Origin of the sequence: Streptomyces sp. YS415 (genome assembly GCF_023544665.1) — a bacterium.
Lineage (GTDB): Bacteria > Actinomycetota > Actinomycetes > Streptomycetales > Streptomycetaceae > Streptomyces.
Genome location: NZ_JAMJFL010000023.1, coordinates 1 through 115,343, shown reverse-complemented (window position 1 = coordinate 115,343; position 115,343 = coordinate 1). Strand labels below are relative to the sequence as shown.

The window sequence follows — 115,343 nt, the reverse complement described above, 5'->3', positions numbered from 1 at the left end:
GAGACTGAGGTGGGAGGGGACCGCGAGGAGGGGGACCTCCTGGGCGCAGCGTTCCTGGGCCTTCCAGCAGCGGGTGCGGAAGCGGCAGCCGGAGGGGATGTTCGTCGGCGACGGGACGTCGCCGGCCAGGATGATCCGCTCGCGGTGTTCCCGGGCCTCGGGGTCGGGGACGGGGACCGCGGACAGCAGCGCCTGGGTGTAGGGGTGCGTCGGGTGGTCGTAGATCTCGGCGTCCTTGCCGATCTCCACGATGCGGCCGAGGTACATCACGCCGACCCGGTCGGAGATGTGCCGGACGATCGACAGGTCGTGGGCGATGAAGATGTAGGAGAGGTCGAACTCTTTCTGCAGGCGGTCCATCAGGTTGATGACCTGGGCCTGGACCGAGACGTCCAGGGCGGAGACCGGTTCGTCGGCGACGATGACCTCGGGGCGCAGCGCGAGACCGCGGGCGATGCCGATGCGCTGGCGCTGGCCGCCGGAGAACTGGTGCGGATAGCGGTTGATGTACTCCGGGTTGAGGCCGACGACGTCCAGCAGGTCCTGCACCTTGCGGCGCCGGTCGCCCTTCGGGGCCACCTCGGGGTGGATGTCGTAGGGCTCCCCGATGATGTCGCCGACCGTCATGCGGGGGTTGAGGGAGGTGTAGGGGTCCTGGAAGACCATCTGGATGTTGCGGCGGACGGCTCTCAGGGCCTTGCCGGAGAGCTTGCCGATGTCCTCGCCCTTGTACCGGATCGAACCCGCCGTCGGCCGCTCCAGGTGGACCAGCAGCTTGGCGACCGTCGACTTGCCGCAGCCGGACTCCCCGACGATGCCGAGGGTTTCGCCCTGGTCCAGTTCGAAGTCCACGCCGTCCACGGCCTTCACCGCGCCGACCTGCTTCTTGAAGAGGATGCCCGTGGTCAGCGGGTAGTGCTTGACCAGGCCCCGGACCTGGAGGATCGGCTCAGCCATGGAGGCACTCCCGCCAGAAGTGGCAGGCGCTGCCCCGCTCCTCGTCCGAGGAGGTCACCTCGTACAGCGGAGGTTCGTCGGTGCGGCACACGTCCTGGGCCATGGGGCAGCGCGGGTGGAAGGCGCAGCCGGGCGGGATGTGCATGAGGTTCGGCGGCAGTCCCTTGATGGCGTAGAGCTCCTGGCCCTTCTGGTCGAGGCGGGGGATGGAGTCGAGCAGGCCCCGGGTGTAGGGGTGGGCCGGTGCCTTGTAGATGTTGTGGACGGGAGCCGACTCCACGATCCGGCCCGCGTACATCACGGCGATCCGGTCGGCGACGTCCGCGACCACGCCGAGGTCGTGGGTGATGAGGATCAGGCCCATGTTGTACTCGCGCTGCAACTCCGCGAGCAGCTCCATGACCTGGGCCTGGACCGTGACGTCCAGGGCGGTGGTCGGCTCGTCGGCGATGATCAGGGCGGGCTCCAGGGCCAGCGCCATGGCGATCATGATGCGCTGGCGCATGCCGCCGGAGAACTGGTGGGGGTACTGCTTGACCCGTTCCCGGGCGGCGGGGATGCGGACCCGGTCCATCAGCTCCACGGCCTTGGCCCGCGCGTCCTTCTTCGACATCCCCCGGTGCACGACGAACATCTCGCCGAGCTGGTCGCCGACGCTGAGCACGGGGTTCAGGGACGACAGCGCGTCCTGGAAGATCATCGCCATCTCGGCGCCGCGGATCTTCCGGCGCTCCTCCTCCTTCAGCTTCAGCAGGTCCTTGCCCTGGAAGAGGATCTCGCCCGCGGTGATCCGTCCCGGGGGCATGTCGAGGATGCCCATGACGGTCTGCGCGGTGACCGACTTGCCGGAGCCGGACTCGCCGAGCACGGCGAGGGTCTCGCCCGCGTCCACGCCGTAGGTGACGCCGTTGACGGCCTTGGCGACACCGTCCCTGGTCCGGAACTCCACGTGCAGATCACGCACTTCGAGCAGCACGTCTCACCTCAGCTTCGGGTCGAGGGCGTCGCGCACCGCGTCGCCGAGCATGATGAAGGCCAGGACGGTGATCGCCAGGGCGCCCGAGGGCCAGAGCAGGGCGTGCGGGGCGTTGCGGATGTAGGGGGAGGCCGCCGAGATGTCGATGCCCCAGGAGACGCTCGGCGGTTTCAGGCCGACGCCGAGGTAGGACAGGGTCGCCTCGAGGGCGATGTACGTGCCGAGCGCGATGGTCGCCACGACGATGACCGGGGCGACCGCGTTGGGCGTGATGTGCCGCAGCAGCATGCGGGAGTTGGAGGCGCCGAGCGCGCGGGCGGCCTGGACGTAGTCGTTCTGCTTGACGGTGATGACCGAGCCCCTGGCGATACGGGAGATCTGCGGCCAGCCCAGCAGCACCATGAACCCGATCACCGGCCAGATGCTGTTGTTGGTGACCACCGACAGCAGCACGAGTCCGCCGAGGACGACGGGGATCGCGAAGAACACGTCCGTGATCCGGGACAGCACCGAGTCCCACGTCCCGCCGAAGAACCCCGCGAGCCCGCCGAGCACGCTGCCGAGGATCGCCACCCCGAGCGTGGCGCAGACGCCGACCGTCACGGACGTACGGGCGCCGTAGACGGTACGGGTGTACACGTCGCAGCCCTGGCCGTTGAAGCCGAAGGGATGGCCGGGCTGGGAGCCCTGCTGGGCCTTGGCCAGGTCGCACTTGAGCGGGCTCATCCAGGTGATGGCACCCGGCCACAGGGAGATGAAGACCAGGAAGAGGATGACCAGCCCGGCGATGATGAAGACCGGGTTGCGCCGCAGGTCGCGCCAGGCGTCGGACCACAGCGAGCGGGGCTTGTCCTGCGGGCCGGTGCCGGCCGGGCCGCCCGGCGTCTTCTCCAGGCTCTCCCCCTCCGACGTCGCCAGATCCATGGCGCCCCCCATGCCGGTCGAGGCGATGACACCCTCGGGTTCGCGGGGTTCAGGCATAGCGGATCCTCGGATCGAGTACGGCGTAGAGCAGGTCGACGAGCAGGTTGGCGACGAGGAAGACCAGGACGAGGACGGTCACGAAGCCGACCACCGTCTGGGTGTTCTGCCGCAGGATGCCCTGGTACAGCTGGTAGCCCACGCCGTGGATGTTGAAGATCCGCTCGGTGACGATCGCGCCGCCCATCAGCGCGCCGATGTCGGTGCCGATGAAGGTGACCACCGGGATCAGCGAGTTGCGCAGCAGATGCCTGGTGATCACCCGGCGCCGGGGCAGGCCCTTGGCGACGGCCGTACGGACGTAGTCGGACCGCTTGTTCTCCGCGATGGAGGTCCGGGTCAGCCGGGTGACGTAGGCGAGGGAGACCGAGGCGAGGACCAGGCCCGGCACGATCAGCTCGCCGAACGTGGCCTCGGTGGAGACGGAGGGCTTGATCCAGCCCCACTCCACGCCGAGCAGCAGCTGGAGCAGCAGGCCCGTGACGAAGGTGGGCACCGAGATCACCACGAGGGTGACCAGCAGGACCCCGGTGTCGACGGGCCGGCCGCGGTGCAGACCGGTGATGACACCGAGCGTGATGCCGATGACGATCTCGAAGAGGATCGCGACGATCGTCAGCCGGATGGTCACCGGGAACGCCGTCGCCATCAGCTCGGTGACCTCCTGCCCGTTGAACGCGGTGCCGAAGTCGCCGGTGAAGACGTTCCCCATGTACGTCAGGTATTGCTGCCAGACCGGCTTGTCGAGACCGAACTCCTTCTCCAGCTGGGCGGCCGTCGCCGGGTCGCACTGCCGGTCGCCGCAGAGTCCCGCGATGGGGTCGCCCATCACGTTCACCATGAGGAAGATCAGCAGGGTCGCCCCGATGAAGACCGGGATCATCTGGAGCAGGCGCCGGACGACGTACCGTCCCATGGGCGCTCAGCCGACCTTGATCTCGTTGTAGACGGGGACGCTGAACGGGTTGAGCTTCACCTCGGACAGCCGCTCCGAGTAGCCCGCGCTGCCGTTCTGGTACCAGAGCGGGATGGCGGCCATGTTGTCCCGCACGACCTCCTCGGCGTCCTGGAAGGTGCCGACCGCCGTGGCGGTGTCGCTCTCGGCGTTGGCCTTGTCGACCAGGTCGTCGAACTCCTTGTTGGACCACTTGCCGTCGTTGGAGGAGGCGTTGGTGTAGTAGAGCGGCTGGAGGAAGTTCTGGATGAGCGGGTAGTCCATCTGCCAGCCCGCACGGAAGGGTCCGGGCATCTTCTGGTCGGTGATCTGACTGCGGAAGTCGGCGAAGGTGCCGACCGGGTTGCCGACGCAGGCGCGTTCGTTGTCGAGCGCGTTGTTGATGGAGTTGCAGACGGCGTCCACCCAGTCCTTGTGCGAGCCGGTGTCCGCGTTGTACGTGATCTTGACCTGTCCGCCGGGGAGCCCGCCGCCCTCCTCGATGAGCTTCTTGGCGGCGTCGGCGTCGTACTCGCACGCGTCTCCGCACAGTCCTTCCTTGAAGCCGCCGTCCTCGCCGAGCACCGGGGAGGTCCAGTCGGTGGCCGGGGTGCGGGTCTTCTGGAAGATGGTCTCGGTGATCTGGTCCCGGTCGATGGCCCGGGACAGGCCCGTGCGGACCTTCTCCATGCCGGGCTTGTTCCAGGCATCGTCGTAGAAGGGGAAGGCGAGCGTCTGGATGATGCCGGCGGGGGTGTTGAGGTAGCGGTCGCCGAGGTCGGCCTTGACGTTCTTGAGCTGGGCGGCGGGGACGTCGTCGACCAGGTCGAGGTTGCCGGCCAGCAGGTCGGTGTAGGCGGTGTTGTTGTCGGTGTACACCTTCAGGTCGACACCGCCGTTCTGCGCCTTGTCGTCCCCGGGGTAGCCGTCCCAGGCGCGCAGCGACATCTGCGAGCCCTTGGCGTAGGAGTCGATGGTGTACGGGCCGTTGCCGACCGGCTTGCTCAGCCAGGCGTCGTGGTCGTCGAAGAAGGCCTGCGGCAGCGGGGCGAACGCCGGATAGCCGAGGGTCTCGGGGAACGTCGAGAACTTCTGGCTGAGCTTGACGGTGAACGTCTTGTCGTCGACGACCTTCAGGCCGGAGAGGGTGTCGGCGCTCTGCTTGCTGCCGTCCTCGGGGTGGGTCTTGTCGTACCCCTCGATGTAGCTGAAGAAGTAGGCGTTCTTCTGGTTGTTCTTCAGGCTGGCGCCGTAGTTCCAGGCGTCCACGAAGGACTTGGCGGTGACCTTCTCGCCGTTGCTGAAGGTCCAGTCCTTGATCTTGACGGTGAAGTTCTGCGAGTCGGTCGTCTCGATGCTGTCGGCGAGCATGTTCTCGGCCTCGCCCGTCTCCGGGTCGTACTTCTTCAGGCTGCGGAAGATCATGTCGAGGACCTTGCCGCCCTGCACCTCGTTGGTGTTGGCGGGCTCCAGCGGGTTCTGCGGGTCGCCCCAGGAGGAGCTCAGCACCGCGCCGGTGTCCCCACCGCTGTCACCGCCCCCGCCTCCGCAGGCCGTCGCCGCGAGCGCTACCGCCGCCGCGCATGCGGCCCATTTGGCGTGCGTGGCTCCACGCATGGAGTCCTCCTCATGACTGCGCTGTGCTTGCGCCGTGTTTCCAGCGCCGGGACGCTGGGCTCCTACCGGCAAATATCGGCCGATATGACACAGAGCGCACACTCTTGCGGCCCTATGGGCTACAAACGCGTCGGGCCTGCCCTCCGGAGCGGGCCGCACCCGGCTGGGGGTGCGACCTGCTCCGGCGGACAGGCCCTGAAGAGGTGAAGCGGAGTCAGTCCTGGTCGGCCTCGAGAGCGATGAGCGCCGGGTCCATGACGACGTCCTCGTCGCGGGCCACGGTGGTCGGCTCCTCGGGGAAGTGGCACGCCGTCAGGTGGCCGCCGCGGTTGCCCGAGATCTGCACGAGCGGGGGCTCCTCCGTGGCGCACTTGTCCTGCGCCTTCCAGCAGCGGGTGCGGAACCGGCAGCCGGACGGCGGGAAGATCGGCGAGGGCACGTCACCGTAGAGCCGGATCCGCTCCCGCTGCTCGACCTCGTCGTCCACCTGCACCTCGGGCACCGCGGAGAGCAGGGCGTGGGTGTAGGGGTGCCGGGGCCGGTTGTAGATGGAGTCCCGGTCGCCGACCTCGACCACCTTGCCGAGGTACATGACGGCCACGCGCTGCGAGAAGTGCCGCACGATCGCCAGGTCGTGGGCGATGAAGACGAAGGCGATGCCCAGCTCGTCCTGGACCTTCTGGAGCAGGTTCACCACCTGCGCCTGGATGGACACGTCCAGCGCCGAGACCGGCTCGTCGGCCACGATCAGCTTAGGGTTCAGCGCGAGCGCGCGGGCCACACCGATGCGCTGGCGCTGACCGCCGGAGAACTCGTGCGGGAAGCGGTTGTAGTGCTCGGGGTTGAGGCCGACCAGCTCCAGCAGCTCCTGGACGCGCTTCTCCCGGCCGCCCTCGGGGTTGATTCCGTTGACCTCCATCGGGGACTTGATGATGGAGCCGACGGTCTGCCGCGGGTTCAGCGAGGAGTACGGGTCCTGGAAGATCATCTGGATCTCGGACCGCACCGGCGCCAGCTGCTTGCGCTTGGCACGGGTGATGTCCTGACCGGCGTACGTGATCTGGCCCGCGGTCGGCTCCAGGAGCCGGGTCATCAGACGTCCGGTCGTGGACTTGCCGCAGCCCGACTCGCCGACCAGGCCGAGGCTCTCGCCGACGCCGACGCTCAGATCGACGCCGTCGACGGCCTGCACGGCGCCGACCTTGCGTTTGATCGGGAAGCCGCCGTAGATCGGGAAGTGCTTGGTCAGGCCCTTGACCTCCAGGAGCGGCTCCGTGGAGGCGGGTGTGGAGCCCTGCTGTGCGGGGAGGGTGAGGTTCTCGCTCATGATCTCGGTTCTCCCTAGCGCAGCCGGGGCTGGATCTCGTCGATGAAAATGGTCTGCTTCTGCTCCGCCGAGAGGTGGCAGGCGGAGGCACGGCCCTCGCCCAGCGGCGGCCGGGTGTCGGTGCACAGCGTGCCGGGCACCTTGTCGCGGAAGGTGCAGCGCGGGTGGAAGGGGCAGCCGGTCGGCGGGTTCAGCAGCGACGGCGGGCTGCCCGGGATCGGCGTCAGCTCCTGGTGGATGTCGCCGTCGAGGCGCGGCATGGAGCTGAGCAGACCCCAGGTGTAGGGGTGCCTCGGGGCGCGCAGCACTTCCTTGACCGAGCCGCGCTCCACGGCCCGGCCCGCGTACATCACCAGCAGGTCGTCGGCCATGTTGGCGATGACGCCGAGGTCGTGGGTGATGAAGACGATCGCGGAGCCGAACTCCTGCTGCAGGTCCTTCAGCAGGTCGAGGATCTGCGCCTGCACGGTCACGTCGAGCGCGGTGGTCGGCTCGTCGGCGATCAGCAGCTCGGGGTCGCACATCAGGGCCATGGCGATCATCGCGCGCTGGCGCATACCGCCGGAGAACTGGTGCGGGTAGTCGTCGAAGCGCGTCTTGGGCTGCGGGATGCCGACCTTCTCCAGCATCTGGACGGCCCGGTTCTTGGCCTCCTTCTTGGAGGCGCCCATGTGCTTCATGTACGGCTCGGAGAGCTGCCGTCCCACCGTGTAGTACGGCGACAGCGCCGTCAGCGGGTCCTGGAAGATCATCGCCATCTTGTTGCCGCGGAGCTTCTCCAGCTCGTGCTCCTTGGCGGTGACGAGCTCCTGGCCGTCCAGGACGATCTCGCCCTCGACGGTGGTGGTCCGGGGGTTGTGCAGGCCCAGGACGGTCAGGTTGGTGACGGACTTGCCGGAGCCCGATTCGCCGACGATGCCCAGGGTCTTGCCGCGTTCGACATCGAAGGAGAGGCCGTCGACCGCCTTGACGATGCCGTCCTCGGTGGAGAACTGCACCCGCAGGTCACGGACCGAGAGGAAGCTCTCGGGCCCGGTCGGGGCCGGCACGTCCTCGGTTTTGGTCAGTGTGGTCACGGTGGTTCGTTCTTCCTTAGGAGAGTCGGACGCGCGGGTCGATCCAGGCGTACGCGATGTCGACGAGGATGTTGAGGAGCAGGATGAAGAAGGCTCCGACCAGCATGACGCCCATCGTCAGCGGGAGGTCCTTCGTGACCGCTCCATCCACGGCGAGGCGGCCGATCCCCTGAAGGTCAAAGGTGAGTTCGGTGACGACACCGCCGCCGAGCAGCGAGCTGAGGTCGATGCCGAGGATGGTCACGATCGGGATGAGCGAACCGCGCCAGGCGTAGCGGAAGAACACGTACTTCTTGCCCATGCCCTTGGCCCGGGCGGTGCGCACGTGCTCCTCCTGGAGCTGCTCGATCATCGAGGAGCGCGCCATACGGGTGTACTGGCCGGTGAAGATCGTCGCCATGACGGCCATGGGGATCCACAGACCGGCGAGCCAGTTGAACGGGTCCTCGGTGAACGGGATGTACTTCGGGTTCTCCACCCAGCCGGTGCTGTACACGAAGATCAGCAGCACGATCGGGCCGAGGAAGTAGATCTGGAACGAGCTGAGCACCATGGACGCGCCGGTGGCGGCCTTGTCGATCATCGTGCCGCGCCGGTAGGCGGCGAGCATGCCCGCGCCGATTCCGACGAAGAGGAAGACGACCAGGGCGCCGACCGTCAGGGACAGGGTCAGCGGGAGGCGGTCCAGGATGATGTCGGTGACGTTGTCGTTGTAGAAGAACGACCGGCCCAGGCACGGGGCGGGGCAGTCACCCTGCGGGAAGTCACGGCCGGCCACGACGCCGGACATGAACTCCCAGAACTGCGTGGCAAGCGGCTGGTTGAGGCCGAGGGCCTGCCGGATGTCCTCCAGTCGCTCGGGCGAGCAGTCCTTGCCACAGGCCAGGGAGGCGTAGTCGGACGGCGCGGCGACGAAGAGGAAGAAGGTTGCGGCGCCGATCAGGAACAAGGTGACGACGGCACCGACCGAGCGCCGGAGGATGAACTGAAGCATGGCGGGGGGCTGCTCTCTGCGGAGACGGTGGACGGGTTCACGGAACCGCGGGGGCGCGCTCCGCCTGGTGCGCGCCCCCGCGAACAGCCGTAGAGAGCTACGACTTCAGGAACACTCGGGTCACGTCCAGGTAGCTGGACTCAGTGCTGTAGCGGGCACCGCCGACGTTCGAGCCGTAGAGCTGGAACTGCTTGGTGTACCACAGCGGGGCGGCCGGGTTGATCTCCTCGAGGATGTACTTGTGGGCGTCTTCCCACGTCTTGGAGGCCTTCTCCGGCTGCTCGGTCAGGGCCTTCTTGATCAGCTCCTGGACCTTCGGGTCGTCGATGTGGGAGTAGTTCGGCGCACCGTCGGCGACCTGGTCACCGTCGTAGATCGGCGTCACGACCGTCGCGGCGGACGGCCAGTCCTGGCCCCAGCCGGTGATGTAGATGTCGAACGGGTTGTCGAGCTTGCCGATCTGCTCGTAGTAGCTCGCGGCGTCGATCTCCTTGGAGACGACGTCGATGCCGACCTTGCCGAGGGCGTCCTCGATGGCGACCTTGCGCTTCTGGCCCGCCTCGGAGTTGGCGTAGGCGAAGACCAGCTTCTTCTCGGACGCCGGAACGTCGGCGAGCAGTTCCTTGGCCTTCTCGATGTTGCCCGCCGGCGTCTTCAGACGGCCGTAGGGGTCGTACTTCGCGTCGTAGCCCGGCAGGGTCGGGGCGAACAGGTTCGGGGCGACGTCGCCACCGAACGCGCCACCCTCACCGGCGATCAGCGACTTGGAGTTCACCGCGTAGGTGGCGGCGTCACGGACGGCCTTGTTCTTGACGCGGTCCATGTTGAAGGTCAGCGTCATCACGTAGGGCTGGTAGCCCTTGATGGTGCGCTTGTTGACCTCCGGGGCGCCGATGACGTCCTGGATCTGGGTGGCGTCGACACCGCCGGTGAACTGGATGGCGTTCTTGGCGTCACCCTGGTCGGAGATCAGACGCTTGGTCTGGGACGACTCGGTGATGCCGAACTCGAAGTTGAAGCCGTCCACGTACTGGTGACGCACCGAGTCCGTCTTCGGGTCCCAGTTCTCGTTCTTGACGAGCTTCAGGGTCTTGCCGGCCTTGAACTCCGCGATCTTGTACGGGCCGAGGGCGACCGGAGCCGTGTCGTACTTCTCCTTCGTGTCGGACTCCTCCGGCACGATGGAGTAGCCCGGCATGGCCAGCGTCATCGGCAGGTCGGGACGCGGGGTGTCGAAGTGGAAGACGATCGTCTTGTCGTCCGGGGTCTCCAGGACCGAGTCCGGCAGGTGCTTCTTGCCGAAGCCGCCGTCCGGCAGCGCCTTGCGGTAGTCCGCGCCGCTCAGCCAGGTCTGCAGGTAGGTCGGACCGTCGAAGATGAACTCGGCGTACAGGCGCTCGACGGAGTGGCGGACGTCGGCGGAGGTTATCTCCTTGCCGTTCTCGTCCTTGATGCCGTCCTTCAGCTTGAACGTCCAGGTCTTGTTGTCGTTGGACGACTTACCGGAGTCGGTCGCGAGGTCACCCACGACGGCGACGCCGCCCTTGCCGTCCTCCTCGAAGTTGGTCAGGCCACGGAAGACCAGGTTGGCGAACTGACCGGCGTCCGAGACGTAGATCTGGCCCGGGTCCATGTGCGAGAGACCGGACTCCTGGTAGACCGTGACGGTGCCGCCCGGCTTGGCCCCGGGGACCTCTTCGGCCGGACCGGTCGAGGCCTTGGCGTCCAGGTAGGCAACACCCTGGGACTGCTCCTTGGCCTTGTCCTGGCTCTCGCCCTTCTCCCCACTGGAGTTTCCGGTGTTCTCCGAGCAGCCCGTGAGCGCGAGGGAGCCGGCCGCGATGGCGACCATGATGGCGCGCGCTCTGCGCGAGGTGAACGACTTCATAGCGGTGAATGCACCTACCTGTCGGTTGTTATCCGTATGTACTGCCTGACGCGGCTGGTAGGCCGACGTGGGGGCGGCAGCCACCCCCCACCAAGGACGGCTCAGCGCCCGGACTTGGGGTCGAAGGCATCCCGTACCGAGTCTCCGAGGAGGTTGAAGCACAGGATGAAGATCACGAGCGCCACACCCGGGAAGAAGATGAACGCAGGGTCCTGCTGGGTGTAGTCGGCGCCGGCGGCGAACAGACGCCCCCAGTCCGGGGTGGGCTCGACGAAGCCGACGCCCGCGAAGGAGAGGAAGGCGATGGTGAGGATGGTGCTGGGCAGCTGGTACGTGAACTGCACGAGCACCGGCGTGACGATGTTCGGCAGGACCTCCTTGCGGATGATCCGGCCCGGCGAGGCCCCGGAGACCTTGGCGGCCTCGATGAACTCCCGCTCACGCAGGGCCAGTACCACGGATCGGACAAGGCGGGACATACCCATCCAGCCCAGCACCCACAGCACGATCAGGATCGCCAGCGCCCGGAAGTACGTGGGCGTCTCGTCCCGCGGGTCCACGAAGAACGAGGTCACCACGGGCATGAAGGCGATGAAGAACAGCTGCGACGGGAAGGACAGGAAGAAGTCCGTGACCCGGCCGAGCCAGTAGTCGGTGCGACCGGCGAAGTAGCCGCCGACCAGACCGATGATCACGCCCGTCACCGTCAGCAGAACCGACACTCCGAGCGCCATGAACAGCGACGTCCGCATGCCGTACACCAGCATGGCGAACAGGTCGCGGCCGTACTGCGGCTCCACACCGAACCAGTGATCGGCCGACATCCCGCCGAAGTAGCCGAGCGGAAGACCGAACTCGTCCAGGACCGGCTTGTCCGCGTACGTCGGGTCCTGACCGTACAGCGTGTACGGGTTGGTGCCGCTGATCGCGGTGAGCAGCGGCGCGGACAGCGCGACGACGAAGAAGAAAATGACTACGCCGGCACAGAAGACCCCTGTACGGTCACGCCTGAAGCGCTGCCACATCAACTGCCCGGGAGAGCGACCCTCAAGCTTCTTCGGCTTGTCGGCAACCTCGGAGGTCGCTTCGAGTTCAGGGTCCAAGGCGACCGCGGACCCGGAGCCCTCGGCCTTCGTCGGACTGGTCATGTGTGTTCTTCCCCCGGGGGGTTGGAGAGTTGAGCGCAGCACAGATACCGGCAGGTTCTGTGGTTTGGGGGAACTGTCGCCAAATGCATCAACGCGCGTCAAGGGCGTAAGACATAGGGATCTCCCTACCGTCAATATTTTGAGCAAAAATTGCAAAGATTGACACCTATACGCGCTTGACAGGTGGGACAGCAGATCGACCAATCGGACATATCGTCAGTTATTTTTGTTTACACGTCCGAAACTTGATCCTCGCGGCACCGATATCCGAACAGGGCTCCGCGGGCCGCTTAAATCGGCCTGAACAACGAAACCCCGGCCCTCCGTCCGGGACGGAGGGCCGGGGTTTTTTCCGCGTGAGGTGCGGGGGTACGTCAGCCGTGCTTGGCGCGGCTCGCCGCACGGGCGCGCTCGCGGGCGTCCAGGTTCACCTTGCGAATGCGAACGGCCTCCGGGGTGACCTCGACGCACTCGTCGTCGCGGCAGAACTCCAGCGACTGCTCCAGGGAGAGCTTGCGCGGCGGGACGATCGCCTCGAACGAATCGGCCGAGGACGACCGCATGTTGGTGAGCTTCTTCTCCTTGGTGATGTTGACGTCCATGTCGTCGGAGCGCGAGTTCTCGCCGACGATCATGCCCTCGTACACCTCGGTGCCCGGGTCCACGAAGAGCACGCCGCGCTCCTGCAGATTCGTCATCGCGAACGCGGTGACGGCACCGGCGCGGTCGGCGACCAGGGACCCGTTGTTACGGGTCTGGAGGGTGCCGAACCAGGGCTCGAAGCCCTCGTGGATGGAGTGTCCGATACCCGTACCCCGGGTCTGGGTCAGGAACTCGGTGCGGAACCCGATGAGGCCGCGGGACGGCACGACGAACTCCATGCGGACCCAGCCGGAGCCGTGGTTGGACATGTTGTCCATCCGGCCCTTGCGGACACCCATGAGCTGCGTGACCGCGCCCATGTGCTCCTCGGGCACGTCGATCGTCATGCGCTCGACCGGCTCGTAGACCTTGCCGTCGACCTCCTTGGTGACGACCTGGGGCTTGCCGATGGTCAGCTCGAAGCCCTCGCGGCGCATCTGCTCGACCAGGATGGCGAGCGCGAGCTCACCACGGCCCTGGACCTCCCAGGCGTCGGGACGCTCGGTGTCCAGGACGCGGAGCGAGACGTTGCCGACCAGCTCGCGGTCGAGGCGGTCCTTGACCTGACGGGCGGTGACCTTGCGGTCCTTGACGGCCGCCTTCGCGTCGGCGCCCTTGCCGGTACCGCCGCGACCGACCAGCGGCGAGGTGTTGGTGCCGATGGTCATGGAGATCGCCGGCTCGTCGACCGTGATCAGCGGGAGCGCGACCGGGTTCTCGGGGTCGGCGAGGGTCTCGCCGATCATGATGTCCGCGATACCGGCGACGGCGCAGATGTCACCGGGGCCGGCCACCTCGGCGGGCTTGCGGGTGAGCGCCTCGGTCATCATCAGCTCGGTGATGCGGACGTTGCTGATCGTCCCGTCACGCTTGATCCACGCGACCGTCTGGCCCTTCCTGAGCTCGCCCTGCTCGACCCGGAGCAGCGCGATGCGGCCGAGGAAGTTGTCGGCGTCCAGGTTGGTGACGTGGGCCTGCAGCGGGGCGGCCTCGTCGTAGACCGGGGCCGGGACGTGCTCCAGGATGGTGGAGAAGAACGGCTCCAGGCTGGTGGAGTCGGCGGGGACGGTGCCGTCCTCCGGCTTGGTCAGCGAGGCGATGCCGTCACGGCCGCAGGCGTAGACGATCGGGAACTCGATCTGGTCCTCGTCGGCGTCCAGGTCGAGGAAGAGGTCGTACGTCTCGTTGACGACCTCGTCGATCCGGGAGTCGGGCCGGTCCGTCTTGTTGATGCAGAGGATGACCGGCAGCCGCTGCTGGAGCGCCTTGCGGAGCACGAAGCGGGTCTGCGGCAGCGGGCCCTCGGAGGCGTCCACCAGCAGCACGACGGCGTCCACCATCGACAGGCCGCGCTCGACCTCACCGCCGAAGTCGGCGTGGCCGGGGGTGTCGATGATGTTGATGGTGATGACGTCGCCGCCATCCTTGGGGTGGTACTTGACGGCCGTGTTCTTGGCCAGGATCGTGATGCCCTTCTCACGCTCCAGGTCGTTCGAGTCCATCATGCGGTCGTCGAGGGACTCGGCGGCGTGCGCGGCGAAGGAGCCGGCCTGCTTGAGCATGGCATCGACGATGGTCGTCTTGCCGTGGTCGACGTGAGCGACGATGGCAACGTTGCGAATGTCGTGGCGCGTGGCCATATTGCGGCGTTCTCCCGGAGTGTGAGGACGGCCTGCGCGTACATACGTGTTACGCGGGCCCTGCCGGGCTTGACATGCCACGGCCTCACCCCATGGTACGGGGCGCGGGGTGTGCAAGCGCGCCGGGATACATCCGCGCAGGTGGGGACGTGTTTACGGGGCCGACGGCGGCCGCCGGCCCCGAAAAGTCGCCCTTACTTCTCAGTCGCCCTTACTTCTCAGTCGCCCTTACTTCTCAGTCGCCCTTACTTCTTCGACGGGCCCGCCGCAGGCCGAGCGCCCTTCTCCAGGAAGCCCATGTCCTCGTAGACCGGCGTCTGGAAGCCGAAGGCACCCGCGTTGGCCAGGTTCTTCCGGGCCGCCGTCAGCTGGGGGCGCTGGTAGAGCGGGATCGACCCGGCCGCGGCCCAGATTCTCGAGTCCGCCTTGCGGATGAGGCTCTTCGTTTCGCCCTCGTTCAGGGTGGAGACAGCTTGGTCGAACAGCTGGTCCACCTGGTCGGTGCCCACCCGGGTGTAGTTCTGCTCGACGTTCAGGGAGCCGTCGGCGGCCGGGACGGGCTTGGCGTAGATCGGGCGGGCGTCGGTGGCCGGGAAGGCGGAGGCCGGCCAGGAGTACAGCGCCAGGTCGTACTCGCCGGAGGCGATGTGGTCCTTGAAGTAGCTCTCGTCCGAGACCTTGGACAGCTCCGTGCTGATGCCGACCCGGTCCAGCATGCGCCGGATGCGCTCCGCGACCGTCTGCAGCGTCCGAGAGCCGGGGCCCGAGGGAAGCACGAAGCGCAGCGTCAGCGCCTTGCCGTCCTTGGCCAGCGCCCCGGCGGCGGCGCCCGCGGGGGCCGCCGTGCCCTTCGGGGCGTACGCGCCCGGCGCCCCGCCCTGCTTCAGCTCGTGCCGCTTCTTCTCCCGGTCGGCCTCGGCGGGCGCCTTGTCGTCGTCACCCACGATGTAGGTGCCGTCGTCACCGCCCTCCGACTCCTTCTCCTGCCCCTTCTCCTTCTTCTTCCCGGCGTCCTTCTCGCCCTCGGCGCCGGCGGCCTTCTCGTTCTTCTTCCGCTTCACCGGTCCACCGGGCACCCACCCGGCGTCCGCGAGCAGCGCCTGGGCCTCCGCGGTGTCCTGGCCGCCCAGCGCGCCGCTGTTGTCGGCGTAGGCGGCCTGCCCGGCGAGCGCCAGATGGCTGCCGACGGGCTCCGCGGGCAGCCCCAGCGGCTTCAGGACGGCCCCGGCGAGCTCCTTGCGGTCCAGCGCGCGGGCCACCGCCCGGCGCACCCGCTCGTCGGCGAGCGGACCGTCGGCGCCGTTGAGGGCGAGCTGGGTGTAGGCGGGCTCCAGCGAGCGGCGCACCTCGACGTCGCGCAGGGCCTGCAGCCGGCGCTCCTTCTTGCGCGCGCCGGTCTCCTTCTCGGCCGCCTTCCCGTCGGAGCCGTGGGCCACCGCCCAGGAGTGCAGGGCGTCGGCGGCGATCTCCTCGCTGCCGGGGGCGGACAGGGGCGCGGCACCCTGGAGCGGGGTGCCGGCGCCCTTGCTTCCGGAGCGGGCGGCGAGCCCGATCCGGTGGACCGTCTCGGGGTCGATCTCGGCCAGGTCGAGCGCGCCGGCGGCCAGCGCCGCGGCCCGCTTGTCGCGGGGCACCGCGCGCAGCACGATCTCGTCCAGCTTGGCCTGGCTGCCCCACCAGCGCGGGTTGCGGGTGAGGGTGATCTCGTCGTCCTTGCGGTCGACCTTCTTCACGGCGAAGGGTCCGGCGGTGACCTTGAGCTTGCGGCGGGCGCCGTCGTTGAAGGCGTCCGGGGTGCCCATGACGTCCTTCGGGTACAGCGGCGAGAACAGCGAGCGCCAGTCGGCGTAGGGCCGGGCGAAGGTGACCTTGACCTCCAGGTCGTTGGCGCCGCGCTCGATCCGCTCGATGCGCTCGTAGCCGGCGTTGCGCGCGGTCCAGTACGCGGACTCCTTGCCGGACAGGGCGCGCCACTGGGCGGCGAAGTCGGCGGCGCCGATCTCCCGGCCGTCGCTCCAGACGGCCTGCTGGTTCAGCTTGTACAGCACGACCTGCCGGGGCTCGGTCCCGACGACCTTCGCGGACTCCAGGTAGTCGGGGTTCAGCTCCGGCCGCCCCCGCTCGTCCAGGCGGAACATCGACGGCAGTACGGCCTGGGCGACCCGGGTGGTGGTGGCGTCGGCGTCGGCCTGGAAGGTGTTCAGGGTCTCCGGCACGGAGTCCACGGCCCAGCGCAGGGTGCCGCCGTCGGCGACCAGGGGGCGGGCGGCGGGGGCGATGTCCGGCCCGGCGAGCGGCTTGCCCGCGGGGTCCTCGGAGGCGCAGCCGGCCAGAGCGGTCACCGCGAGCGCGCCCGCGGTGAGGAAGATGACCGAGCGCAGCGCTCCGCGGGAAAGGCCGTGCGGGGCCATCGGTTGTCTGCGGGCGCGTCGTGGCTGTTCGGACATCTCTGCTTACCTCCGTGAGCCGCGGGGGTTATGATCACTTTTGGCGGTATATGGAGCTGATCACATCTATGCGGCCACTGAAGAGGAAAGGGTTCGGCAACGGGCCGCGACACGGCGAGCCACGCCGGGAACCCCACCCGTGCGGCGCAACGCACCACGCGATGCACCTATGCGCCTCGGCCAATCGGTGCACGTCCCTTCACAGCGACAGGTGTGACGCGCAACACTCGCAGGCGCATGAACGTTGCCACCCACGGCCGTACGGCCGACGGAAGCGAGGTCACGTCATGTCCGTGCACGACGACCTGACAGCACTGCAGCGGTGCCTCGACGACCTGAACAGGTCGGTGAGCCGCCTGGAACAGCAGCTCGGAAACGGCGGTCTGGACATCCGCCGCGTCCGCACCGACTGCGATCACCTGCGCGAGAGCGTGGCCCTGCTGCGCGCGGCGGCCGCCGCCCCCGCGGCACAGCAGCGCCCCGATCTCGTCACCATCCCCGACACCCCGTACGACGACTCTCTGTGGATCGACACGGACGACGAGGGTCTAGGCGCCCGGGACCGACGAGCCCCCTGAACCCGAACCGACCGGAGTCAAACGTTGGCCACTGGTACGGAACCCCATCTGAACAGCGGCGGTGTACGCGGCGGTACGCGCGCCGCGATCGCCGCCCCGCATCTGCGGACCGACCGCTGGTGGCTGGCGCCCGCCGCCACCGCGGCCGGTCTGCTGGCGTTCATCGTCTACTCGACCTGGCGCGCGTTCGCCAACGCCGACTACTACGCGGCGCCCTACGTCTCGCCGTTCTACTCCCCCTGTCTCGCGGAGAACTGCGAGCCGATGCGCAACGGCCCCAACTGGGAGATCTTCGGCAGCTGGTGGGGCCTCTCGCCCGCCGTGCTCATCCTGATCTTCCCGCTCGGCTTCCGGCTGACCTGCTACTACTACCGCAAGGCCTACTACCGGGGCTTCTGGGCCTCCCCACCGGCCTGCGCGGTGGCCGAGCCGCACAAGAAGTACTCCGGTGAGACCCGTTTCCCGCTGATCCTGCAGAACATCCACCGGTACTTCTTCTACGCCGCGATCCCGGTCGCCGGAATCCTGACGTACGACACCGTGCTCACCTTCCGCGACGAGCACTACGAGTGGGGCCACATGGGTCTCGGCACCCTGGTGTTCCTCGTCAACATCGTGCTGATCTGGGCGTACACGATCTCCTGCCATTCCTGCCGGCACATCGTCGGCGGCAAGCTCAAGCACTTCTCCCAGCACCCCGTGCGGTACCGGATGTGGCAGTGGGTCGGGAAGCTCAACGCCCGGCACATGCTGCTCGCCTGGTCGTCGTTGGTGAGCGTGGCGCTCGCCGACTTCTACGTCTATCTCGTCGCATCCGGTGCCTTCGACGATCCGAGGTTGTTCTGATGTCCGTGGTGGACCGGCAGGAGTGGGACGTCGTCGTGGTCGGCGCCGGGGGCGCGGGCCTGCGGGCGGCCATCGAGGCGCGCGAGCGGGGCGCCCGTACCGCGGTGATCTGCAAGTCGCTGTTCGGCAAGGCGCACACGGTGATGGCCGAGGGCGGCATCGCCGCCGCCATGGCCAACGCCAACCAGCACGACAACTGGCAGGTCCACTTCCGCGACACCATGCGCGGCGGCAAGTTCCTCAACCAGTGGCGGATGGCCGAACTGCACGCGCAGGAGGCCCCCGACCGGGTGTGGGAGCTGGAGACCTGGGGCGCACTGTTCGACCGTACGAAGGACGGCCGGATCTCCCAGCGCAACTTCGGCGGCCACGAGTACCCGCGGCTCGCACACGTCGGCGACCGCACCGGCCTGGAGCTCATCCGCACGCTGCAGCAGAAGATCGTGTCCTTGCAGCAGCAGGACTTCAAGGAGACCGGCGACTACGAGTCCCGGCTGAAGGTCTTCCAGGAGTGCACGGTCACCAGGGTGCTCAAGGAAGGCCCTCGTGTGTCGGGCGTCTTCGCCTACGACCGGGAGACCGGCCGCTTCTTCGTCCTGGAAGCGCCCTCCGTGGTGATCGCCACCGGTGGCATCGGCAAGTCCTTCAAGGTGACGTCGAACTCGTGGGAGTACACCGGCGACGGCCACGCGCTGGCGCTGCTCGCGGGGGCGCCGCTGCTGAACATGGAGTTCGTGCAGTTCCACCCGACGGGCATGGTCTGGCCGCCCTCGGTCAAGGGCATCCTCGTCACGGAGTCCGTCCGCGGCGACGGCGGGGTGCTGCGGAACTCCGAGGGCAAGCGGTTCATGTTCGACTACGTCCCGGACGTCTTCAAGGAGAAGTACGCCGAGTCCGAGGAGGAGGGCGACCGCTGGTACGAGGACCCGGACAACAACCGGCGTCCCCCCGAGCTGCTCCCCCGCGACGAGGTGGCCCGCGCGATCAACTCCGAGGTGAAGGCGGGCCGCGGCTCCCCGCACGGCGGGGTCTTCCTGGACGTCTCGACGCGGATGCCCGCCGAGGTGATCAAGCGCCGGCTGCCGTCCATGTACCACCAGTTCAAGGAGCTGGCGGACGTGGACATCACGGCGGAGGCGATGGAGGTCGGGCCGACCTGTCACTACGTGATGGGCGGGATCGCGGTCGAGTCCGACACGGCGGCCGCCCGCGGGGTGCCGGGGCTGTTCGCGGCCGGTGAGGTCGCGGGCGGGATGCACGGCTCCAACCGGCTCGGCGGCAACTCGCTCTCCGACCTGCTGGTCTTCGGGCGCCGGGCGGGCTGGCACGCGGCCGAGTACGCGGCGGGCCTCGCCTTCGAGCGCCCCGAGGTGGACGACGCCCAGGTCGACACCGCGGCGGCCGAGGCGCTGCGCCCCTTCTCCGCGGAGAGCCCGGACGAGGCCGCGCCGGAGAACCCGTACACCCTGCACCAGGAACTCCAGCAGACCATGAACGACCTGGTCGGCATCATCCGCCGCGAGGGCGAGATGGCGCACGCGCTGGAGAAGCTGGCCGAGCTGCGGGTCCGGGCCCGGCGGGCCGGGGTCGAGGGGCACCGGCAGTTCAACCCGGGCTGGCACCTCGCCCTGGACCTCCGGAACATGCTGCTGGTCAGCGAGTGCGTGGCGCGGGCCGCGCTGGAGCGCACCGAGTCGCGCGGCGGCCACACCCGCGAGGACCATCCGGGCATGGAGCGCACCTGGCGCAACGTCAACCTGCTGTGCCGGCTGGCCGACCCCACCGGCGGTCTCGCGGCGACCGACGCCGAACGCGGCCAGATCGACCTCAGCCGCGAGCACACCGACCCCATCCGACCCGACCTGCTCGCCCTCTTCGACAAGGAGGAGCTGGTCAAGTACCTCGCCGAAGAGGAGCTGTACGAGTGAGCAGCTACGAGGCCCGCTTCAAGGTGTGGCGGGGTGACGCCGGCGGCGGCGGACTCGAGGACTTCAGGATCGAGGTGAACGACGGCGAGGTGGTGCTGGACATCATCCACCGCCTGCAGTCCACCCAGACCCCGGATCTCGCCGTCCGCTGGAACTGCAAGGCGGGCAAGTGCGGTTCGTGCTCGGCGGAGATCAACGGCCGGCCGCGGCTGATGTGCATGACGCGGATGTCGGTGTTCGACCGGGAGGAGACGATCACCGTCACTCCCCTGCGCGCCTTCCCGGTGGTCCGCGATCTCGTCACGGACGTCGGCTTCAACTACACCAAGGCGCGCGAGATCCCGGCCTTCGTGCCGCCCGAGGGGCTCGGCCCCGGCGAGTACCGGATGATGCAGGAGGACGTGGACCGCTCGCAGGAGTTCCGCAAGTGCATCGAGTGCTTCCTGTGCCAGGACACCTGCCACGTGGTCCGCGACCACGAGGAGAACAAGCAGGCGTTCGCCGGGCCGCGCTTCCTGATGCGGGTGGCGGAGCTGGACATGCACCCGCTGGACGCCGCCGCCGAGTCCGGCCTGGACCGCAAGAGCACCGCCCAGGACGAACACGGCCTCGGTTACTGCAACATCACCAAATGCTGTACGGAGGTCTGCCCCGAGGGCATCAAGATCACGGACAATGCGCTGATCCCGCTGAAGGAACGCGCCGTGGACCGCAAGTACGACCCGCTGGTCTGGCTGAGGTCGAAGATCCGCAGGCGGTCCGGGTCAGGCTGAGGCCCGCAGGTACCCCGAGTGCGTCACCTGGCCCAGGAACCTGAACCGGGTGTCCGTGATCATGTGCTTCTCGAACGCCTCCTTGATCCCGGGCCACTTGGGGTGCCCGAAATCGTCGAGTACGACGATCCCGCCCGGCGCGACGATGCGCTCCGCCCACTCCAGGTCGGCGGCGACACCGGCGGCGGAGTGGTCGCCGTCGACGATGACCACGCCGTAGGAGCGGTCCGAGACCAGGGCCCTGACCTCCGGGTCCTCGGAGAAGCCCGGCTGGATGCGGGCGGCGGCACCGGCCGCTCCGGCGAGGCTCAGATTGGTGCGCACGGCGGCCAGGTTGACCGGCGTGCCGGAGGCGTCGCTGCCCATGGTGGCGCCGGGCTGGAGCTGGGTCCCGGCGAGCGGGTCGACGATGGTCAGGCTCGGCGCCCGCCCGGCACGCTCGGACATCCGGATGAGCGCGGCGCCGAACATCCCGTACAGGGTGCCGATCTCGAGGATCTCGTCGTTCGGGGGGTCGAGCAGCGGTACCGCGGAGAGCTTGCCGACGATGTTCATCGTGCCGCCCGCGATCCGTCCGACGCCGAGCGCCTCCATCGCGATGAGCAGCCGGAACGCCTGGGCGACCGTGCGCTCGCAGGCCTGCCGGTCGGCGCCGGTGACCTGCTCCAGCTCGGAGATCGTGGTGTTGAGATGGGGCGCCGAGGGGAGCCGGGACGCGCCCCGCCCGGTCCCGTCGAAGAACAGCTCCAGGGGGCGCTGGCGGTTGCGCAGGGTTCTCAGTTCCTTCTGGAGCGCGTCCTTCGAGGCGATCTCGACATGGCGGCGGACCTCTCGCTCGATGCGCTGGTCGATCAGCTGAACGATCGGACGCAGGGCCCGTCGAGCAGCCTTGCTGGTGATTAGCGTTCGCATTGGTGGACGGTATGGGCGCTCACAGCCGCTCCACAACAAACAGAACGGTGCGTCGAGTTAAATCACATATGACGTTCCGGTCACGACATGTTCACCTCACCCAGCCGCGCCGGTACGCCGTCCAGTCCGCCTCCTTCGCCGCGAAGTCCACGTACAGCGCAACGCCGAAGCGCTCCCGGTCCGGGTCGGTGCGGGACAGGCCGAGGCGGGTGCCGCGCACGGCGGCGGAGACGGTCTCGGCGGATTCGTGGTGGCCGACGTCGCTCTCGTGGAAGAAGGGCAGGCCCATCAGCAGGTCGGTGGTGGGCGGGGTGACCTCCAGGGCGAGCGAGGTCTGCTGGGCCACGTAGCCGCCGTACAGGCTCTCCAGCGGCAGGGCGGTGTCGTACGACATGACCGCGATCTGGTCGACCCTGCGCGCGACCTCGCCGAAGAAGTCCTGCGACCACCACTTGGGGTGCCCGGTGAGGAAGCCGGCGACCGAGTGGAGGGCGGGGAGGGGGTCGATCCGGTGGGCGGCGACGGAGAGCGGGACGTCCCGGGCGCGGGTCTCCTCGCGGAGGGCGTCGAGGAGGGTGAGGTAGTCCTGGTCGCCGGAGTGGAGGGGTTCCAGGTCGAAGTGGGCGCCTTCGAAGCCGGCGGCGAGGATCCGGCGGGTGGAGGTGACGACGGCCGCGCGGGTGCCCGGGTCCTCCAGGCGCAGGCCGTCCGGGCTCTCACTGGCGAGCCGGTCCCCGAGCCAGGCCTGGACGCGCACGCTGGGCGCTTCGCGCCGCATGGCGTCCAGGAACCAGCGCGCTCGGGGGTACTTGCTCGCCGGGAGCGTGCCGTCGTGGTTCAGGGGTCCGGCGTGGACGTAGAGATCCCGGATGCCGGTGGTGTCCAGTCGCCGCACGAGGGCGGTGACGTCCGCGTCGCGCTTGCGCCCGTCGACCCAGGCGTGCCCGAGCCAGATGGCGTCACGGTTGCGTGTGTATGTGCCGTCCTCCGGGTCGCCCGAGTAGTTCAGGCGAAGGGCGAGGGCAGCGGTGAGCACGGGCAGAAGCAGGACTACCAGGAGAGCGAGGGCGGTACGCCGGACCGCGCGACGCCACCGCCTCCGGCGCCCGGCCGGGGCGTCAGCTTCGTCGGGGGCAGGATCGGGGGTGGGTGCGGGAGGGGGCGTGGGCTCCGGGTCGGGTGCGGGCTCCGGGGGGTTTTCTGGGGCCTGGTCCTGCTTCGACTCTCGCTCTTCCACTGGCGTCCCCTGTTCGTGTCCTCGCCGTCCACCCCGGCGGCCCCGGTCGCGTGGTCGCATTCCTGCTCATACGCTCCGAAAGGTGACCTCATCCTTGATCCGGGGCCGGCCCCGGCGGGCCACCGGGCGCATATCCGTGCTGGTGATGCATGCCGTGCTGGGTGTACTGATCGCCGTGGCGTGGCCGGCGTCGCCGGGGATGACGTCGGGGCCGGACGCTCCGGTTGCGGTCGGCTCGGAGCGGCCCGTCGCGAGCGCCTCCGCCCAGCAGGCGCCGGACGACTCCTCCGCCGGGGACCTCGTGCTGCCGCTCGTCGCGGCCGTGGCCGCCGTCGCGGTCGCCGGGTACGGCTATGTGCGGCGCACCCGGCGGGCGCGCACCCGGACCACGCCTGGCGGTGAGCCCGTCCGGGCGGCCGGTCCGCCCCTCGGTGACCTCGACGAACGGGCACGGGCACTCCTCGTCGACGCCGACGACTGGGTGCGCACCAGCCGGGAGGAGCTCTCCTTCGCCGAGGCCCTGGCGGGCTCCGAGGCCGTCGCGCCCTGGGCGCGGGCCCTGCGCGACGCCGAGACCGAGCTCGCCTCCGCCTTCCGCATGCGGCAGCGCTACGACGACGGCGTCCCGGAGGACGAGGCCCGGCGGCGGCAGGTGCTCGCGGGGATCGTCGGGCGGTGCGAGGAGGCGGGGCGGCGGCTGGACGCGGAGGCGGCCGGGTTCGATCAGCTGCGGGGCCTGGAGGCGGGTGTGGGCGGCGCGCTGGAGGTCGCCGAGGCCCGGTTCAGGGAACTGACCGCCCGTACGGCAAGTGCGGACACCACGCTCGGCGAGCTCGGCGAGCGGTACGGGCCCGCGGCCGGGGCCGATGTGTCGGGGTACGTCGAGCGGGCCAAGGACCGGCTCGTGTTCGCGACCTCCCGGCTCAACGAGGCTCGGCAGGGCGCGGACCTGGGCGAGACGGAGCGGGCAGTGCGGAATCTCCGGGCCGCCGAGGGAGCCGTCGCCCAGGCCGCCGTGTTCATCGACGGCGTCGAGCGCCGGGCGGCGGAGCTGGCGACCGCGGCGGGGCTCGTCGCGCCCGCGCTGACCGGCGGGGAGGCCGAGATCGCCGGGGCGCGGGAACGGGCGGCGAGCGCCCCCGGGGGCCGGTCCGACGTCCGGATCAGCCATGCCGACGGTGTCCTGGCGGACGTACGGGAAGAGGTGACCGGGGGGCCGTACGACCCGATGGAGGCGCTGCGGCGGATCGTGCGGGGTGTGGTGCCGGTCGCGGACGGGCGGGCCGGGGTTCTGTCGACGGCCGCGGCACTCCTGGCGCACAGCTCCGCCGGCGCCGCGGAGGACCACGTCGCCACGCACCGGGCCGCGGTGGGCTGCATCCCCCGCACCCGGCTGGCGGAGGCCCGGCGCCTCCTCGCCGCCACCCCGGGCCTGACCGACCTCCTCACCGCCGACGCCCTGGCGCGCCGGGCCCGTGACCTGGCGGACCAGGACGCACGCACCCCCACCCGTCCACCCACCCCGACACCCGCAAGCTTCGGCGGCCCCCGCACCCACACCCGCCGCACATAACCGGCTCACGACGACCCGACACCAGGCCCCCGTGCGTGAGTGTCAGAAGAGGCTCAGCAGGGCCTCCGCCGGGTCCGTGAGGCCTGTTTCGCCGTCGGGAAGCGGGAGTTCGAACCAGACCGTCTTGCCGCGGGGGGTCCGGCGGGAGCCCCAGGCCGCGCTCAGCAGGCCCACCAGTTGCAGGCCCCGGCCGCCCTCGTCCGTGTCACGGGCCCTGCGGCGGCGGGGCTGGACCAAGCCCGCGTCCCACACCTCGCAGACCAGGGTGCGGTCGAGGAGGAGGCGGAGACGGATGTCGCCCTCGCCGTAGCGCAGGGCGTTCGTCACCAGCTCGCTGACCAGGAGTTCCGCCGTGTCGACCAGCGGCTCCAGGTCCCAGCTCTGGAGCCGGCGGCGGGCGTGCTCACGGGCCCGGCCCACGCTGCGCGGCTCGCGCGGCAGCGTCCAGTCGCCGACCGAGTCGGCGGGCAGACCCTGGACCCGGGCCATGAGCAGGGCGATGTCGTCCTCGCCGTGGTGGGTGTCGAGGGTGTTGAGGACGTGGTCGCAGACGTCCTCCAGGGGGCTGGAAGGATCCGTCAGGGCGCCGACGAAGGCTTGCAGGCCCTCGTCCAGGGGGTGATCGCGACTTTCGACCAGTCCATCCGTGTAGAGCGCCAGCAGCGCGCCTTCGGGGAGTTCGACCTCCACCTCCTCGAAGGGCTCCCCGCCCACACCGAGCGGCATGCCCGGCGGTACGTCCAGCATCAGCGCGTCCTCGCCCGGCTCGACCAGGACGGGCGGCAGATGGCCCGCGTTGGCGAAGGTGCAGCGGCGGGTCACCGAGTCGTAGACCGCGTACACGCAGGTCGCCAGGTACACCTCGGACAGGTCGGCCTCGCGGGGGCGGCGGGCGGCGCGGGTCGCCTGCTGGACCCCTCCCGGCGCGCCGAGGCCCCGCGCGATCTCGTCCAGCGCGCTGAGCACTTCCGCCGGTTCCAGGTCCAGCAGGGCCAAGGTGCGTACGGCCGAGCGGAGTTCGCCCATGGCCACCGCGGCCCGCAGACCGCGGCCCATCACGTCCCCGACCACCAACGCCGTCCGGTGGCCCGGCAGTTCGATCACGTCGAACCAGTCGCCGCCCACCTCGCTCGGCCGGTCCGCGGAGGAGGCCCCCGGCAGATAGCGGCAGGCGATGTCCAGGCCGGAGGCGACCGGGTCGCCGGGCGGCAGCAGGGACCGTTGCAGCATCAGCGCCCGCTCGTGCTCCCTGCGGTACAGCCGGGCGTTGTCGATGCACACCGCCGCCCGCGCCGCCAGCTCCACCGCCAGATCCCGGTCCCGGTCCCCGAAGGGCTCGCTGCCCTTGGTCCGGGAGAACTGCGCGAGCCCTACGACGGTGTCGTGGGCGACCATCGGCACGGCCAGCGTGGACTGCACGAGGCCGCCCTCCTCGGCGGGCACGGACCGCGGGCGGGCGGTGCGCAGGGCGTCCGCGCACGGGGAGTTGAAGGGGTAGTGGTGGACCGCGCCGACCGCGACCGCCGCGCCGCCGCCGACGAAGGGCGCGTCGGATACCGCGCTGGCGAAGGCCACCCGGCGCAGTTCCGCACTGCCGTCGGCGAGCCCGGGCGGGGTCTCGTCGCCGGCCAGCAGGCCCTGGTAGAGGTCGACCGTGGCCAGGTCGCAGAAGCCGGGAACGACGACGTCGAGCAGTTCGCGGGCCGTGGTCTCCAGGTCGAGGGAGTTCCCGATCCGGGCACCGGCCTCGTTGAGCAGGGCGAGGTTGCGCCGTGCCGCGGCGGCCTCGCGGGCGGCGGCCCGGCGGGCGGTGATGTCGGTGCCGAGCCAGGCGATGCCGATGGGCCGGCCCGAGCCGCTGTGCACCCGGTAGAGGTTGACGGACCAGTGCCGGCGCTCGTCGGAGCCGGGCAGGAAGCCGGTGACGTGCATGTCCGTGATGGACTCGCCGGTCTCCAGGACCCGGCGCAGGGTGGCGGTGACCCGGTCGGCCTCCGGCCTGGGCAGGTAGTCGTGGACGCCCTTGCCGCGATGGTCGTCGGGGGTGCCGCCGAAGAGCGAGGCGAACCGCTGGTTGGCGCGGCGCACCTGAAGGTCGGTGTCGATCAGCAGGAAGCCGAAGGGAGATTGGCCGAATATGGCCTGCGAGGCGGCGAGGTCGGTCTCGATCCTGCGCAGGGTGCGCACGTCGACGACGATGCAGACGGCCGCCTTCTCGCCCTCCTCGGTCCGCGTCGGCATGACGTAGACCTCGGCGAGCGCCTCCTCGCCCCGGCCGCCGGTCGCCTCGTCCGGCTTGCGGAAGGGGACGACCCCGGTCCACTCCCGGCCGTCCAGGATCTCGGCCATCTTGCGATGGCCCTGCTCGCGCCGGTCGGGGTCGATGAACGCCGCGATGGGATCCATCCCGACGGCGCGCTGGGCAGGGATGCCGAAGAGCTGCTCGGCGCGCAGGCTCCACTGCTCGACGAGACCGTCGGGGCCGATGGAGAAGGAGGCGACCCGGATGTAGTCGTACATGGAGCCGGGCGGGCTGCTCTGCCACATGCCGTCGGAGGCCGGTTCGTCGCCGGAGGCGCGCGCGGCATCGGCTGCGGCGCCCCTGTCGGCGGCCGCGGCCACCGCCTTCGCGCCGCCCGACGGGTCCTCGGACTCCGTGGCCTTCGCTGGTATCTCGCTCACGCGAACCGTCCCCTCCAGCTCACCGCGTCCGGCACCGGTCACCGGAGGCGGCTGCCCGCAGTATCCAGCACTACGGCGCCGCACAACACGGTGTTCACGATCACAGCACGTTCCCGATCGTTTTTGGACCGGACCGCGGAAACACTTCCAGTCTTCTAACCAGCCGACACGCAGTCGAATCACCGACTCCGACAACCGCCAGTGGCCTGAACCAGTCGTCTACAGGGCCGGGTCGGCCGTACAGCGTTCGTACGGGTCTCAGGGCACCGCGAGCTCGAACCAGACCGTCTTGCCGGCGCCCCCGGGGCGGGTACCCCAGCGGCGCGAGGAGTGGGCGACCAACTGGAGGCCTCGGCCGCTCTCGTCCTCGGGGGCCGCGATCCGTTCGCGCGGGAAGTCGGGGATCGGGTCGGAGACCTCGACCAGCAGGACGCCGAGCCTGGCGGGGCGGACCAGGCGGACGCCGATCGGGCCGGTGGCGTGCCGCAGGGCGTTGGTGACCAGTTCACTGACCAGGAGGGCCGCGATGTCGGTGAGGCAGTCCAGGCCCCAGTCGTGCAGTCGGCCGCGGACGGCGGAGCGGGCGGCACGCACGGCGCCCGGTTCGGCGGAGAAGGTCCACTCGACGCAGTCGCCTTCGGTGTCGATCACACCGATCACTTCCCGGGCAGCGTGTCCTATTTCACAGGGTTAATGGGCACATACCCGAATTTTGCGAGGCTGTATCGCCGGTGCGGCTTGTCGTGCCCGTGCGGCGGAGCCGCGCCTTCAGGAAGCTCCGCGCTCCTGGGCACGCTTCAGTCGCCGTTCGATTTCCTGCACCGCGGGGGCGTCCTGGGTCAGCCACTCCACGGTCCACAGGTCCGCGGGGGTCAGCCAGCGCAGGCCGTCGTGGTCCTGGAGCGGCTTCGGGGCCGGGGAGCCCGGGAGGAGGCGGGCCGTCCAGACGTGCAGCACGTACGGGTCGCGCAGCGGCCACTCGCCCGGGACCCGCTCCAGCGGTTCCGTTTCCACGCCGAGCTCCTCGCGCAGTTCGCGGACCAGGGCCGCCTGCGGGGTCTCACCCGGTTCCACCTTGCCGCCGGGGAGTTCCCAGCGGCCGGCGAGCTCGGGCGGGGCGCTGCGGCGGGCGGCGAGGAGGCGGCAGTCGTCCAGGAGGGCGGCTCCCACCACCACGATCGGTTCCGTCATGCGCCGGAGCCTACGGGAACCGCGGGCGCGCCTCAGTCGGCGGTCTCGGTGCCTCCCTGGGCGATGCGCTCGACCCAGTAGAGCTGCTTGTGGCCGCGGGAGTCGAGGCTGTCCGCGATCTTCTGCGCCTCGGCCCGGGTCGCGTACCGGCCCACGCGGTACCGATTGCCGTTGTCGTCCTGTCGTATGACGAGCCAGGGAAGAGTGATCGTGCTGTCGTTCATCACGCCCCGCCGCTCCTTCCCGCATCGGGCCCGAGTCCCGCTCGCGGCCTGTGCCGTGCCCCGCCCGCTAAGGAAACCGCAATCCGCATATGCCCGAGCCTACGCCTAACCTTTACGGAGCGAATACGGCTTTTCACAAAGAGGTACGCAACCGGCCAGGACGCAGGGGGCGCACGTCGCCCAATGCGCCCTCCGTGCGCGCCGACGCATCAAGTCAGCGGCATACCGGGCACATCGGGGACGACCTGCGAGAACGACCAGATTCCAACCCCCGTGGAAGGGGCCCCGGTTGGGTCGGTGCCGGGGGCAACTGCCTCGGGGTTGTGCGCTACTTCACGGGCAGGTGGTAGGCGATGCGGTAGCGGTCGGCGGGGACGACCACATCGGCAGTCTCCACGGGGCGGCCGGAGGCGTAGTAGGTGCGCTGGATGACGACGACGACATGGCCGGGGACACCGCCGAGGGCGTGCAGTTCCTCGGCGAGGCCGGGGCGGGCGCCGACCTCCTCGGTGACGTTGTCGACGATGACGTCGATGGCGCGCATCCGCTCGACGACACCCATGCCGCCGAGCGGGCCCTCCTCGGGCAGCATCACCGGGGTGCGGCCGGTGACCGCGAGGGGCTCCCAGGAGGTGGAGAGCATCATCGCCTCGCCTGCCTCCCGGAACAGATAGCGGGTGCACATGACCCGGTCGCCGGGCTTGATGGCGAGCCGCTCGGCGACCGCCACGCTCGCCTCGGCCTGCTCGCTGCTGGACTCCCAGGTGCCGCGCGCCTCGCCGTCGGCCTGCTCCTGCCGGAACGGCGTGGCCCCGCCGGTGGGGCGGAACCCGGAGCGGGCGATCCGGCGGGGCACCGGCCGCTCGCGCACATACGTCCCGGAGCCGGAGCGGCCCTCGACCAGCCCCTCGGCCATCAGCACCTTGCGCGCCTCCAGGGCGACGGTGTCCGATACGCCGTACTCCTCGCGGATCCGCGCCTGGGACGGGAGGCGGGTGTGCGGTGGCAGCGAACCGTCGGCGATCTTCTTGCGGAGATCACCCGCGACACGCAGGTACGCCGGCTGCTCACCGAATGTCACTGGCCGCTCCCATCAGGTTGTACAGACAGCAACAGCGTGGCAACCGTGGGTTGTGCCATGCAAGCAAAGGCCAGAGAATCACTCGATGTGATGACTTCTGCCCACAGCACCCTTTACGCAGGCACTTTCTCCCCGCTATAGCCGCGATCACACATCGAGTTCCCCGCTGCCGGGGCCGTCGCCCCCGGTGTCGTACTCCCCGTCGTGGGACGGCACGGTGGTGGCGAGGCCCAGAGCCTCGCGCGCGGTGACGGTGGTGGGGCCGTCGACATACTCCCAGCCGGCTTCGTAGTGCTCGTAGAAGGTGTCGGCGTCCTCGGTGGTGGCCGCCTTCTCCCAGGCCGTGCGGGCGTCCTTCATCTCCGCGACCAGATCGTCGACCGGCTCCTCGGCCGCGGACGGCCAGCCGTGTCCCTCCAGGGCCTCGACCTGCTCACCGAGCACGGCCTCGACGTCCGCCGCCCAGTCCTGGTTGACCGGCAGGTCGTCCTCGGGGTAGTCCTCCGGCTCCTCGTAGAGCACGTCATCCACGGCCTTCATCGCCTTGAGGAAGGCGAGTTGGTCCGCGTCGAGGGTCGTCTCGTCGTTGCGCAGCGAGCCGGTGAGGGTCCCCCTGTCTTCGGTGCTGCCGAACAGGCAGGTGATCTCGCGGTCGCCGAAGCGCCAGCTCTGGCTGGTCGGGACGAGATAGGAGACGCCCGCGTCGTCCGGGACGGCCCAGGGGTCCATGGCGTACTCGGCTTCCAGCGCGTAGCACTCGTCCTCGGCGGTGCGGGTCACCGAGTCGTCGCCCGGGAACCGTCCGGCGGGCAGGGTGATCACGGCGAACACCTCCCCGTCGTGGCGGCCCGCGCACGGCACCTCCTCCACGTCGTAGGTGGCGCCCTCCAGGGAGCCGGACGGGGAGTCGAAGCAGTCGCCCTTCGCGAGCGCGTAGGCCGTGCCGTTCTCGCTCGCCGCGTCCTTGAAGCCCTCCCAGACGTCGGAGGCGATCCCGGTGGACAGCGTCACCGTCCACAGCGCGAGCCCGACCGACGACAGCACGGAACCGGCGATCGCCATTCCCCTGCCGCGCTCGCCCTTCTTCCTGATCTGCGCGAGCGCCACCAGGCCGAGGACCAGGCCGACGGCCGGCAGGAAGCAGAGGATGCCGAGGACCAGGGCGGCGATCGCGACGCCGTTCACGGGCGCCGGGCGGCCGTAGGGGTGGTAGGGGTGGTAGGGGTACGGCGCGTACGGGCCCGGCGGGTACGGCCCCTGGGGTCCCGCGGGGTCCTGGGGCCCTGGTGGCTGGTAGGGCCCAGGGGGCGGGGGTATCGACACGAGGACCGTGCTCCTGGTTCGGGCGGCGAGGCCGGGCGGCGCAGCACTGACGTACGACGGAATGCACGCGCATGGTAAGCGCGGTGGGGGCGGCGGCGGAACGCGAGTCGCAAAGGGGACGATCCAGTCGGTCAACCGGCTGATCGGGCTGTCTCGGCGGGCGCACTCGGGCGGCGGCAGACGCGACTCGTCCCCGTCGCCGGCCGGGTGACGGATCCCGGGCCTTGCGACGAGGACGAGTGCGGCGATCGGTAGAGCGTCAGAACTGGAGCGCCCAGGCGTCGATCCGCCCGGTGTCGTAATTGGCGTTGTCGCTGACCCTGAGCTTCCACGTGCCGTTGGCGGCCTCGGAGGAGGCGTTCACCGTGTACGTGGTGTTGATGTTGTCCGCGCTGCCGCCGGTGCCGTAGGCCTTGAGCGTGTAGGCCGTGCCGTCGGGGGCGATCAGCTGGACCTGGAGGTCACCGATGTAGGTGTGCACGATGGTGACCGGGACCGCCAGCGCGGAGGGCGCGTTGCCGGAGACGCCGGACACGGTCACCGGGGACTCGACCGTGGCGTTGTCGCTGATCGCGTAGTCACCGGTGTTCTCGAACCGCGGCCCGGGCGGGTCGGTGGTGCCGCCGCCGACGTAGAGCAGCCGGTTGGGTGAGCCGGTGCCGGGGCTGGTGACGACGTTCGGGGTGGCCGCGGTCGTCAGGGCCGAGGCGACCTGCGCGGGGGTGGCCGCGGGGTTGGCCGCCAGGTGGAGCGCCGCCGCGCCCGCTACGTGCGGGGTCGCCATCGACGTACCGGAGATGGTGTTGGTGGCGGTGTCGCTGGTGCTCCACGCCGAGGTGATGGACGAGCCCGGGGCGAACAGGTCGAGGACCGTGCCGTAGTTGGAGTAGCTGGCCCTGGCGTCCGACGACGTCGTGGCGCCGACCGTGATGGCCTCCGTCACGCGGGCGGGGGAGCGGGTCGAGGCGTTCGTGGACTCGTTGCCCGCCGCCACCGCGAAGGTGACGCCGGAGGCGATGGCGTTGCGGACCGCGGTGTCGATCGCGGTGTCCGCCCCGCCCCCGAGGGACATGTTGGCGACGGCCGGCTTGACGGCGTTCCGGGCGACCCAGTCGATGCCGGCGACGACCTGCGCGGTCGTACCGGAACCGGAGTTGTTCAGCACCCGGACGCCGACGACCCGCGCCTTCTTGGCGACGCCGTAGGCGGTGCCGGCGACCGTGCCCGCGACGTGCGTGCCGTGGCCGTGGCCGTCCTGGGCGGTGTTGTCGTTGTCGACGGCGTCGTAGCCGTAGGAGGCACGGCCGCCGAAGTCGCTGTGGGTGATGCGGACGCCGGTGTCGATGACGTACGCGGTCACGCCCTGCCCGGCGGTGTCCGGGTAGGTGTACGAGCTGTTCAGCGGGAGGTTGCGCTGGTCGACCCGGTCCAGGCCCCAGGAGGGCGGGTTCGGCTGGGTCGCGGTGATGCTGAAGGTACGGTTCTGCACGACGGAGGCGACCGCCGGGTCGGCGGCGAACTTCTTCGCCTCGGCCGCGGAGGCGTCGACTGCGTAGCCGTTGAGCGCCTTGGTGTAGGTGCGCTCGATGTCGGCGCCGTACTTCTTGGCGAGCGCCCGGCCCTCGGCGGAAGCGGCGCGGGCCTCCGGCTTCAGGGTCACGATGTAGCTCTCGGCCACGGCGTTGGCCGCGCCCGCGTACTGGACGCGGCCCTCGTCGGCGGTCGGGGCGGCGCCGGCGGGGAGGGCGGAGACGAGGCCCGCGGTCAGGACCGCGGAGGCCGCCACGCTGATCGCGGCCAGTCTTCGCCGGGTAGAACGCATCACTGCCATCTGAGGGATCCTCCTCAATCGGTGGTGCGCTGGTGGGGGGTGGTGCAGGCACGCCGGAGCCCGCCCGAATAGGCGTGATCATGTCAACTAGCGTCCCGTGCGGACTCGGGCACCCGCCGAAAGATTGAGGCTTCCACAGGAATTGCACAAGGGCCCTGCACGGACGTAACACACGTGCCATATGCCAGACATGACACGCCGTCACCCCGGGCGGGGCCCTTGTCCGGGCTGTTCCTACGCGTCGAACCCGGCCGTTCCTACTCGTCGAACGCGGTCGCGCGGGTGTGCTTCTCCCAGGCGACGACGTCCTCGCGCACCTGGTCCAGATGACCGAGCACGGCGTCCACCGCGTCGGCTCCGAGCGGCAGCCGCAGCGGGGTCCGCTCGGCCTGGAGCGCGGCCAGGATGGCGGCCGCGGCCTTCGCCGGGTCACCGGGCTGGGAGCCGTCGCCGCCGGAGACGAAGCCGCGGGTCTGGCTCACCTTCGGGTACCGCCCGCTGTCCGCGCTGGCCCCGGCCCGGCCCGCCGCGAAGAGCGAGGTGCGGAAGGCGCCCGGCTCCACGATCAGCACCTTGATCCCGAACTCGGCGACCTCGTCGGCGAGCCCCTCGGACATGCCCTCCAGCGCGAACTTCGTCCCGCTGTACAGGGAGAAGCCCGCGAAGGACATCTGCCCGCCCATGCTGCTCATCTGCACGATCGCGCCGGACCGCCGCTCCCGCATGTGCGGCAGCACGGCGCGGGTGAGGGCGGCCGGGCCGAAGACGTGCACATTGAACAGTTCCCGCAGCTCCTGCTCGGTGGTCTCCTCGAAGGCGCCCACATGGGTGCGGCCCGCGTTGTTGACCAGGACGTCGATCCGCCCGTGCCGCGCGAGGACGTCCCGGACCGCCGCCTCCGCGGCCGAGGTGTCGCCGACGTCCAGGCGCAGCGCCTCCACCTGGTCCGGATGGGCGGCCACCAGATCGTCCAGCGCCTCCGGACGCCGTACCGCGCCGACCACCACATCGCCCTCCGCCAGCGCCGCCTCGGCGATGGCCCGCCCGAACCCGCTGCTCGCACCCGTGATCAGCCACACCTTGTTCATCACAGCTCCCCGTGGTCCCGGTAGTCACTCTCGGCGTGTGAACAAGCCTGCGACACAGGCGAGTTGCCTGTCCAAGACCTTCGGTGATAACCGATGGGCATGACGACGGACGCTCATGTGCGCGACCTCCGCTACTTCGTGACGGTGGCGGACGAACTGCACTTCACCCGCGCCGCCGAGCGGCTGTACGTCTCCCAGCCCGCCCTCAGCAAGCAGGTGCGCGCACTGGAACGGCAGTTGGGCATGGCGCTGTTCCACCGGGGGCCGGGAGGCGTCACGCTCACCCCGGCCGGTACGGCCCTGCTGCCGCACGCCCGGCGGGTGCTGGACGCCTGGGCGGACGGGGCGGCGGCGCTGGAGGCGGTGCGGGCCGCGGCGCGCGGGACGCTGGTGGTGGGGATGAGCACCAGCCCCGGGCGCGGCGGACTGCTGCCCGCGATCCGGTCCCGGTTCACCGCCGCGCACCCCGACACCGTGCTGCGGCTGCGCCAGGTGAGCTGGGACGATCCGACGGCGGGGCTCGCGGACGGTGCGGCGGACGTGGCCTTCGTGTGGCTGCCGCTGCCCGAGGCGGACCGCTACGACTGGGTCGTGGTCGCCGAGGAGCCCCGGCTGGTCGCCCTCCCGGAGGGCCACCGGCTCGCCGCGCACGCGGAGATCGACCTCGCGGACCTCTTCGAGGAGCCGTTCCTCGCGCTGCCCCCGAGCGCGGGACCCCTGCGGGACCACTGGCTCGCGCTGGACGAACGCGCGGGGCGTCCGCCCCGGATCGGCGCGGAGATCGCGGGGACGGAGGAGACGTACGAGGCGCTGGTGGCGGGGCTAGGGGTCTGCCTGGTCGCCCTCGGGAACGCCCCGCTGATCACGCTGGGCGGGGTGACGACCCGTCCGGTGCGGGGGCTCTCGCCGAGCCGGTACGTGCTGGCGTGGCGGCGGGAGGACGCGGAACGGGCGGGGGTCCGGGCGTATGCGGACGTGTGTGCGCGGGTGGTCGGCAGGGTGTGAGGGCTTCCGGCGGTGCCGGGTGCTGGCCCGTCAGCAGGGTGTGAGGGTTCCCCGGCCGTGCCGGGCCCTGGTCGCGTCAGGCCCGGCTGCCTGTCTCCCGTCTTCCTATCTGGCGGCGGATCGTCTCGTCCGTGATCTCCGTGTCCGCGGCCAGCAGGAACGCCTTGCTGAGGATCAGGGAGAGCCGGTCGTCCTGGAACGGCAGGAAGACGCCGCCGTCGCTCTTTCGGCGGGCCGGGACGATGCACAGGTAGGCGCCGTCCGGGTCCATCAGGATGTTGGCCGAGCCGATGTGGATGCGGTACGTCCGCAGATCGCCGCGGACCACCAGGAAGCGGCCGTCGAAGGAGCACCGGTCGGCGATCTTCAGGCGCGGCACGATCCGCCGCAGGGCATCGCGCCGGGCGTCGGCGCTCTCCGTCAGCTCCGCGAAGGAGGCCCGCTCCCAGTAGGCGCGCTCGGGACCCCGGTCGGTCCAGTCGGGGTCGGCGGCGATCGAGGTGACGCCCACGAACAGGTCGACGTCCCGCATCGCCTCGCTGAACACCAGGTCTGGCACCTCGGCGAGCGCCGCCTCGCGCCAGCCGCCGTCGGCCCGGCGGTCGAAGCGGACCTGGTCGGTCGCCGCGAGGCCCTCCTCGCCCGCCCGGTCGACCCAGGTGTGGAAGAAGCGGACCCGCCACTCCCCCGCCGCCAGGACGCGCTCCGCCTCGGCCTCGAACCCGGCGTCCCAGGGGCCCAGCAAGCTGCTCGACCAGCCCCGGGCCCGGAACAGCGCGAACATCCGCTGGTAGTGGACGAGATGGGCGGCGAAGCGGTTGGAGTACCCGCGGGTCTCCTCCTCGGCCGGCGTGAGCCGGTAGATCTCGCGGAACGCCTGCTTGAACGGCTGCCGGATCCGCGCCTCGGTGAGCAGGTCCCGCCACGCCCGGACGGCGTCGGCGTCGGCGCGCAGCGGGTGCCAGAGCCGTACGCGGGCGTCGTCGGGGGCGTCAGGCAGTCCGTCCGCCGCCTGGGGCAGCACCGCCCGCCGGTCGCCGGGCGCGACCTCGATCTCCCAGATCAGCCGGCCGACGACGGTCCGGGCGAGCGGATGCCCGGCCAGCTCGGTGCGCCACCGGCCGTAGGGGTGGACGGTGTCCACGGTGTAGCCGCCCTCCAACGCCCGCGCGAGCGTGACGAGGTGGGCGTCCACCCGCTTGACCAGCTCGCGCACCTCCTTGACGAGCGCGGGGTGGTCGCGGCGGACCGGCGCCGGGGTGCCGCGCAGCGGGCGGCCGTCCTTCTCCCAGGTCAGCGTCGCGCTGTCGGTGACCGTGAGGACGGCCGTGTACGCGCCCGCCGCCCGGCGCAGGACGCCGTCGTCGCCGAAGTCCAGCCCGGGCAGCCGTAGCGCTACGTCGGTGCGCTCGGCGAGGGCCGCCTCGATCTTCCTGATCATCTTGTCCAGCTGCCGGGGCACGCCGGCGTGCCGGACGGTCCTGCGCACGGTGCGGAGCGCGGTGACCAGCTCGGGCGTGGGGAAGTCCAGGGCGGCACGGGCCACTTCGTACAGCATGGCCTGCGAGGGAAGCGTCCTGGCGGCCGTGGGGGCGAGGGAGACGCCGGGGAGCAGACGGTCGAACAGGGCGGGGAGCCAGGGCTCGTCGCGCAGCAGCGCCACGCGCGCGGCCTGTCCGACGGTGAGGACCTCCCGGTCCGTGAACGCCTTGTCCGAACGGTAGGGCAGCTCGCCCGCGTGGATGGCGTCGGTGCGGGCGGCGGCGGCCTGGAGGGCGCGGCGGGCGAAGGCGGCGTAGGCGGGGACGGCGGCCGCCGCGCGCCAGGCGTCCGCGGTCGGTGGGGTGTCGAGGGGGTGGTCGCGGTCGATCCGGGCGAGCAGGATCTGCTCGCCCGGTGCCAGGCCCGCGACGACGGCCGTCTCGTCCGCCACGATGGGGCCCGCCTCCCCCGCGAGGCGTTCCACAGTGGCGCGCAGTGTCTCCTCGCCCGCGAGCCCGGCGACCGCGAGCAGCGCGTACGGCTGGCGCACCTTGGTCACCGCCAGCCGCAACTCCAGCAGGGCACGCACCGGTTCGGACAGGTCGGGCAGCGGGCCCGTGCAGTGCCGGACCGCCTCCAGGCCCGGGGTGAGGTCCGCGAAGACTCCCCGCACGGCCCGGTCGGCCAGCACCTCGAACATCCGGCGGCACACCTCGGGCGTGTAGCGCGGCTGCCGTTCCCCGGCCGCCCGCTCGACCGCGGCGCGGGCCAGGAGCGAGGGCCGGGTCCACTCGGCCACGCCGTGGACCGCGGTGACCAGGGCGCCGAGTTCCTCGTCGGAGATCCGCGACAGGTCGGCCGCCGGGTCGTCGTAGGAGGAGTCCCGGTCGGTCAGCGCGTTCATCAGCCGGTCGGCGAGGTTCATCGGACGTGCCTCTCGTTGTGCCTGCCCGGATCATGGCAGCGGGCACTGACAACGCGGGCGCCGCGGGCTGCCGACGGTCACTGTCAGTGGGGGCGGCTACGGTGACAGCCACATGGATCGAGCGGTCGGCCGGGGGGCCGGACGGAGGGGTGGGGCTGTGCGGCGCTGGGAGTTTGCGGGTGACGGCTCGGCGAAGTTCTGGGAGGCGGAGGCCGACGGGACGACGGTCACCGTGCGCTACGGACGGGTCGGGACGCAGGGGCGCACCCAGCCCAAGGAGTTGGCCTCGGCGGCGGCGGCCGAGGCGTATCTGGCGAAGGTGATCGCGGAGAAGGAGCGCAAGGGGTACCAGGAGGTGACGGCCGCCGACGCGGTTCCCGACCGGGCGAAGACCGCGGCGGTTCCGCACCGGGCGGAGGCCGCGGACGAGGACACGTTCGTCATGCCGGCCGCCTGGCGCCGACACGTCCACCCCAGGCGTGGCGGCATCCCGCGTACCGTGCCCCCACTGCATGCCGACGCCCTGGAACTGGTCGCCCGCCGCCGCAAGGAGGAGGCCGGCTGGATCGAGCAGATGCTCGCCGCCCCTCGGAGCGAGCCGCAGATCGTCGAGGCGCTGACTGCTCATCTGAACGGCAGTCAGAACCCGCTCGGCGCGGCCGCCCTGGCGTCGCTCACCATGCACTACCAACTCCCCGAAGGCGTGTTCGTGGACGCCTGGGTCATCGAGTACGGCCTGCCCTTCGCCGCGCGGGCCGTGGTGGAGTACTTCGACGTCGAGCCGCACTGGCTGCAGCACGGCTCGCAGCGGCAGGATCCCCGGATCGGCTTCCGCGTCGGCGTGACCACCGCGAACGCCCACTGGGCCCGCCCCTTCGCCGACCGGCTGCGCGCCCTGCTGGCCGTGGCCGACGAGGACACCTACCGGCAGGCCGTGACCGTCCTGGCGCAGTGCCGGGACAGCGTGCGCCGCCGCGTCGTCGTGTCGTACGTCGTGCCCACCGAGCACCACTGGGTCGAGGACGCCTGCGCGGACGCGGACAAGACCGACGAGACCCTGCGCGCCATGCTGCTGTGCTCGCTGAACTCCCCCGGGCAGCTCGACCGCGTGCTGGACACCTCCTTCCGCCTCGGCTGGCACGACTGGGCGATGCCTCTGGTGGCCTCGCTCGCCGAGGGCATCGGCGGGCATGGCGCGCCCGTGCTGGAGCGGGGCCTGGAGCAGGCGTACGGCTCCGACCGGATGCGCACGTTCTCGGCCGCCCTGGTGGAGCTGCCGACGGACGAGGCGTTCCGGGTGCTGCTGGCCCGCGTCGAGGACAAGAACGTGCGGCCGTGTCTCATGGAGGCGATGCGGCGGTGGCCCGTGCGCGCGCTGCGGCTGCTGGGGGCGGCGGCGACCGGTACGGCCAAGGGCGCCTCGATGGCGGGGCAGTTGCTGGCCGCGCACATCCAGGCGCACCCGGAGCTGACGGCGGCGGCGCTGCCCCAGCTCCCGGCGCAGGTGGCCGAGCACATCGAAGCGCGGCTCGCCTTCCGCGACCGGGTGGCCGAGGCACCGGCCGAGGCCCTGCCCGCGCTCCTGGTCAGCCCGCCGTGGGCGAAGGAGCGCAAGGCGGCCAGGGCGCGCGTGGCAGCCGAGGCGCCGGTTGCCCCGCAGCCGCGGGTCGTCTGGCAGCCCGACGAGCAGCAGCACTGGGCCGGAGTCACCTCCTGGTACTCCAGGTGGCGGGGCAAGTACGAGTGGAAGGAGGAGATCAAGGCCCTGCAGAACGGGGGGCAGTTGGCGGACGTCCGCGCGGCCCGGCTGTTCGTCACCGCGCCCGAGGACGTGGTCCGTCCGCTGCTGGCGCACTGCGCCCCCGAGGACTACTGGGACGGTGAGGCCGCGCTGAAGCCGGTGGCCGCGCGGTTCGGGACGGACGCCCTGCCGCTGCTGCTGCGCGCCGCGACCCGGCATCCGGCCACCCTGAGCATGCTGGTCATGCCGTACCTCAGCGTCGAGGTCGCCGCCCTGGTCAGCGACTGGCTGGCCCGGCTGAAGTCCGCCGACGCCCAGGCCCGCGCCTGGCTGAAGCGGCACGGCCTCGCCACCGTCCCCTATCTGCTCCCGCACGCGGTGGGCAGGGCCGGGGTCGCCCGGCGGGGCGCCGAGCGGGCCCTGCGGCTGCTGACGGACGCCCACGGCCGCGAGGCCGTCCTGGCGGCCGCCGCCGAGTACGGGCGGGAGACCGGGGACATCGTCGCCGCGGCGCTGGCCGCCGATCCGCTGGAGAGCGCCCTGCCCGCGCGGATGCCTGCCGTCGGCGCCTGGGCCGAGCCCGCGCTGATGCCGCAGATCCTGCTCAAGGAGGGCGGCGCCCTGCCCTCCGACGCGGTGCGCAACGCGCTCACCGTCCTCGCGCTGTCCAAGCCCGGCGATGTCTACCCCGGCCTCGACGTGCTGACCGAGCACTGCACCGCCGACTCGCTGGCCGCGTTCGCCTGGGGCCTGTTCGAGCAGTGGCGGCTGGCCGGCATGCCCCCGAAGGAGAGCTGGGCACTGCACGCGCTGGGCCTGCTCGGCGACGACGAGACCGTACGGCGGCTCACTCCCGTGGTGCGCGCCTGGCCCGGCGAGTCCGCCCACCACCGCGCGGTGGAGGGGCTGGACGTCCTCGCGACGATCGGCAGCGACGTGGCGCTGCTGCACCTGCACGGCATCGCCCAGCGGGTTCCGTTCAAGGCGCTCAGGACCCGCGCCCAGGAGAAGATCGCCGAGGTCGCCGAGGGACTCGGGCTGACCGCCGAGCAGCTGGGCGACCGGCTCGTGCCGGACTTCGGCCTGGACGCGGACGGCAGCACGGTCATCGACTACGGGCCCAGGCAGTTCACGGTCGGCTTCGACGAGCAGCTGCGGCCCTACGTCCGCGACGCCGACGGCAAGCACCGCAAGGCCCTGCCCGCCCCCGCCGCCAAGGACGACCCGGAGCTGGCCCCGGCCGAGCGCAAGCGGTTCGCCGCGCTGAAGAAGGACGTCCGTACGGTCGCCGCCGACCAGGTACGGCGGCTGGAGGCGGCGATGGTGTCGCAGCGCTCCTGGACGGCCGGGGAGTTCCGGGACCTGTTCGTCGCCCATCCGCTGGTGTGGCATCTGGTACGGCGGCTGGTCTGGATCGGTGCGGCCGACGGCAAGGTGACGGCGTTCCGGGTCGCGGAGGACCGTACGTTCGCCGACGTCGAGGACGACGCGCTGACGCTGCCCGAGGAGGCGAGCGTCCGGCTGGCCCATCCGCTGCACCTGGGCGCGGAGCTGGCCGCCTGGTCGGAGCTGTTCGCCGACTACGAGATCCTCCAGCCCTTCCCGCAGCTGGGCCGTGCCGTGCACGCCCTCACCGAGGAGGAGGGCGCCGACCAGCGGCTGGCCCGCTTCGAGGGCGCCACCGTGCCGGTCGGCAAGCTCCTCGGGCTCACCAAGCGCGGCTGGGAGCGGGGCACCCCGCAGGACGCGGGCGTGGAGCGCTGGTTCCACCGGCAGATCGACGAGAACCGCTACCTGGTCATCGACCTCGACCCGGGGATCGCCGTCGGCGCCGTCGACATGCTCGGCGACCAGACCTTCGACGCCGTATGGCTGAACACGACCCCCGACGACTACTACCGGAACCGGAAGAGCGGGCTCAGCTTCGCGGGTCTCGACCCGGTCATCGCCTCCGAGCTGCTCGCCGACCTGACCGAGGTGACCGCGAAGTGACCGTCACCGAGGGGCAGCTCCAGCGCCCGCCCGCCGAGGTCCGCTACGCCGACGAGCTCGCCGCCCTGCGCGCCGCCGACGACGACCCCCGCCCGCCCGGCTGGCGGCTCAGCCTGCGCGCCGCCCGCCGTTTCGTGGTCGGGGACGAAAGGGCCGGTATCAGCCGGAAGTTCGTCGGCCATGTCTCCCTGGTCGAGCGGGCCCTGGTCACCCTCGCCACCAACCGCGGCCTGATGCTCGTGGGGGAACCGGGCACGGCCAAGTCGCTGCTCTCCGAGCTGATCGCGGCGGCCGTCAGCGGTGACTCGGCGCTCACCGTGCAGGGCGGCGCGGCCACCACCGAGGACCAGATCAAGTACTCCTGGAACTACGCGCTGCTGGTCTCCGAAGGCCCCTCGGCCCGGTCGCTCGTCCCGGCGCCCATGCTGCGCGGGATGGCCGAGGGACGGATCGTGCGGTTCGAGGAGATCACCCGCTGTCCGCTGGAGGTGCAGGACTGTCTGCTGTCGCTGCTGTCCGAGCGGGTCATCGCCGTCCCGGAGCTGGACGGGCCGCAGGGCATGGTCTTCGCCCGGCAGGGCTTCAACGTCATCGCCACCGCCAACACCCGGGACCGGGGCGTCAACGAGATGAGCGCCGCGCTCAAGCGCCGCTTCAACTTCGAGACGGTCTTCCCCATCCCCGACTTCGACACCGAACTCGCCCTGGTCGAGGCCGAGGCCACGGCGCTGCTGCAGCAGTCCGGGGTGACGGCACCACCGCGCCGGGACGTGCTGGAGGTGCTGGTCGGCACCTTCCGCGAACTGCGCGGACCGGCCGAGCGCGGCGAGCGCATGGCGACGGTGATGAGCACCGCCGAAGCCGTGTCCGTCGCGCACGCGGTCGGGGTGCGCGGCTGGTTCCTGCGCGGTGAGGCCGGCACCGCGGCCGATGTGGTGGCGAGCCTGGCGGGCACGGCGGCCAAGGACAGCCCCGAGGACCTGGCCCGGCTGCGCCGCTTCCTGGAGCAGGAGGTGCCGCGCCGCAAGGGCGGACAGTGGCGGGCCCTGCACGACGCACGGCATCTGCTGGCGGACTGATGTCCTCCGCGGTCTTCCTCGGCGTACGCCATCACTCCCCCGCCTGCGCCCGGCTCGTGGCCCGCGCGATCGCGACGCTGCGTCCGGCGTACGTGCTGGTGGAGGGGCCGGCGGACATGAACGGGCGGCTGGACGAGCTGCTGCTCGAACACCGGCTGCCCATCGCCGTGTTCAGTCACTACCGGGACGCGTCCCGGGTCGCGACCTCCTGGGCCCCGCTGTGCGACTACTCCCCGGAGTGGATCGCGCTTCGGGAGGGGCGGGCCGCGGGTGCGGAGGTGCGGTTCATCGATCTGCCGGCCTGGCATCCGGCGTTCACGCAGCGCGCCGAGGGCGCCGCCAACCGCTATGCCGACGCCGAGGCACGCTACGCGGAGGCGACCGGGCGGTTGTGCGCGCACTTCTCCGTGGACTCGGTGGACGCGCTGTGGGACCGCCTGTTCGAGGTCACCGGGCCGGACGACGCCGACGCGCTCCAGGCCCGCCTGGACGCCTACTTCGACCTGGTCCGAGGGGACGCCGAGGCGGACGCGGGCGACCGGGCACGCGAGGAGTACATGGCGTCCTGGGTCAGCGCGGCCGTGGCCCACGCGGCCGGACGCCCCGTCCTGGTGGTGACCGGCGGCTTCCACACCCCGGCCCTGCGCAGCCTGGCGCAACGGGGCGATCCCGTCCGGGCGATGGTGCCGGGGTTGCGGGCGGGGTTGCAGCGGGAAGGCTCGGCCGCGCCGCGGGAGGGCGCGGGGCCGGAAGACCGGGCGGCTTTGCAGGAGGCCGCACAGTCGGAAGACCCGGCAGCGCCGCAGGAAAGCGTGGAACCCGAAGGCACGCCGGCGCCGCGGAAAGGCGCACCGCCGGAAGACGCGCCCGCGGCCTATGGCATGGAAACCCCCTGGCCCCGGATCCCCGAACCCCCCGAGGGCGCGCTCGGTGGCAGTTTCCTCGTGCCGTACTCCTTCCGGCAGTTGGACGCCTTCGCGGGGTACCAGTCGGGCATGCCCTCGCCCGGGTACTACCAGCGGCTGTGGGAGCACGGGCCGCGGGACGCCGCCCAGGGGCTGTTGCGGGCGGTCGCCGAGCGGCTGCGCGGGCGCCGGGTTCCGGTGTCCACGGCCAATCTGGTCGCCGCGCGCGGACTGGCCCAGGGCCTGGCCCTGCTGCGCGGGCACCCGTACGAGACCAGGGTGGACGTCCTCGACGGACTCGCCGGTGCGCTGATCGCCGACGACCTGGACCGCCCGCTGCCCTGGACCACCCGGGGCAGCCTGCACGCGGGCGCCCACCCGGTGGTGGCGGAGATGGTCGCCGCCTGCACCGGCGACGCCGAGGGCCGGCTGCACCCCGACACCCCGTTGCCCCCGCTGGTCCACGACGTGACCGAGCAACTCGCCCGCCTGGGACTGGCGGACGCCGAAGGCGGCGTCACCCTCGACCTCGCCGATCCGTCCGGCCTGGCCCGCAGCCGCGTCCTGCACCGCCTGCGCGTGCTCGGCATCCCCGGCTTCACCCGGGTGTCGGGCCCGGCCGACGGCGCCGACCCGGTGTTCACCGAGCGCTGGGAGCCGGATGCCGGCCGGGGCGGCCGTGAGGCGGTCACCGCGGGTGGCGGCCGGGAGGCGGCGCTGATCGAGGCGGGCGCGTACGGGGCGCGGCTGGACGAGGCTGCCTCGGTCCTGCTCGCCGAGCGCGCCGAGGCCGCGGGCCGGGACGCCGGTCCGCTCGCCGGGCTGCTCTTCGACGCGGTGCTGTGCGGAGTGGGCCCGCTCTGCGCCGAGCTGCTGGACCGGCTCGCGGCACAGGTGGGCCGGATCGGTGCACTGGGCCCGCTCGGCGAGGTGCTGGCGTCGGCGCTCGGACTCTGGCGGCACGACCGCGTGTTCGGCGCGGCCCGCGGTGAGCTGCTGGGCGGTGTCGTCGCGGGCGCCGTCGAGCGGGTGTTCTGGCTGGCGGAAGGCTTGCACGGCGGCGACGGGGTGGACCTCGGGCGGCTGGGCGCGCTGGCGGCCGCCCGGGACGCGCTGCTGCACGCGCCGGACCTCCTGCCGCTCACCCGGGAAGCCGCCGCCGATGCCGCCGCCCGGATCGCCCGGGACCCCCTCGCCCCGGCCGACCTGCGGGGCGCCGCGTTCGGGCTGCGCCGAACGCTCGGCGGCGCCGACGACCCGGCGGCGGTGGTGCGGACGCTGGCCCCCGGCATCCTCGGCGACTGGCTGGCCGGACTGTTCGCGGTGGCCCGGGAGGAGGTCACCGGCGGGGCGGAGTCCCTGGTCGACGTACTGGACGACATCGTCGCGGCGCTGCCCGAGGACGGCTTCCTCACCGGTCTGCCCGCCCTGCGCCAGGCCTTCGCCTTCTTCCCGCCCCGCGAACGCGAACGCATCGCCGAACGCCTGCTCCAGCGGCGCGGCACGCGCGGCTCGGCCCGTGCGCTGCTGCGGACGACCGCGGACCCGCTGCAACTGGCCCGCGCCCGGGCCCTGGAGGAGAACGTGGCCCGACTGCTCACCCGGCACGGCCTGAGGAGCACCCCGTGACCGCTCCCGACCCCGCCCTGGAACGCTGGCGCCTCATCCTCGGCGCCCCCGCCGAGCGCTGCACCGGCGCCCTCTCGGACGCCACCGCGGCCCGCGACCGCGCACTCGACTGGCTCTACGGCCGCGACGACGACCTGCGCCGGCGAGGCGTCCGGACACCGTCCGGTTCCCGGGAGGGCGGCGACGGCCCCTCCCGGCTCACCGCCGTGCACTGGCTCGACGACATCCACCGGCTGTTCCCCAAGGAGACGGTGGAGCGTCTGGAGCGGGACGCCGTCGAGCGGTACGGCATCCAGGAGATCGTCACCGACCCGGACGTCCTCGCCCGCGTCGAGCCCAGCCAGACGCTGCTGCGTGCGGTCCTGCGCACCAAGCACCTGATGAACCCGCACGTCCTGACCGCCGCCCGCCGGATCGTCGAGGCGGTCGTGCGGGACCTGATGGAGCGGCTGCGCCCGGAGGTCCGCCGGGCGTTCACCGGTACCCGCTCCCGCCGCCCCAGCAGGATCCCGCTGGCCCGCGACTTCGACTTCCGCGGCACCATCCGCGCCAACCTCGCCCACTACCGGCCCGAGGAACGCCGCATCCTCATCCAGCGCCCCCGCTTCCACTCGCGCACCCGCCGCCACCTGGACCAGTGGCAACTCGTGCTGCTGGTCGACCAGTCGGGCTCCATGGCCGGTTCCGTGATCCACTCCGCGGTGACCGCGGCCTGCCTGTGGAGCCTGCCGGGGCTGAAGACCCATCTGGTCGCCTTCGACACCGAGGTCGTGGACCTCACCTCCGACGTGTCCGACCCCGTCGAACTGCTGATGGGCGTCCAGCTCGGCGGCGGCACGAACATCGCGCGGGCGGTCGACTACGGCGCCGGACTCGTCGAGAACCCGCGGCGCGCGATCGTCGCCCTCGTCTCCGACTTCTACGAGGGAGGCGACCCGTACCGCCTGGTCCGTACCGTGCGCGCACTGGTCGAGCAGGGCACCACGGTGCTGTGCCTGGCCGCGCTCGACGAGGCCGCCGATCCCGTCTACGACCGCTCGCTGGCCGCCCGGCTCGCGGAGGCCGGCGCCCCGGTGGGCGCGATGACGCCGGGGGCACTCGCGGAGTTCGTCGCCCGGCAGGTGGGCCGATGACCCGCGCCGACCTGCTGGCCCTGACCTCCGAGACGCTGGTGTCCCTCGCCAACCGGGGTCTGGTCAAGCGGGCGGAGAAGGACCTGGCGGCGGGCTCCGGCGCGGAGGTGACCGTCGCCGAGGACGGCACCGTACGCGGACGCTTCCCGGACGGCACCGCCACCGCCCTGCCGCCGGGCCTCGGTCTGGACGCGGCGGAGTGCGGCTGCGGGGCGGCCGGCGTGTGCCGTCACCGGATCGGTGTGGTGCTGGCGTATCAGCGCGGCGCGCGGGAGGAGCGGTCCGCGTTCGTGGAGTGGTCACCGGGCGAGTTCGACGACGAGGCGCTGGCGGCGGCGCTCGGCGGGCCGGCCCTGACCGCCGCCCGCCGCACCCGGGACCGCGGCTGCACGGCCCGCCTGCACCGCCCCACCCCGGCCGACCCGGTCCCCCGGGTGGAACTGCCCACGTGCACCGTCCGCTTCCCCGTCCCGCACGAGCTGGGGTACGCCCTCACCGACGCGGCCGGCGCGCTGCGCGGCGAGGTCGTGGCGCTGGCGGTGTGGGCGTTCCGGGCGGCGGACGCCGAGGGCGGGACGGAGGTGAGCATGGGCGGCCGTACGGCCCGGGCCGGGGGCGGCGAGGAGGCGATGGGCGCCGCGCTGGACCTCGCGGACGAGCTCCTGCTGGACGGCGTACCGCAGGCGGGCCCGGTGTTCGCCGGGTCCCTCGCCCGGGTCCGCGAGGCGCTGACCGCCGCGTCCCGGCACTGGCCGGCGGGCGCGGTGGCCGACCTCGCGGAACAGCTCGCCGCGTACCGGGCGCGCGCCACCCGCTACGACCCCGAGCGCGTCGCCCACCTGCTGGCCGAACTGCACGCCCGCCGGCGCGCCGCCGCCCTCGACCCGGTCGGGGTTCTCGGCACCGAGGAGGCGCCGGAGACGCCCCTGCGCCGGGTGCGCCTGGTGGCGCTCGGCTGCCGGATCGGCGGCACCGACCGGGACCGTACGGCGGAGATCTTCTTCGCGCACCCGGGGGCGGGGCTGGCGCTGGTCCTGCGCAAGCGCTGGGAGCTGCCGGAGGGCCAGTCCCCCACCGGCCACGACCTGTCCACCCGCCGCCTGCTCAACGCCCCGCTGCACGCGCTGGCCACGGCGAACGTCGTCAGCGAGCACACGGCCCGCGCGGCCGACCGTACGGTGACCATCAGCCGGGGCCGCATAGCCGCCACGAGCGTCACCCCGCTGGGCACCGCCTGGCACGACCTCCCGGCGCCCCTGCTGGTCGAGGACACCGCCGCCCACCTGCGCGGCAGGGCCGAGCAGCCGCCGCGGCTGATCCGCCCGCGGGTGCGGGCGGAGTCGGTCCACGTGGTGGAGGTGGGGTCCGTGCAACCGGCCGGCTACGACCCCGCGGCACAGCGCCTGGAGGCCCTGGCCCACGATCCGGCGGGCAACGAGTTCCTGATCCGCGCCGAGCACAACCCGCTCTGCCCGGCGGGCCTGGACGCCCTGGCCGCGGCGCTCGACGGCGGCGTGCGGGCCGTGAGCGGCATGCTCGCCCGCGAGCACGGCCGTACCGTGCTGGATCCGCTGGCCGTGCTCACCGCCACGGGCCCGGTCGTCCCCGATCTCGCGCCCGGCGACGGCGGCACGGCCCTCACCACGGCACCCCGCAGGGAGATCGATCCGATCACCGCGGCCCTGGAGACGGCCCTGCGCGCTCTCGCGGAGGCCGCCCACCACGGTCTGCGCGCCCTGCCGGGACCGGCCCGCACCCGCCTCGCCGACAGTGCGACGGCCCTGCGTCGCGCGGGGCTGCGCACCGCCGCCGGTCTGCTCGACGACCTGACCGCGCGACTGGCCGGGGACGGCGCGAGCGCGGCCGTCCCGGCCTGGGTGGAGGCCCAGATCCAGCTGGTGACCGCGCTGGAACTACACCGGGCTCCCGTGTGAGCGGCGGTTGCGGCGGGTGCGGCGGTTGCGCCACCAGGTGACCAGCCACAGGACGTTGATCCCGCCGAGGACGATCAGCACCGCGGCCGCGTCGGCGTTGCCCGCGAGCCCGTGGCCGGGGCCGATGCCCCGGGCGGCGGCGACCAGCAGGGCGATGTCGACGGGCAGGGTAACGGCGGCCATGAAGGCGAGGCAGGCCGCCGTACCGGCCACGAGGACGACGCTGTAGAGGCGGACGGCCCGGCGCTCGTGCGGCGGCAGCCGCGTGCTCGGGTCGGCCGTCCCGGCGCGGCGCGAGGGACGTACCGCGCGCCGGAAGGCGTACCGCGCGTAGGCGAGGCCGTCTCCGTACAGGTCCCGGCAGCCGGTGAGGTCCTGGAGGACGAAGTACAGGTCGGTCCGGGTGAACACCATGCACTGGAAGGGCAGCGGCATCAGGGCCAGCAGCAGGGCCGCCGCCAGCAGCCGGTGGACTGTCGTTCCCGGGGTGGTCCCGGCCAGGACCAGAATCAGGGCCGAGGCCACCGACAGATTGAGGGCGATGCCGGACAGATAGGCCGTCAGCCGGTGTCTGCGCGGGGCGAGTTCGATGCCGCTGATGTCGGTCTGCATGACGAGGAACTGGAGCCGGGTGCCGAGCCGCATCCTCCCCGGCACGCCCGCGGCGCGGGCGGTGACCAGGTGCGCCAGCTCATGGGCCAGCAGCAGCGTCCACCCGGCCGCCGCCCCGCTGAGCAGGACCAGGCTGCCGTGCGGGCTCCACAGCAGGTCGCGGTAGCCCGGGAGGAGATCCGGGCGGCGCAGCAGGACGACGACGGCGGCCGTGATCAGCACGCCGACGAGGACCGCGAGCGCCGGGTGCAGGGCGAGGCGGACGTGGTGGGGGCGCAGCCACGGCAGGGAGGCCCGCGGGGGTGCGGGGTCGGGAACCGGGTGGTCCCCGATCCGGGCGACGAACCCGAGCGCGGTCAGATCGCTGACGAAGTCCGGGATCTCGAACTCCTCGCCGGTCTCCTCCCGCAGCCGCTGGGCCGTGCGGGCCACGCTCAGCCCCTCGCCCAGCAGTTCCACCGCGCGGGCCCCGGCCGCCGGCAGGGCGACGAAGGTGCGGGTGGCCATCCGCCCCACGATCCACTCGTCCCGGTCGCGCCGTACCGCCAGGTCGTGCAGCCGGACCCGGGTCGACGGCTCGATACGAGGGCGGCCCTCCGCCGCGGTGTCCGTCACGCGGGGTCCTGCGGACCGGTGCTCACCGCCGGTTCCGGGCGGCAGGCGGGACAGTCGGTACGGCGCTCCGCGCGCTGCAGGACCGGATCGCCGGGCACCATGAGGTTGAGGCCGAAGCGGCATCCGGGGTCGATCCGCGGGACACCGCACAGCAGCGCCAGGGCCGCGTGGGCGAGCAGGCTGCCGGAGAGGCCGGCGGTCACGGCGTTGACCGGATTCCACGGCATGCGCGGCGAGGCGACGTCCTCGTCCTGGCCGGGGGCGAGCCGCAGATCGCGCCGCTCGATCTCGGCGCTGCGCAGACACTCCCAGCACGCTCCCCGGCCGGGCGTGAAGACACCGACGCTCACCAGCGGGCCGCGGTAACCGGCCTCGGCCCACGGCGTGCCCGTGGCCAGGCAGACCTGGTTGGCCCAGCGGCGGATGGCGGCGGGCCGGTCGGCGGCCAGCAGGAGCACGTCGTACGCGGCACCCGTGCCGGAGTCGCCGGCCAGCAGGTCGTCGAGGTCGGCCGGGCCGCGTACCTCACGGCGTTCGCCGGTGACCGTCGGATGCGGGTTCAGGGCGCGCAGCGCCGTCAGCGCCGCGTCGATCTTGGGTGTGCCGAGGTCCGTCTGCCGGTAGAGGGTCTGCCGGTTGAGGTTGGACAGCTCCACGACGTCCGGCTCGACGCAGTGCAGTCGTCCCACGCCGGAGGCCACCAGGTCCCGGGCGGCGGCCCCGCCCGTACCGCCGACCCCGATCAGCAGGACGCGGGCGCGGCGCAGTCGCAGCTGCGGTTCCCAGGGGTTCTCCCTCGGCCGGAGGTCCATCCAGCGCAGCAGGGTCATGCCCCGGCTGTAGCGCTCGCGTTCGTCCTCGGTCAGCTCGGCCGGGGGCGCGGCGCCGGCGTCCTCGACGTAGCCGGCCGCGGTCAGGTCGGTGATCGCCTGGGCGATGTCGGCGGTGGGCAGGTGCGGGTGGCGGCGGGACACCTCGGCGACGACGTCCGCGGTGCTGCGGGTGCCGTCCATGGCCTCGACCAGCGTCCACACCCAGCCGTCGGGATCCTTGACCTCGGCGCCGATGCCGTGGACGACGCTGCCGATCCGCAGATGGCCGTCCACCGTCCGGTACGCCCGGTGCTCCGGCTTGATCCGGGGCCGCCGCATCGAGTGCACCGTCACTTTCGCGCCATTCTCATCAGCCCCAACTGACCCGTGATCAACGGACATTGACAACAGTGACCCGATCGACGAAGTCTTGCAAGAGCACACGGATCACCGCACGCCACAGCCACCACCGGGAGGACACGGCATGCCGAACAAGATCGAGATTCGTCCGCTGGACAAGAAGGAGACCACCGGCGACAGCGGTGGCAACGGCGGTTCCTGACCGGACGCCGGTGATGGACCGCTACCCCACGGTCGCGGACGTCGCCGAGTCGGCGCGGCGGCTGGTCTCCCGGTACCCGGGAACCGGCCGTCTGCGCCGCATCGGTACGTCCCGCGCGGGCCGTCCGCTGCTGATGCTGTCCGTGGGACACGGGCCACGCCATGTCCTGGTGGTCGCCCGGCCGCACCCCGACGAACCGGTCGGCGGCGCGACCGCGCTCGCGCTGGCGGAGCGGGTGGCACACGGCCGCGGGCGCTCCCCGGCGACCGACCCCACCGTCGTCACCTGGGACATCGTCCTGTGCCTCGACCCCGACGGCGCCGCGCTGAGCGACGGCATCGAGGAGGCGACGGCCGGGCCCGAGCCCACCCTGGAGAGCTACTACGGCGCCGCCTTCCGCCCGGTCGCGGCGGAACAGCCGGAATGGGCGCCGATCGTCCCGCGGCACCTGCCGGAGAGCCAGGCACTGTTCGGCGTCATCGACGAACTGCGGCCGTTCCTGCAGTGCTCCCTGCACAGTGTCGAAGCGGGCGGCAGCTGGGTGCAGTTGACCCACGGCCTGCCCCAACTCGCCGCGCCCTTCCAGACGTCCGCCGGCACGCTGGGCATTCCCGTCCAGCACGGCACGTACGACGCCCTGTACTGGGACAACCCCAGTCCTGGCATCCACGTACTGCCCCCGCCGGACAGCACCGCCCGGCTGGCCGCCGGGTCCGAGAACATCGGCCTGTCGACCTGGTGTGCGCCGATGCGGTACGGCGGTGTCACCGCGATCGTCGAAGTGCCCATGTGGGCGACCGATCTGGCCGACGACCTGTCTCCGCATCCGGCCGCCGCCGAGGCGCTGCGCGACCTGTCCCGCCTGGTGCGCGACGGCGGACGGCAGGTGACCGCCGTACTCGACCGGGCGCGCCCGTTCCTGCCGCCGGCCTCCGAGAACGCGCTCAGACGGGTCCTGGAGTGGATGGCCGACGACCTCTACGACCTGGTCGCCGACTCCTGGGAGCCGCTCGCCCGGCAGGCGGCCGAGGCGTCCGGCGCCGGGGACGCGCGGCCACTGACGACGGCCCAGGTCTGTTCGCTGGACGTGGTGGCCCGCCGGCAGCCGCTGCGCGCGGCAGGTCTGCTGCTCCGCCTGCTGCGGGCGGCGGACGACCCCGCGGCCCCGGCGCTCCACCGCGAGCTGAGCGAGCTCTTCACCCTGTGGAGCGGGGACTTCGAGAAGGCGCTGCGCCTGCGCTGGGTGCCGGTGCGCCATCAGGTGGAACACCAGGCCCGCACGGTCGTGGCCGCGGCGGACAGCGCGCTGCGGGCTCTGGGGTGGTAGGACGACCCCCTCACATCGCGGGCCTGCGGGTGGCTCGACCGCCCTTGGAGACGACGGTGGTGACGTTCATGCGCTTGCTGAGACGGTACGTCAGCAGCGGGCTGCCGCTGACGAACTCCTTGTAGGCGACGGCCGCGCGGCCCCTCAGCCACCAGCGCGCGGGGCTGTCGTCGGCCTTGGTGAACTGGATGACGGCGTCCCCGCGGCCCAGGCTGACCGGCTGGTGGAAGTAGCCGAAGCGGAACGGCTCGACGGTCCTGCCGCGCAGCAGTCGCGCGATGGTGTCGGCGGTGTACTGGGCGGTGGGCAGACCGCTCTGACAAGTGCCGTGGACCGGCCCCCAGGCCAGGCGTACGGCGGCGGCGTCGCCGATGGCGTGGATCTCCGGGTGGGACACCGACCGCAGGGTGCCGTCGACCAGGATCAGACCGCGCTCGTCGGTGGCGATCCCGGCGTCGGCGGCCAGCGGCGACACCTTGACCCCTGCCGTCCACAGACAGGCGTCGGAGCGGACGGTCCGGCCGTCGGACAGCTCGACGGCGTCGGGCAGCACCTTGGCGACCCGGACGCCGGTCACCGTGGTCACACCGAGGCGGTCCAGCGAGCGGTGCAGGTAGGCGCGCGCCTTGGCGCCCATCATGCCGCCGACCTCGTCCGAGCTGATCAGCGTGACGTGCAGGCCGGGATGGCTCTCCGCGATCTCGGCGGCCGCCTCGACGCCGGTCAGGCCGCCGCCGCAGACGGTGACCGTGCCGCCGGCCGCCGCGACCTCGGTCAGCCGGGCGGCGAACCGGCCGGCGCACTCCGGGCCGTTGAGGGTGAACGCATGGGCGTCGACGCCAGGGACCGTGCCCGTGTCGGTGGAGCTGCCCAGCGCGTAGACGAGGGTGTCGTATCCGAGGGACATGTCACCGTCGACGGTGATGCGCCGCGTCTCGGGCTCGATGGTGGTGGCGGTGCCCTCGACGAACCGGACGCCGGTCCCGGCGAGCAGGTTCGCGATCCGGTGGCGGGCCAGGTGCTGCCCGGCGGCGATCTGGTGCATCCGCAGCCGCTCGACGAACCGGCTCGACGGGTTGACCAGGGTGATCCGCACGCCGGTCCGGCGGATGCGGTGGGCCAGCCGGACCGCGGTGAACATGCCCGTGTAACCGGCACCGAGAACGACGATCTGGCGATGGTCGGTCATTTCGATCTCCCACTGTTCGCACCGGCTCCATACCGGTGACGCCCATGGGACGAGAGACCGGCCCCGGACGTGACATGGGCCCGACGAGACACACGTCACACCGGACAGGGCCCGGCCCCAAGGCAGTTGGAGGCCGTCCTCACTCAGCTGCCGTGCGCCTCCCGCTCGTCACACCCAGGCGCGCCTGCTCCTCCTCGACGATCCGGCGGGCCAGCTCGGTGTCCGACACGTCGACCGCGTCCGGGGTGGCTTCGGCGACGGCGCTGCGGCGGGCGTAGGCATCGAACAGGCGGGTCTTCGACTCCAGCATCCGCACCATGCGTTCGTCCACTCCCCCGGTGGCGAGCAGGCGGTGCACGTGAACCGGCCTGACCTGGCCCATGCGGTGGGCCCGGGCCACTGCCTGGTGTTCGAGGGTCGGCTTGATCTGCGGTTCGCAGATGATGACGACGGACGCGGCCTGCATGTTGAGGCCGACGCCGCCCGCCTGGATCTGCGCCAGGAGCACCGCCGGCCCCGTGATCGCGGCGAAGTCGTCGACGATCTGCTGCCGTCGCCCGGCGGGCACGCTGCCGGTGAGCGGACCCAGCATCGGCGTACCGGCCGTGGGCCCCTCGGCGAGTTCCGCCCGCACCACGCCCAGCACGTCCTTGAAGTAGGAGAAGACCACGGTCTTCTGCCCGTTCTCGGCGGCCTCCTGAACGATCTCGCGGAGCCGGTCCAGCTTGGCCGACTTCTCGGGGCGCAGGTAGGCGGCCCTGCGCATCGCCATGAAGTTGCCCTCGCGCACGGCTGCGCGGTAGGCCTCCTCGTCCGAGGCGCTCAGCTCCTCCCACTCGTCGGTCTGCTGCAGGCTCGGGAGTTCGGTGAGCACGTCTTCCTGGTTGCGCCTCAGGTAGACCGGCGCGACGGCCTTGCGGAAGGCGACGGAACCCGCCAGGGCGTCCCGTTCACCGAGGGAGTCCGCCACCTTGTCGTCGAGCATCCGGACCAGGGTGCGGAACTCGGCGACCCGGTTCTCCATCGGGGTTCCGGTCATGAAGAGGCTGCGCTCACAGCGCTCCGTCCACAGGGCGACCGCCTGGGACCGCTTGGTCCTGGGGTTCTTCACGGAGTGCGCTTCGTCGACGACGAGCAGCCCGACCTCCCCGCCGCCCGGCACGGGAAAACCGCGCAGTGCGTCGAAGGTGGTCACTCCCACCCCGCCCCGCCCCTTCCAGTCGGCGAACGCCTGGTGCCGGTCGGGACCGTGGAGCACCATGACGCGGAGGGCGCTGCGGGCCTCGATCTCGCGGGTCCAGTTCACGAGGACGCTCGCCGGGCAGACGACCACGAAGTGGCTCTGCCCCTCGGCGGCCAGGTGCGCCAGCACGGCGATCGCCTGGATGGTCTTCCCGAGCCCCATCTCGTCGCCGAGTATCACCTTGCGCTGCGCCAGGGCGAATCGTGCGCCGAACGCCTGGTAGCCGCGAAGGGAGACCCGCCGGTGCGCGTCGTCGAGCTGCTGCGTCCGTACCCGCTCGGCGATCTCGTCCGGCAGGAACCCCTCGGCGGCCGCCGCGTCCGGCTGCCGCCCGGAGATCTCGGCGAGCAGGCTGTAGTACTCCGCGGAACGGAGTTCGAAGTCCACCCACGCCGCGATGTCGGACGAGGGCCCGCGCAGCAGGTCGACCGAGGCCTGGGCGAGCAGCTCGGGCACACCGGCCTGCTCCGCCTCGTCGACCAGGGAGCGGATGCCGGCCACCGCCGCCAGCGCGCGTGCCTTCCTCTCCCGTCCGGCCAGCAGCATCCGGAGCTGTCCGGTGGCGGGCCCCGCGTCGGCCAGCAGCGGGCCGAGCCGTTCCGACAGGGCCGCGGCCCGGTCCACCGCGCGCCGGGCGTCCGGGCCGGCTTCCACCAGGACGTGCAGGGCCCCGACGAGTGCGGTGGTGCCCGGCTCCGGCCGGTCCACGTCGATGTGGACGGCCACCGTCTCGTGCACGGCTTCGGACAGCCGGCGCGCGGCGGCGATGATCTGGTCCACCGTGCGCTGCCCGACACCGGGAATCTGCCGCAGCCGATAGGGGCCGGCTTCGAGGACACGGCCCACCGTGGCGAGGCCGCTCTTCTCGACGTTCCCCAGCCGAAGCCGTCCTTCCGTGACGTCCTGCAGCCGGGCGACGGGGATGGCGTCGAGCTCCCGCGCGACCTCCGCGTCGTGGATCGGCTTCAGCGCCGCCCGCACCGCGTCGACCGCCCTGCCGTGGTCGGCGCCCACTGCCTGCGCCGCCTCGTACAGCCGCGCTCCCCTCGCGACCGCCTCCCGCTCCCCACGCCCCACGCGCCCCGCCCCTCTCTCGCAGTCCCCGCATCCTCCCCGACCGCGAGCGGGCGGCGGGGATCTTCGCGGACAAAAACAGATGCCCGACCCGCCGGAGAAGCGGGTCGGGCACAGTCCTTCACACGCGAGGCGTCAGACGTTGAAGCGGAACTCCACCACGTCCCCGTCCTGCATGACGTAGTCCTTGCCCTCCATGCGGGCCTTGCCCTTCGCGCGGGCCTCCGCGACCGAGCCCGTCTCCACCAGGTCGGCGAAGGAGATGACCTCCGCCTTGATGAAGCCCTTCTGGAAGTCGGTGTGGATGACTCCGGCGGCCTCGGGGGCGGTGGCGCCCTTCTTGATGGTCCAGGCGCGGGATTCCTTGGGGCCTGCCGTGAGGTAGGTCTGCAGGCCGAGGGTGTTGAAGCCGACGCGGGCCAGGGTGGCGAGGCCGGGCTCCTCGGCGCCGACCGACTCCAGCAGCTCCAGTGCGTCCGCCTCGTCCAGCTCGGCGAGTTCCGCCTCCAGCTTGGCGTTGAGGAAGATCGCCTCGGCGGGGGCGACCAGGGCGCGCTGCTCCTCCTTGAAGGCCTCGTCGGTCAGCTCGTCCTCGTCGACGTTGAAGACGTAGAGGAAGGGCTTGGTGGTGAGGAGATGCAGGTCGTGCAGGAGCTCCTCGTTGCCGGAGCCCTGGACGATGCCCGCGGAGAAGAGGGTGTCGCCCTTCTCCAGGATCTCCTTGGCCTCCTCGACCGCCTTCACCTTCGGGGCGATGTCCTTCTTGATCCGCGACTCCTTCTGGAGCCGGGGCAGGACCTTCTCGATGGTCTGGAGGTCGGCGAGGATCAGCTCGGTGTTGATCGTCTCGATGTCGTCCTTGGGCGAGACCTTGCCGTCGACGTGGACGACGTTCTCGTCCTTGAAGGCGCGGATGACCTGGCAGATCGCGTCGGACTCGCGGATGTTCGCGAGGAACTTGTTGCCCAGGCCCTCCCCCTCGGAGGCGCCGCGCACGATGCCCGCGATGTCGACGAAGTCGACGGTCGCCGGCAGGACCCGCTGGGAGGAGAAGATCTCGGCCAGTTTGGCCAGGCGCGCGTCCGGGACGCCGACCACTCCGACGTTCGGCTCGATCGTGGCGAACGGGTAGTTGGCCGCCAGCACGTCGTTCTTGGTCAGGGCGTTGAACAGGGTCGACTTGCCGACATTCGGCAGACCGACGATTCCGATCGTGAGCGACACGTTGCGACTTCCCGTACGTGAGTGGAGGACTGGCGGCCGAGGGGGCCGATCCACCAGTCTACGGCGTGCCCCGCCCGCCATCGGCGACGTATCGAACGCTTGGCCAAGGTCCGCCCCTCGGCGTGTCTGAAGGCCGATTCGACACATAAACAGACCTAAGTTGGTCCGGTGGAGCAACACAGGACGCGCCCGGCGCAGTACGGGCAGCAGCACGGCACGCGCCGCGGGACCCCGCCGCTGCCCCCGCAGGCCAGGGGCAGCGCCCCGGGGTCGCCGGCCCGCGCCGACGCCCCCCGCCGCCCCGCCGCCGCCCGGCGGCCGCCGCCCCCGTGGGTGCAGGCGGTGCGCCGGATGCCGAACCCGCGCCTCACCGGCCTGGGCGTCGGACTCTTCTGCACCGCCCTGATGCTCACGCTCGGCGGCCTGGTCGCCCTGCTGTTCGGGTCGTCGCTGACGGTCTACGGCGTGCTGTTCCTGCCGGTGTGCGTCCTGACCGCGGCATGGGTGCGCCGGGCGGACCTGGTGACCGCGGTCATCGTCGTGCCCATCGCCTTCGCGCTGGGTCTGGTGCCGGTCGCCGACGGCGGGGACGGGACCGGCGACCGGCTGATGGGCCTGTTCACGGCACTGGCCACCCAGGCCGGGTGGCTGTACGGCGGGACCCTGGTCACCGGTGTGATCGTGACCGTGCGCAAGGTGCGTCAGATGCGGCACCGGGTGGCCAGGAACCGGCCCCCGGTGTGACCTACCGCGTCGCCGCCCGCATCGCCGCGCCCACGATCCCGGCGTTGTTCTGCAGCTGGGCCGGGACGATCTCCGCCTTGATGCCCTCGATGTAGTGCAGGAACTTCTGGGACTTGCGGCTGACCCCGCCGCCGATGATGAACAGCTCCGGCGAGAACAGCATCTCCACATGGGCCAGGTACTTCTGCACCCGGTGCGCCCAGTGCTCCCACGTGAGCTCGCTGTCCTCCCTGGCCTTGCTGGAGGCCCGCTTCTCCGCGTCATGGCCGTGCAGCTCCAGATGGCCCAGCTCGGTGTTGGGCACCAGGGTGCCGTCCACGAACAGGGCGCTGCCGATGCCGGTGCCGAAGGTCAGCAGGATGACGGTGCCTCTGCGGTCCCGCCCCGCGCCGAAGGCCACCTCGGCGACGCCCGCGGCGTCCGCGTCATTGACCACCGTCACCGGCAGGCCGCCCAGACGCTCGCCGAACAAAGCGCGCGCGTCGGTGTCGATCCAGCTCTTGTCCACATTGGCCGCCGTACGGATCGTCGCCCCGCCGGTCACCACGCCCGGGAAGGTCAGCCCGACCGGACCTGTCCAGCCGAAGTGGTCGACGACCTCCTTGACGCCGTCCGCCACCCCGTCGGGCGTCGCCGGCTGAGGGGTGAGCACCTTGAAGCGCTCCTCGACGAGGTCGCCCCTGTCGAGATCCACAGGGGCGCCCTTGATTCCGGACCCGCCGATGTCCACACCGAAGATCTGCATGGCTCTACGCTACGACGAACGACTGACAGTCACGCCGGCGAGGTGCCGGTGCGTTCCGCGATGAGGGCCGCGGCCTCCTCGCGCAGATCCCGGCGCAGCTCCTTCGGCAGAGAGAAGGTGATCGACTCCTCGGCCGCCTTCACCAGCTCGACATCGCCGTAGCCGCGCTGGGCGAGCCACTCCAGGACCTCCTCGACGAGGACCTCCGGGACGGAGGCGCCGGAGGTGACGCCGACCGTGGTGACGCCCTCCAGCCAGGCCTCGTCGATCTCGCTCGCGAAGTCCACCAGGTAGGCCTCGCGGGAGCCCGCGAGCTTGGCGACCTCGACCAGCCGCTTGGAGTTGGAGGAGTTGCGCGAGCCGACCACGATGACCAGTTCGGCCTCGGCGCCCATCTGCTTCACCGCGAGCTGGCGGTTCTGGGTGGCGTAGCAGATGTCGTCGCTGGGCGGGGAGATGAGCTGGGGGAACTTCTCCTTGAGGGCGTCGACGGTCTCCATCGTCTCGTCGACGCTCAGCGTGGTCTGGGACAGCCACACGACCTTCGACTCGTCGCGGACCTCGACCTTGGCGACGTCCTCGGGGCCGTCGACGAGCTGGATGTGCTCGGGGGCCTCGCCGGAGGTGCCGATGACCTCCTCGTGGCCCTCGTGGCCGATCAGGAGGATGTCGTAGTCCTCGCTCGCGAAGCGGACCGCTTCCTTGTGCACCTTGGTGACGAGCGGGCAGGTGGCGTCGATGGTGGCGAGCCGGCCGCGGGCGGCCTCCTCGTGGACGACGGGGGCGACGCCGTGCGCCGAGAACATCACGATGTTGCCGGGCGGGACCTCCTCGGTCCGCTCGACGAAGACGGCGCCCTTGCGCTCCAGGGTCTGCACGACGTACTTGTTGTGCACGATCTCGTGCCGGACGTAGACGGGGGCCCCGTACTGCTCCAGGGCTTTCTCGACGGCGATCACGGCGCGGTCCACACCCGCGCAGTAGCCCCGGGGGGCGGCGAGCAGGACACGGCGGCCAGGCGAAGCAGTCATGCGTCCCATCGTAAGGCCGCGTTCGGCGGGTCAAAGATCGCGCCGGGCAGGACAGCTCCGGACACTTGCGGCATGTCCGACATCGGTACGGCCTCCTCGGCCGAGGCGGAACCATCCGGTCTGCGGCGCAGCCTCGGCTTCCGGGACCTGGTGGTCTACGGGCTGCTGTTCATCGCGCCCATGGCCCCGGTCGGCGTGTTCGGCACGCTGGACGCCAGGTCGCACGGGGCGGTCGCGCTGGTCTATCTCGTCGCCACGGTGGCGATGGCGTTCACCGCATTCAGCTACGCCCAGATGGTGCGGGTGGTCCCCCAGGCGGGTTCGGTGTTCGCCTACGCGCGGGCGGGGCTCGGGCCGCGGGCGGGGTTCATCGCGGGCTGGATGGCGATGCTGGACTACCTGCTGATTCCCGCGGTCGCCTACCTCTTCTCCGGGATCGCCATGGAGGCGCTGGTCCCGGAGGTCTCGCGCTGGGTGTGGACGGCGATCGCGGTGGTCGTGACGACGCTGCTGAACCTGTGGGGCGTACGGCCCGCGGCCCGCGTGGGCTTTCTGGTGCTGGCCCTGGAGATCGTGGTCCTGCTGGTCTTCGTGGTGTCGGCGGTCGTGGTCCTCGCGCGGGACGGCGCCGAGCGGGGGTGGCTGTCGCCGCTGTCCGGGGACGGCACGCAGGGCGCCTTCGCGCTGTCGGCGGTGCTCGGGGCGGTGTCGATCGCGGTCCTGTCCTACCTCGGCTTCGACGCCATCGCCTCCTTCGCGGAGGAGGTCACCGGCGGTTCGCGGAAGGTGGCGCGGGCGGTCCTGTTCTGCCTGGCGCTCGCGGGCATCCTCTTCATGGCGCAGACCTACCTGGTGGCGTTGCTGGAACCCACGTCCTCCGCACAGCTGGCCGCCGAGCCGGCCAAGCAGGGCTCGGCCTTCTACGACGCCGTCGACGCATCGGTCGGGACCTGGCTGCACGATCTGGTGGCGGCGAGCAAGGCGATCGGCGCCGCGTTCGCCGCGCTGGCCGGACAGGCGGCGGCCGGCCGTCTCCTGTTCGCGATGGGCCGCGCCGGGCGCCTGCCCCGCGTGCTGGCGAGGACGGACACGGGGGTTCCCCGGCCGGCCCTGCTCTGCGCGGCCGCGGTCACCCTGGCCGCGGCGCTCTGGGCGGCCCGCCGCGACGACGGCATGGATCACCTCGTCTCGGTGGTCGACATCGGCGCCCTCACCGCCTTCACGCTGCTGCACGCGAGCGTGGTGGGCTGGTTCGCGGTGCGCCGCCGCGCGGGGCTGGTGATCTGGTGGCGGCATGTGCTGATGCCGGTGGCGGGCGCGGCCATCACGATCACGGTGATCGTGGAGGCGTCGGGTGCGGCTCAGGTGGTGGGGGCGGTGTGGCTGGGGGTGGGGGTTGTGGTGCTGGGGGCGCAGCGGGGGCGGGAGTCGAAGGGGGTGGGGTGAGCGCCGGGTGGAGCCCGGGCAGCGCCGCCGCACACCGCACTTCGCCGCCGCACTCACGACGACGATTCGATGTCGGTGCCTGCGGTTACGCTCACGGACATGGCTGCTAACACGTCCGCGGACTCCCCGCTGCCCGTCGGTGAGGTGTCGCGGCTCATCGGCGGGTGGATCGACCGGCTCGGGGCGGTGTGGGTCGAGGGGCAGATCACCCAGCTCTCCCGCCGGCCGGGCGCCGGGGTGGTGTTCCTGACGCTGCGGGACCCGTCGTACGACATCTCCGTGAGCGTCACCTGTTTCCGGCAGGTCTTCGACGCGGTGGCGGACGTGGTGAGCGAGGGCGCGCGGGTCGTCGTCCTGGCGAAGCCCGAGTGGTACGCCCCGCGCGGGCAGTTGTCGCTGCGGGCCACCGAGATAAAGCCGGTCGGGGTCGGCGAGCTGCTCGCGCGGCTGGAGCAGCTGAAGAAGGCGCTGGCGGCCGAGGGGCTGTTCGCGGCGGAGCGCAAGAAGCCGCTGCCGTTCCTGCCGCAGCTCGTGGGGCTGGTGTGCGGCCGGGCCTCGGCCGCGGAGCGGGACGTCATGGAGAACGCCCGGCACCGCTGGCCCGCCGTCCGTTTCGAGGTGCGCAATGTCGCCGTGCAGGGCGTGCACGCGGTGCCGCAGGTCGTGCAGGCGGTGAAGGAACTCGACGAGATCGACGACGTCGACGTGATCATCGTGGCCCGCGGCGGGGGCAGCGTGGAGGACCTGCTGCCGTTCTCCGACGAGCAGTTGGTGCGCACGGTCGCCGCGTGCCGTACGCCGGTGGTCTCCGCGATCGGGCACGAGCCCGACAACCCCCTCCTCGACCACGTCGCCGACCTGCGCGCGTCCACGCCCACCGACGCCGCCAAGAAGGTCGTACCGGACGTGGGCGAGGAGTACGAGCGGGCGCGGATGCTGCAGGGGCGGGCCCGGCGCTGTGTCGCGGCCTACCTCGAGCGGGAGGAGCGCGGGCTGGCCAATGCGCTGGGCCGGCCGTCGATGGAGGACCCGCACCGGATGATCGACGAGCGCGCCGATCATGTCGCGGCCCTGCTGGACCGCGGCCGCCGCACCCTCGGCCACCTCCTGGACCGCGCCGACTCCGAGCTGACGCACACGCACGCGCGCGTGGTGGCCCTGTCCCCGGCGGCGACCCTGAAGCGGGGGTACGCCGTGCTGCAGAAGGCGGACGGGCATGTGGTCCGGGATCCGGACGAGGTCGGCGGCGACGAGGTGCTGCGGGCGCGGGTCTCCGCGGGTGAGTTCACTGTCCGAGTCGATGCTTAGGGTGAGTGCATGACCAGCAAGGTGGATGAGGCGCTCGGCTACGAGCAGGCGCGGGACGAGCTGATCGAGGTCGTACGGCGGCTGGAGGCGGGCGGCACGACGCTCGAGGAGTCCCTGGCGCTGTGGGAGCGCGGGGAGGAGCTGGCCAAGGTGTGCCGGCGCTGGCTGGACGGCGCGCGGGCCAGGCTGGACGCGGCACTGGCTGCGGAGGAGGAGGCGGCGCCAGAGGGCGAGTGAGTCACCCCTGATCCTGCGAAGGTGAGTCACCCCTGATCGTGCGAATGTGAGCACCCGTGATCCTGTGAAGCGGATCACCCTCCTCCCGTTTTTGTTGAACGTTGAACTTCACTCGCATATGGTTGACGTGTCAGCCGATCCGGCGCCCGGATCCGACGTACACCCCGAGAAGGTTCACCCATGTCTCTCGTTCTTGACCCCGCCGCCCAGGACCTGCTGTTCCGCGAGGCCCGCACCGCGAACACCTTCACCGACGAGCCGGTGACCGACGAGCAGGTCCAGGCGATCTACGACCTGGTCAAGTACGGCCCCACCGCCTTCAACCAGTCGCCGCTGCGCGTCACCCTGGTCCGCTCCCCCGAGGCCCGCGAGCGCCTGGTGCAGCACCTGGCCGAGGGCAACCAGGCCAAGACCGCCGCCGCCCCGCTGGTCGCGATCCTCTCCGCGGACAACGAGTTCCACGAGGAACTGCCCTCGCTCTTCCCGCACTTCCCGGCAGCCAAGGACGCCTTCTTCGCCGAGCGCCCGGTCCGCGAGGGCTCCGCCACGCTGAACGCCGCCCTCCAGGCCGCGTACTTCATCATCGGCGTCCGCGCCGCCGGCCTGGCCGCCGGCCCCATGACCGGTCTGGACTTCGAGGGCGTCCGCAAGGAGTTCCTGGACGACGACCACACCCCGCTGATGGTGGTCAACATCGGCAAGCCGGGCCCCGACGCCTGGTTCCCGCGCTCCCCGCGGCTGTCCTACGACGAGGTCGTCACGACCGTCTGAGCGGCCCCCCACTGAGCGGCACCCATGACAAAGGCCCCCGGCAGCACGCCGGGGGCCTTCGTGATTGCGTGTGCGGCCGGGCCTACTCCGCCTTCAGCGCACCCGCCATCTCCGCCAGTTGCGCGAACGAGCCCGTGCCCGCCACGACCGTCGTCGCCCCGTCCTCCTGCAGCACGAGCGCGTCGTAGCGGCCGCCGGTCCAGCGGGTCCACGTCGTGCCGTCGACCTCCTGGGTGGCCTTCGTCGCACGGGCGCCCTGGGTGGCGTCGTCGAGGAACGGCTTCACCTTCCGCGCCGCCGACTGCCGGATCTGGACGTACTCACCGTCCGGGGCGTGGAAGCCGAGGTGCCAGGCGTCGGACTCGTCGCCCCGGAACCGCACCGAGGTCGCCTTCCACTCCTTGGCCAGCCCCTCGGGGGCGACCACGGGGTAGGACGCCGCGCGGCGCGCGGTGAGCAGCTCCACCCGGTAGTCGACCCGCTTGAGGTCCGGGGCGGACTCCTCGTGCGGGATGAAGAGGTACACGACCCCCGCCGCCAGGATGGTCACCGCGAGGGAGAGGACCATGTTGCGGACCGACTTCTGCTTAGCGTTCGTACCTGCCACGCCCCTATCGTCGCAGGTGCCCGGTCCGCTCATCCGTGGGGCCCCCTGCTCATTCTGCAGGCCTGACGATAGAGTCGTGGCCATCACCCTCATCCGGCCGTCGTCGTATCAGAAAGGTGCGCTCCGATGACCGAACATCATCACTTGCCGTCCGAGCTCGATGTCCCCTCCGAGGCCCCCGATCGCAACCTCGCCCTGGAACTCGTCCGGGTCACCGAAGCAGCCGCCATGGCCGCGGGCCGCTGGGTCGGGCGCGGTGACAAGAACGGCGCCGACGGTGCCGCGGTGCGCGCGATGCGGACCCTCGTCTCCACCGTCTCGATGAACGGCGTCGTCGTCATCGGTGAGGGCGAGAAGGACGAGGCGCCGATGCTCTTCAACGGGGAACGGGTCGGCGACGGCACCGGACCCGAGGTGGACATCGCCGTCGACCCGATCGACGGCACCACGCTGACCGCCAAGGGCATGCCGAACGCGATCGCCGTCCTCGCGGCCACCGAGCGCGGGGCGATGTTCGACCCGTCGGCCGTGTTCTACATGGACAAGCTGGTCACCGGGCCCGAGGCCGCCGACTTCGTCGACATCAACGCGCCGGTGTCGGTGAACATCCGCCGGGTCGCCAAGGCGAAGCGGTCCACGCCGGAGGACGTCACCGTGGTCATCCTCGACCGGCCCCGGCACGAGGGGATCATCAAGGAGATCCGGGACGCCGGCGCGCGCATCAAGCTGATCTCCGACGGTGACGTCGCGGCTTCGATCTACGCCCTGCGCGAGGGCACCGGCGTCGACATGCTCCTCGGCATCGGCGGTACGCCGGAGGGGATCATCTCGGCCTGTGCCGTGAAGTGCCTCGGCGGCACCATCCAGGGCAAGTTGTGGCCGAAGGACGACGAGGAGCGGCAGCGGGCGATCGACGCCGGGCACGACCTCGACCGGGTGCTGACGACCGAGGACCTCGTCCAGGGTGAGAACGTGTTCTTCGTCGCCACCGGCATCACCGACGGTGAGCTGCTGCGGGGTGTGCGGTACCGGGCGGACTCCGCGGTCACCGAGTCGATCGTGATGCGGTCGAAGTCGGGGACGGTGCGGCGGATCGACTCCGAGCACCGGCTGAGCAAGCTGCGGGCGTACAGCGCGATCGACTTCGACCGGGCCAAGTAGGCGGAAGCAGCGGGCCGATCAGCGGCCAATGGGCGCCCCCGGTGCGGAGGGGGCGCCTTTTCTCCGCCTGTGCGTCTCAGCCCGCCTGCGCTATGCGGCCCGTCGTCCTCGCGGCCTTCTTCAGCTCCAGGTCGCGGCGCCTGCGGCGAGCCAGGACCACTCGGCGCTCCGCCGCGGTGAGGCCGCCCCAGACCCCGTAGGGCTCGGGCTGCAGGAGGGCGTGTTCGCGGCATTCGACCATCACCGGGCAGCGTGCGCAGACCCGCTTGGCCGCCTCCTCGCGGGAGAGCCGAGCCGCGGTGGGCTCCTTGGAGGGAGCGAAGAACAGGCCGGCCTCGTCGCGTCGGCACACCGCCTCGGTGTGCCAGGGCGCGTCTTGGTCCCTGTCTTGCACTGGCACCCGCTGAGCCGGGACGGCAGCGACATGCAGGGACGAATGCGGCGGTTGCAGCACGGTCTACTCCTGACGACGGCTTCGCGAGCGAGAGACGATGCAGCAAGGTCTACCCGCTGTGCGCGCGCCTATGCAGTCAGTTCCGAAGCGCTGGATTCCGGCGCTCGCGCGTGGCCGGATGAGCGGACCGAATGTTTTCGGTTCGCCCCGGATTCGCATCTGTCAATGATTCAGATGCTTGCGCAAACTCTTCTCGACCTTGGCATGGACCCGGTCGAGGATGTCGGTCACCAGCTTGCCGCGCCGGGGCCTGGCCTCGATGCTGCCCAGTACGGCCCACCCGTCCACGTAGACCACGGGCGCCGCCGCGTCCTCCGCGTCCAGGGTGTCCACCTCGAAGCTGCCGAGGACACCGCCGCCGGTGCCGCGCAGCGACACGTTCTCCGGGACGCGGACCTCGACGCTGCCGAAGACCGAGACCGCCTTCACGACGACCTGCTGGTACTCGAAGAGCGCCTCGCTGAGGTCTATCTCCACGCTCCCGAAGACCGCGTACGCGTGGATCCGGCGCCCGGCACGCCAACGGCCCTTGCGGACGGCGCTGCTGAAGATCGCGATCGCGGTGTCGTCGGGGTCGGTGGGGAGGTTCGCGGGGCGGCTCGGGATGAGGCCGTACGACGCCGCCGGCCGGGGACCATGGGCGGCGGGCAGATCCTTGATGAAGACCTCCAGCTCACCCACCGTCTTGGCGGCCAGCACCCCCTCCACCCGCTCGCTGTGCTCCTCGGCGGTGAGGCGGCCCTCGGCGAGTGCCTCGCGGAGGATGTCCGCGATCCGGTCGCGGTCGGCGTCGGAGGCACGGAGCTCGGCGGCGGCAGCGGGCGCGGTCTGCTTCTGAAGGTCCACGAGAGAAGCGTACCCACACACGATAGATCGCGATAGCCCCCCGTTCCCGGCCGAACTGAGCCTTACCTCACAAGCCCGCCTCCGGCGGCAGGTCCTACCCTGGTGGGCGCTGACCGATGGAGGTCGGCCGCCGCATCTGTCGAGTGAGGAATGGGCGACATGCCTGAGTTCGCGTACACCGATCTGCTCCCCATGGGAGAGGACACCACCCCGTACCGGCTGGTGACCTCCGAGGGTGTCTCCACCTTCGAGGCCGACGGGCGGACGTTCCTCAAGGTCGAGCCGGAGGCGCTGCGCAAGCTCGCCGCGGAGGCCATCCACGACATCCAGCACTACCTGCGCCCCGCGCACCTGGCGCAGCTGCGGCGGATCATCGACGACCCCGAGGCGTCGAGCAACGACAAGTTCGTCGCCCTGGACCTGCTGAAGAACGCGAACATCGCGGCGGCGGGCGTGCTGCCGATGTGCCAGGACACCGGCACGGCGATCGTGATGGGCAAGCGCGGGCAGAACGTGCTGACCGAGGGCGGGGACGAGGAGGCCCTCTCGCGCGGCATCCACGACGCGTACCTGAACCTCAACCTGCGCTACTCGCAGATGGCCCCGCTGACCATGTGGGAGGAGAAGAACACCGGCTCCAACCTCCCCGCGCAGATCGAGCTGTACGCCACCGACGGCGGCGCCTACAAGTTCCTCTTCATGGCGAAGGGCGGCGGCTCCGCCAACAAGTCCTTCCTCTACCAGGAGACGAAGGCCGTCCTGAACGAGGCCTCCATGATGAAGTTCCTGGAGGAGAAGATCCGTTCGCTCGGTACGGCCGCCTGCCCGCCGTACCACCTGGCGATCGTCGTCGGCGGCACGTCCGCCGAGTACGCGCTGAAGACCGCCAAGTACGCCTCCGCGCACTACCTGGACGAGATCCCGGCCGAGGGCTCGCCGCTCGGGCACGGGTTCCGGGACAAGGAGCTGGAGGAGAAGGTCTTCGAGCTGACGCAGAAGATCGGGATCGGCGCGCAGTTCGGCGGCAAGTACTTCTGCCACGACGTGCGCGTGGTCCGGCTGCCGCGGCACGGCGCCTCCTGCCCGGTCGCCATCGCCGTGTCCTGCTCCGCCGACCGGCAGGCCGTCGCGAAGATCACCGCCGAGGGCGTCTTCCTGGAGCAGCTGGAGACCGACCCGGCGCGCTTCCTGCCGGACACGACGGACGAGCACCTCGACGACTCGGCGGACGTCGTGAAGATCGACCTGAACCAGCCGATGGAGACGATCCTCGCGGAGCTCACCAAGTACCCGGTGAAGACCCGGCTCTCGCTCACCGGCCCGCTGGTCGTGGCCCGCGACATCGCACACGCCAAGATCAAGGAGCGGCTGGACGCGGGCGAGGAGATGCCGCAGTACCTGAAGGACCACCCGGTGTACTACGCGGGCCCGGCGAAGACGCCCGAGGGCTACGCGTCCGGTTCCTTCGGGCCCACGACGGCCGGCCGCATGGACTCCTACGTCGAGCAGCTCCAGGCCGCGGGCGGCTCGAAGGTGATGCTGGCCAAGGGCAACCGCAGCAAGCAGGTCACCGACGCGTGCGGCACCCACGGCGGCTTCTACCTCGGCTCCATCGGCGGCCCGGCGGCCCGGCTCGCCCAGGACTGCATCAAGAAGGTCGAGGTCGTCGAGTACGAGGAGCTCGGCATGGAGGCGGTCTGGAAGATCGAGGTCGAGGACTTCCCGGCGTTCATCGTGGTGGACGACAAGGGCAACGACTTCTTCCAGGACCCGGCCCCGGCCCCGACCTTCACGTCGATCCCGGTACGGGGTCCGGGACTGGCGTAACCGCCTGAGCGACGGCTCTCCGGCGAGGGGAGCCGTCGCTCAGCCCAGGTCGAAGTCCAGTCGCTGGTAGTCCCCGTCGTCGGTGAACCGGATCTCGCCGCTCGCGCCGCGGTAGTCGCCGGTTCCGCCGGTGACGGAGGCGTCGAAGGCGGGCAGCTCGGCCGACTCGTCCAGCGGGACCGTCATGAGCACCTGTGCGGTGATCTGGCCGCCGGACAGCACGAAGGTGCCGAGGCACTGGATGTCCATGGGGTTGCCGGTGCGCACCACCGTGCAGGCGACGCCGTCCCGGCCCACCTTGTCGCCGCCCTTGTCCCGGTAGAGGTCGTCGGCGAAGGAGAAGGTGTCGCCGACCTCGGGCGCCTGCTGCTGCTCCTCCTCGTCGCCCGCGACCTCCCGGGCGTACAGGGTGAAGTCGTCCTCCTGCGCGGCCGCAGGGGCCGCCATGACCAGGGCGGTCGCCGCCGCCAGACCGGCGCCGAGCGCGCCGAGCGTCCTGAAGCTGCGGAGCATGTCCTGCCTCCTGTGGGGTGACGGTCCCCCTGCGTGCCTTCATTGTCCGCCCCCGCCCCGCCCCCCGCGCGCGCTGTGACGATCAGCGCCGACGGGGAACAGGTGACATGTCCGGGACGCTGTGCCAGGTGGAGGTGATCGGCAGTGGCCGACGAAGAGCAGAGCTATCGCATCGAGCACGACTCCATGGGCGAGGTCCGGGTGCCCGCGCACGCCAAGTGGCGGGCCCAGACCCAGCGTGCCGTGGAGAACTTCCCGGTGTCCGGGCAGCGGATCGAGCGGGCGCACATCGAGGCGCTGGCGCGGATCAAGGGCGCCGCGGCGAAGGTGAACGCCGACTTGGGCGTGGTCGACAAGGACGTGGCCGAGGCGATCCGGTGGGCCGCCGCCGAGGTCGCGGACGGGAAGTGGGACGAGCACTTCCCCGTCGACGTGTTCCAGACCGGCTCCGGCACCTCGTCCAACATGAACACCAACGAGGTCATCGCCACGCTCGCGAGCGAACGGCTCGGCCGGGACGTACACCCCAATGACCATGTGAACGCCTCGCAGTCGTCCAACGACGTCTTCCCCTCCTCCCTCCACATCGCCGCCACCGCCGCCGTCACCCGCGATCTCATCCCCGCGCTCCGGCACCTCGGCGACTCCCTCGGCCGCAAGGCGGAGGAGTTCGCGGACGTCGTGAAGTCCGGGCGCACCCATCTCATGGACGCCACGCCGGTCACGCTGGGGCAGGAGTTCGGCGGGTACGCCGCCCAGGTCCGGTACGGGATCGAGCGGCTGGAGGCCTCCCTCCCCCGGCTCGCCGAGCTGCCGCTGGGCGGCACCGCCGTCGGCACCGGCATCAACACCCCGCCCGGTTTCTCCGCCGCCGTCATCGAGGAGGTCGCCCGGGCCACCGGGCTGCCGCTGACCGAGGCGCGCGACCACTTCGAGGCGCAGGGCGCGCGGGACGGCGTCGTGGAGATCAGCGGGCAGCTGCGGACCATCGCGGTCGGGCTGACGAAGATCGCCAATGATCTGCGGTGGATGGCCTCCGGGCCGCGCACCGGGCTCGCGGAGATCTCGCTGCCCGATCTCCAGCCCGGTTCCTCGATCATGCCGGGGAAGGTCAATCCGGTCATTCCGGAGGCGGTGCTGATGGTCGCCGCGCAGGTCACCGGGAACGATGCCACCGTCGCCACCGCCGGGGCCGCCGGCAACTTCGAGCTCAACGTGATGCTCCCGGTCATCGCGAAGAACGTCCTGGAATCGATCCGGCTGCTCGCCAACGTCTCCCGGCTGCTCGCCGACCGGACGGTCGACGGCATCGTCGCGCACCGTGAACGGGCCCGCGAGTACGCCGAGTCGTCACCCTCCGTGGTCACACCGCTGAACAAGTACATCGGGTACGAGGAAGCCGCCAAGGTGGCCAAGAAGGCGCTCGCGCAGCGCCGGACGATCCGTCAAGTCGTGCTGGAGAGCGGGTATGTGGAGCGCGGCGACCTGACCCTCGCTGAGCTGGACGAAGCCCTGGATGTCCTGCGGATGACGCGCCCGTGACGATCGGCGCCGGGCGCGCGGGGCGTGACGTTCGCCGCAGCGACGGCAGTCGGTGACACCTACTATCTGTGCATGGCGGACGGTGGAGCGATGACGACGGCGGAAGCGGGCGGCGCGACGGCGCACTGGGCGCCCGGCAGTCACATTCTGTGGCGGTACCGGGAGAACGGCGGCGCGCGCTTCCACATCGTGCGTCCGGTCACCGTCGTCCGGGACGACCCGGAACTGCTCGCCGTCTGGCTGGCGCCCGGGACCGAGTGCCTCAAGCCGGCGCTCGCGGACGGCACCCCCGTGCACGAGGAGCCCCTGCGGTCGCGCTACACCAAGCCGCGCACGGTGCAGCGGGACCGCTGGTTCGGCACCGGGGTGCTGAAACTGGCCGGGCCCGGGCAGCCGTGGTCGGTGTGGCTGTTCTGGGACGCGGGCTGGCGGTTCAAGAACTGGTACGTGAACCTGGAGGAGCCGCTGGTCCGCCGGCCGGACGGGGTGGACTCCGAGGACCACTTCCTGGACATCTGTGTGTACCCTGACCGGACTTGGGGCTGGCGCGACGAGGACGAGTTCGCGCAGGCCCAGCAGGACGGCCTGATGGACGCCCGCACCGCCGAACGGGTCCGGGAGGCCGGGCGTTCCGCGGTGGAGGTGATCCGCGCCTGGGGGTCACCGTTCTCGGACGGCTGGCAGCACTGGCGCCCGAACCCGTCCTGGGCTGTACCGTCACTGCCGGAGGAGATCCCGGGAGAACCGCCGCGAGCACTGCCGGAGGACGCAGGCCGTACGCCCGCGCACATGTCCTCATGAGACCCTTGATGCGCCCCCGGGCATGAAACGTAGGATCGTCCTCCGCAAGGGCGCGCGGAGGCAACCACCGGAGCGTGCACTGGGCTTGACCGATCGTCACCGAGGGGCGGCTGGACGTGAGCGAGGGGTACGAGGGCAACACCGGGACGGGCGGCGCACAGCCCGCCGGTGGCACAGGAACTGCCTCTGGCCACGCGGGAATTCCGTTCCTGGGGCAGGTATTGCGGGTATCGGGACTTCGGCGGGACGAACAACACGCCCCGGACGGATGGATGCGACACGCGTGACGGAGCAGCCGACCTCGTTCGAGCGCCCCCTGGGCGCCGACCCCGCGGACCCCCGCGGGGCGCTCCTGCGTACCCCGACCCCGTCCCGCGCGCCCGGCGCCGCCGCGTTACCGGCGCAGGCGCGCACCGGTGAACCGCCCTCCACCCCGGGCACCACCGCCCCGTCCGGCAACGACAAGGCCCCCGTGAGCAACGGTCCCGAGCATGCGCAGCCCTCCGCCGCCGCGGAGGCCGACACCCACCGCCCCCGGCCGGTCCCGGAGGGCATCCCGGCCCAGCCGAGCACCGCGCCCGCCCCGGAGGAGCGCCGCAGCGGGCAGGGAGTGGCGCCCGGCCGTCCGACGCCGATGCGGCGGGACGGGGACCGGCTGCGGTTCGTGGGGGCCGCGACGCGGCGGATCGCCCGCGGCATCGACCTCGACGAGATCGTGATGGGGCTGTGCCGGGCGACCGTGCCGACGTTCTCCGACGCGATCCTCGTCTATCTCCGCGACCCGCTGCCGGTCGGCGACGAGCGGCCCACCGGGCCCGTCGTGCTGCGGCTGCGCCGCACCGACCGAATACCGGAGGAGCGGGACACCGACGGCGGCTTCCTGCCCGCGCAGGGCGCGCCGGAGCCGACCGAGCTGGCCGAACTGTCCGCCGTGACCGCCGAGTTGTGCGAGGTGCGGCCCGGTGGCGCGCTCGCCGAGGTGCTGCGCGGGGTCCGTCCGGTCTTCGCCGACGCGCCCGCCGCCAGCGCCGCGCTGCCCGAACTCCTGGGTGATGACGGGGACTTGGTGGTGCCCTCCGGCCAGCGCGCGATCCTCGCGCCGCTGCGCGGCAGGCGCCGGGTGATCGGCGCCGCGATCTTCCTGCGCCGCCCCGAGCGCATCGCCTTCGAGGCGGACGACCTCCTGGTCGCCGCCCAACTGGCCACGCACAGCGCGCTCGGCATCGACAAGGCGGTGCTGTACGGCCGTGAGGCGTACATCGCCGACGAGCTCCAGCGCACGATGCTGCCCGAAACCCTCCCCCGGCCGACCGGGGTACGGCTCGCGTCCCGCTATCTGCCGGCCGCCGAGACCGCGCGGGTGGGCGGCGACTGGTACGACGCGATCCCGCTGCCGGGCAGCCGGGTGGCGCTGGTGGTGGGCGATGTCATGGGCCACTCCATGACATCCGCCGCGATCATGGGGCAGTTGCGGACGACGGCCCAGACGCTCGCGGGCCTGGACCTGCCGCCGCAGGAGGTGCTGCACCACCTCGACGAGCAGGCCCAGCGGCTCGGCACGGACCGCATGGCGACCTGTCTGTACGCCGTGTACGACCCGGTCGCGCACCGCATCACGATCGCCAACGCCGGTCATCCGCCGCCGGTCCTGCTGCATCTGGGCGGCCGGGCCGAGGTGCTGCGGGTGCCGCCGGGCGCCCCGATCGGGGTCGGCGGGGTCGACTTCGAGGCCGTGGAGCTGGACGCGCCGGCCGGCGCCACCCTGCTGCTGTACACCGACGGCCTGGTGGAGTCGCGGCTGCGGGACGTGTGGACCGGCATAGAGCAACTGCGCGAGAAGCTCGCCGCGACCGCCCAGCTGACCGGGCCGGATCATCCGCCGCCGCTGGAGGCGCTGTGCGACGAGGTGCTGGACATGCTCGGTCCCGGTGACCGGGACGACGACATCGCCCTGCTCGCAGCCCGCTTCGACGGGATCGCGCCCAGCGACGTGGCGTACTGGTACCTGGAGCCGGAGGACGCGGCGCCCGGGCGGGCGCGGCGGCTGGCCCGGCGTGCGCTGTCCCGGTGGGGGATGGAGGACATGTCCGACTCGGTCGAGCTGCTGGTGAGCGAGGTCGTCACCAACGCGGTGCGGTACACCTCCCGGCCGGTCACACTGCGGCTGCTGCGCACGGACGTGCTGCGGTGCGAGGTGGGCGACGACGTGCCGCAGCTGCCCCGGCTCCGGCAGGCCCGGGCGACGGACGAGGGCGGCCGGGGCCTGTACCTCGTCAACAAGCTGGCGCGGCGGTGGGGGGCCACACGGCTCAGCACCGGCAAGGTGGTGTGGTTCGAGCTCAATCGCGGCTGAGTGCCGCGGACGGAACGACGAAGGGCGCCCGGTGCGGACCACCGGGCGCCCTTTCGCTATCGGTCGTCCTCGTTCGGATCCACCGGATCCTCGGGGATCTCGTCCGTCGGCGGTGTCGTCGTCGCCGGCGGGTCCGTCGTGGGCTCGTCCGTCGGTTCGTCCGTCGTCGGGGTGCCGGTCGGCGTCTGCGTCGGGGTCTTCGACGGGGCCTGGGTGGTCGGAGCCTTGGTGGTGGGCTCCTGGGTCGGGGTGCGGCTCGGCTCCGGCGTCGGCGTCGGCGTCCAGGTCGGCTCCACCGCGGCGCCCTGGTCGGTGTCGAGGTCGAACTCGGCGTCCGTGTCCGTCACGCCGAAGGTGTACGCCGCCCAGATCGACGCCGGCAGGCCACCGCCGTTGACCCGGCCGGTGCCCGGCAGGGTGCCCGTCGCGCCCTTCATGTTGACCTGGTCGCCCGACTTGGCGTCCTCGCCGAACATGCCGACCGCGGTCACCAGGTCCGGCGTGTAGCCGGTGAACCAGGCCGACCTGCCGAAGTCCGACGTACCCGTCTTGCCCGCGACCTGCTGGCCGTCCCGGGCCGGGTTGTCCCGCACCGAGCGCCGGGCCGTACCGTCGTCGACCACACCGGTGAGCACCGAGGTCACGGTGTCCGCGGCCTCGCGGCTGATGACCTGCTCGCCGATCGCGTCGGGCATCTCGACGGTGCGGTTCTGCTGCTCGGCCGACTTGATCAGGGTCGGGGTGACCTGCTTGCCGTGGTTGTCGAGGGTGGCGTAGACCCCGGCCATCTGGAGCGGGCTGGCGCCCATGGTGCCGAGCGTCTGCGCGGGCACCGCCTGGAGGTCCTCGTCCATGCCGAGGTCGGCGGCGGTGTCCATCACCTCGGCCATGCCGACGTCCACGCCCATCTGCGCGAACACCGAGTTGACGGACTTGTTCATGGCGGTCTGCACGGTGACGTCGCCGTAGTCGACGTCGTCCTCGTTCGGCGGGGCGAAGCCGACCTTCTTGCCGTTCGCGTCCACCACCGGCCGCTTGCTGGTGCCGTCGTAGACCGTGCTCGCGCCGATCGTCTCGCCGTCCTGGTTCTTCGCCCCGTTCTCCAGGGCCGCGGCGAGGATGACCGGCTTGAACGTCGACGCGGGCTGGTAGTCGTTCCGGGTGGCGTTGGAGCGGTAGTGCTTGAAGTAGTCCTCGCCGCCGTACAGGGCGACGATCTTGCCCGTCTTGGGGTCGACGGAGACGGCGCCCGCCTGGATGTCCGCGTCGACGGGGCGTTCCTTCGGGTCCAGCTTGCTGGTGAGCTCGGTCTCGACCGCCTCCTCCAGCCGCGCCTGCCGCTTGCGGTCGATGTTCAGGGTGATGGTCCACCCCTGGCTCTTGACCTGGGTCTCGGCCTCGGAGCGGGAGAGGCCCTCCTGCTTCATCAGCTGCTCTTCGAGCTGGCTGTTGGCGAGCTCGACGAGGTAGCCCTTCTGGCCCTCCAGGCCCGCGGCGGCCTTGGGCTCCTTGGGCACCGGGAACTTCATCGACCCGCGGTCGGCGGAGTTCAGCCAGCCCTCCTCGACCATGTTGTCGAGGACGTAGTCCCAGCGGGCCCTGACGAGGTCCTTGCCGGTCTCGGAGGCGACCGCCCAGTCGTACTGGCTCGGCGCCTGGAGCAGGGCCGCCAGATACGCGCCCTGCTCGACGCTGAGCTTCTCGGCGTCGACCCGGTAGTAGGCCTGCGCGGCGGCCTGGATGCCGTAGGCGTTGCGGCCGAAGTAGCTGGTGTTGAGGTAGCCCGCGAGGATCTCGTCCTTCGACATCTGGCGGTCCACCTTCAGGGAGATGACCAGTTCCCGCAGCTTGCGGGTGACGGTCTGCTCCTGGGTGAGGTAGTAGTTCTTGACGTACTGCTGGGTGATCGTGGAGCCGCCCTGGGCGCCCTTGCCGCTGACCGTGTTGATCAAGCCGCGGGCGGTGCCCTTGAAGTCGACGCCGGAGTCCTTGTAGAAGGACTTGTTCTCGGCGGCGACGAAGGCGTTGCGGATCTCCTCGGGCACCTTGGACAGGTCGACGATCTCGCGGTTGACCTTGCCGTCACGGGCGAGGACCGTGCCGTCGCTGTACTTGTAGACGTTGCTCTGCAGCCTGGCGGCGGCGTTGCCCTGGGGCACCTGCACCATCATGTACAGCACCACGAAGCCGCCGATGCCGAGCAGGAACAGCCCCAGGAACGTGCCGAGGATCTTCTTCCAGGTGAAGAACCGGCGTATGCCGCCGGCGCCCGCCGGGCCGGACGAGCGGCGACGCCTGGGCGCCGCGCGGCGGCCACCGCGCTGCCGTGCTCGTCTCTCTTCCGCTCGTCCCATGAGTCCGATCCGCTCCGCTTCGCTCTCGTGTGCACCGATGCCACACAGGTTCGCCGCTCAGGTCAGCTCAGAAAGCTAACACCGGGAGATGTGACAAAGGGACGCCGATCCTGTCTTTTACGGACGTGACAATCAGCACCCACCCCTATGGAACCGACCGCTGAGAGGTGCGCAGGGTTGCCTGACTGGGCTAAAGTGATATCACTTAGCTAGATGGAAGCTAAGCAACGCGCAGAAACGGGGGACCCTCCATGCCCAAGGACCACAGCTCCACCACCGCCGACGTACCCGACATGCCGGCGCCACGGGTGCGCGAGTTCGCCGCGCACAGCATCGGCGGCGGACTCGCCCTGCTGCTCGGCCTGCTCGGGCTCGCCCTCGGAGCCGGCTGCGTCGCCGCGGCCACCGCGGTCGACGGGACCGGCGCCAAGGCCGCGCTGATCGTCGGCGGCGCCCTGATCGCCCTCGCCGCGTTCCTCGCGATGTGCGGGCTGAACATGGTCGCGCCGGGCGAGGCCCGGGTGGTCCAGCTCTTCGGGCGGTACCGGGGGACGATCCGGCAGGACGGGCTGCGCTGGGTGAACCCGCTCACCTCCAGGTCCAGGATCTCGACCCGGGTCCGCAATCACGAGACCGCGGTCCTCAAGGTCAACGACGCCTACGGCAACCCCATCGAGCTCGCCGCGGTCGTCGTCTGGCGGGTCGAGGACACCGCACAGGCCAGCTTCGAGGTGGACGACTTCCTGGAGTTCGTCTCCACCCAGACCGAGGCGGCCGTCCGGCACATCGCCATCGAGTACCCCTACGACGCCCACGAGGAGGACGGCCTGTCGCTGCGCGGCAACGCTGAGGAGATCACCGAGAAGCTCGCCTTCGAACTGCACGCGCGCGTGGAGGCGGCCGGCGTGCAGATCATCGAGTCGCGCTTCACGCACCTCGCGTACGCCCCCGAGATCGCCTCGGCGATGCTCCAGCGGCAGCAGGCCGGGGCGGTCGTCGCGGCCCGGCGGCAGATCGTGGACGGAGCCGTCGGCATGGTCGAGGCGGCGCTCGCGCGGATCGGTGAGCGGGACATCGTCGAACTGGACGAGGAGCGCAAGGCGGCGATGGTGTCGAACCTGATGGTGGTGCTCTGCGGCGACCGGGCGCCCCAGCCGGTGCTCAACACGGGGACGCTCTACCAGTGACCGCTCCCCAGGGCCGGCCGCAGCGCAAGCAGGTGCTGCTGCGGCTGGACCCGGCCGTCTACGAGGCGCTCGCCCGCTGGGCCGGGGACGACCTGCGCTCGGCCAACGCGCAGATCGAGTTCCTGCTGCGCAAGGCGCTCGCCGAGGCGGGACGCCTGCCGAAGGAGACGCGACCGATCCCGCGCCGCGGTCGCCCGCCCGCGGGCCCGCCCGAACCCCAGTGACAGAACCGTGACAACAGGTCCCCACCTGGGCGTCCGTACGCAGCGCCAAGCACTGCACACCGCGCGTATACACACGGCGTATACACCGCGTGTAGAGTCCTGGGCATGTCCATCGGTCACACCCTTCTGGGGCTCCTGGAATCGGGTCCGCGTCACGGCTACGACCTGAAGCGGGCCTTCGACGAGAAATTCGGTCACGACCGGCCGCTGCACTACGGCCAGGTCTACTCGACGATGTCCCGGCTGCTGAAGCACGGCCTCGTCGAGGTCGACGGCATCGAACCCGGCGGCGGCCCCGAGCGCAAGCGGTACGCCATCACCGACGCCGGGGTCACCGACGTCCAGCGGTGGCTGGCGACGCCCGAGAAGCCCGAGCCGTACCTGCAGTCCACGCTCTACACCAAGGTCGTCCTCGCGCTGCTCACCCGGCGCGACGCCGCCGACATCCTCGACACCCAGCGCGCCGAGCATCTGCGGATGATGCGGATCCTCACCGACCGCAAGCGCAAGGGCGATCTCGCGGACCAGCTGATCTGCGACCACGCCCTGTTCCATCTGGAGGCCGACCTGCGCTGGCTGGAACTGACCGCCGCGCGGCTCGACAAGCTGGCCGAGGTGGTGGTCAAGTGACGCCGCCCGCCGGTGCCCTGCTCACCGCCCAGGAGCTGCGCAAGGCCTACGGTCCGACCGTCGCCCTCGACGGCGCCGAGTTCTCCGTGCATCCCGGAGAGGTCGTCGCCGTGATGGGCCCGTCCGGCTCCGGGAAGTCGACGCTGCTGCACTGTCTCGCCGGGATCGTGCCGCCGGACTCCGGGTCCATCACCTACGGCGGACGCGAGCTCGCCACCATGAGCGACGCCGAGCGCAGCCGGCTCAGACGCTCGGAGTTCGGTTTCGTCTTCCAGTTCGGCCAGTTGGTGCCCGAGCTGACCTGCGTGGAGAACGTCGCCCTGCCGCTCAGGCTGAACGGCACCGGCCGCAAGGAGGCCGAGCGCACCGCCCTGTCCTGGATGGAGCGGCTCGAGGTCGACGACCTGCGCAAGAAGCGGCCCGGTGAGGTCTCCGGCGGTCAGGGGCAGCGCGTCGCCGTGGCCCGCTCGCTGGTCACCGGCCCCCGGGTGCTGTTCGCCGACGAGCCGACCGGTGCACTGGACTCCCTCAACGGCGAGCGCGTGATGGAACTGCTCACGGATGCGGCCCGGTCCACCAACGCGGCCGTCGTGCTGGTCACGCACGAGGCACGGGTGGCCGCCTACTCCGACCGCGAGATCGTCGTACGGGACGGCAGGTCCCGGGACATGGAGCGGATCGTATGAACCAGTGGGGGAGGGATCTCGCCCTGGGATTCCGGTTCGCCTTCGCGGGCGGGCGCGAGGGCTGGACCCGGGCCGTGCTGACGGCCGTCGGGGTCGGACTGGGCGTGGCGCTGCTGCTGCTGACCACGGCGATCCCGAACGCGCTGGCGGCCCGGGACGACCGGGGCAACGCCCGGACGGACTTCACCTACCTCTCCGAGGTGCCGCCCAAGGCCGAGAACACCGTGCTGGTCGGGAACGCCGACACCGTCTTCCACGAGGCGGACGTGCGGGGCCGCACGCTGGAGCCGGAGGGCCCGCGCGCGCCGCTGCCGCCGGGGGTGGACCGCTTCCCCGCAGTGGGGGAGATGGTGGTCTCCCCCGCGCTGGAGCGGCTGCTGGCGTCGGACGACGGCAAGCTGCTGCGCGAGCGGTTGCCGGACCGGATCGTCGGCACCATCGGGAACAGCGGGCTGGTCGGCTCGGCCGATCTCGCGTTCTACCGCGGCGCCGAAGGCATGGAACGGTATGCCGACGGCGCCAACGTGACCCGGATCGAGCGTTTCGGCGACCCGAACCCGCCCCGCGAGAAGACCGACCCGGTGCTGGTCCTGCTGATCCTGGTCGTGCTTGTCGTGCTGCTGATGCCGGTCGCGGTGTTCATCGGGGCGGCCGTGCGGTTCGGCGGCGAGCGCCGGGACCGACGGCTCGCGGCGCTGCGCCTGGTCGGCTCCGACGGCCGGATGACGCGGCGGATCGCGGCCGGCGAGGCGCTGGCGGGCGCGCTGCTCGGACTGGTCCTTGGCGCGGTCTTCTTCTTGATCGGGCGTCAGATCGCGGGCTCGGTCGAGGTGTTCCGGTTCAGTGTGTTCCCGGACGATCTCAACCCCTCCCCCGCGCTGGCCCTGCTGGTGGCCGTCCTGGTCCCGGCCGCGGCGGTGCTGGTGACGCTGCTGGCCCTGCGCGGGGTGGTCATCGAGCCGCTCGGTGTGGTGCGGACGGCCAAGCCCGCGCGGCGCAGGCTGTGGTGGCGGCTGCTGCTGCCGCTCGGCGGACTCGCGATGCTCTACCCGATGGTGGGGCAGGGCAACGACGACGGCGACTTCAACCAGTACCTCGTCGTCGGCGGTGTGATGCTGCTGCTGGTCGGGGTGACCGCCCTGCTGCCGTGGGTCGTGGAGGCGGTCGTCGCCCGGCTCGGCGGTGGCGGCATCGCCTGGCAACTGGCGGTACGGCGGCTGCAGTTGAGCAGCGGCACGGCCGCCCGGCTGGTCAACGGCGTCGCCGTGGCGGTGGCCGGGGCCATCGCGCTGCAGATGCTGTTCGCCGGGGTCGACAACGACTACACCAAGAGCACCGGCTTCGACCTCTCCAAGGCGCAGATGCAGCTGACGGTGGGCGGCGAAGTCGATATCGAGGAGGCCGCGGAGCGGTTGCGCGCGACCGAGGGCGTGCGCCGGATCGCCGCCCACTCCGATGGCTGGCTCGGCGACAAGCGCCTGGACCCCGAGAAGGGCGCCGCGGTGACGGTCGGCGACTGTGCGGCCCTGCGCGAGCTGGCCAGGGTGACCTCGTGCCAGGACGGTGACGTCTTCGCCGTCCCCCGGGCCGATTCCGACACGGACACCGCGCAACTTGCCGTCCCCGGAAGGATCTTGTACGTGGATCCGAGCTACGAGGGGTCCGCCCCGGGCCGGGAGGTCGCCTGGAAGGTGCCGGCGGACCTGCGGACGGTGGACCCGCGCCGGGATCTGAGCGGTATGGAACGGGGCGGCTTTCTGATCACCCCGAAGGCGCTGCCCGAGGGCGCCGCGGCGGCCATGACCGGACGCGCGTACGTCGGACTCGACCCGTCCGTCTCCGACGCGCGTGAGCGGGTGCGCAACACCGCGGCGGCGCTGGGCCCCTTCGTGCGCGCCGAGGACTGGTGGGCGACCGAGCAGTCCAACCGGTTCGCCTCCATCCGCACGGGTCTGTTCGTCGGAGCGGTGTGCGTGCTGCTGCTGATCGGTGCGAGTCTGCTGGTGTCGCAGCTGGAGCAGTTGCGTGAGCGCAAGAAGCTGCTGTCGGCGCTGGTCGCCTTCGGCACCCGGCGGCGCACGCTGAGCCTGTCGGTGCTGTGGCAGACGGCGATCCCGATCACGCTGGGTCTGCTGCTGGCCTCGGCGGTGGGCCTCACCCTCGGCGCGGTCCTGCTGCGGATGACGGACACGGCGGTACGGGTGGACTGGGGCAGCCTGCTGTCCATGACCGGCGCCGCCGCGGGAGTCGTCCTCGCGGTGACCCTGCTCAGCCTCCCTCCCCTCCTGAGGCTGATGCGCCCGGACGGCCTGCGCACCGAGTAGCCCGGACCCGGACCGACGACGCGCGGCCCGCGGTGCCACCCGGCACTGCGGGCCGCGCCGCTGCCTCGCTCAACCCTGCAGTCCCCTCAGCCCGCCTCACCCTCCAGCACCCGAACCGGTAGCGGGCGCAGGGCCTCCCGCAGGGAGGTGGCCAGTTCCTGGTATTCCGCGCTGCGGGCCGCGTTCGTACGCATGGCCAGGGCGATGCGCCGGGTCGGGGCCGGGTCGGAGAAGTAGCCGGTCATCAGCTGGTCGCTGCGGGTCGTCTCGACCTTGACGGCCGTGCGCGGCAGCAGCGTGACGCCCAGACCGCCCGCGACGAGCTGGACCAGGGTGGACAGACCGGCGGCCGTGGTGGTGACCGGCGCGTCCTCCCGGCCCGCCTCCCGGCAGATGTCCAGGGCCTGGTCGCGCAGGCAGTGCCCCTCGTCCAGCAGCAGCAGGTTCAGTTCCTTGAGCGCCTCGCGCCCGATGCCCGTACGGCCGCCCAGATGGTGGTCCAACGGCGTGACCAGTACGAAGTCCTCGTCGAAGAGCGGGAGTTCGACCACGCCCGGCACACCGAGGGGGACGGCGAGCAGCAGCAGGTCCAGGCGGCCGGTGTTCAGGCCGTCGACGAGGCTGGCGGTCTGCTCCTCGTGGACCTGGAGGTCGAGGTCGGGGTAGCGGTCGTGGACGAGCCGCAGGACGGTCGGCAGGAGGTACGGCGCCACGGTCGGGATGACCCCGAGCCGCAGCACCCCGGTGAACGGGGCCCGTACCGCATCCGCCTCCGCCAGCAGCGCGCCCATCTCCGCGAGCACCGCCTTGGTGCGGACCGCGAGCCGCTCACCGGCCGGCGAGAGCAGCACCTTGCGGGTGGTCCGCTCCAGCAGCGTGACCCCGAGGGTCTCCTCCAGCGCGGCCACGGCGCCGGACAGGGCGGGCTGGCTCATGCCGATGGCGGCGGCCGCGTCCCGGAAGTGCAGATGCTCCGCCACGGCCGCGAACGCCCGCAGCTGGGCCAGACTCGGCAGCCGCCTCTTGGCCCCGCCATTACTTACGGTCACTGATAACCGCCTCCGATCAGCATGACCGAGTGTAGCAATTTCTCTAATCAATGCACCGTGTGCCAGCATCGGGCTCGTCCAACCCATGGGAAGCGTCCGCGATCCGGACGCTTCTTCGCTGCAAGGAGAGCCCGTGCTCACTGTTGGTGACAAGTTCCCCGAGTTCGAACTGACCGCCTGCGTCTCGCTGGAGAAGGGCAAGGAGTTCGAGCAGATCCACCACAAGTCCTACGAGGGCAAGTGGCTGGTGGTCTTCGCATGGCCCAAGGACTTCACTTTCGTGTGCCCGACCGAGATCGCCGCGTTCGGCAAGCTGAACGACGAGTTCGCCGACCGCGACGCGCAGATCCTCGGCTTCTCCGGTGACTCCGAGTTCGTCCACCACGCCTGGCGCAAGGACCACCCGGACCTGACCGACCTGCCCTTCCCGATGCTGGCCGACTCCAAGCACGAGCTGATGCGCGACCTCGGCATCGAGGGCGAGGACGGCTTCGCGCAGCGCGCCGTCTTCATCGTGGACCCGAACCGCGAGATCCAGTTCACGATGGTCACCGCCGGCTCCGTCGGCCGTAACCCCAAGGAGGTCCTGCGGGTCCTCGACGCGCTGCAGACCGACGAGCTCTGCCCGTGCAACTGGAGCAAGGGCGACGAGACGCTGGACGCGGTCAAGCTGCTGGCCGGGGAGTGACCTGAGATGTCCCTCGACTCCCTCAAGTCCGCCGTCCCGGACTACGCCAAGGACCTGAAGCTCAACCTGGGCTCGGTCATCGGCAACTCCGACCTCCCGGCGCAGCAGCTGTGGGGCACCGTGCTGGCGACCGCCATCGCCTCGCGCTCCCCGATCGTGCTGCGCGAGCTGGAGCCGGAGGCGAAGGCGAACCTGACGCCGGAGGCGTACACCGCCGCCAAGGCGGCCGCCGCGGTCATGGCGATGAACAACGTCTTCTACCGCACCCGCCACCTGCTGTCGGACCACGAGTACGGCTCGCTGCGCGCCGGTCTGCGGATGAACGTCATCGGCAACCCCGGTGTCGACAAGGTCGACTTCGAGCTGTGGTCCTTCGCGGTCTCCGCGATCAACGGCTGCGGCATGTGCCTCGACTCGCACGAGCAGGTGCTGCGCAAGGCCGGCCTCGAGCGCGAGGTCGTCCAGGAGGCGTTCAAGATCGCCTCCGTGATCCAGGCGGTCGGTGTCACCCTCGACGCCGAAGCGGTCCTCTCCGCCTGAGCCAGGTCATTCCGGGCCCCGTTCACCTTCGTGGACGGGGCCTTCGGCGTCCGGCACCACCGGCGGGCTCTCCTGCGCGTACCTCTTCAGATAGCCCACCACCGTGTTGGTGACCGCCACCAGCGGCACCGCCACCACCGCGCCGCCGATGCCCGCGACCAGGCCGCCGGTCGCGACCGCCAGGACCACCGCGAGCGGGTGGACCTGGACCGCGCGGCCGAGGATGAACGGCTGGAGGATGTGCCCCTCGATCTGCTGCACCGCGAGCACGACCACCAGGACCATCACCGCCGTGAACACGCCCTGCGTCACCAGCGCCACCACGACCGCCAGCGCGCCGGAGGCCACCGCGCCGACGAGCGGGATGAAGGAGAACAGGAAGATGAAGACGGCCAGCGGGACGGCCATCGGCACATCGAGGAAGTAGATCCCGATGCCGATGAACACGGCGTCGATCAGGGCCACTATCACCGTGCCGCGCACGTACGCCGTGAGCGTCCGCCACGCGGCCGGGCCCGCGCCCGCCACCCCCGGCCGGGCCGCCGCGGGCACCAGCCGCAGCGACCACTCCCAGATCCGCTTGCCGTCGTAGAGCAGGAAGAGCGTCGAGAAGGCCGCCAGCAGTATGCCGGTCAGCGCCTCGACGATGACGGTGACGCCCTCCAGGCCCGCCGAGGTGATCTCGTCGGTGTTGGCGCCGACCGCGTCGCGCAGGTTCTCCGCGATGTCGTTGATCTGCTTGTCGGTGACGTGGAAGGGGCTGTTCAGCAGCCAGTCGCGCAGCTCGTCGATGCCGTCCTGGACCTGGTCGGAGAGGTTGTCGATGTTCTCCATGACCTGCCAGGTGACGAACCAGCCGATCAGGCCCATCACCACGAAGCCCAGGATCGCCGTGAGCGCGGTCGCCAGGCCCTGGGGAACGCCGACCCGGCGCAGCCGTGCCACCGTGGGCTGCAGCAGCGCCGTCATCAACAGCGCGGCCACGAACGCCAGCACGACCAGCTGTACGGCGCTGATGACCCGCATCAGCACCCACACGGTGCCGGCCAGCACCAGCAGCCGCCAGCCGGCCTCGGCGGCGACCCGTACGCCCCACGGCACGGCCAGCGCGGGATCCGGACGCACCACGGCGGGCGCGGGCTCAGTGGGCGGCGGCACCTTGCCGGCGGGGGAAGGCGCGGACGCGGGCGGGGAGTCGGCGCTCTCGCGCTGCACCTCCGCACGGCGCTCGTCCAACCGGTCTCCCATCCGGGTCAGTCCGGCGCCGAGCCGACCGATCCACCCTGGCACTCGCGACATGATCCGTCCTCTTCCCCCGTCTCTCCCCACCACTCCCCCCGGAGTCGTCCGGTCCGACCGTACATGGCGACAGCCCCTCACCGTAGGACGGTGAAGGGCTGTGCGAGGTTGAGCGGCGGATGCTCTAGTACCAGTGGTTCGCCTGCCAGAACGACCAGGCGTCGCACGGGCTGCCGTACCGCTCGTTCATGTAGTTGAGGCCCCACTTGATCTGGGTGGCCGGGTTGGTCTGCCAGTCGGCGCCGGCGGAGGCGTACTTGCCGGCCGGCAGGGCCTGGAAGAGACCGTAGGCGCCGGAGGAGGGGTTCACGGCCTTGTAGTTCCAGTCGGACTCGTGGTCCACGATGTTGCTGAAGCACTGGTACTGGCCGGACGGCACCATCGACTGCGCCATCGCCTGGATCTGCGCGATGGTGTAGGAGCTCTGCACGGGGAAGCTGGAGGAGGACCGGGAGGCCTTCGCCTCGGCCGCTTCGCGCTCCTTGGCTTCCTCGGCCGCCTTCGCCGCCTTTGCCGCCTTCTCAGCAGCTTCCTTCTTCTCGATCGCGGTCTGGGCGGCGGCCCTGCGGGCCGCTTCCTCCGCGTCCTTCTTGGCGCTCGTGTCGGCGGCGATCGCCTGGACGGTCGCCTGCTGCGTCAGGGAGGCGGTCTGTACCTGGGCCTGGTGGCCCGTGGGTATGTCCGCGAGGAGCGTGGCGTCGGCTGCCGTCGCTTCGGCGTCGTTGTTCTGCGCGGTGCTGCCCGAGGCAACGCCGACAACGCTTCCGACGGCGGTGACCGCGGTGGCCGAGACCACTGCGAATCCCCGGACCGAGATCCGGCTCACACGGTTTCCTTCCAGCATCGCCCGCTTCGGTGACCCTGGCGGACGCAATCGTGCCCCTGTCACTGGCCTCCCAACTGCGCGGTCACGGGAGGCGCGGGCCCGGTGGGCAACTCCCTCGCGGGGAGCGCCGCGTGGTGCGCGGGCGGCATACGGCGACGCTATGGAGTTGGCGGTGTTCCTCACGGGGTTCCGTACCTCTGTGGGTACAGGTGTGCCGTATGCGGGGCCTGACAGGAAGGAGACTCTGCCGTACGCGGACGCGGTGAGGCAATTCTGTGTTGCGTGTGAAAGCTCACATCCCCTTCACCCCGGGGAGTTCCGGGAAACGTCCACACGCGAAGGCGCCGCCCGGCTAGGCTCTCGGCCTTTGCCGGACGGCGCCAACTGACGGGTAACTACCTCAAGTTGAGCACTCGGGGCGGTCTCGGGTCAGATGTGTCCGTCCTCCAGCATTTCGGTCACAAGGGCGGCGATCTGGGACCTCTCGGACCGGTTCAGGGTGACATGGGCGAAGAGCGGATGGCCCTTCAGTTTCTCCACGACGGCGACGACGCCGTCGTAGCGCCCGACCCGGAGATTGTCCCGCTGGGCCACGTCGTGGGTCAGAACCACCCGCGAATTGGCGCCGATTCTGGACAGAACGGTCAGCAGGACGTTCCGCTCCAGCGACTGCGCCTCGTCCACGATCACGAACGCGTCGTGCAGCGAGCGGCCGCGGATGTGGGTGAGCGGCAGGACCTCCAGCATGCCGCGGGCGGTGACCTCCTCGATGACCTCGCGGCTGGTGACCGCGGACAGCGTGTCGAAGACCGCCTGCGCCCAGGGGCTCATCTTCTCGGCCTCGGTGCCCGGCAGATAGCCGAGCTCCTGCCCGCCCACCGCGTACAGCGGCCGGAAGACCATCACCTTCTGATGCTGACGGCGCTCCAGCACGGCCTCCAGGCCCGCGCACAGCGCCAGCGCCGACTTGCCGGTGCCGGCCCGGCCGCCCATCGACACGATCCCGATGTCCGGGTCGAGCAGCAGATCGAGCGCGATGCGCTGCTCGGCGCTGCGGCCCTTGATGCCGAAGACCTCCCGGTCGCCGCGCACCAGCCGGACGCTGCCGTCGGCCGTCACCCGGCCCAGCGCCTTGCCGCGCTCGGACTGGATGGTGAGCCCGGTGTGCACCGGCAGGTCCGCCGCCTCGGGCACATGGGCGTGCCCCACCTCGAAGAGGACGTCCACCTGCTCGCCGGAGAGAGTCAGTTCGGACATTCCGGTCCAGCCGGAGGAGTCCGTGATGGCGAGTTCGGCGCGGTACTCCTCGGCGAGGAGCCCGACGGACGAGGCCTTGATCCTGAGCGGCAGGTCCTTCGACACGACGGTGACGTCGAACCCCTCGGCCTGCAGATTGCGGGCGACCGCGAGGATGCGGGAGTCGTTGTCCCCCAGGCGGTAGCCGGTCGGCAGAACGCTGGGGTCCGAGTGGTTGAGCTCGACACGCACCGTCCCGCCCAGTTCCCCGATCGGGATCGGGGCGTCGAGACGGCCGAACCGGACCCGGAACTCGTCGAGCAGGCGCAGCGCCTGCCGGGCGAAGTAGCCGAGTTCGGGATGGTGCCGCTTGGCCTCCAGCTCCGTGACCACGACGATGGGGAGCACGACCTCGTGCTCGTCGAAGCGGTTCAGGGCGTGCGGGTCGGCCAGCAGGACGCTGGTGTCGATGACATAAGTGCGCCGGTCTGGCTTGGGGCGCTTTGCGCTGGTCACCACGGAAGGACGTACCCCCTCGGAAGAGGTCGGGGAGCGACGGAGAGGAGCTGGACCGGTCGACGGCGCCGTTGCACGGGCCGAGAACCGGCCCTCGCCTGCTTCGTCCGTACGGTGACCGCACGACGATCGGGCTGGTGCAAAGGGCCTCCCGGGCGGACGGCCCCGTGCCGTCCGCTGAGATCCGACACCCGTGGTTCGGGTGTCGACCTGCTTGGCTTATGCCCTCGAACAAGCACTGCCATGCCACGGCATGGAACGGCGCCCTGGTGAACTCCTCGTTACTTCCGCCCCAGAGGGGCCGGCCGGGTGCCCCGTGGCTCAGCCGCCGTAACGGCGGTGGCGGGCCGCGTAGTCGCGCATCGCGCGCAGGAAGTCGACCCTGCGGAAGGCCGGCCAGAACACGTCACAGAAGTAGTACTCGGAGTGGGCCGTCTGCCACAGCATGAATCCGGACAACCGCTGCTCACCGCTGGTGCGGATGACCAGATCGGGGTCGGGCTGGTCGCCGGTGTAGAGGTGGCGACCGATCATGTCGATGTCGACGGAGTCGGCGAGCTTCTCCAGCGAGGTGCCCCGGTCCGCCGCGTCGAGCAGCATCGAGCGCACCGCGTCGGCGATCTCCTGGCGTCCGCCGTAGCCGATGGCGACGTTGACGAGTATGCCGTCGACGTGCGCGGTGGCCTCCTCGGCGTCCTTGAGGGTGTTCTGCATCCGCGGCGGCAGCAGATCCCGGGTGCCGACGTGGTGGACACGCCAGCGGCCGTCGGCGGCAAGGGTGCGCACGACGTCCTCGATGATCCCGAGCAGCGGGACCAGCTCGTCCTGCGGCCGGTCGAAGTTGTCCGTGGACAGCAGCCAGAGGGTGACGACCTCGACGTCCGTCTCCGAGCACCAGCCGAGGAACTCCTCGATCTTCTCGGCGCCCGCCCGGTGGCCGTGCACGGTGCTGGAACCCGCGGCCTTCGCCCAGCGGCGGTTGCCGTCCATGATGACGCCGATGTGCTTGGGCACCTGAGCGTGGTCCAGGTGACCTTCCACCCGGCGTGCGTACAGCCTGACCAGCAGGCCGCGCAGCTTGTCGCGCAGGTTCACGTGATTGTCAGCCCCTCGGTACGGATCGGGCGGCCGCGGCCCCGGTCGGCTCCCGGGGGCGGTGCCGGCCCGGCGGCGATCCCAGCCGCCGAGCCTACCTCCGCCGTGCGGAGGGTACGTCGGGCGGGTGTCAGGACCTGCGGGACCGGTCGGACCAGGCTCCGGCGGCGTTCAGGCCCTGCTGCCTCGGCAGGCCCCGGAGACAAAAAAACGGGCCGGTCCGTGGGGGGGAGACGGACCGGCCCGAGGGGGGGTTTCCACCATAACCCTTCGTAAGTGATGCTGCGTGCATCGGCGTGCCACAACTACTCTCCGAAATCGGGCGGCGACGCGGCGGTGGGTGCGAGCGGGGGGTTTCGGGGGTGGCTCATGGCCGGAACACAGCGGATAACCAGGGGATTCGGCCGGGATGCGAGTGAGGCGGCCGGGTGCGCCGGGCATGTCCCGCGCGCGGCGTGCCACCGGGCCGTTCCCCCGCCAGGGTGACCCGGGCAGCGAACGCCGGCTTGACGTTCACGCGGGGTCGTACGGCGATCCGCCCGCCGCAGGTGGGCACGGCACCGCGCAGCCCCCTCCACCGCACGGTGCCGCCCGCGCAGCTTTGCTCACGCGAATTACCTTGGTCCAAAGTTACGTGAGATGCGGATGAGACGCGAGCTGCAAGCGATAACAATGTGGAAAAGGTGTGAATCCTTGGATACCAGGGCGGAACCGCCCCACATGCCCCATTTGCCCAATTTGCTCTCACTGCTCCCGACTCCCCAAGCGGACGGAATCTGACCTACATCCCCTCTACCGTCGGGCTATGACGGTGACGATCTCCTGGCACGAGGCGAGCGCGCGGCGGCTCGAACGACAGTTCCTGGCCAATCCGGCACCGGAGGGCGCCGCCGTCCCCGACCTCGTGTCGGCGATGCTCGGCGCGCACGCCCAGGTGCTCTCCGCGGCCGAGCTGTCGATCGGCGTACGGTCCGCCGGACTGACGCGGGCGGACGTACGCACCGCCCTCTGGGACGACCGCTCGCTGGTGAAGACCCACGGCCCGCGCGGCACGGTCCATCTGCTCCCCGCCCGGGAACTCCCCCTGTGGACCGCCGCCCTGACCGCGGTCCCGTCCGCCCCGAGCCCCTTCCCCGCCGACGCCCGCCTCACCGAGGAGCAGACGCGGCAGATCCTGGCGGCGATCGGGGACGCGCTGGACGGGGTGTGCCTGACGATCGACGAGCTGAGCGAGGAGGTCGTGGCCCGCACGGGCCCCTGGGCCGGCGACCTGGTCATGCCCGCCTTCCAAAGCATGTGGCCCCGCTGGCGCCAGGTCATGCACCGGGCGGGCCAGGCCGGCGCCCTCTGCTTCGGACCCCAGCGCGGCCGCAAGGTGACGTACACCCGCCCGCCGCACATCGACCCCCTGCCCGCCCAGGACGCGCTGCGCACCCTCGTACTGCGCTACCTGCGCGCCTACGGCCCGGCGACCCCGGCGCACTTCGCCAAGTGGCTCGCCGCACCGGCCCGCTGGGCGGCCGGGCTCTTCGAGCGGCTGGCGACGGACGCGGCGATCGAGGAGGTCGTCCTCCAGGGACCACCGGCGTGGGTGGCGGCGGGCGACACGTCCTTCCCGGCACCGGAGTGGAAGGGCGTGCGGCTGCTGCCGTACTTCGACGCGTACGTCATCGCCGCGCAGCCCCGGGAGTCGCTGTTCCCCGGCGAGGCGTACCGCAGGGCGCTGGCGGGTGGGCAGGCCGGGAACTACCCGGTGCTGCTGGTGGACGGGGTGGTCGCCGGGGTGTGGCACCAGCGGCGGCAGGGCCGGCGTACGACGGTGACCGTGGAGGCGCTGGGCGCCCTGACGGCGCGGCAGCGGCGGGAACTGGACGAGCAGGTGGGCCGGGTGGGCGAAGTCCTGGAGGCGGCACCCGAGTTGGTGCTGAGCCAGGTGACGGTGGGCCCGCACGCCTGATCAGCCGGGCTTGCGGCAGTCGAAGAGGTGGCGGGTGCTGTGGGCGACGAAGGGCCCCTCGTCCTGGATGCGCCGGTGCAGGGACCGCAGCTGCGGCTCGTACGCCTCGACGGTGAAGCCAGGGACCATCCAGATCACCTTGCGCAGGAAGTGGACGACGGCGGCGATGTCGTGGAACTCCATGCGGAGCTCCTCGGCCCGCACCTCGACGATCCGCAGACCGGCCGCTTCCGCGGCGACGCGCTCCTGCCGCGGGTCCCGGCCGTTGCGCACGGCGTCGGGCTGCGGCCCGAGGAAGTACTCGACGAGCTCGAAGGCGCTGTGCGGGCCGACGTGCTGGGCGAAGTAGGTGCCGCCCGGCGCGAGCACGCGGGCGATCTCCGGCCAGGGGGCCTGGACGGGGTGCCGGCTGGAGACCAGGTCGAAGGCGCCGTCGGCGAAGGGGAGCGGGGCGTCATCGGGCGAGGCGACGACCGCGACGCCGCGCGGGGCGAGCAGGGCGGTGGCCTTGGCGACGTTCGGCGACCACCCCTCGGTGGCGACCGTCAGCACAGGGGCCTTGGGCGCGCGCCCGAGGGCGAAGTCGAGCACTTCCCCGCCCCCGGTCTGCAGGTCGAGGGCGGCGCGGGCGCGGGCCAGCCGCTCGGCGAGGGAGACGGCGTACCCCCAGCTCGGCCGCTCCTCCGTCGCCCGTCCCTCGAACCAGGAGAAGTCCCAGCCCTCGGTGGGGACGGCGGCGCCCTCGGCGACAAGATCCTCGAAGGTACGGCTGCGGCTGCGGCTGCTCGGCTGACCCATGCCCCGATGATCGCAGCCCGCTGTCAGTGCCCGCTGCTAGTTTTCGGCGCTATGACGACCCCTGACACGACCAGTACGCCGTACACCGCCGGCGAAAAGGACACGCTCCACACGAGCCTCGACCGGATGCGGGACGCCGTGCTGGGGAAGCTGGAAGGGCTGGACGACGCGGAACTGCGCCGCCCGCTGACCCCGTCCGGCACGAGCCTGCTGGGCCTGGTGAAGCACCTCGGCTCCGTGGAGTACGGCTGGTTCGTCTCCGCCTTCGGCGGCGAGGTCGAGCCGCTGTGGTTCGACCCGTACACCGACGAGGACATGCGCGCGGACCAGGGCGAGACCACCCAGCAGATCATCGACTTCTACGGCCGCGCCCGCGCCGCGGCCGACCGCACCATCGACCAACGCGCCCTGGACGACCTCGGCCGCCCGGACTGGCGCGGCGAGGCCGTGTCCCTGCGATGGGTCCTGGTCCACATGATCGAGGAGACGGCCCGGCACGCGGGCCACATGGACATCGTGCGCGAACTGATCGACGGGGCTGTGGGGGACCGGCCGGCGGGGTGAGCGCCGTCCCGTCCTAAGTGACCAGCGACCGTCCTGCCCACATGACCAGCGGCTGTCCTACGTGACCAGCGGCCGTACCTTCTCGGCAGCGAAGCGGACGAAGCCCTCGGGGTCGGGTTCGTCGGCCGTCGGCTGGAGTACGACGGTGTCGGCGCCGGCCTCCGCGAGGCGCTGGACGGCCTCGGCGACGGCGGCGGCGTCCCCGGCGACACCGAGGCCGGGGACGTCCGCGACTCCTTCGTCGGTCAGCTCCTTGCGCAGCCGATCGGCGGCGTGGGCACCGGTGGCGGCGAGGAGGTAGACGACCACGGGATGCGCATCGGTGCGCCCGGCGGACTCCCGCCCCTCCTCGATGAGCTGCCGGGCCCGGCGTACGCCGTCCGGTGGATTGGACGCGGTCAGCAGCGTTCCGTCGGCGGCCTCACCGGACAGGCGGAGGGAGCGGGGCCCGGTGACCCCGGCGAGCACGGGGACGGGCCGGGCGGGCGGCCAGTCGAGGCCGACGTCGTCGAGACGGACGTACCGCCCCTCGGTGGTGAGCCGCTCCCCGCGCAGCAGCGCCCGCAGCGCGAGGAGGTGCTCCCGCAGGAGCGTGACCGGCGACTCGACCCGGGCCCCCACCTGCCCCATCCAGTCCTGCACTCCGTGCCCCACGGCCAGCACGGCCCGTCCCGGGAACATCCGCTCCAGCGTGGCGGTCTCCATCGCGGTGACGGCGACATTCCGCAACGGCACGGGCAGCAGCCCGATCCCCACCCGCACCCGCTCGGTCCACGCGAGCGCGGCGGCAGCAGCGGAGATCCCGCCCTCCCGGAAGCAGTCCTCCCACAGCCACAGCTCCTCAAGACCGCTGTCGTCGGCCAGCCGGGCGATGGAACGGAGGTTCTCGGGGGGCAGTTGGGGGCGGAAGATCGCGCCTAGTTGGGTCATGGGGGTGTTCCTACCCCTTCGGAGGGCGCTCCTCCAGTGGATTACGGAAGCAGACCGTTTCCACGATTCGCCGAAGGATCGCCCGGTACTGCTCGCGGCGGGCCAGAGCGGTGGTGCTGAGGGCGAGCACGGCCAGCCGCTTGCCGTCGGGATGGGGCAGGTGGGCCCTGAGCTGCAGCAACGGCTGCTGCGGCAGTGGGGTGCCGGCAGGCGGCGTGAGGATCGCTTCGCCGAGCGACGCGGGGCCGCAAGGCAGTTCCCGGTACTCGACGCGATCGAAGCCCGAGACCGGGGCGACTGCCCGGGCCGCCGTCGCGGCGCGCGGAGCGACGGCCGTGGCACGCCAGGACACGGTGAACCAGGACACCAACGGCAGCCCGTCCCCCGCGTCGCCGACATCGTCCCGGTGCAGGCCGAGCGCGCAGTGCACGGTCCCGGCCGCACGCAGCGCGGCGAGCAGTTGCTGGCCCGCCGCCACGTGCGCGACGAACCGGAGGCGGACCGTGTCGTCCGGGGCCGAGTCCAGGAAGGGCGCCGCCGCGGCGCGCAGGGCGTCAGCCGCACGGGAGCCGGGCTCGGGGAGCAGGGTGTCCAGGGGCAGGGGCAGGAATCCGGGCGGCTCGGCGAACCACAGGTCCGCGTGCGGGTCCACGGCGGAGTCGTCGACGACGATCGTGGGAGCGCTCATGGCTCCTGCCCGGCGGGGGCGGCGGCCGGAGCCGGCACGAGGAACCGGGCCCCGGCCCGGCGGGCGCGTTCCAGGTCGTGCGGGGTGGCGTCCTCCCAGTGCCTGCGTACGGCGCGCTGCTCGAAGGCGGACGGCCGGTACAGGAAGTGCAGCCGGCGCGGAGCGGCGCCGCGCCGGTCGCTGACCGCCACGACGCCCAGAAACCGCGGATCCCCGGCGAACCACAACGGGTCCAGCCGGGCCTTGAGTTCGGGCTTGGTACGAGGGCCGCCGATGTGGCGCAGCCACCAGTACGAACGGTGATGCTTGACGAAGGTGAGCGGGATGCCCTTGCCCTCCGGGCGGGCAGGATCCGGGAACTCGATCCAGATCCCGCCGTCCTCCGCGTCCGGGTGCTCGTCGAGGCCGCGGGGGGTGTGGGTGAGGAGTTGCCAGGGGTAGTGCTGGAGGACTCGGAGGGTGCGGAGGGCGGTGGGGAGGCAGCGGAGTTGGAGGACGGTTCGGTACATCGCGTAGCAGAGGGGCAGCGCGAAGAGAAAGGCGAAGCCAGGGGACAGGAATACGACGAGCACGTAGAGCAGGCCGGTCCAGGCAGCGGGCCAGCCCACGAGCCCGACGACATGCGCAGCCATGTGTCCCCACCAGGACCGGCGAGTCGGGGGGTGATCCCACGCGGTGGGGCATTGAGCGGGATTCATGAATGCCTCTCTCCTTCCGGTCAGAAGACGTGCCGAGCAAGGCGGTAGATGCCGCCGGAGTCGAGTACAAGACGTGCCCCGTCGATCCCGGCGACGGCACCGTCCTTGACGCCGTCGTCCTCGGCGTCCACCAGCTTGTTGTGGAGGCCGAATCCGCCGGTCCCCACGCCGGCCAGACCTGATGCGCCCTGCACGACCTTGGCAGCCCTCTCCGGATCGCTGAGACCGCGCACCGCTCTGAGTACCAGCGGGTTGTCCAGTTCAGCCACGGCCTTCACCTCATCCATCGTCTTCGTGCCGTAGAGGGCCACCTTCTCCCTGAGGCTGACGGCTTCGGTGCTGCGAAGGGCCGCCCTGGAGCCCGTGTACGCGCCCTTTCCGACGGCCCCTACGCCGGGCAACGCCCCCGCCGCATCGGCTCCCGTGGACACCAAAGCGCTCCAGAAGTCGGCATCGAGCTCACCCTTGGTGAAGCCGTCCTGCAACGACGCCCACGTCTCGGCGTCGGAGAGCCGAAGAGACAACGCCGTAAGGCTGATCGCCGAGGACCCCAGCATCAGCAGTCCCGCGGTCGCGAGACTCCACCCCAGCGGACCGGAGAGGAGGAGCACCGCCACGGCGATCATGCCCGCCAGAAAGCTCAGGACGTCCGGCAGGTTCTCGCCCAGCCAGTCGAGCGCGTCGTCGAGCCAACCCGGCTCGTGGGGCGCCAGCTTCTTCGTCGCGCCCCGGATCCTCTCCGCCCGGTGCTTGGCCCTGGCCTCGTGCTCCTCCGCAAGCCGCCGCGCCCGGCCGAGCACCTTGTCCAGCTCCGACCGGGCATCGTCGGCATCCGCATCCGTCCGCTCCTCCGCACGCTTCACCGCGGCCCGCGCATCCTGCGCGTCGTCCTCCAGCCGCTTGGCCCGCCGCTGGAAGTCGTCGAGTTCGGTCTCCCAACGGGTGAGCTGGGCGACGGCCTTGCGGAGCGAACGCGCGGCGTTCTTCAGGTTCCGCGGCAGCGGACCGCCGTCGAGCTGCTCGCGGAAGGCTACGGCGGCGTCACCCTTCCAGTAGCTGCCGTCCAGGAGTTTGGTGACGAGGCCGTGGGCGTCGTCCAGGACCGTCGCGCAGGCGGCGAGTTTGCGGTGCAGGTCGCGGACGGTCTCGGTGCTGCCGGGTACCGGGTTGAAGCCGAGATGGGGATAGGGCAGGTGCGAGAGCGACGGGCCGGGGGCGGCGGCGCCGGTGCGATCGGCGCCAGGGGCGAGCGTCACTTCCGGACACCGTCCCCGCCGCCGCCCGCCCCGGCGGCCTTCTTCAGGGCCTCCTCGAGGGCCTTGTCGACCTCCAGATAGCTGTCCCGGCTCTTGCCGATGATCTCGGCGAGGTCCTCCGTCTGCTTGCCGATCTCCTCGGCGCCGTACTGCCAGTCCTCCTGGAAGCCCTCGCAGGCGCGGTCGAGATCGTCCGTGCCGAGACCGGTGACCGTCGAATCGCGGAGGGCCTTGCGGACTCCGGCGAGTGAACTGGTCGACTTGCGCAGCGCGTTCATGAAACGCGTGAGTTCGTCGCCGTCGACGGCCAACCGCCCAGCCATGTCCTGTCCCCTCTGCCCGCGGATCTTGCACCGCAGGGAGAAACGACACGGACGCCCATTCATGGCGTACGCGGAAGTGCTCCCCCTCTTCAGGGGGAGCACTTACCGGACAGGGAGAAGGACGTGGAGACGGTCAGCGGTTGATGGCCTGGATCTCCTGTACGACGACGTTCTGGGTGGCGCCGAAGGTGCCGTCGGGGAGGTCACCGCCTGCTCCGCTGGTGCTTGTCCAGTTGATCTCCCAGGTGATCGTGGCCTGGAGGGGGAACGTGCCGTCGCCCGAGGAGCGGAGGTACTTCACTCCGCAGGGCGGGGTGCGGTCGGCCTTGCCCTTGGCGTACGGCTCACCGATGCGGCCGTTGTTGATCTCGCAGACACCGGACGCGGGGTAGGTGACGGCGTCGGCCGTGCCCGGCTCGATCTGCAGGGAGACGGGTGTTGCCGTCGCGGTTGCATCGAGCTGCAGCACCGGTACGGACGCGGTGACCGAGACCGGCTTGAACTCGGCGGCGTCCAGCCAGCTCCAGGTCGGGAGGTTGACCTTGGTGGCGTTCGCGGGGGCGAGGGTGACCTCGGTGCCGGGGACGCGGATCTCGGCGTAGGCGAGTTCGGCGAGGATCTCCGGGGTTATGGCGTTCTCGATGCCGGGGGGCGGGGGGTCACCGAGGTCCACCCAGAAGTAGTCCGCCTCGCAGGAGTCCCAGCCCGGAGGGTAGCTCTCGTCGACGTAGGAGCCCCACCAGTAGCCCTTGCCGGTCTTGTCCTTGTTGAAGCCCTTCTCCGGGTCCTTGGCGTTGTACTTCTCGCGCTGCTCGGCGTCCCACTGATAGCCCGTCGACTCCGCGTTCCAGATCGGCTCCAGGTACTTCTGGAGCTGCTCGGGCGTGTACTTGGGGGCGTACCAGCAGGGCGGGGGGCTCCAGTTGGTGCTGGAGGTCAGGGTGCCGGTGGACTTGCCGCTGCCGTTCTTGGAGTGGTCGAAGACGACACCTCCGGCGGTGACGGAGACGGTGTCGCCGTTGACGTTGGCACCCTGTCCCGTGTCACCGTTGTTGTCGTAGCCCCCTCGGGCGAAGGCTGTCTGCGCGGCGAAGATGGACGCGCATACGAGCGTCAGGACCGTTGCGGTCCTCGCCGAGTTCCTTACGGTTGGCACGCCTTGTCTCCCCCGTTCGAGGCGATGTTGGTGGTCTGCCAGACTCCCTTGTCGTTCTTGGTGAGGCTGGTGTTGTACAGCACGTAGGAGTCCGCGGTGGCAGGCGACTTGTCGACCTTCCCGGTCTTCCGGTCCTTGATGTAGGACTTGCTCTCGTCGGAGCAGTAGGTGACGTAGGCCTTGTCGGATCCGGACAGGGTCACCTTGTAGTCGAAGTACCGGGTCACACCGACCCAGGTGTCACCACCGTCGATGTACTGCTGCACGAAGGTGATCGACGACTCGAGCGCCTTGCCCGTGTTGTAGAAACCGAGCGCCTTCGTGCCCGTGTCCCCCTCGAAGATCGCTTCGTCCACGGAGTTCACACTCAGGGCGCTGTCAGCGAGCACGGCGTCCTTGGTCGCGTCGCCCGTCTTCTGGTCCTCGAAGACGTTCTTGGCATCGGACGGGAAGGTGATCTTCGGCCGGTCACCGGAGTCCGAGGCGTCGGCCGTCGGGGACGGAGACTTCTCGCCCCCCGTCTCGGCTCCCGCGATCTTGTCGTTGTCCTTGTCCTTGGAGCTGTCGTCGCTCCCGCACGCGGACAGCGTCAGGGCCGCTGCGGCGGTCAGCGTGATCGCTGTGAGGAGGGTGGGGCGGCGGTTCACGGTCGGCTCCCGGTGAGGCGAGGCTTCTCTTGAGCGAAGCAACGCTATCGACCGGGATGTGGCGACACCAGAGTGGCGCCCGTCAACCGACGGGGCGTATGCACGCAAATCTCCCGTCCCTGCCCTTGAACGCGCTATAACGGTTGCATAACGCACCGGTCCCCACGTCGAAGTCCACCCCGAACACTTCGTTCCGCTTATGAACGAGCAAAGGAGACCGTGCGGGAAGCGCACCGTTTTGAATACTGGCTCCGGGTGACTCGACCGATGCAGAGAGTTCGACTTCAGCCATCGAGAGTGGACCCCATGTGATGTTGCAGTCATCGCCCGCCTCGGCCGTCTCGACCGTCTCGACCGCCGAGCCCTTCGCCTCACCGGTCAGCTCCCACAACGAGTGGGACCCCCTGGAGGAAGTCATCGTCGGACGGCTCGACGGGGCGACGATCCCCTCCAGTCACCCCGTCGTGACCTGCAATATCCCGAGGTGGGCGGCGCGGCTGCAGGGTCTGGCCGCCGGGGCGCGGTACCCGCGGGTACTGATCGAGCGGGCGCAGGAGGAGATCGAGCAGTTCGTCGCGCTGCTGGAGTCCTTCGGCGTCACGGTCCGCCGTCCGGACGCGGTAGAGCATCGCCGGCGTTTCCACACCCCCGACTGGTCGTCCCGCGGATTCTGCAACACCTGCCCCCGCGACAGCATGCTCGTCATAGGCGACGAGATCATCGAGACCCCGATGGCCTGGCCGTGCCGGTATTTCGAGACGCATTCCTATCGGCCGATCCTGAAGGACTACTTCCGGCGCGGCGCGCGGTGGACATCGGCTCCGAAGCCCCAGCTCACCGACGAACTCTTCGACCCCGATTTCCGCGTCCCGGCGGACGGCGAGCCCATGCGCTACATCCTCACCGAATTCGAGCCGGTATTCGACGCGGCCGATTTCGTGCGCGCGGGGCGCGATCTCTTCGTCACCCGGAGCAATGTCACCAACCGCATGGGGATCGAATGGCTGCGCCGCCACCTCGGGCCGGACTATCGCATCCATGAGATCGAGAGCCGCTGCCGGGCGCCCATGCACATCGACACGACGTTCGTGCCGCTCGGCCCCGGCAAGGTCCTGGTCAACCCCGAGTACGTCGATGTCGACCGCCTGCCCGACGTCCTGCGGTCGTGGGAGGTACTGGTCGCTCCCCCGCCCGACCCGCTGGACGACCGGCTGCTGAAGATCACTTCGATGTGCGGGAAGTGGCTCAGCATGAACGTCCTCATGCTCGACGAGAAGCGCGTGATCGCGGAGCGGCATCACACGTCGATGCTGCGTGCGCTCGAGTCGTGGGGGTTCGAGCCGGTGCCGTGCGACCTGCTGCACTACGCGCCGTTCGGCGGCTCGTTCCACTGCGCGACGCTGGATGTACGGCGGCGCGGAACGCTCCAGTCGTACGTCTCGTAAGTCCGCCGGAGCCCGGCGGGGCCCGGCGCCCGACTAGGTCGCCTCAGAGCGGGGATGTACTCGCCCATGGGTCGGCAATGGAATGACGGGCGCGGGAAGTTGATTGTTCCGGATGAGTCATCGGCGCGCCCGCGTGGCGCCGAGCTGCCTCTGGAGATCGCCGCGTCCTACCGGGCCCGCAGGCGCGGGTTGCTGGGGCGGGACTCGGTTGAGGGCGCCCTCCTGCTCTCCCCCGCCAACAGCGTGCACACGATCGGCATGCGGATCCCCATCGACGTCGCGTACCTCGATCGCCGACTGCGCGTCATCGCCGTACGCACCATGAAACCCGGCCGCCTCGGCCTCCCCCGCCCCCGAGCCCGATACGTCCTGGAGGCGGAGGCGGGGGCCATGGCCGGGTGGGGGCTTGAAGTGGGCGCCCGGGTGGAGGTGGAGGCGGAAGTCGTGGGGGGTGTGGGCGGGTGAGAGGGCGGGGACGTGGCCCCCTGGCAGCGTCGCGTCAGTTGTCCGAGCGGGGGAAGGAGACCTCTACCCTTCGGTTCTTCTTTCGGCTGGACTCCGAGTCGTTGGACGCGATGGGGTATTGCTCGCCGTAGCCGCGGACCTCGTAGGTGATGTTCGGGTTGTTCAGTTCGCCCTTCAGGATGTCCTCCACGGCGTTGGCGCGTTGCTTGGAGAGGACGTCGCCGTGGGCCGAGGAGCCGAGGTTGTCCGTGAAGCCGAAGACTCGGATCTTCGTGGCCTGCTGGGTTTTGATCTCTTCCGCGATCGCTGCGATGCGGGCCTTTGCCTCGCCGTTCAGCTTCGCGCTGTCCTTGGGGAACAGGACCTCTGCCTGAAGCGCGAACTTCACGTCCGCATTGGTGTCCTCGCGGCGTTCGTCTCCGCTCTGGTCTTCGACGACCTGCTTGATGTCCAGCACCTTCGCTTCGGCGAGCGTGGCGCCCTCCGGGAGTTTCAGGTCCGGGTCGTTGGGGTCGACTTCGACGGGTGCGGTGGCTGTGGCTTCGGTGCCTGGGGGGACGCTGGGGTTGTCGTCGGCGTGGGCCGTGGTGACGCCGTAGAGGGTGGTGGCGAGCATGACGGTCGCTGCTGCCATGGCTGAAGTGAGGTTCCTGGTCGTCATGGCGGTGCCTCAGCCGGAGATCTGGATGGTGGCCGCGGCGAACGTGGGGAGCTGGAAGGTGACTTCGGTGGTGTCTGTGGGGGGTGCCGGGAACTGCATGAAGACGGGGATGGAGTCGCCCGCCTTGATCCTGGGCATGTCGGTCGTCGTCAGCGGTCGGCCGTCAGTGTCACGCAGCACGTAGTAGCGCTTCTTGCTCGCGGAGTCGACAAGTGTTGCTCCGCCCAGCGACGATCCGTGCCTGAGGATCTCGGTCTCGTCACCAGAGGTTCGGACCGAGACGCGAGCGGCCTCGTCACCGTCGTTCTTCATTTCTCCGCTGACCGTGACGAACCCACCTGAGTCCCTCTGAGCAGAAGTGAGCCGGAGGACAAGCCCTTCCTCTCCCCTCAGTTCGGCCAGAAGTTCGTCCGTTCCCTCCTGAGCATCCGGGGCGGACCCACTGTCCTTCGAGGCTGATGCCGACGACTCCGGCTTCTTGTCGTCGTCACCCCCACCGCCACAGCCGGCCACACCGACGGCCAGACCGGCCGCAACGGTCAACGCGACCATTCCCCTGCGGGCCTTCGTAGTGAACCGAATGCTCATTCCGCTGCTTCCTTCATCCCTTGTCGTTCGGTTGTCAGTCAGCCAGATGGACGTCGAAGAGGTCTTCCGGGCCCGGGAGATCGGTGAGGTCCTCCGGATCCAGCTCCCAGTCCTCGTCCTCGCAGGTGAGTACCGGCAACTCGTCGTCCTCGGCACCCTCGCCCGGGAGTTCGAACCCGCAACGCGGCTCGATCACCGCCTTTGCGGATGCCCGCGAGTACTTGCCCTCCGTGCCCGGGACGATGGACTCTCCGACGGACTTGTCCGTCTGGACCTCGACCGTGTACTCCAATGGGCCGGTTTGACCGCACGTCTCGACATGGGCGTCGTTCTGCGCGGCGAGTTCGTCCGCCCGCCAGCACGAGGGCTCAAGTCCAGGCACAAGGCCGTCGAAGATGTCCTGCCACTTGGTCGGGTCGAGTACGTCCTCCACCCACTTGCCCGCAAGCTGGTCCCGGGTCTCCTGCGCTGCCGCGAGCGCAGCCGCATCAGCTGCCGTCTGGGCACCGTTCCGGTTCGCTGCGGCCTGGCCGACCGCGAGGTAGGCGAACGCGAGAAAGAGCAGGGCCCCCACCACGGTGATGTAGATGGGGAACGCCTGCCCTGAGTCGCCGTACCTGCGAACTTGGGTCAACCGGTTACCTCGTCGACCTTGTCCACGATGGCGTCGTAGATCGTCTGACCGATGTCCGTCCCCGTGATCGCCAACACGATCGCAACGACCACCGCAATGATCCCCAGGTACTCCACCGCCGTCTGGCCCTTGTCGTTCATGTTGAAGCGGTTGTTCATGGGGGTTCCCTTCGGTTGCGGCTGTGGTGCCGGAACCGTAGGGCCGCTGGTGGTGCGGGGACGAGGGTCCGTGGGCCCAAAGGTGGGCCCAGATGCGGGGCATGTCAGTTCACCCCCAGCCACTTGGCGGCGGCCTGCGCCCGGGTGGTGCTGTGGAGTTTGGCGAAGATGCGGTTGATGTGGTTCTTGACCGTCTTCTCGCTGATGAAGCACGCGGCGGCGATCTGCTGGTTCGTCATGCCCGATGCGATCAGGTTCATGATCTCCGCCTCCCTCGCGCTGAGTTGGTACCTCACCCTGCCCGAAGACTCTCCCACATTCGGTTGCACTTGCGAAAGAGGTTCGCTGAATTCCCTCGGTGGAGGGACCGATTCCGTATGCTGCTGCGAATCCGCACCCCGGCGGAGCTGGCTGAGGAGTGCGTCCGCCGCCGTCGGCGTGAAGTGGGGTTTGCCCTGTCGGATGTCGCGCACCGCGTCCACCAGCTGCGCAGCCGTGAACTCACCGTGCACCAGGTAGCCGTTCGCGCCCTTGCGCAGCGCCTCCTCCACCGTCGCCGACTCCCTGCTGTACGTCAGCATCATCACCGGGGCGAGGTCCACCAGGTACGGCAGTGCCGTGAGGCCGTCCACGCCGGGCATCTGGACGTCCAGGAGGACGACGTCGGGGTGGTGGCGGAGGGCCGCTTCGTACGCCTCCTGGCCGTCCGCCGCTTCGGCTACGACCGTGATGTCGCTGCGGCCCGTCAGCAGGGCCGTCAGGCCCGCCCGGACCACCGGGTTGTCGTCGGCCACCACGACGCGGAGCGGGCGCGCGGGGGCGGGTGTGGGGAAGTGGGGGTGTGTCATGCCGTCATGTCCTTCGTGGCGCCAGGGGGAGTTCCAGGAGGACTTCCGTGCCTTTCGGGTGGTCGCCGCGGCCCATGCGGATCCGGGCGCCCACGGACGCGGCCCGTTCGACCATGCCGATCAGGCCGAAGTGACCGGCCCTGCGGAGTTGTTCGAGGGTGGTTCCCGGAGGGAGGCCGCGGCCGTCGTCGTACACGCTGATGCGCAGCAGGTCGCCCTGCACGCCCGCGCGTACGTCCACGCTGGTCGGGGTGGCGTGGCGGTGGGCGTTCTCCATGGCCTCCGCGGCGATGGAGAGGAGTTGGCGGGTCACCGCGGGAGGCAGGGGTGGGGCGGGGCTGGTGGGGTGGTAGGTGGTGGGGAGGCCTGTTCGGGTGGTGAAGTCGGCGGTACGGGACTCCAGTTCCTTCAGGACGTCCGCCGTCGAGGGTTCGTGGCGGCGCAGGTCCACCAGGAGTTCGCGGGATTCCGTTGCCGCTCTGCGGCTGGCTCGGGCGACCAGGTCCGCCTGCTGGGTGATCAGGGCGGGGTTCTGGGGGATGGTGGCCGCTGTCGCCGCCAGGCCGTCGGCGGCCAGGGCCACGCCGTGCAGGGTCTTGGCGACCGAGTCGTGCATCTCCCGTGCCAGACGCGCCCGTTCGGCGGCCACGGCCTCGGTGGCCGCCAGGCGGGCCCGGGTCTCGGCCAGGGCCTGGGTCGCGGCGCCGAAGCGGAGGACGAGGTTGCGCAGGGCGGAGCCGCCCGCGCCGGTGATCACGCAGAAGCCGGGCAGGAGCAGCTTCTCCGCGAGGCTCGTGTCGGCCTCCGCCGTGGTGGCGTAGACGAGGAGGAGGATCAGGGACTGGAGGCTGGCGAAGACGGCCGCGGCTCGGTAGCCGTAGGCGATGCCGGCGAGGAGGGGGGTGCAGACGCTGACGTAGGCGAGGGGGGTGTCCGGGCCCGCCGAGACCAGGAGCAGGGCGCCGAAGAGGGTGTCCAGGGCCAGGAGGGTGGGGTGGCGGAGGAGTAAGGGGCCGAAGCGTTCCCAGTCCCTGAAGAGGGCGTAACTGGTGATGAAGGTGACCACCACGGCCGCGCCGACCAGGCGGGTGCCGAGTCCGGGGGCGGCGTTCAGGAGAGCCGCGGGGGCGGAGAGGGCGAGCATGGCGAGGCGGAAGCCGAAGACCATGCGGGTGGTGGCCTGGAGGGCGTTTATCTGGAGGGCGAGGGTGGGGTCCTGGGAGCGCGTGGGGTCCTGTAGGCACGTGGGGTTCTCAGGGCGCGTGGGGCCCTGGGGGCGCGCCATAGCGGATGCCCCCTGCGGTTCGTTCAGCTCCCGCGGTGGTGTCAGGGACCCTCGCAAACCCCTCACCCCCACCCCGATGCCCGGCCCCTGCCTCAGCCCCTGCCTCAGCCCCTGCCCCTGCCCAAGCCCCTGCCTCAGCCCCAACCCCGTTCCCAACCCCAGCCCCATACCCATGCCCGTCCCCTACTCCCCCGTGATGGAGCCGAAGTCCGTCCCCGAGCCCAGCAGCAGCCCCGCCCCGAGCAGGATCATCGTGGCCGGAACCATGAACGTCGTGATCATCATCGTGGCCTTGGGAACGGCCCTCGCCGCCTTCCGGCGGGCGTTCTGCGCGTCCGTCCTGCGCATGTCCTTCGCCAGTGCCACCAGCGTGTCCACGATCGGCGCCCCGAGTTCCTCCCCCTGCTGGAGGGCGGTCACGAACATGGCGACCTGTTCGGAGTCGTTCCGGCGGCGGAGTTCCGCGAAGGCCTGGCGGCGGCTCATGCCCAGGTCCATCTGGCGGAGCGTGATGCGCAGTTCGTCCGCCCAGGGGCCCTCGTAGCGGGACGCCACGCGGTCCAGTGCCTGCCGGAAGCCCAGGCCCGCGCTCACCACCACCGCCAGTACGTCGAGGAAGTCGGGCAGGGTCCGTTCGATCACGTCCTTCCGGATCCGGATCGCCGACCAGATGCCGACCTCGGTCCAGAAGGCGCCGAAGGCGAAGAGCAGCAGGGCCACCAGGTACTGGCCCCGCATCAGGAACACCAGCCCGCCGACCGCGCCCAGGAAGCCGTACACCGCCCGCCGGGCCGCGTAGCGGTCGATCGTGAGGCCGCCGGGGTTGCCCGCCAGGTCGATCTTGCGGCGGTACTTGGCCACCTGCTTGGGGCCCATCAGGCGCAGGACCGCCGGCGCGTACCGCATGCCCATGCGGTCGATCAGCGAGTCCACCGCGCCGGTGCGGGTGGCGCCCACCTCCAGTGCCAGCTGGAGGTCACCGGGCAGTTTCGCGTCCGCCCGGTACATGCGGATGCCCGCGAAGGCACCCCACACGCTCAGTCCCATCAGCAGGGCGAGCAGCAAAGCCGTCATGGTCCGCCCTCCCCCCTAGACGTCGATCCGCGACAGGCGGCGGATCATCACGAAGCCGATGACGTACAGCCCGAACGCCACGAGTACCGCCACCTGTCCGGCCGGTGAGCCGGTCATCCGCTCCAGTGCGCCGTCCTTGACGCCGTTCATCAGGAACAGGGAGCCGATGCCGAGCGCCGGGACGGCGTACGACGTCATGCTCACCTGGGAGAGCTGGGTGCGGATCTCCCGGCGGGTCTCCTTGCGCTCCTCCAGCGTCTCGGTCAGGTTGCGCAGGGCGCTGACCACCTGGCCGCCGGCCCGGTTCGACAGGACGAGGGTCGTCACCAGCACCACCAGTTCCCGCGAGGGCAGGCGGTCCGCCAGCTCGCCCAGCGCGTCGTCCATCGAGGCGCCGATCGCCAACTGGTTGGCGACTTTGGACAGCTCCTCGCCCGCCGGGGCATCCAGCTCGTCCGCCGCCATGCCGATCGCGGTGCGCAGCGCGAGGCCGGCCTGGGTGGCGTTGGCCAGGATGCGGGCCATTTCGGGGAGTTGGTTGATGAACTTCTCGATGCGCTTCTGCCGTTGCCAGTTGAGGAACTGGACGGCCGCCCACACCCCCAGCAGTCCCGCGATCGGGCCGAAGAACGGCGCCAGTGTCGCCTGGCCGACCAGCCACAGGCCCGCCACCGCGGCCAGCATGTAGACGAAGAACTCGCCCGGCGTCACGTCGAGGCCGGTCGCCGCCAGCCGCAGTTCCAGCTTCCGGCCGAGCTTCGTGCGGCGCAGTCTGCGGTCCAGGTCGCCGAAGCGGCGCCGGCGGCCCCCGGTGGTGATCTGTCCCGTCGCCGAGAGGCGGTCCACCAGTGCCTGGCGCTGGGCCCGGCCGGCCGCGTAGGCGTGCAGGCCGGCCACCGCCAGGGCGCAGGTCAGCAGGGTGATGCCGGTGGTCAGCGTGATCAGCGTCTGGAATTCCATCGGTTCCGTTCCCTCCCTACCTGGCCGCTCGGATGGCCAACTGCTCCACGGTCCGCGCCACCCCGAACGCCTGTGGCACCGGCTGGTTGGCCATGTAGAGGCGGTCCGCGGTGCGGCGCGGGAGCGGGTAGTACTCGAAGACGCCGTAGACCCGGCCGTCGGCCGCCATGGGCTGGGCGTTGAAGCGGGCGACCGTGGCCAGTCGGTACGGTTCGCCGCCGTGGCTGTCGAGGACGGCGATCTCGGTGATGCGGCGGGCGCCGTCGGCGAACCGGGTGAGCTGGATGATGACGTCGACGGCGCTGTTGATCTGGTCGTGCAGCGCCTCGAAGGGGACCTCCACGTCGGACATGGAGGCCAGCGTCTTCAGCCGCATCAGCGCGTCCTCCGTGCTGTTGGCGTGCACGGTGGCGAGGGAGCCGTCGTGGCCGGTGGACATCGCCTGGAGCATGTCCAGGGACTCGCCGCCCCGGACCTCGCCGACGACGATGCGGTCGGGGCGCATCCGCAGGGAGTTGCGGACCAGGTCGCGGATGGTGACCCGGCCCTGGCCCTCCACGTTCGGCGGGCGGGACTCCAGGCGGATCACATGGCCCTGCTGGAGTTGCAGTTCGGCCGAGTCCTCGATCGTGATGATGCGCTCGACCTCGGGGATCAGGCCGGACAGGGCGTTCAGGAGGGTCGTCTTTCCGGTGCCCGTCGCGCCGGAGACGATGATGTTGAACTTCGCCTGCACCAAGCCCGCGAGCAGGTACACCATCTGTTCGTCCAGCGAGCCGAGGCCGACCATCTCGTGCAGGGTGAAGGAGCGCGGGAAGCGGCGGATGGTGAGGGTGGCGCCGGTCAGGGAGAGCGGCGGGATGATCACGTTGACCCGCTCGCCCGAGGGCAGTCGCGCGTCCACCATGGGGTTGGACTCGTCGACCCGCCGGTTGACCGTGGAGACGATCCGCTCGATCGTCTGCATCAGCTGCTCGTGGGAGGGGAAGCGCAGGGGCAGTTGTTCCACCCGGCCCGCCCGTTCCACGAAGATCGCGTCGGGGCCGTTCACCATGATCTCGGTGATCGACGCGTCCTCCAGCAGCGGCTCCAGGATGCCCAGGCCCAGCGCTTCGTCGACCACTCGGCGGATCAGCTGCGAGCGCTCGACCGTGGAGAGGACAGGGCCGTCGCGGCTGATGATGTGGCCGAGGACGCGTTCCAGGCGGGCCCGGCGTTCGGCCGCGGCCAGCGAACTCATCTCCGCGAGGTCGATCTCCTCCAGCAGCTTGGCCCGGTAGGAGGCGACCAGATGGCCGTCCTCGCCCCTGCTGCCGTTCTCCTCGGGGGTGTTGATGCGGGCCCGCAGGCTCATGGCTCTCGTGCTCCTCAGTGGTCGAGCGGCATGGTGGCGGACTTGGTGGCGCCCCCGAAGTCCCAGCCGGGCACGATGGACGGGATGCCGACGGTCGCGGTGACCCGTACCTCGTCGCCGCCCCCGGCGCTCGCGCACGTGGTCCCGTCGGCCAGCCAGCCGCTCACCGCGGCCTGGCAGTCCTGCGCGAAGGGCCCCTCCAGGGAGGCACTGCGCGCCCCGGCGCGGGCGGCGGTGCCCGCCTGCTGGGCGGTGTAGGCGATGAGCCCGATCTGTACGGCCGCCATGGCGACCAGGATCAGTACGGGGATGAAGCCCAGGTACTCCAGGGCCACCTGGCCGCGGTCCCGGGTGCTCGCCCGGGGACGGCCCCGGCGGCAGCGTTCGTACGGCATCTCAGTCCGTCGCCTCCTCTACCGCCCCCGCGTGCCCCTCCACCGTGAAGGGGAAGCCGATCGACCCGGGGAACAGGACCGGGACCTCCAGCCGGACCTCGGCGGTCACATACCCTCCGCCGGTCGCGCAGGTCACCTGCGCCCCGCCCTCCCAGGCGGTGGGCAGCTTGTCGAGGCCCGCCGCCTGGCAGGCGCCCTGTCGGGCACCGGGGTCGGCGGCGGTGCCCGCGCGTACGGCCTCGTCGGCGGCGTTCCCGGCGAGTGTGAAGGTGTAGCCGAGCAGCGCGCACTGCCACATCAGCACGAGCGTCAGGATGATCAGCGGGGTCATGCCGAGGAACTCGATGGTGACCTGGCCCCGGTCGTCCCGGCGGCGGAGTACGCGCATGTCTACCCCCCGATCTCCTTGCGGCGGCGGAAGCTCACCGCGCCCCGGCCGCCCCGGCGGTCGACCGCCGCGGCCTTGACCAGGCCGAGTTCGCCCGCGAGGGTCCACAGGGCCTGCTTGACGGTGCTCTTGGCGTCGAGTTCGTGCAGGCGGCCGGCGTCCACCACGGCCTGGAGCTCCTTGAAGTGGGCGGGGATCGCGGTGGCCGCGAGCGCGGTGCCGGTGATCTGGCGGATCAGGGAGGGCTGGATCTCGGTGCCGCGGCTGTGGCGGTTGACGACGACCATGGTCTCCTCGGCCTTGCGGACCTGGAGGCGGTCCCACATGCGGACGGCGCGTTTGGCGCCGCGGACGGCGATCACGTCCGGGGTGGTGACCAGCAGGGAGGTGTCGGCCATCTCCACGATCGCCGCTCCGGCGCCGCTGAGCTGGGCGCCGCAGTCGACGATCACGACCTCGTAGCGGGCGCGCAGGGCGCTGACGATCTGCCGGGCGGCGCGGTCGGTGACCTCCTCGCCGCGTTCGCCCTCGCCGGGCGCGAGCAGCAGGGCGAGCCCGCTGTCGTGGCGGAAGACGGCGTCGGCCAGGACGCGCGGGGAGATGTCGGAGATGCCGGCGAGGTCGACGACCGAGCGGCGGAACTGGACGTCCAGGTAGGAGGCGATGTCACCGGTCTGGAGGTCCATGTCGAGCACGGCGGTGGGGCGGCCGGAGGCCTGGGCGGCGAGGGCGAGCTGGACGGCGACGACGGTGGTGCCGACCCCGCCCTTGGCGCCGCTCACCGTGACGACGGTGCCGCCGACGCCGGTGAACACCTCGACGGCGCCGCCCAGATGGCGCCGTACGCCCGTCGACCACTGGGCCACGGCCTGGACCCGGGTGGCGAGTTCGTCGTAGTGCAGCGGCAGGGCGACGAGGCCGCGGGCGCCGTAGTCCATCGCCGCCTGGAACAGGCCGGGGCTCGCGTCCGAGGTGACGAGGATGACGCCGACCGCCGGGAAGCGCAGTGCGACCTCGCGGATCAGCTCCAGGGCGGGGACCGGGCCGATGCGCTCATGGACGACCACGACCTCGGGCAGTTCGTCGACGGACTCGGCGGCCAGCCGGGCGAGGGTGTCGATGAGCTGGGTGGAGTCGACCACCGGGGCGACCGGCTCGGCGTCCGGGAGCTGGCTGAGCAGGGTCGTGACCGACCGGACCGCGTCCGCGTCACCGACCGCCGGGAGGATCCTCGTGGGCATGCGGGCCTCTCACTTGTCCTTCGCGAGTTCGTACGTCCGGTCCGACTCGGGGACCGTGCTGCCGCCGCCGGGCGCCACCAGCGCGAGGCGGACCCGCTGGGCGAACGACTCGGCGTACGTGAGGCGCTGGGCGTCGAGGGTGGACAGCGCGAAGGTGATCGGGACGGCGTCGGTGGGCTGCCGGTTGCGGTCCTCGGCGTCGGGTTTCAGCGGGGTCAGGTCGCCCACATCGAGGACCTTGGCGTTGGTCACGATGATCTTGGACTGGGCGGGGGCGCCCTCCCGCTCGCCCTCGAAGGTGGCGTAGACGTTCACGGTGGAGTTCGGGGTGATCTTGCCGGCCACCCCGGTCGCCGCGTCGATCATGATGGCGACCTCCTGCTGCCCGGGCTTCAGGGCCGGCTGCGCGACGATCATGTCGCTCTGCAGCAGGGAGCCCTTCTTCAGGGTGGTGACCGCGATCTTGCCCTCGATCTCGCGGAGATCGGTGACCGCGTTGTCGGACAGCCACCGCTCGGGCATCGAGATCTTCTCGAACTGGGCGGCGCCCAGGGGCTTGTACGGTTCGACGTCCGCCTTGAGCCGGTAGGCGGTGACCTCGGGGCCGACCTTGGACTCGGCGTCGTCGATGACGGACAGCACGCCGGCGAAGGCGCCGAGGGCGCAGACGACCGACAGGATCAGGAGTATCACGCCGCGGCGCTGACGGGAGTTCATGAACCGTGCAACCTCATTGGGGGAATCGGTCGGGATCGGTCGGATGCGGCTTCCGGGTTCGGTCAGCCTGCGCGGGTCTCGGGTACGGGCGGGGTGGCGGAGCAGAAGACACAGCGGTCGCCGATGACGTCGATGCCGCACCAGTGGCAGGCGCTCCGGCGGACCGAGGTCACCAGCTGGTACAGCACGGACAGGTCGGACAGGTAGGCGCAGAACTCGATCAGCCGCCCGGTCCCCCACCACCGCTCCGACTCGGCGGGCAACGGCACCTCGCGCAGGCCCTGGACGTTCCAGGACTTCGCCAGGGTGTCGGTGACCCAGTCGGACTGGAGCTGGCCCTTGGCGACCAGCATCCGGGTGCCGAACTCCGGGCCGGACAGCGCTGCTTCGGGGCCGATGCGGACGAGCTGCGGTTCGGGGTGGGCGAGCACGCCGAACTGGCTGCCCGGGACCCAGGACCTGGTGTGGGACTTGAGCCCGACGGGGACGCGGTCGAGCTTGGCGACGGAGCCGAGGAGCGCCCCGGCGTGGATGTAGTGCGTGAGCAGGCGGCCCGCCGAGGCGAGGACGCCGGGGCTGAGGTCGCAGGAGGCGAGCTGGCGCAACTGGCGGACCAGGACGGCGAGTCCGAGCGGCGGCAGTTCGGGGTGGAAGAGGGCGATCCGGTCGCTCTCCATGAGGGCGCGCAGGGTGCGCAGCCGGCGTTCCACGGCGGGATCGAGGGCCTCGGAGCAGACGACGATGAGGTGGCCGTGCTGCTCGACGACCGCTTGCAGGGCGGTCAGGGACCGGTCGAGCGGCTGCCGGTCCAGGCCCTGGAGCACGACGGCGGGGACGGTCCGTTCGTCCTGCGGCGGCAGCGCCAGGTCGGCACTGGTCACGGCGATGGCAGTTGGCACGCGCAGCTCCCCACTCCCCATGCCCGCCGGCCCGACCGGCGTCACTCCGGTACCCAGGACACACAGCCGACTTCACTGCGTGACTACGTGAGCACTGTATCCACGGGTCCATGACCGGAGAACAGCGTTTCTGTAGCTATGAAGGAACTGGCGATCCACAAGTTGCGGCAAATCGGGGCACGTTGAGCATCTCGGCGCCCGCTCTTGACAAGAGGATTGGTCTGGACCAACGTATTTTGACATGTCCATACGCAGACGATCGACACGTCTCTGGACGGGTGCCGTCACCCTGGCGCTCGCCCTCTCCCTCGCGGGCACCGGCCAGGCGGCCGCCGCCGATGTCAACAACGCCAGGAACGCCGGCTTCGAGTCCGGCCTGACCGACTGGACCTGTTCCGCCGGCAGCGGTACGGCCGTCTCCTCGCCGGTGCACGGCGGCTCGGCCGCGCTCAAGGCGACCCCGGCCGGGCAGGACAACGCCCGCTGCACCCAGGCCGTGGCGGTCCAGCCGAACGCGACGTACACGCTCAGCGCGTGGGTGCGGGGCGGGTACGCCTATCTGGGCGTCACCGGCACCGGCACCACGGACGTGTCGACGTGGACGCCGGACTCCGGCAGCTGGAAGCAGCTGACCACCACCTTCAGGACCGGCTCCGCGACCCGGTCGGTGACGGTGTACACGCACGGCTGGTACGGCCAGGCCGCCTACTACGCCGACGACCTGTCCGTGTTCGGGCCCGACGGGGGCGGCGGCGGGGACCCGGAACCGACGGTCCCGGCCGCGCCGGGCGGGGTGACGGTGTCCGGGCGGAGCTCGTCGTCGATCTCCCTGGCCTGGAACACGGTCCCGGGCGCCACCGGCTACCACGTCTACCGGAACGGCACCAAGGTCACGGCGGTCAGCGGCACGTCCGCGACGGTGACCGGGCTCGCGCCCTCCACCTCGTACTCCTTCCAGGTCACGGCGGTGAACTCGGCCGGTGAGTCACCGCGGTCGGCGACGGTGACGGGGACGACCACGGCGACCCCGACCGTGCCCGCGCTGCCCAAGCACGCGGTGACCGGGTACTGGCAGAACTTCAACAACGGCGCGGCCGTGCAGAGGCTGTCGGACGTCCAGGCGCAGTACGACATCATCGCGGTCGCCTTCGCCGACGCCACCGGGACCCCGGGCGCGGTGACCTTCAACCTCGACTCGGCCGGGCTCGGCGGGTACACCGTCGACCAGTTCAAGGCGGACGTCCGGGCGAAGCAGGCGGCCGGGAAGAAGGTCATCATCTCGGTGGGCGGCGAGCGGGGCACGGTGTCGGTCAACGACTCCGCGTCCGCGACGAACTTCGCCGATTCGGTGTACGCGCTGATGCAGGAGTACGGCTTCGACGGCGTCGACATCGATCTGGAGAACGGGCTGAACGCGACCTACATGACGCAGGCGCTCAGGGCGCTGTCGGCCAAGGCGGGACCGTCGATGATCCTGACGATGGCTCCGCAGACCATCGACATGCAGTCGACGTCGAACTCCTACTTCCGGACGGCGCTGAACGTGAAGGACATCCTCACGGTCGTCAACATGCAGTACTACAACAGCGGTTCGATGCTGGGCTGCGACGGCAAGGTCTACAGCCAGGGCTCGGTCGACTTCCTGACCGCCCTCGCCTGCATCCAGCTGGAGGGCGGCCTCGACCCGTCCCAGGTCGGCCTGGGCCTGCCGGCCTCGACCCGGGGCGCGGGCAGCGGGTACGTGTCACCGACCGTGGTGAACAACGCGCTCGACTGTCTGGCGAAGGGCACCAACTGCGGTTCCTTCAAGCCGTCCCGGACCTATCCCGACCTGCGCGGCGCGATGACCTGGTCGACCAACTGGGACGCCACGGCGGGCAACGCGTGGTCCAACGCGGTGGGCCCGCACGTGCACGCGCTGCCGTAGGCGCCGTCCCCCGACGAAGAGGGCCGGCCGTGGCCGGAGTCCGTCAGAAGAACTCCGACCACGGCTGGTCCCAGATCTGCTTCACGCACAGGACCAGGAACAGCAGCCCCGCGATCACCAGCATGGAGTTGCTCAGGGCGCCGTTGCGCCACTCCCTCGGCGTGCGGGCCGAGTTGAGGAGCCAGAGCAGGGTGCCGGCCAGGAACGGCAGGAACGCCGCGCCCAGGACGCCGTAGATGATGATCAGGCGGAAGGGCTGGCCCTGGAAGAGCAGGACCATCGGCGGGAAGGTCAGCCACAGCAGGTAGATCCGGAAGGGCAGGCTGCGTTCGCGGCGGCCGGCCGCGATGTCCTCGCCGCGGGTCGCGTCACCCCTGCGGTAGCGCTCGACGAAGTCCGCGAACATCAGGCTCACCCCGTGCCAGACGCCGATCAGCGAGGTGAACGAGGTGGCGAAGAAGCCGATCAGGAAGAACTTGGCGGTCGCCGTGCCGTACTCCTCCTCCAGGATGTCGCTCAGCTGGAGCAGCCCCTTGTCGCCGCTCGCGAGCGCCACGTTCGCGGAGTGCAGCAGCTCCGCGCCGACGAAGAGCATCGAGACGACGAAGATGCCGGTGGTGGCGTAGGCGACCCGGTTGTCCAGGCGCATCACCTTCATCCAGCCGGTGTTCGTCCAGCCCTTGGCGTTGACCCAGTAGCCGTACGCGGCCAGCGTGATGGTGCCGCCGACCCCGCCGATCAGGCCGAGGGTGTTCAGGACGGAGTCGTCGGCGTCGGGCAGCACCGGCAGCAGCCCCGCGAAGGCGTCGCCGAGGTTCGGGGTGACCCGGATCGCCAGGTAGACCGTCACCACGAACATGACGCCCACCAGGACCGTCATGACCTTCTCGAAGACGGCGTACTTGTTGAACCAGACGAAGACCAGGCCCACCAGCCCGCAGGCGATCCCCCACCACTCCAGGTCCATCACATCGGGGAAGAGGGCCTGCAGGGGCAGCGCGCTCGACGACATCGCCGCCGCGCCGTAGACGAAGCCCCAGATCACGACGTAGCCGACGAAGAACCAGGTCGTCCACCGGCCGAGGCTCGCCCAGCCGTCGAAGAGGGTGCGGCCGGTGGACAGATGCCAGCGGCCCGCCGCCTCGGCCAGGGAGATCTTCACCAGGCAGCCGATGATCGCGGCCCACAGCAGCGTGTACCCGAAGCTGCTGCCGGCGATCAGCGTGGCCACCAGGTCGCCGGCGCCCACACCGGTCGCGGCGACCACGATGCCGGGGCCGATGTACTTCCAACTGGACTTGCGGGGAGAGGAGTCGATTGCGTCGGCCTGTGGTGCCTGAGGGTTTCCCGAGCTGTCCGCCATGCAGATCAAGAAACCGCAGCGGGCCCGGGCCGACAAGAGGGCGCGTCAGAGTTCGAACCACACCGTCTTGCGCTGCCCGTCCTGATGGCAGCCCCATCTGCGGGCCAGCGCGTCCACCAGGAACATCCCCCGCCCGCTCTCCGAACTGCCCGCCTCCAGCACCTGCGGGGTGCGCCGGCCGGTGTCCTGCACCTCGCAGCGAATGACGCCCCGCGCGGCGGACAAGGTCACCCGGAAGCGGCTCGCCGAGTGCAGCAGCGCATTGGTCGCCAGCTCGCTGACCAGCAGCTCCGCGGTGTCCAGCAGCTCGTCCTGGCCCGTGAGCCCCCATCCCTCCAACTGCCTGCGCACCTCGGCGCGGGCCTCGCGGACCGCGGAGGGGCGGGGGTCGTACTCCACGGTCAGATGACCGGCTCCGACGGGCGGTCGGCGGTGGAAGCCGTTCCGGAGTTGCAGCATGCTGTCCATGGTCGTCGGGCCGGGGGCGGGGCGCACGGGTAGATATACCTGTTTCCCCGCCCGCGGGTCCCGGGTCCTACCCGTACTGCAGGCGTACGGTCGCCCCCGCCGCGTCGTCCCGGACGTCGACGTAGGCACAGACCTGGCGGGCGTACCACAGGCCCTGGCCCGGCTCCAGTTCGCCGGTGTCCGGCGGGACGAAGCCGGCCAGGGGGTCGCCGACGCGGCGGGCGGAGCGCAGCTCGCAGACGCAGGCCGGCGCCTCGCCCCACAGCCGGACCCGGTCGAGCGGGCCGAGCGCGGCCGCGGCCTCGGTGACGGCCAGCGCGAAGAGTTCGGCGTCCGCGGCCGGCAGCCCGCTGCCGCCCGCCCAGGCCCGTACCGCCTCGGCGTCCGCGCCGGTCAGCGTGCGGGCGTCCGCGGGGGGCGGCGGCAGGGGTACGGAGTCCAGCTCGGCGGCGAGCCGTACCGGGTCCTCGTACACGTCGGTGTCGGGGTGGGCGCGGCGGGCCTCGGCGATGAGGGCGGGGCCGGCGGTGCGGGTGTCGTAGACGCAGAGGGCGGTGGTGGCGAACGGGGCGAACAGGAGGTTGGCGAGGGCCTCGTAGCGGATCCACTCGGCGCTCTCGCGCGGTGAGCGTCCGGCGCGGCCGTTCCAGACGGGTTCCATGAGCAGGTGGATACGGCCGCCGGGGCCGGCGTGCGCGGCGAGGTAACCGGCCGCTTGGGCGACGGCGTTGGCGGCGGAGCCGGTGTACCAGTCGGTGTGCGGGAGGAGGACGGCGCTCTTCGCGTCGGCGCCGAGGGCGTCCCGCAGGAGGTCCAGCTTGTCGGGGGCGGCGACGGCGACCGGCGGGGGTTCGCCGGGGCTGTCCAGGGCGTGGGCCAGGAAGGGGACGGCGGCGGCCACGAAGGCGTCGTCGGTGCCGAGGACGGTCATGCGGTGGTCGAACACCTGTGGTTGGCTGCTCACGCGTTCCCCTGTCTGTGCCGTGTGCGGTGGTGGGTCAGCGCCGGGCCGTGACCCAGGCGGCGAGTTGGCTGCGGTTGTCGAGGCCGAGCTTGCCGAGGATGCGTTCCACGTGGCCCTCGGCGGTGCGGCGGGCGATGACCAGGCGGTCGGCGATCTGGTGGTTGGCCAGGCCCTGGGCCACGAGGTCGGCCACCTGGGACTCACGGGGCGTCAGGTGGGAGCCCTTCGGCCCGCCGGCCGGGTCCGGGGCGCCGCGGGCCTCGTCGAGCGCGTGCCCCACGAGCTCCGCCAGCTCCAGCTCACCGCCGTACCGGTACGCCTTCTCGTACGCCGACTCGCCGAGGGACTGGCGGGCGCGGCGCTCGCTGTCCTCGCGGGGCGTCGTGAGGGCGGCCGAGCCCCAGCGGTCGCGGTCGATGCCGGACCAGACCCGGTCGGCGCCGCCGAGCAGGAGCGCCGCGTGGTGGTGGGCGCCGGTCTCGGTGGCGATCCGGGCCAGCAGGTCGAGGGTGAGGGCGATGCCGGTGACGTCGTGGACGGCGAGCTTGCGGCGCAGGGCTTGGTGGGCGTGGTGTTCGGCGGCCGGCCAGTCGCGCTTCACGGTGTGGGCGAGGGCGAGCATCCGCGACACGTACGAGTGCACCCACTCCTCGCCGTGCCGCTCGCACAGCCTGCGGGTCTCCTCGCAGACGGCGACCGCCCGGTCCGCCTCGCCCAGGAAGCCCAGCGCGCAGGCGAGTTCGACGCGTTCCAGGCCGACCAGGCTCAGGTGCTGGCCGGGGACGCGGCCGCGGTCCGCGGCGGCCTCGAAGTGGGCGAGGGCGGTGGGCAGGTCGCCGAGGAAGAGGGTGATGACGCCGATGACGTAACCGGCGTGCGCCGCCTCGGCCTCGTCGCCCAGCGCGAGGGCGAGCGCGCGGGCCTCCTCGGCGAGGCGCCGGCCGTGCTCGAGCTCCCGGGTGACGGCGGCGAGCAGCCCGGCGACCCACAGCGCGCGGGCCCGCTCCACCGTGGGCTCGGGATTGGCCTCAAGGGCCCGCTCCACCCAGTACCGCCCCTCCCGGGGAGCCCCGCA

The 115,343-nt window shown here is 71.1% G+C and carries 100 protein-coding genes (1 of these 100 running past the window's edge); 34 read left to right on the top strand and 66 right to left on the bottom strand.

The window, feature by feature from the left end; translation table 11 throughout:
• The 12 genes from M8H82_RS26145 to M8H82_RS26090 form a co-directional block, all read right to left on the bottom strand.
• Positions 1-957, bottom strand: partial view of an ABC transporter ATP-binding protein gene (locus tag M8H82_RS26145; RefSeq protein ID WP_250077485.1) — the 5' portion only. It extends 81 nt beyond the left edge of the window; only the first 957 of its 1,038 coding nucleotides appear in the window; its start codon is at positions 955-957; its stop codon lies off the left edge, out of view.
• Positions 950-1,933, bottom strand: a complete 984-nt coding sequence (locus M8H82_RS26140; protein WP_250077484.1) for an ABC transporter ATP-binding protein — start codon at positions 1,931-1,933, stop codon at positions 950-952. The genes M8H82_RS26145 and M8H82_RS26140 overlap by 8 nt, the downstream gene beginning before the upstream one ends.
• A gap of 3 nt (positions 1,934-1,936) precedes the next feature.
• Entirely contained in the window at positions 1,937-2,914 is a 978-nt protein-coding gene (locus M8H82_RS26135; RefSeq protein WP_250077483.1) for an ABC transporter permease, read from the bottom strand.
• Positions 2,907-3,830, bottom strand: coding sequence for an ABC transporter permease (locus tag M8H82_RS26130; protein WP_250077482.1), 924 nt, complete (start codon positions 3,828-3,830; stop codon positions 2,907-2,909). Before M8H82_RS26130 ends, M8H82_RS26135 begins: the two co-directional genes overlap by 8 nt.
• 6 nt (positions 3,831-3,836) lie before the next feature.
• Positions 3,837-5,465: an ABC transporter substrate-binding protein gene (locus M8H82_RS26125; protein ID WP_250077481.1), complete on the bottom strand. Its 1,629-nt coding sequence runs from the start codon at positions 5,463-5,465 to the stop codon at positions 3,837-3,839.
• A gap of 214 nt (positions 5,466-5,679) precedes the next feature.
• Positions 5,680-6,792: an ABC transporter ATP-binding protein gene (locus M8H82_RS26120; protein ID WP_250077480.1), complete on the bottom strand. Its 1,113-nt coding sequence runs from the start codon at positions 6,790-6,792 to the stop codon at positions 5,680-5,682.
• Between the two features lie 14 nt (positions 6,793-6,806).
• A complete protein-coding gene (locus M8H82_RS26115; RefSeq protein WP_250077479.1) occupies positions 6,807-7,868 on the bottom strand; it encodes an ABC transporter ATP-binding protein in 1,062 nt (353 codons plus the stop codon).
• 16 nt (positions 7,869-7,884) lie between these two features.
• Positions 7,885-8,862 carry an ABC transporter permease gene (locus M8H82_RS26110; protein ID WP_250077478.1) on the bottom strand — a complete coding sequence of 326 codons (978 nt, stop codon included), beginning with the start codon at positions 8,860-8,862 and terminating at the stop codon, positions 7,885-7,887.
• A 97-nt stretch (positions 8,863-8,959) separates the two neighbouring features.
• Complete coding sequence (locus M8H82_RS26105) at positions 8,960-10,750, bottom strand: ABC transporter substrate-binding protein (protein WP_250077477.1); 1,791 nt, start codon at positions 10,748-10,750, stop codon at positions 8,960-8,962.
• 101 nt (positions 10,751-10,851) lie between these two features.
• Entirely contained in the window at positions 10,852-11,898 is a 1,047-nt protein-coding gene (locus M8H82_RS26100; protein WP_250077476.1) for an ABC transporter permease, read from the bottom strand.
• 374 nt (positions 11,899-12,272) lie between these two features.
• The gene (typA, locus tag M8H82_RS26095) at positions 12,273-14,180 is read right to left on the bottom strand and encodes a translational GTPase TypA (RefSeq protein WP_250077475.1); all 1,908 of its coding nucleotides are present in this window, start codon (positions 14,178-14,180) and stop codon (positions 12,273-12,275) included.
• 245 nt (positions 14,181-14,425) lie between these two features.
• Positions 14,426-16,591, bottom strand: coding sequence for an ABC transporter family substrate-binding protein (locus M8H82_RS26090; protein ID WP_250077495.1), 2,166 nt, complete (start codon positions 16,589-16,591; stop codon positions 14,426-14,428).
• A gap of 323 nt (positions 16,592-16,914) precedes the next feature.
• On the opposite strand from M8H82_RS26090, the gene M8H82_RS26085 reads away from it, so the two are divergent.
• Genes M8H82_RS26085 through M8H82_RS26070 form a run of 4 tightly spaced genes read left to right on the top strand, consistent with a single transcriptional unit; the run spans position 16,915 to position 20,752 of the window.
• Positions 16,915-17,205, top strand: coding sequence for a hypothetical protein (locus M8H82_RS26085; RefSeq protein WP_250077474.1), 291 nt, complete (start codon positions 16,915-16,917; stop codon positions 17,203-17,205).
• A 24-nt stretch (positions 17,206-17,229) separates the two neighbouring features.
• Positions 17,230-18,051 carry a hypothetical protein gene (locus M8H82_RS26080; RefSeq protein ID WP_250077473.1) on the top strand — a complete coding sequence of 274 codons (822 nt, stop codon included), beginning with the start codon at positions 17,230-17,232 and terminating at the stop codon, positions 18,049-18,051.
• A complete protein-coding gene (locus M8H82_RS26075; RefSeq protein ID WP_250077472.1) occupies positions 18,051-19,979 on the top strand; it encodes a fumarate reductase/succinate dehydrogenase flavoprotein subunit in 1,929 nt (642 codons plus the stop codon). The genes M8H82_RS26080 and M8H82_RS26075 overlap by 1 nt, the downstream gene beginning before the upstream one ends.
• Complete coding sequence (locus tag M8H82_RS26070; RefSeq protein WP_250077471.1) at positions 19,976-20,752, top strand: succinate dehydrogenase/fumarate reductase iron-sulfur subunit; 777 nt, start codon at positions 19,976-19,978, stop codon at positions 20,750-20,752. The genes M8H82_RS26075 and M8H82_RS26070 overlap by 4 nt, the downstream gene beginning before the upstream one ends.
• Here the strand turns inward: M8H82_RS26070 and M8H82_RS26065 are convergent.
• Complete coding sequence (locus tag M8H82_RS26065) at positions 20,744-21,664, bottom strand: class I SAM-dependent methyltransferase (protein ID WP_250077470.1); 921 nt, start codon at positions 21,662-21,664, stop codon at positions 20,744-20,746. The genes M8H82_RS26070 and M8H82_RS26065 overlap by 9 nt on opposite strands.
• Before the next feature lie 91 nt (positions 21,665-21,755).
• Positions 21,756-22,961, bottom strand: coding sequence for a glycoside hydrolase family 18 protein (locus tag M8H82_RS26060; protein WP_250077469.1), 1,206 nt, complete (start codon positions 22,959-22,961; stop codon positions 21,756-21,758).
• Positions 22,962-22,983: 22 nt separating this feature from the next.
• Here M8H82_RS26060 and M8H82_RS26055 point away from each other — a divergent pair, with 22 nt between their 5' ends.
• Entirely contained in the window at positions 22,984-24,474 is a 1,491-nt protein-coding gene (locus tag M8H82_RS26055) for a hypothetical protein (RefSeq protein WP_250077468.1), read from the top strand.
• Positions 24,475-24,516: 42 nt separating this feature from the next.
• Here the strand turns inward: M8H82_RS26055 and M8H82_RS26050 are convergent, their stop codons facing one another.
• The 8 genes from M8H82_RS26050 to M8H82_RS26015 form a co-directional block, all read right to left on the bottom strand.
• Positions 24,517-27,156, bottom strand: coding sequence for a SpoIIE family protein phosphatase (locus M8H82_RS26050; protein WP_250077467.1), 2,640 nt, complete (start codon positions 27,154-27,156; stop codon positions 24,517-24,519).
• A gap of 258 nt (positions 27,157-27,414) precedes the next feature.
• A complete protein-coding gene (locus M8H82_RS26045; protein WP_374211696.1) occupies positions 27,415-27,807 on the bottom strand; it encodes an ATP-binding protein in 393 nt (130 codons plus the stop codon).
• Between the two features lie 117 nt (positions 27,808-27,924).
• Positions 27,925-28,347, bottom strand: a complete 423-nt coding sequence (locus M8H82_RS26040) for a (deoxy)nucleoside triphosphate pyrophosphohydrolase (RefSeq protein ID WP_250077466.1) — start codon at positions 28,345-28,347, stop codon at positions 27,925-27,927.
• A gap of 32 nt (positions 28,348-28,379) precedes the next feature.
• Complete coding sequence (locus M8H82_RS26035) at positions 28,380-28,571, bottom strand: SPOR domain-containing protein (protein WP_250077465.1); 192 nt, start codon at positions 28,569-28,571, stop codon at positions 28,380-28,382.
• A gap of 328 nt (positions 28,572-28,899) precedes the next feature.
• On the bottom strand, positions 28,900-29,652 hold the full coding sequence (locus M8H82_RS26030; protein ID WP_250077464.1) for a GntR family transcriptional regulator: 753 nt from the start codon (positions 29,650-29,652) through the stop codon (positions 28,900-28,902).
• A gap of 147 nt (positions 29,653-29,799) precedes the next feature.
• Complete coding sequence (locus M8H82_RS26025) at positions 29,800-30,975, bottom strand: DUF4190 domain-containing protein (RefSeq protein ID WP_250077463.1); 1,176 nt, start codon at positions 30,973-30,975, stop codon at positions 29,800-29,802.
• A gap of 259 nt (positions 30,976-31,234) precedes the next feature.
• A complete protein-coding gene (locus M8H82_RS26020; protein WP_250077462.1) occupies positions 31,235-32,806 on the bottom strand; it encodes a S8 family peptidase in 1,572 nt (523 codons plus the stop codon).
• A gap of 257 nt (positions 32,807-33,063) precedes the next feature.
• Complete coding sequence (locus M8H82_RS26015) at positions 33,064-33,894, bottom strand: oxidoreductase (protein WP_250077461.1); 831 nt, start codon at positions 33,892-33,894, stop codon at positions 33,064-33,066.
• A 93-nt stretch (positions 33,895-33,987) separates the two neighbouring features.
• Here M8H82_RS26015 and M8H82_RS26010 point away from each other — a divergent pair, with 93 nt between their 5' ends.
• Positions 33,988-34,899, top strand: a complete 912-nt coding sequence (locus tag M8H82_RS26010) for a LysR family transcriptional regulator (protein ID WP_250077460.1) — start codon at positions 33,988-33,990, stop codon at positions 34,897-34,899.
• Positions 34,900-34,975: 76 nt separating this feature from the next.
• On the opposite strand, the gene M8H82_RS26005 is transcribed toward M8H82_RS26010, so the two are convergent.
• The gene (locus tag M8H82_RS26005; RefSeq protein WP_250077459.1) at positions 34,976-37,306 is read right to left on the bottom strand and encodes a DUF4132 domain-containing protein; all 2,331 of its coding nucleotides are present in this window, start codon (positions 37,304-37,306) and stop codon (positions 34,976-34,978) included.
• Between the two features lie 157 nt (positions 37,307-37,463).
• On the opposite strand from M8H82_RS26005, the gene M8H82_RS26000 reads away from it, so the two are divergent.
• The 5 genes from M8H82_RS26000 to M8H82_RS25980 are packed head-to-tail and all read left to right on the top strand — an operon-like array spanning position 37,464 to position 47,719.
• A complete protein-coding gene (locus M8H82_RS26000; RefSeq protein ID WP_250077458.1) occupies positions 37,464-41,039 on the top strand; it encodes a WGR and DUF4132 domain-containing protein in 3,576 nt (1,191 codons plus the stop codon).
• Positions 41,036-42,118: an AAA family ATPase gene (locus M8H82_RS25995; protein ID WP_250077457.1), complete on the top strand. Its 1,083-nt coding sequence runs from the start codon at positions 41,036-41,038 to the stop codon at positions 42,116-42,118. Before M8H82_RS26000 ends, M8H82_RS25995 begins: the two co-directional genes overlap by 4 nt.
• A complete protein-coding gene (locus tag M8H82_RS25990) occupies positions 42,118-44,652 on the top strand; it encodes a DUF5682 family protein (RefSeq protein WP_250077456.1) in 2,535 nt (844 codons plus the stop codon). Before M8H82_RS25995 ends, M8H82_RS25990 begins: the two co-directional genes overlap by 1 nt.
• Entirely contained in the window at positions 44,649-45,785 is a 1,137-nt protein-coding gene (locus M8H82_RS25985) for a VWA domain-containing protein (RefSeq protein WP_250077455.1), read from the top strand. The genes M8H82_RS25990 and M8H82_RS25985 overlap by 4 nt, the downstream gene beginning before the upstream one ends.
• Positions 45,782-47,719: a hypothetical protein gene (locus tag M8H82_RS25980; RefSeq protein ID WP_250077454.1), complete on the top strand. Its 1,938-nt coding sequence runs from the start codon at positions 45,782-45,784 to the stop codon at positions 47,717-47,719. Before M8H82_RS25985 ends, M8H82_RS25980 begins: the two co-directional genes overlap by 4 nt.
• On the opposite strand, the gene M8H82_RS25975 is transcribed toward M8H82_RS25980, so the two are convergent.
• Together M8H82_RS25975 and M8H82_RS25970 are read right to left on the bottom strand one after the other, a co-directional pair.
• A complete protein-coding gene (locus M8H82_RS25975) occupies positions 47,699-48,946 on the bottom strand; it encodes a hypothetical protein (RefSeq protein ID WP_250077453.1) in 1,248 nt (415 codons plus the stop codon). The two genes, M8H82_RS25980 and M8H82_RS25975, sit on opposite strands and share 21 nt — an antisense overlap.
• Positions 48,943-50,097 (bottom strand): ThiF family adenylyltransferase, encoded by a 1,155-nt coding sequence (locus M8H82_RS25970; protein WP_250077452.1) that lies wholly within the window; start codon positions 50,095-50,097, stop codon positions 48,943-48,945. The genes M8H82_RS25975 and M8H82_RS25970 overlap by 4 nt, the downstream gene beginning before the upstream one ends.
• 236 nt (positions 50,098-50,333) lie before the next feature.
• Here M8H82_RS25970 and M8H82_RS25965 point away from each other — a divergent pair, with 236 nt between their 5' ends.
• Positions 50,334-51,647 carry a M14 family zinc carboxypeptidase gene (locus M8H82_RS25965; protein WP_250077451.1) on the top strand — a complete coding sequence of 438 codons (1,314 nt, stop codon included), beginning with the start codon at positions 50,334-50,336 and terminating at the stop codon, positions 51,645-51,647.
• 10 nt (positions 51,648-51,657) lie between these two features.
• On the opposite strand, the gene M8H82_RS25960 is transcribed toward M8H82_RS25965, so the two are convergent.
• The 3 genes from M8H82_RS25960 to ychF all read right to left on the bottom strand — a co-directional run bounded on the left by M8H82_RS25960 (position 51,658) and on the right by ychF (position 56,377).
• Positions 51,658-52,836, bottom strand: a complete 1,179-nt coding sequence (locus M8H82_RS25960) for an NAD(P)/FAD-dependent oxidoreductase (protein ID WP_250077450.1) — start codon at positions 52,834-52,836, stop codon at positions 51,658-51,660.
• Between the two features lie 139 nt (positions 52,837-52,975).
• Positions 52,976-55,156 (bottom strand): DEAD/DEAH box helicase, encoded by a 2,181-nt coding sequence (locus M8H82_RS25955; RefSeq protein WP_250077449.1) that lies wholly within the window; start codon positions 55,154-55,156, stop codon positions 52,976-52,978.
• Positions 55,157-55,288: 132 nt separating this feature from the next.
• Positions 55,289-56,377 (bottom strand): redox-regulated ATPase YchF, encoded by a 1,089-nt coding sequence (ychF, locus tag M8H82_RS25950; RefSeq protein WP_250077448.1) that lies wholly within the window; start codon positions 56,375-56,377, stop codon positions 55,289-55,291.
• A gap of 168 nt (positions 56,378-56,545) precedes the next feature.
• On the opposite strand from ychF, the gene M8H82_RS25945 reads away from it, so the two are divergent.
• Positions 56,546-57,121, top strand: coding sequence for a DUF6542 domain-containing protein (locus M8H82_RS25945; RefSeq protein WP_250077447.1), 576 nt, complete (start codon positions 56,546-56,548; stop codon positions 57,119-57,121).
• Position 57,122: 1 nt separating this feature from the next.
• On the opposite strand, the gene ppgK is transcribed toward M8H82_RS25945, so the two are convergent.
• Both ppgK and M8H82_RS25935 read right to left on the bottom strand, forming a co-directional pair.
• On the bottom strand, positions 57,123-57,866 hold the full coding sequence (ppgK, locus tag M8H82_RS25940) for a polyphosphate--glucose phosphotransferase (RefSeq protein WP_250077446.1): 744 nt from the start codon (positions 57,864-57,866) through the stop codon (positions 57,123-57,125).
• Positions 57,867-57,895: 29 nt separating this feature from the next.
• Positions 57,896-58,897 (bottom strand): 4-hydroxy-3-methylbut-2-enyl diphosphate reductase, encoded by a 1,002-nt coding sequence (locus M8H82_RS25935; RefSeq protein ID WP_250077445.1) that lies wholly within the window; start codon positions 58,895-58,897, stop codon positions 57,896-57,898.
• A gap of 72 nt (positions 58,898-58,969) precedes the next feature.
• Between M8H82_RS25935 and M8H82_RS25930 the strand changes: the two genes are divergently transcribed.
• From M8H82_RS25930 to M8H82_RS25915, 4 genes are all read left to right on the top strand, one after another.
• Complete coding sequence (locus tag M8H82_RS25930) at positions 58,970-60,343, top strand: APC family permease (protein WP_250077444.1); 1,374 nt, start codon at positions 58,970-58,972, stop codon at positions 60,341-60,343.
• A 99-nt stretch (positions 60,344-60,442) separates the two neighbouring features.
• Positions 60,443-61,651: an exodeoxyribonuclease VII large subunit gene (gene xseA, locus M8H82_RS25925; protein ID WP_250077443.1), complete on the top strand. Its 1,209-nt coding sequence runs from the start codon at positions 60,443-60,445 to the stop codon at positions 61,649-61,651.
• Between the two features lie 9 nt (positions 61,652-61,660).
• Complete coding sequence (locus tag M8H82_RS25920; protein ID WP_250077442.1) at positions 61,661-61,888, top strand: exodeoxyribonuclease VII small subunit; 228 nt, start codon at positions 61,661-61,663, stop codon at positions 61,886-61,888.
• Positions 61,889-62,068: 180 nt separating this feature from the next.
• Positions 62,069-62,659, top strand: a complete 591-nt coding sequence (locus tag M8H82_RS25915) for a malonic semialdehyde reductase (RefSeq protein WP_250077441.1) — start codon at positions 62,069-62,071, stop codon at positions 62,657-62,659.
• An 82-nt stretch (positions 62,660-62,741) separates the two neighbouring features.
• Here M8H82_RS25915 and M8H82_RS25910 read toward each other — a convergent pair whose 3' ends face one another.
• Positions 62,742-63,266 (bottom strand): DUF4245 domain-containing protein, encoded by a 525-nt coding sequence (locus M8H82_RS25910; RefSeq protein ID WP_250077440.1) that lies wholly within the window; start codon positions 63,264-63,266, stop codon positions 62,742-62,744.
• A gap of 126 nt (positions 63,267-63,392) precedes the next feature.
• Here M8H82_RS25910 and glpX point away from each other — a divergent pair, with 126 nt between their 5' ends.
• Entirely contained in the window at positions 63,393-64,427 is a 1,035-nt protein-coding gene (gene glpX / locus M8H82_RS25905) for a class II fructose-bisphosphatase (protein WP_250077439.1), read from the top strand.
• Between the two features lie 76 nt (positions 64,428-64,503).
• Here the strand turns inward: glpX and M8H82_RS25900 are convergent, their stop codons facing one another.
• Together M8H82_RS25900 and M8H82_RS25895 are read right to left on the bottom strand one after the other, a co-directional pair.
• The gene (locus M8H82_RS25900; protein WP_250077438.1) at positions 64,504-64,881 is read right to left on the bottom strand and encodes a WhiB family transcriptional regulator; all 378 of its coding nucleotides are present in this window, start codon (positions 64,879-64,881) and stop codon (positions 64,504-64,506) included.
• 162 nt (positions 64,882-65,043) lie between these two features.
• Entirely contained in the window at positions 65,044-65,727 is a 684-nt protein-coding gene (locus tag M8H82_RS25895) for a DUF1707 domain-containing protein (protein WP_250077437.1), read from the bottom strand.
• A gap of 159 nt (positions 65,728-65,886) precedes the next feature.
• Here M8H82_RS25895 and M8H82_RS25890 point away from each other — a divergent pair, with 159 nt between their 5' ends.
• Positions 65,887-67,554, top strand: coding sequence for a fumarate hydratase (locus M8H82_RS25890; RefSeq protein WP_250077436.1), 1,668 nt, complete (start codon positions 65,887-65,889; stop codon positions 67,552-67,554).
• Positions 67,555-67,593: 39 nt separating this feature from the next.
• Here M8H82_RS25890 and M8H82_RS25885 read toward each other — a convergent pair whose 3' ends face one another.
• The gene (locus M8H82_RS25885; RefSeq protein WP_250077435.1) at positions 67,594-68,067 is read right to left on the bottom strand and encodes a hypothetical protein; all 474 of its coding nucleotides are present in this window, start codon (positions 68,065-68,067) and stop codon (positions 67,594-67,596) included.
• 144 nt (positions 68,068-68,211) lie between these two features.
• On the opposite strand from M8H82_RS25885, the gene M8H82_RS25880 reads away from it, so the two are divergent.
• The 3 genes from M8H82_RS25880 (at position 68,212) to M8H82_RS25870 (ending at position 72,763) form a co-directional block, all read left to right on the top strand.
• Positions 68,212-69,609 carry a class II fumarate hydratase gene (locus tag M8H82_RS25880; RefSeq protein WP_308293280.1) on the top strand — a complete coding sequence of 466 codons (1,398 nt, stop codon included), beginning with the start codon at positions 68,212-68,214 and terminating at the stop codon, positions 69,607-69,609.
• Between the two features lie 72 nt (positions 69,610-69,681).
• A complete protein-coding gene (locus M8H82_RS25875) occupies positions 69,682-70,410 on the top strand; it encodes a DUF402 domain-containing protein (protein ID WP_250077434.1) in 729 nt (242 codons plus the stop codon).
• 268 nt (positions 70,411-70,678) lie between these two features.
• On the top strand, positions 70,679-72,763 hold the full coding sequence (locus tag M8H82_RS25870) for a SpoIIE family protein phosphatase (protein WP_250077433.1): 2,085 nt from the start codon (positions 70,679-70,681) through the stop codon (positions 72,761-72,763).
• 56 nt (positions 72,764-72,819) lie between these two features.
• Here the strand turns inward: M8H82_RS25870 and M8H82_RS25865 are convergent, their stop codons facing one another.
• Positions 72,820-75,117, bottom strand: a complete 2,298-nt coding sequence (locus M8H82_RS25865; RefSeq protein ID WP_250077432.1) for a transglycosylase domain-containing protein — start codon at positions 75,115-75,117, stop codon at positions 72,820-72,822.
• Between the two features lie 251 nt (positions 75,118-75,368).
• Between M8H82_RS25865 and M8H82_RS25860 the strand changes: the two genes are divergently transcribed.
• The 5 genes from M8H82_RS25860 to M8H82_RS25840 all read left to right on the top strand — a co-directional run bounded on the left by M8H82_RS25860 (position 75,369) and on the right by M8H82_RS25840 (position 80,168).
• Complete coding sequence (locus tag M8H82_RS25860; RefSeq protein WP_250077431.1) at positions 75,369-76,304, top strand: SPFH domain-containing protein; 936 nt, start codon at positions 75,369-75,371, stop codon at positions 76,302-76,304.
• A complete protein-coding gene (locus M8H82_RS25855) occupies positions 76,250-76,528 on the top strand; it encodes a hypothetical protein (protein ID WP_284049347.1) in 279 nt (92 codons plus the stop codon). Before M8H82_RS25860 ends, M8H82_RS25855 begins: the two co-directional genes overlap by 55 nt.
• Positions 76,529-76,633: 105 nt before the next feature.
• Entirely contained in the window at positions 76,634-77,158 is a 525-nt protein-coding gene (locus M8H82_RS25850) for a PadR family transcriptional regulator (protein ID WP_250077429.1), read from the top strand.
• On the top strand, positions 77,155-77,844 hold the full coding sequence (locus M8H82_RS25845) for an ABC transporter ATP-binding protein (protein WP_250077428.1): 690 nt from the start codon (positions 77,155-77,157) through the stop codon (positions 77,842-77,844). The genes M8H82_RS25850 and M8H82_RS25845 overlap by 4 nt, the downstream gene beginning before the upstream one ends.
• Positions 77,841-80,168, top strand: coding sequence for an ABC transporter permease (locus M8H82_RS25840; protein ID WP_250077427.1), 2,328 nt, complete (start codon positions 77,841-77,843; stop codon positions 80,166-80,168). Before M8H82_RS25845 ends, M8H82_RS25840 begins: the two co-directional genes overlap by 4 nt.
• 86 nt (positions 80,169-80,254) lie before the next feature.
• On the opposite strand, the gene M8H82_RS25835 is transcribed toward M8H82_RS25840, so the two are convergent.
• A complete protein-coding gene (locus M8H82_RS25835) occupies positions 80,255-81,217 on the bottom strand; it encodes a hydrogen peroxide-inducible genes activator (protein WP_250077426.1) in 963 nt (320 codons plus the stop codon).
• 133 nt (positions 81,218-81,350) lie between these two features.
• Here M8H82_RS25835 and M8H82_RS25830 point away from each other — a divergent pair, with 133 nt between their 5' ends.
• Positions 81,351-81,905, top strand: a complete 555-nt coding sequence (locus M8H82_RS25830; protein ID WP_250077425.1) for a peroxiredoxin — start codon at positions 81,351-81,353, stop codon at positions 81,903-81,905.
• Positions 81,906-81,911: 6 nt separating this feature from the next.
• On the top strand, positions 81,912-82,445 hold the full coding sequence (locus M8H82_RS25825; protein WP_250077424.1) for an alkyl hydroperoxide reductase: 534 nt from the start codon (positions 81,912-81,914) through the stop codon (positions 82,443-82,445).
• Between the two features lie 6 nt (positions 82,446-82,451).
• Here M8H82_RS25825 and M8H82_RS25820 read toward each other — a convergent pair whose 3' ends face one another.
• The 4 genes from M8H82_RS25820 to M8H82_RS25805 form a co-directional block, all read right to left on the bottom strand.
• Positions 82,452-83,744, bottom strand: a complete 1,293-nt coding sequence (locus M8H82_RS25820; RefSeq protein WP_250077423.1) for an AI-2E family transporter — start codon at positions 83,742-83,744, stop codon at positions 82,452-82,454.
• Positions 83,745-83,868: 124 nt separating this feature from the next.
• Positions 83,869-84,570 carry a transglycosylase SLT domain-containing protein gene (locus M8H82_RS25815; RefSeq protein ID WP_250077422.1) on the bottom strand — a complete coding sequence of 234 codons (702 nt, stop codon included), beginning with the start codon at positions 84,568-84,570 and terminating at the stop codon, positions 83,869-83,871.
• A gap of 429 nt (positions 84,571-84,999) precedes the next feature.
• Positions 85,000-86,325, bottom strand: coding sequence for a PhoH family protein (locus M8H82_RS25810; RefSeq protein WP_250077421.1), 1,326 nt, complete (start codon positions 86,323-86,325; stop codon positions 85,000-85,002).
• Between the two features lie 318 nt (positions 86,326-86,643).
• Positions 86,644-87,417, bottom strand: a complete 774-nt coding sequence (locus M8H82_RS25805) for an isoprenyl transferase (RefSeq protein ID WP_250077420.1) — start codon at positions 87,415-87,417, stop codon at positions 86,644-86,646.
• An 805-nt stretch (positions 87,418-88,222) separates the two neighbouring features.
• On the opposite strand from M8H82_RS25805, the gene M8H82_RS25800 reads away from it, so the two are divergent.
• On the top strand, positions 88,223-89,374 hold the full coding sequence (locus M8H82_RS25800; protein ID WP_250077419.1) for a winged helix DNA-binding domain-containing protein: 1,152 nt from the start codon (positions 88,223-88,225) through the stop codon (positions 89,372-89,374).
• Here the strand turns inward: M8H82_RS25800 and M8H82_RS25795 are convergent, their stop codons facing one another.
• Positions 89,375-90,172, bottom strand: coding sequence for a class I SAM-dependent methyltransferase (locus M8H82_RS25795; protein WP_250077418.1), 798 nt, complete (start codon positions 90,170-90,172; stop codon positions 89,375-89,377).
• A 51-nt stretch (positions 90,173-90,223) separates the two neighbouring features.
• On the opposite strand from M8H82_RS25795, the gene M8H82_RS25790 reads away from it, so the two are divergent.
• A complete protein-coding gene (locus M8H82_RS25790) occupies positions 90,224-90,736 on the top strand; it encodes a DinB family protein (RefSeq protein ID WP_250077417.1) in 513 nt (170 codons plus the stop codon).
• A 57-nt stretch (positions 90,737-90,793) separates the two neighbouring features.
• Here M8H82_RS25790 and M8H82_RS25785 read toward each other — a convergent pair whose 3' ends face one another.
• The 7 genes from M8H82_RS25785 to M8H82_RS25755 all read right to left on the bottom strand — a co-directional run bounded on the left by M8H82_RS25785 (position 90,794) and on the right by M8H82_RS25755 (position 96,434).
• A complete protein-coding gene (locus tag M8H82_RS25785; RefSeq protein ID WP_250077416.1) occupies positions 90,794-91,666 on the bottom strand; it encodes an LLM class flavin-dependent oxidoreductase in 873 nt (290 codons plus the stop codon).
• A 10-nt stretch (positions 91,667-91,676) separates the two neighbouring features.
• Positions 91,677-92,354, bottom strand: coding sequence for a hypothetical protein (locus M8H82_RS25780; RefSeq protein ID WP_250077415.1), 678 nt, complete (start codon positions 92,352-92,354; stop codon positions 91,677-91,679).
• The gene (locus M8H82_RS25775) at positions 92,351-92,986 is read right to left on the bottom strand and encodes a hypothetical protein (protein ID WP_250077414.1); all 636 of its coding nucleotides are present in this window, start codon (positions 92,984-92,986) and stop codon (positions 92,351-92,353) included. The genes M8H82_RS25780 and M8H82_RS25775 overlap by 4 nt, the downstream gene beginning before the upstream one ends.
• 86 nt (positions 92,987-93,072) lie before the next feature.
• Positions 93,073-94,308, bottom strand: coding sequence for a putative T7SS-secreted protein (locus M8H82_RS25770; protein WP_250077413.1), 1,236 nt, complete (start codon positions 94,306-94,308; stop codon positions 93,073-93,075).
• Positions 94,305-94,631, bottom strand: coding sequence for a hypothetical protein (locus tag M8H82_RS25765; protein ID WP_250077412.1), 327 nt, complete (start codon positions 94,629-94,631; stop codon positions 94,305-94,307). The genes M8H82_RS25770 and M8H82_RS25765 overlap by 4 nt, the downstream gene beginning before the upstream one ends.
• Positions 94,632-94,764: 133 nt before the next feature.
• Entirely contained in the window at positions 94,765-95,787 is a 1,023-nt protein-coding gene (locus tag M8H82_RS25760) for a hypothetical protein (RefSeq protein WP_250077411.1), read from the bottom strand.
• Positions 95,775-96,434, bottom strand: coding sequence for a hypothetical protein (locus M8H82_RS25755; RefSeq protein WP_250077410.1), 660 nt, complete (start codon positions 96,432-96,434; stop codon positions 95,775-95,777). The genes M8H82_RS25760 and M8H82_RS25755 overlap by 13 nt, the downstream gene beginning before the upstream one ends.
• Before the next feature lie 311 nt (positions 96,435-96,745).
• Between M8H82_RS25755 and M8H82_RS25750 the strand changes: the two genes are divergently transcribed.
• Positions 96,746-97,879, top strand: coding sequence for an amidinotransferase (locus M8H82_RS25750; protein ID WP_250077409.1), 1,134 nt, complete (start codon positions 96,746-96,748; stop codon positions 97,877-97,879).
• A gap of 66 nt (positions 97,880-97,945) precedes the next feature.
• On the top strand, positions 97,946-98,344 hold the full coding sequence (locus M8H82_RS25745) for a DUF192 domain-containing protein (RefSeq protein ID WP_250077408.1): 399 nt from the start codon (positions 97,946-97,948) through the stop codon (positions 98,342-98,344).
• A 34-nt stretch (positions 98,345-98,378) separates the two neighbouring features.
• Here the strand turns inward: M8H82_RS25745 and M8H82_RS25740 are convergent, their stop codons facing one another.
• From M8H82_RS25740 to M8H82_RS25675, 14 genes are all read right to left on the bottom strand, one after another.
• Positions 98,379-99,005 carry an OmpA family protein gene (locus tag M8H82_RS25740; RefSeq protein ID WP_250077407.1) on the bottom strand — a complete coding sequence of 209 codons (627 nt, stop codon included), beginning with the start codon at positions 99,003-99,005 and terminating at the stop codon, positions 98,379-98,381.
• Positions 99,006-99,014: 9 nt separating this feature from the next.
• Entirely contained in the window at positions 99,015-99,593 is a 579-nt protein-coding gene (locus M8H82_RS25735; protein WP_250077406.1) for a hypothetical protein, read from the bottom strand.
• A gap of 34 nt (positions 99,594-99,627) precedes the next feature.
• A complete protein-coding gene (locus tag M8H82_RS25730; protein WP_250077405.1) occupies positions 99,628-100,227 on the bottom strand; it encodes a pilus assembly protein TadG-related protein in 600 nt (199 codons plus the stop codon).
• Positions 100,224-100,385: a Flp family type IVb pilin gene (locus M8H82_RS25725; RefSeq protein WP_250077404.1), complete on the bottom strand. Its 162-nt coding sequence runs from the start codon at positions 100,383-100,385 to the stop codon at positions 100,224-100,226. The genes M8H82_RS25730 and M8H82_RS25725 overlap by 4 nt, the downstream gene beginning before the upstream one ends.
• 104 nt (positions 100,386-100,489) lie before the next feature.
• A complete protein-coding gene (locus M8H82_RS25720) occupies positions 100,490-101,233 on the bottom strand; it encodes a response regulator transcription factor (RefSeq protein WP_250077403.1) in 744 nt (247 codons plus the stop codon).
• A gap of 4 nt (positions 101,234-101,237) precedes the next feature.
• Positions 101,238-102,401, bottom strand: a complete 1,164-nt coding sequence (locus tag M8H82_RS25715) for a sensor histidine kinase (protein WP_250077492.1) — start codon at positions 102,399-102,401, stop codon at positions 101,238-101,240.
• A 300-nt stretch (positions 102,402-102,701) separates the two neighbouring features.
• A complete protein-coding gene (locus M8H82_RS25710; protein ID WP_250077402.1) occupies positions 102,702-103,592 on the bottom strand; it encodes a DUF5936 domain-containing protein in 891 nt (296 codons plus the stop codon).
• Between the two features lie 15 nt (positions 103,593-103,607).
• On the bottom strand, positions 103,608-104,552 hold the full coding sequence (locus tag M8H82_RS25705; RefSeq protein WP_250077401.1) for a type II secretion system F family protein: 945 nt from the start codon (positions 104,550-104,552) through the stop codon (positions 103,608-103,610).
• Between the two features lie 16 nt (positions 104,553-104,568).
• Positions 104,569-105,906 (bottom strand): CpaF family protein, encoded by a 1,338-nt coding sequence (locus M8H82_RS25700; protein WP_250077400.1) that lies wholly within the window; start codon positions 105,904-105,906, stop codon positions 104,569-104,571.
• Between the two features lie 14 nt (positions 105,907-105,920).
• Positions 105,921-106,301: a TadE/TadG family type IV pilus assembly protein gene (locus tag M8H82_RS25695; protein WP_250077399.1), complete on the bottom strand. Its 381-nt coding sequence runs from the start codon at positions 106,299-106,301 to the stop codon at positions 105,921-105,923.
• Between the two features lies 1 nt (position 106,302).
• Positions 106,303-106,689 (bottom strand): TadE/TadG family type IV pilus assembly protein, encoded by a 387-nt coding sequence (locus tag M8H82_RS25690; protein WP_250077398.1) that lies wholly within the window; start codon positions 106,687-106,689, stop codon positions 106,303-106,305.
• 2 nt (positions 106,690-106,691) lie between these two features.
• Positions 106,692-107,930, bottom strand: coding sequence for a P-loop NTPase (locus tag M8H82_RS25685; protein WP_250077397.1), 1,239 nt, complete (start codon positions 107,928-107,930; stop codon positions 106,692-106,694).
• 9 nt (positions 107,931-107,939) lie between these two features.
• Positions 107,940-108,647 (bottom strand): Flp pilus assembly protein CpaB, encoded by a 708-nt coding sequence (gene cpaB, locus M8H82_RS25680; protein ID WP_250077396.1) that lies wholly within the window; start codon positions 108,645-108,647, stop codon positions 107,940-107,942.
• A 62-nt stretch (positions 108,648-108,709) separates the two neighbouring features.
• On the bottom strand, positions 108,710-109,567 hold the full coding sequence (locus M8H82_RS25675) for a hypothetical protein (protein WP_250077491.1): 858 nt from the start codon (positions 109,565-109,567) through the stop codon (positions 108,710-108,712).
• Positions 109,568-109,787: 220 nt separating this feature from the next.
• On the opposite strand from M8H82_RS25675, the gene M8H82_RS25670 reads away from it, so the two are divergent.
• Positions 109,788-111,473: a chitinase gene (locus M8H82_RS25670; RefSeq protein WP_250077395.1), complete on the top strand. Its 1,686-nt coding sequence runs from the start codon at positions 109,788-109,790 to the stop codon at positions 111,471-111,473.
• 43 nt (positions 111,474-111,516) lie between these two features.
• Here the strand turns inward: M8H82_RS25670 and M8H82_RS25665 are convergent, their stop codons facing one another.
• The 4 genes from M8H82_RS25665 to M8H82_RS25650 all read right to left on the bottom strand — a co-directional run.
• Positions 111,517-112,836: an Nramp family divalent metal transporter gene (locus M8H82_RS25665; protein ID WP_250077394.1), complete on the bottom strand. Its 1,320-nt coding sequence runs from the start codon at positions 112,834-112,836 to the stop codon at positions 111,517-111,519.
• A 45-nt stretch (positions 112,837-112,881) separates the two neighbouring features.
• A complete protein-coding gene (locus M8H82_RS25660; protein ID WP_250077393.1) occupies positions 112,882-113,295 on the bottom strand; it encodes an ATP-binding protein in 414 nt (137 codons plus the stop codon).
• A 76-nt stretch (positions 113,296-113,371) separates the two neighbouring features.
• The gene (locus M8H82_RS25655; protein ID WP_250077392.1) at positions 113,372-114,268 is read right to left on the bottom strand and encodes an MEDS domain-containing protein; all 897 of its coding nucleotides are present in this window, start codon (positions 114,266-114,268) and stop codon (positions 113,372-113,374) included.
• Between the two features lie 34 nt (positions 114,269-114,302).
• On the bottom strand, positions 114,303-115,343 hold a 1,041-nt coding region (locus M8H82_RS25650), incomplete at its 5' end, for a LuxR C-terminal-related transcriptional regulator (protein ID WP_250077391.1).

Coding starts and splice junctions, on each gene's coding strand:
- M8H82_RS26075 (WP_250077472.1), top strand. CDS start 18,051: ATGTCCGTGGTGGACCGGCAGGAGTGGGACGTCGTCGTGGTCGGCGCC.
- ppgK (WP_250077446.1), bottom strand. CDS start 57,866: ATGCAGATCTTCGGTGTGGACATCGGCGGGTCCGGAATCAAGGGCGCC.
- M8H82_RS25930 (WP_250077444.1), top strand. CDS start 58,970: ATGTCCGACATCGGTACGGCCTCCTCGGCCGAGGCGGAACCATCCGGT.
- M8H82_RS25820 (WP_250077423.1), bottom strand. CDS start 83,744: ATGTCGCGAGTGCCAGGGTGGATCGGTCGGCTCGGCGCCGGACTGACC.
- M8H82_RS25865 (WP_250077432.1), bottom strand. CDS start 75,117: ATGGGACGAGCGGAAGAGAGACGAGCACGGCAGCGCGGTGGCCGCCGC.
- M8H82_RS25980 (WP_250077454.1), top strand. CDS start 45,782: ATGACCCGCGCCGACCTGCTGGCCCTGACCTCCGAGACGCTGGTGTCC.
- M8H82_RS25935 (WP_250077445.1), bottom strand. CDS start 58,897: ATGACTGCTTCGCCTGGCCGCCGTGTCCTGCTCGCCGCCCCCCGGGGC.
- M8H82_RS25960 (WP_250077450.1), bottom strand. CDS start 52,836: ATGACCGACCATCGCCAGATCGTCGTTCTCGGTGCCGGTTACACGGGC.
- M8H82_RS25915 (WP_250077441.1), top strand. CDS start 62,069: ATGTCTCTCGTTCTTGACCCCGCCGCCCAGGACCTGCTGTTCCGCGAG.
- M8H82_RS26085 (WP_250077474.1), top strand. CDS start 16,915: ATGTCCGTGCACGACGACCTGACAGCACTGCAGCGGTGCCTCGACGAC.
- M8H82_RS25745 (WP_250077408.1), top strand. CDS start 97,946: ATGGGTCGGCAATGGAATGACGGGCGCGGGAAGTTGATTGTTCCGGAT.
- M8H82_RS25970 (WP_250077452.1), bottom strand. CDS start 50,097: ATGCGGCGGCCCCGGATCAAGCCGGAGCACCGGGCGTACCGGACGGTG.
- M8H82_RS25665 (WP_250077394.1), bottom strand. CDS start 112,836: ATGGCGGACAGCTCGGGAAACCCTCAGGCACCACAGGCCGACGCAATC.
- M8H82_RS25790 (WP_250077417.1), top strand. CDS start 90,224: ATGACGACCCCTGACACGACCAGTACGCCGTACACCGCCGGCGAAAAG.
- M8H82_RS25750 (WP_250077409.1), top strand. CDS start 96,746: ATGTTGCAGTCATCGCCCGCCTCGGCCGTCTCGACCGTCTCGACCGCC.
- M8H82_RS25920 (WP_250077442.1), top strand. CDS start 61,661: ATGACCAGCAAGGTGGATGAGGCGCTCGGCTACGAGCAGGCGCGGGAC.
- M8H82_RS25965 (WP_250077451.1), top strand. CDS start 50,334: ATGGACCGCTACCCCACGGTCGCGGACGTCGCCGAGTCGGCGCGGCGG.
- glpX (WP_250077439.1), top strand. CDS start 63,393: ATGACCGAACATCATCACTTGCCGTCCGAGCTCGATGTCCCCTCCGAG.
- M8H82_RS25885 (WP_250077435.1), bottom strand. CDS start 68,067: ATGCTCCGCAGCTTCAGGACGCTCGGCGCGCTCGGCGCCGGTCTGGCG.
- M8H82_RS26090 (WP_250077495.1), bottom strand. CDS start 16,591: ATGGCCCCGCACGGCCTTTCCCGCGGAGCGCTGCGCTCGGTCATCTTC.
- M8H82_RS26060 (WP_250077469.1), bottom strand. CDS start 22,961: ATGCGACCACGCGACCGGGGCCGCCGGGGTGGACGGCGAGGACACGAA.
- M8H82_RS26010 (WP_250077460.1), top strand. CDS start 33,988: ATGGGCATGACGACGGACGCTCATGTGCGCGACCTCCGCTACTTCGTG.
- M8H82_RS25710 (WP_250077402.1), bottom strand. CDS start 103,592: ATGACGGCTTTGCTGCTCGCCCTGCTGATGGGACTGAGCGTGTGGGGT.
- M8H82_RS25870 (WP_250077433.1), top strand. CDS start 70,679: ATGGATGCGACACGCGTGACGGAGCAGCCGACCTCGTTCGAGCGCCCC.
- M8H82_RS25725 (WP_250077404.1), bottom strand. CDS start 100,385: ATGAACAACCGCTTCAACATGAACGACAAGGGCCAGACGGCGGTGGAG.
- M8H82_RS25660 (WP_250077393.1), bottom strand. CDS start 113,295: ATGCTGCAACTCCGGAACGGCTTCCACCGCCGACCGCCCGTCGGAGCC.
- M8H82_RS26020 (WP_250077462.1), bottom strand. CDS start 32,806: ATGGCAGTGATGCGTTCTACCCGGCGAAGACTGGCCGCGATCAGCGTG.
- M8H82_RS26035 (WP_250077465.1), bottom strand. CDS start 28,571: ATGAACGACAGCACGATCACTCTTCCCTGGCTCGTCATACGACAGGAC.
- M8H82_RS25735 (WP_250077406.1), bottom strand. CDS start 99,593: ATGAGCATTCGGTTCACTACGAAGGCCCGCAGGGGAATGGTCGCGTTG.
- M8H82_RS26130 (WP_250077482.1), bottom strand. CDS start 3,830: ATGGGACGGTACGTCGTCCGGCGCCTGCTCCAGATGATCCCGGTCTTC.
- M8H82_RS25990 (WP_250077456.1), top strand. CDS start 42,118: ATGTCCTCCGCGGTCTTCCTCGGCGTACGCCATCACTCCCCCGCCTGC.
- M8H82_RS25795 (WP_250077418.1), bottom strand. CDS start 90,172: ATGGGTCAGCCGAGCAGCCGCAGCCGCAGCCGTACCTTCGAGGATCTT.
- M8H82_RS25740 (WP_250077407.1), bottom strand. CDS start 99,005: ATGACGACCAGGAACCTCACTTCAGCCATGGCAGCAGCGACCGTCATG.
- M8H82_RS25840 (WP_250077427.1), top strand. CDS start 77,841: ATGAACCAGTGGGGGAGGGATCTCGCCCTGGGATTCCGGTTCGCCTTC.
- cpaB (WP_250077396.1), bottom strand. CDS start 108,647: ATGAACTCCCGTCAGCGCCGCGGCGTGATACTCCTGATCCTGTCGGTC.
- M8H82_RS25850 (WP_250077429.1), top strand. CDS start 76,634: ATGTCCATCGGTCACACCCTTCTGGGGCTCCTGGAATCGGGTCCGCGT.
- typA (WP_250077475.1), bottom strand. CDS start 14,180: ATGGCCACGCGCCACGACATTCGCAACGTTGCCATCGTCGCTCACGTC.
- M8H82_RS25800 (WP_250077419.1), top strand. CDS start 88,223: ATGACGGTGACGATCTCCTGGCACGAGGCGAGCGCGCGGCGGCTCGAA.
- M8H82_RS25890 (WP_250077436.1), top strand. CDS start 65,887: ATGCCTGAGTTCGCGTACACCGATCTGCTCCCCATGGGAGAGGACACC.
- M8H82_RS25705 (WP_250077401.1), bottom strand. CDS start 104,552: ATGGAATTCCAGACGCTGATCACGCTGACCACCGGCATCACCCTGCTG.
- M8H82_RS25765 (WP_250077412.1), bottom strand. CDS start 94,631: ATGGCTGGGCGGTTGGCCGTCGACGGCGACGAACTCACGCGTTTCATG.
- M8H82_RS26125 (WP_250077481.1), bottom strand. CDS start 5,465: ATGCGTGGAGCCACGCACGCCAAATGGGCCGCATGCGCGGCGGCGGTA.
- M8H82_RS25690 (WP_250077398.1), bottom strand. CDS start 106,689: ATGCGCGTACTCCGCCGCCGGGACGACCGGGGCCAGGTCACCATCGAG.
- M8H82_RS26005 (WP_250077459.1), bottom strand. CDS start 37,306: ATGAACCTCGCCGACCGGCTGATGAACGCGCTGACCGACCGGGACTCC.
- M8H82_RS25785 (WP_250077416.1), bottom strand. CDS start 91,666: ATGACCCAACTAGGCGCGATCTTCCGCCCCCAACTGCCCCCCGAGAAC.
- M8H82_RS25860 (WP_250077431.1), top strand. CDS start 75,369: ATGCCCAAGGACCACAGCTCCACCACCGCCGACGTACCCGACATGCCG.
- M8H82_RS26120 (WP_250077480.1), bottom strand. CDS start 6,792: ATGAGCGAGAACCTCACCCTCCCCGCACAGCAGGGCTCCACACCCGCC.
- M8H82_RS26110 (WP_250077478.1), bottom strand. CDS start 8,862: ATGCTTCAGTTCATCCTCCGGCGCTCGGTCGGTGCCGTCGTCACCTTG.
- M8H82_RS26040 (WP_250077466.1), bottom strand. CDS start 28,347: ATGACGGAACCGATCGTGGTGGTGGGAGCCGCCCTCCTGGACGACTGC.
- M8H82_RS25685 (WP_250077397.1), bottom strand. CDS start 107,930: ATGCCCACGAGGATCCTCCCGGCGGTCGGTGACGCGGACGCGGTCCGG.
- M8H82_RS25715 (WP_250077492.1), bottom strand. CDS start 102,401: ATGGTCTTCGGCTTCCGCCTCGCCATGCTCGCCCTCTCCGCCCCCGCG.
- M8H82_RS25695 (WP_250077399.1), bottom strand. CDS start 106,301: ATGCCGTACGAACGCTGCCGCCGGGGCCGTCCCCGGGCGAGCACCCGG.
- M8H82_RS25700 (WP_250077400.1), bottom strand. CDS start 105,906: ATGAGCCTGCGGGCCCGCATCAACACCCCCGAGGAGAACGGCAGCAGG.
- M8H82_RS25720 (WP_250077403.1), bottom strand. CDS start 101,233: ATGACACACCCCCACTTCCCCACACCCGCCCCCGCGCGCCCGCTCCGC.
- M8H82_RS26015 (WP_250077461.1), bottom strand. CDS start 33,894: ATGAACAAGGTGTGGCTGATCACGGGTGCGAGCAGCGGGTTCGGGCGG.
- M8H82_RS26135 (WP_250077483.1), bottom strand. CDS start 2,914: ATGCCTGAACCCCGCGAACCCGAGGGTGTCATCGCCTCGACCGGCATG.
- xseA (WP_250077443.1), top strand. CDS start 60,443: ATGGCTGCTAACACGTCCGCGGACTCCCCGCTGCCCGTCGGTGAGGTG.
- M8H82_RS26065 (WP_250077470.1), bottom strand. CDS start 21,664: ATGCGAACGCTAATCACCAGCAAGGCTGCTCGACGGGCCCTGCGTCCG.
- M8H82_RS25875 (WP_250077434.1), top strand. CDS start 69,682: ATGGCGGACGGTGGAGCGATGACGACGGCGGAAGCGGGCGGCGCGACG.
- M8H82_RS25670 (WP_250077395.1), top strand. CDS start 109,788: ATGTCCATACGCAGACGATCGACACGTCTCTGGACGGGTGCCGTCACC.
- M8H82_RS25675 (WP_250077491.1), bottom strand. CDS start 109,567: ATGGGGAGTGGGGAGCTGCGCGTGCCAACTGCCATCGCCGTGACCAGT.
- M8H82_RS26100 (WP_250077476.1), bottom strand. CDS start 11,898: ATGACCAGTCCGACGAAGGCCGAGGGCTCCGGGTCCGCGGTCGCCTTG.
- M8H82_RS26105 (WP_250077477.1), bottom strand. CDS start 10,750: ATGAAGTCGTTCACCTCGCGCAGAGCGCGCGCCATCATGGTCGCCATC.
- M8H82_RS25780 (WP_250077415.1), bottom strand. CDS start 92,354: ATGAGCGCTCCCACGATCGTCGTCGACGACTCCGCCGTGGACCCGCAC.
- M8H82_RS25825 (WP_250077424.1), top strand. CDS start 81,912: ATGTCCCTCGACTCCCTCAAGTCCGCCGTCCCGGACTACGCCAAGGAC.
- M8H82_RS25775 (WP_250077414.1), bottom strand. CDS start 92,986: ATGGCTGCGCATGTCGTCGGGCTCGTGGGCTGGCCCGCTGCCTGGACC.